This is a genomic window from Shewanella sp. c952 (assembly GCF_019654975.1).
Lineage (GTDB): Bacteria > Pseudomonadota > Gammaproteobacteria > Enterobacterales > Shewanellaceae > Shewanella.
The window spans coordinates 1-95,073 of the sequence record NZ_BPEW01000019.1 but is presented as its reverse complement, the minus strand read 5'-3'; the positions used below and the strand labels follow the sequence as shown (position 1 = coordinate 95,073).

Below are 95,073 nucleotides of genomic sequence, written 5' to 3'. Positions count from 1 at the left end.
TTGTCTGGAAACCATAGAGCTGTGGTCCCACCTGATCCCATTCCGAACTCAGAAGTGAAACACAGTATCGCCGATGGTAGTGTGGGGTTTCCCCATGTGAGAGTAGGTCATTTCCAGGCGCCTAATAACGATAAATCCCTAGTGCTCTGCACTAGGGATTTTTTCGTTTATCAGCTTTTGAATTACTGACTCGAACATGGGGAAATTGAAAGCGCATGCGAAGCATGCATCATTACATGTGATAGTAGATAGCGGTGTGGCCGATATGCCCATGTGTGACGGGGTCATTTCCAGGCGCTCAATTAAGTGAAGAAGCCATAAATGCCTACCTCGACGTCAACCCGCCGCTGAGCGGGGTTCCCAGCTTCGTAACAAGTTACTCGCGCTACTAAGTCCATGAATGCGCTGCATTCAAATCAGAGTTTCTTCGCCCCCATGTATCCCCTGCGAGGATAATAAAGAGTAGGTGATTTCCAGGCGCCTAATACGAGAAAGCCCGTTGTTAACGCAACGGGCTTTTTTACGACTGCGATTTGAGTCTGTTAATCATTTAACGATACTCCTTAGGGTGATACTTATAATGGGGTGGCCGATATGCTCCCTAATAATTAGGAGTTTATCGTTTATCAGTCACTATTCGAAATAGAAAAGATAAAAGCCCTTTGCCTACGCAACGAGTTTTTGCATTTAATGAGTTTTATTGAACAAGCTGCATGATAGTAGTGTGGTTTATATCTCTTCTCAAGTATCACTGTGATTTGTTGTTGATTAGCAGTGCTTAGCTTTTGGAGTGGTCATGCTGTGTTTGTCTATCTGCTGCTAGAGCGGCCCTTGTGTCGCTTTAGTCAGGTTACTTGTAACTATGCTTTGCCTGTTATCTATCTCGAGAGTTTAAGAGTTATGCCAATCCCATTAAGGATATACTCAGTTTAGAGCTTTCTCAGGGCTTTCAATTCAAAGCTCGTTGTGGAACAAGTGGTTATTCCCTTTTGAGACTATGGAACGTAGCAGTGAAAGTCCTGAGACGCTCACAACGTGCGGCTGATAGTTAAGGCGTGGGGAAATCACTTAATACAGCGCATGTGCCACTCGATATACGACTAAATGGTCTATTTTGTTCCATAAAAATAAGACATTCCGGCCCACCTTGGCAGTCAGATTTAGGAGTTACGAGACCAAGGATGGTCAAAGGTAGAATAATGCAGGAGCAATTATCGAGAGCGGAGCAGGATGCCAGAGCCGAGAATAACGATTAGCGATAAGCCAATGACTTGTCTAAAGTGATTTTAACTCCCGCTGAATGAGCAACTCTTTAGTGGAGTTGCTATTAACATTAGAGGGGGCGCTAGTTATATTTTATCGCGGCGCAAAGCAGTCCTGCAGTATGCATGGTTAATTGTATTGTGGAATTTGAGTGACTTGAGGGAAAGGTACTAAGAATGGGTTATTGTGTTTGCATAAGATAAAGCCGCCAAGAGACGGCCTTAATGTAGCGGTGATTATCTTAAGTAGCTCGCTTGAAGTATAACGAGCATCGAAAAGGCTTAAACTCCAGAGTAATCCAGTTGTCGCCAAGCTTCGTAGCTGATGATCGCTACGGCGTTAGAGAGATTTAGACTGCGGCTAGTAGACATCATTGGAATTCTAAGTCGTTGCTCTGTTGGGATCGAATCTATGATATCCGCAGGTAAACCACGACTTTCTGGGCCAAAAAGTAACACATCATCCTGTTGAAAGGTTAACTCTGAATGTGGGCGGCTACCTTTAGTGGTACAAGCCATAATTCGTTTGCCTTGCATTGCTTCGAGAAAAGATTCGAAATCTTTATGGTGAGTAACCTTTGCTAAGTCAGCGTAGTCTAAACCAGCACGACGTAACTTTTTATCTTCCAAGTCAAAACCTAAAGGCTCAATGAGGTGCAGCTGGCAGCCATTATTAGCGATGAGTCTTATTATGTTACCGGTATTTGGTGCAATTTCCGGTTCGTAAAGTGCGATATGAAACATGCGGGCCTGCCTAAAATGTAAGAGCTGAAATCTACTCCAATCGTAAGTGTTGGTTAGTAAATAGATTGAATATCTACTCACTTGATTGATACGAGAGATTAAGCGCTTTGATTTGATCATTATTCAAAGAGTAAAACATTATACGGCAAACAATGGGGTGCTGAAAATAGCGCCGTGACGTGAGTTTGCTCGTATATCCGAGTTAGCTTGATATGCACAAAACTCAATTAGGTCTATATTGCACTATATTAGAGCTCCCTCCACTAATAGGCACTATGATGGATATCGCTAAACTCTCACGGATCAGTATGAAGCATTTAATTACCTTACATGTGATGCTCGATACGCAAAGTGTAACAGCAAGTGCTAAGCGTTTATGTTTAAGCCCCTCTTCTGTAAGTAAGACGTTGAGCCAATTACGACAAAGCTTAGATGATGAACTTTTCTATCGTCACGGTAATAAGTTGGTGGCTACGCCTTTGGCGCGGCGTTTAGGGCCGAATGTACATCAAATCATTCATGATATGAATCTGCTAATAACTCAAGAGGAGTTTTCTGCAGCAGGCTATGAAGGGAGTTTTTCATTAGCCATGCGTGAAAGTACGTTTGAGTTAATTGCTGCCAAATTGGTGGCAGATGTACTGCAACAAGCACCGCATATTAAGCTCGATATTCATGCTAAAGACAGTATTGGCTTCGAGGGCGTCGTAAAAGGTAGTTTAGATTTTATCCTATTACCCCATGACCGAAGCCAACCGCCAATCGCTCAGCAGGATCTGGTTTGGGAGACGCTGATTAATGATGAAATGGTATGCTTGATGAACGCCGCTCATCCGCTAGCAGATAAAAGCACAATTTCCATAGATGATTACCTAGATTACAGCCATGTTGGGATCAGTGATGTTGATCTCAATCGGCCTTTTTTTGAGTTAAAACTTGAACAACTAGCTCTAAATCGGGCAACTCCATTATCTGTTGCGGATTTTGGTAGTGCCGCTTTGATGTGCCATAACAGTGAGCTGTTATTTACCTGTTCACGTCACTGGGCGGACAATGCTTTGCAAGCTAAGGGATTAATCACTAAAAGATTACCTTTCGATTATGGCGAAGTTGCCTATAGTCTGGTGTGGCACAAGCAAAGTATGAATGACCCTGCCCATCGTTGGTTCTACGAACAACTTAAAAAGGTTATTGCAGAGCTATTTAATGACAATGCACTTTAGTTTAAAACCTTAGCTAAAACTCTTAGATAAGTGCTACAGATAAGAGCTTGGTAGCACTATGTTAATCACACCGTGTTGCGTAAGCTCTGTTGCTAGTTGTTTAATATGTGTTTCGCTGCAAGTAGGCCAATTTAGGGCGGCTCCTGCCACGCCATGGTGCTGGAATGCATTGAGTTTGATTCGAACTTTTTTAGGTAAGGTTTTGAGGTGGTTTGCCACAGCAGTAATTTCAGTGTCGAAATCGCTAATCCCAGGAATATGAAGTAAGCGTACTTCATGCAATTTCCCCTTTGAGGCTAATAACTCTATCGCGCTAATAACTCGGTGGTTGCCTCTGCCGGTAATATAACGATGGGTATCTTGTTGCCAGGATTTTAAGTCAATCATTGCTCCATCTAAAACAGGCAGTAATTGTTGCCAACCGTTAATACTCAGGCTGCCATTGCTATCTAACATGCAGGTTAAATGTGCTAACTCATCATCCGCTTTTATAGCACTGAACAATTCGATGATAAAAGGCAATTGAAGGCTCGCTTCCCCCCCGCTTACAGTAATGCCATTAATAAAGTGTACCTGTTGACGAATCAACGCCAATAATTGCTCAACACTATATAATTGGGTTTTTGGGCTTGATTGCTTAGGGCATGCACTCAAGCATAGGTCACACTGAGTGCACAACGCTTCATTCCAGATAACCTGCGGTTTATCGTTGCTTGTTATCAAGCTTAGCGCTTGCGTTGGACAGCTTGGTAGGCAATCACCACAGCTATTACAAAAATCTATTGTGTGTGGATTGTGACAGCTCTTACAGCGATAGTTACAGCCTTGCAGAAAGACAGCGAGTCTGCTGCCAGGCCCATCAACGCAAGAAAAGGGTATTACTTGATTAATTATCGCTATATTGCCCAAGGGTTAATCCGTATAACTTGGATTAAATTCTTGCGCTATAACTCGCGGCTGACGTAGCAATATTTTGGTATTAGCCGCTGCTTCTGCACCTAAGCCTGTGGTGTTAGTTCTAGAGCCGCTCTCTTTAAATTTCTTAATATCAGATAACTTAATCATATAGCCAGTGACGCGAACTAAATCATTGGAGGCGACATTGACGGTAAACTCTCTAAAGCCATGTTGCAATGCACCTTTGCAAAGTTGAAACATTGCGAGCGGATTTGATTTAACCGTTTCATCTATGGTGAGAACATCGCTGATCCCTGAAGTGTAATATTGATGATGAACCGCTAAAGCTTTGATATGAGCGATAGGGTTTGGCTCTGTTCCGTAGGGAATTCGCACCCCTGGAGTCACATCCTTATCAAGACTAATTCCGCCTTGTGAATGCAGTAGTGCTCTATCGTTATAGCCGTAATCCACAACTGTCGTTTTCACAATGGCATCAAGTGCTTTGGATATTTGATGCCCCAGCTCATTGGCTGCACGGTCGTGACCATAATACGGGCTTGGCTTTTCGGAGTTTGATGCTGTTAACTCTGGGTGTCCGCGCAGAATATTAACGGCTTCTGCCATACCATAAATACCAAACATAGGTGCAAAGCGAGATTCTTCAATCAGTCCCTCTTTAACTAAAAAGCTACTGAAGAAGTTCGATTCTTGATGTAGAAACCTGCAGCGGGCATTTATCAGCTCATAGGTTAATTGGCAGTAGTGTGGCAGGGTACTTTCGAAGAAGTCAGTGATGTCAGTAGCTTTTAACGCAACCTCTTTTAAGTTAAGGCGTACCAAGGTGTTCGCTCCACCTGCCAGTGGCAGAGAGTTGTAGCAACTGACGATGCCAAAGCCTTTAACATCGTAGCTGTTAGCATGGATTGGATAGTTGGCAATATGGGGTTTACTGCATTCACAGATGTTGGCTGTGGCAACTTGCAGTAACTCATCAGGTGTAATGCTTGGGTCATACATAAAAGTTAGATTGGGCGCTATCTGTTTCAGCTCCGCATCTATCTTCAAAATTGTACGGCATACAACATTATCAGTCGGGCCAATATTAACGTGCATAAAGGCATCAGGTAGGGTTCTATCAAGCATTATCCAGAACAGCTTTAATTTCCGATAAATAGTATCGCTATCTAGGTCTTGGCAAAACGGCATGAGTACATCGTCTAGCTGACCTAAATATACCGGGATATTGGTCACTGAAGGGACATGGTGGTAAAGAATCGTTAATGCATTTAGCGCTTCATCTAAATCTTGCGCAGCATTGAGCTCCAAGTATTTAGAGCCTTGCTTTAAATACTTAGCATAATTTGGCAGAACATATCTTGGCTTAAAAGGCGCATTACCTTCAAACATATCGCAAATAACACCCGCTTGCATGGCATGCTCAACCGCTGGCGACACAGCAACATAGGGTAAACTTGCATCTGCTTCTAGCGCTAAAAGGTTGGACTTCTGCTTTGGGGAAAGTGTCGCGTTGCGAGTAATTTGAGTGAGACGAGTTTGTAAGGTCATGGCGTAATATCCACTAATATTCTATGGGTAATATTTTAAAGTAAACCTCCAAATTCCTATAGTGAAAAGCCAGCAAGGAGGTTTTTCTGAAATGGAAACTCGGTAGCGGAGATCGCAGGTTTTCAGAAAGTAAAAGCCAAATATAATGCAGTTAATAGCAACTATATTTGGCTTTGTGTCTGAGCAGACTATATTTTTATGACTGTTGGTCTTTTTTAAAAGAAACCAAGTGGATTTGCATCGTAGCTAATGAGTAAATTTTTAGTATTCTGGTAATGGTCGAGCATCATTTTGTGAGTCTCACGACCGATACCTGATTTTTTATAACCGCCAAATGCAGCATGGGCAGGGTAGGCATGGTAGCAGTTTATCCATACCCGGCCTGCTTGAATACCACGACCCATTCGTTGAGCAGTGTTCATGTCTCGAGTCCATACTCCAGCACCTAAGCCGTATTCGGTATCATTGGCAATAGCCAGTGCTTCGGCTTCATCTTTAAAGGTGGTTACAGATATGACTGGGCCAAATATCTCCTCTTGGAAGATCCGCATGTCATTAGTGCCTTTCAATATTGTAGGACGAATGTAGAAGCCTTCACTATGTTCACCTTCAAGTTGGCAAGAGTCACCGCCCACCAGAACCTCAGCTCCTTCATTTTTGCCTATTTGTAAGTAACTTAGAATTTTATCAAACTGTTCTTGAGAGGCTTGAGCACCCACCTGAGTTTCGGTATCGAGTGGGTTGCTCTGCTTTATGGTTTTACTACGTTCTATTACTTTGGCAATGAACTTGTCGTAGATCGATTCCTGGATTAATACTCGAGACGGGCAGGTACACACTTCACCTTGGTTAAAGAAGGCTAGCAACATACCTTCAATCGCTTTATCGAGATACTCATCTTCATGACTCATCACATCTGCAAAATAGACATTGGGAGATTTACCGCCTAACTCAACGGTAGAGGGGATTAAAGATTCTGCGGCACATTTTAGAATATGGTGACCTATTTCCGTGGATCCAGTAAATGCCAGTTTGGCGATTCGAGTGCTTGTAGCTAATGCTTGCCCAGCTTCATTACCAAAGCCGTTAACGACATTGAGAATGCCTTTAGGGAGCAGATCTTCAATGAGTTCAAGCATGACTAGAATCGAGGCTGGCGTTTGTTCTGCGGGTTTTAATACGACGCAATTGCCCGCAGCGAGTGCGGGAGCAACCTTCCATGCAGCCATTAAGATAGGGAAGTTCCATGGAATGATCTGTCCGACGACTCCTAGAGGCTCTGGGAAATGGTAGCTAACTGTATTGGCATCAATATCGGCAGCGCTACCCTCTTGAGCACGAATACAGCCTGCAAAGTAGCGAAAGTGATCGACAACCAACGGTAGATCAGCAGCTAATGTTTCTCGTACAGCTTTGCCGTTATCCCATGTTTCAGCGATTGCGAGTGCTTCAATATTCTGCTCAATACGATCTGCAATTCGAAGCAAAATATTAGAGCGTTCGGTGACTGAGGTTTTCCCCCAGCTATCTTTAGCTTGGTGGGCGGCATCAAGTGCAAGTTCAATATCACTGGCATCAGAGCGCGGGATCTGGCAAAAAACTTGGCCATCAACAGGAGAAGGGTTATCAAAGTAACGACCATTGACGGGCTTAACCCATTCACCACCAATAAAGTTTTGGTACTGTGGTTTGAAATTAATGACTGCATCGGCAGTTCCAGGTTTGCTATAAATCATACTTTTATTCCTTGTACGTTTTTTATGCGACAACTCAGTGTAGCCTCAAAGCAATCGTCAAGGTATAGGAATAAAGTCGGGTAGTTTGTTACGAGTGGAATTAGCTATATTAAGGCTCGGTAGACTAATTTATCGCAATTTATGCGTGTAGTGCATTGCTTCTATGCAAAATATGCACTTCAGTCATAATTGTTTATAGCCTATGCTCTCTCTATCAGTTTAAATAGGAACTCGTCATGTTTAACGCGCTTGTATTGACCCAAGAAGAAAAGCTTACTTATGCTAACGTTCGTCAAATGTCTGAGGCTGAACTGCCTGAAGGCGATGTATTAGTTGAAGTTGCATGTTCATCTTTGAATTACAAAGATGGCTTGGCCGTTACCGGGGTAGGACGGATTATCCGTAATTTTCCTATGGTGCCAGGTATCGATTTTGCTGGAACAGTACTCGAATCAAGCGATGAGCGTTATAAATCGGGTGACAAAGTTATTTTAACAGGCTGGGGTGTCGGTGAAAATCACTGGGGTGGCTTAGCTGAAAAAGCGCGAGTTAAAGCAGACTGGTTAGTACCAATGCCTGAAAATTGCGACGCAGCTAAAGCGATGCAAATTGGCACCGCAGGTTTGACTGCCATGTTATGTGTTCAGGCATTACAGCAAGCAGGGATTAAGCCTAGCGATGGCGATATCCTGGTGACGGGCGCCAGCGGTGGTGTTGGCAGTGTTGCGGTAACCTTGCTAGCGCAGTTAGGTTATCGCGTGGTGGCAAGCTCTGGTCGTGTTGAACAGAACGGACCGCTATTGACCAAGCTAGGTGCTAGTGAAGTTATAGAGCGTAGTGAGCTTGAAGTTGATGCTAGGCCATTGGAAAAGCAGCGTTGGGCTGGGGTAATCGATACCGTAGGTAATAAGGTATTAGCAACTGCATTGGCACAGATGCAGTACGGCGGCGCAGCAGCAATTTGTGGATTAGCGGGCGGCTTTGCTTTACCGACTACCGTAATGCCATTTATCTTACGTGGGGTCAGTCTATTGGGCGTTGACTCGGTATCATGCCCATTTGAAAAGCGTCAAACAGCGTGGCAAGATGTGCTTAGATTATTACCTGCAAGCTATTTTGAAACAGCTTGTGAGGCTATTGCACTTGAGCAAGTGCCTGAGTTTGCACAGCGTATTATTAAAGGCCAAGTTACAGGGCGCGTACTCGTTAAACTTTAAGTTAACGATATAAACAATAGCCCAGCTTATCGCTGGGCTTTTTTGTGGCTTCATTCCAGCGGATTTATCTTCACTATAAATTCTGTGGGCTTTGGGCTAACAATTTTTGTGTGGCTGCGCTTATCTCTTCACGTAACCACTTTTGTGCTTTGTCTTGCTCACAGCGAGAATGCCAAAAAAGATTGTAATCTAAGCTGGGTAATTTAAAGGGTAGCGGTTTGACTTTAAGCCTATGACGTTGAGCGACTATTTCCGCCATTCCCTCTGGCAGAGTAATGATAATAGGATGAATCGATTGCAGGGCGAGTGCGGTATCAATATGAGGCGTTCTAAGTAACTCCGTGCGCGCAGGGTAGTGGCTAATCGCATCATCGAGTAGCGCTTTTACTCCATCACTGATGGCTATCGTTGCATGAGGGTAGTTGAGGTAATCTTCTAAGCTTATATCACTACTTGCCAGTGGATGGTTAGGTGAAAGTAAGCAACTAACCCCCACTTTACCTAAAAATGTATGTTGTAAATTGCCGGTTTGCCCTATAGCACGGCATATCGCCATATCTGCACCTTTGACACTGAGTTGTGCCTGTAATTCAGTGTGTTGTACCGGTAATATCTCCAGTCTTATATTGGGAGCCTGCTGATAAATATTGGGTAGAATGAAGGGCACTAATGCCTGCATCGCATAATCGGTTACCGCGATAGAAAACTGCTGCTTACACTCATGTGGCACGAATGCTTTCGGCGTTAATAAATTAATGAGTTGCCCAGTTGGTTGCTGTAGCTGTTGGTAACAGTCGAGTGCAAACTGTGTTGGTACTAGCTGCTGTCCTACCCGAGAAAACAGTGGGTCGTTGAGCATCTCTCGCAGCCTAGCCAGAATGCGACTGGTGGCGGATTGACTAAGGTGCAATCTTTTAGCTGCTTGAGTGACGCTACGTTCCTCTACCAAAATTTGCAGCGCTATGAGTAGGCTCAGATCTTGGCGGTAGATCTCTTCTAATTCCATAATTCCTAGCGATTCCTTAGATTATTTTGTTTTCGAAGCAGCTGTTAGTTTGGCAAGCCTAATGATGGCATGAAAGTATATTTCTCGGAACTACTGCTTGCATACACAATTTTACCATCTCTATTTCTTTACGAACCATTAACTATTGGAACTCCATTAGCTTATTCCAATACTTTTGTTTGCTGTTAGTGTTTCTACCGAGAAACAAGAGGTGAGTATAATCACTAAATTAGCGTTGCAATGGTAGTTGCAGGCAATTTATTGCGATGGCGCATTGTTTGGAATAGATTCCAAAATACTCCTAAAGTAGTAAAAACCTTAAACATTAGACCTAGCTTTGAATTCTCAGATGTTATTTTATTGTTTTAAATGTTCCGCCGTTTTACTCCCGTTTTGGAACTGGTTCCAGTCCTATTATGTTCCTGTCGATTAAAACTAAAAGGTGATGACAGATGAGCAATAACAATCTGCTGGGACGCCGTAATTTCATTAAAGGAATGGGAGCTGCTGCGGGTGTCGCAATGGCTGCACCAGCAATGGCTATTTCTGAAAAAGCGGATGGCGTTAAGTGGGACAAAGAAGTTGAAGTCCTAATTATTGGTTCGGGTTTTGCGGGACTTGCGGCAGCTATTGAAGCTACACGTAAAGGCGCAAAAGACGTTCATATTTTCGAAAAGATGTCCTACTTCGGTGGTAACTCTGCGATTAACGGCGGTTTATTCGCTGCGCCAGGTACACCTATGCAGAAGCTGGAAGGTGTTAAAGATTCAGTTGATCGTATGGTTAATGATCAGCTTAAATCTGGCCGTGGTATCGCCGATGAAGCGCTACTACGTCACGTTGCAGAGCATGCCGTTGAAGCATTGCAAATGACATTAGATGCAGGTTCTGAATACCATCCGTACCTACAACAGCTTGGTGGTCACTCGGTCGCTCGTACTTATCAGACTACCGTTAGTTGTGGTGCTGGTATTACTCAACCATTGCTAAATGAATGTCGTAAACTAGGCGTTCATACTCATAACCGCGCTAAGTTTGAAGGTTTCTTAGTGGGTGAAAAGGGCGAAATAGTCGGCGTTAAAATGCGTGAGAATTATCACTTTGGTGAAGACCAACCGGGTAAAGTCAGTAATATTCGTGCAATACGTGGCGTGATTATGGCGACTGGTGGTTTTGCGCAAAACGTCGATCTACGTATGGCGCAAGATCCAACACTTACTTCAGAAGTGGGTTGTACCAATGCTCCAGGCGCTACCGGTGAAGGTATGTACGAGATGTTCCGTCTAGGTGCTATCCCAGTACATTTAGCTCATATCCAATCTGGCCCTTGGGCATCACCAGATGAAGGTGGCTTCGGCTACGTATCTAACTACTCAATCTACAATTTCCCTCATTCAATGGCTGTTAACCGTCTAACAGGTAAGCGTTTTATGAATGAAATTGCTGACCGTAAGACTCGTGCAGATGCAGAACTAGCATGTCGTGATGAGAAAGGTGAAGCACTGCCTCCGATTTTGATCACTAGCTACAAGGATTCTAAAAAGCATCCAAATACCAAGAAAGTGATCAAGTACAACGTAGGTTGGAAATTCGATACGGTTGAAGAGTTGGCTAAGCATTTTGATGTGCCACTTAAACCGCTTAAAACACAAATTGCTGAATACAATGAGTACGTTAAATCAGGTGAAGATAAGCAGTTTGGCAAGAATATGACAAAAGCCAAAGACAAGTATATTCAAGCTCCATTTACCGTGGTTCGTTTGTGGCCAAAAGTTCACTACTGCCAAGGTGGTGTACAGATCAATACAGACGCAGCAGTGAAAGATAGCTTTACTGGTCAGTCAATTCCAGGTTTGTATGCTGCTGGTGAAGTGTGTGGTGGTATTCACGGTGTGAGTCGCTTAGGTAGTTGCTCAATTCCTGAATGCATGGTGATGGGTATGACAGCTGCTCGCAGTGTCATGAAAGCCTAATTCTGCCAGATAATAAGAGGAATGAGTGATGATTAAATTAAAAGCGATGTTGGCACTAACCTTAGGTTGCCTATTAAGCTTATCGGTACAAGCTGTTGAAATACGTGACCACCATAAGGAAGTGATTGGTAAAGACTGTAAGACATGTCATGACAATGGCATCAAGCAGTTCCCATCAGACCAAGCCTGTTTGCAGTGTCATGATGTTGATGACTTAGCTGAGCAAACTGCACGTAGTGAAGAAGATAAGTGGCAAAATCCACATAATAATCTTCACTATGGCAAAGAGTTACCTTGTCAAGAATGTCATGGTGAGCATACTTCAAAGCAACCACTTTGTAGTAACTGTCATACATTCAAGTTTGATAAGTTTAAAGAGTAATAATTAGCTTTACTTTGAGTTAAGTTCCATCTCAATTGTCCTAAAAAATTAGGTAGTGGCTATAACCGTTATTAGTTATAGCCATTTTTATTTAAATTTAAAAATTCCCTGCAAAGAATTTTATTCGGCCTCTATTAGAGGTCTTTTTTGTTTTTATATTTTTCTTTTTCTTTTTCTTTTCTCTTTTTTAGTTGTAGCTTTATAATTCGTTATTAATATTGTTAACTCTTTTATATGGTTTTTTGTTTTTTTGTTTTTTATTTAAAGTTGGGTTGTTACCAATTTTTGGAATCAGTTCCACATGTATTATTCCTGATGTAAATAATTATAAATAAACAGGTGTGATGTATGAAGATTAAAGTATTATTAGGAGCTCTATTATTATCTAATGGCGCTATTGCTGCAGATATTCCTGACTTTCTAGATGCCAAAGAAATGAAGTCTGCTGAATTTGTTTGTTTGGGGGAACAAGCAAGTTATTCAGCTAAAGATCAAAAGTACATTGATACTTTATGGAATGAAACGCTAAGTTATTTAGAGGCCTACGCTGTCGCGTTGACTAATGACCAATCAAGCGGTTGTTTAAATTCAGACACTGCCTTGGTTGATTCAACTGAAGGTGGCCAGAGCATGTGCGTTATGGATAGACGTGATATGAAGCTCATGGTGAAGAATATCTATCAAGTATTGAATAATAAAGATGAAGCTAAAAAATGTTTTGGTGCCAGAGAAGACGTTAGTTGGATCTACAATCCAGGCGGAGAGTTAACTAAAAATTCACCGGTTGCGCAGCATTTTAAGCGTACGACATTTAAAGAGTTTTTTGATAAGAAAGTCACCGACAAAAACGTTAAAAAGTATGGTGAGCAATTCACCAAAAACTTCTACAAAATGGTGACAGGTGATGAAGTTAAAATGCCTGCCGTATTCCCTTATGACATTAGTGCTAAAGCATTGCCAAACCTATGGGCAGCAGCGGGTTGGTTCCCTATGTATGCTGAAGAAAGTAAGCGTAATGACAAGAACTTTAATAACATTCGTGGCGGTTACGCCTATGCGGAAATTTTTGGTCACTGGGGTTTATTACGTATTGACGAAATCAATGGTGAAAAGGTCGGTGCTGAAGTGGGTATGACAGTGCAGTCAGTTGATACTCTTTATCCGTTCCATAACCACGCTATCTCTGAAATGTACTACAACATGCGTGTTCCAGCATGTACTAATCAGTTTAAAACAATGGCTGTGCGCGAAGACTCACCATTAGTTAAGACGGTTAAAGAAGACGATAGTATGCGTCGCGTACAGTTCGATGAAGGTCAACATAATTCGCAAACGATGTGGTTATCAGCAAGTGCAGAGCAAGATCCACTCATGTACTTCCATCAAAATACTATTCACGCTTTTGACATCGACGGCAGCTGTGAAGCCAAGCCTGAAGAGCGCGCAATTGTGTCTGTATGGGCTCGAAGTAATGCTCATGACAAGCGTAATGACTATGGAACGACTCTACTTTGTGAATCCGCTGCAAATCCTGGTACTCCCGCTAAACGTGGTGAAGTCATTCAGTGCGATTTAACTAAGTTGAAGTGGTAAATATATTTTAGGTATTAGTGGCAAGAGCTCCCCTTGCCACTAACGCCAAGGAATATTGTTTTAATTAAATTATAAGAAATATCTACATATATCCTTCGCACAATTTTTTATGTTTTTACGAATATAAAAATAACATATTGCGATGGAAAGGATTCGATTAGAGGTAATGATGAAAAATAAAATTATAAGCTTAGCGGTTGCAAGTGTGTTATTTCCAATGCTTGTTGCTCCAGCAGTTGCAGATGATTTAAAAATTGGAGGTTCTGTTAGAGCTAACTACAGTTATAGCGATTATTCTGATTCTTCAAAAGATAAAGCAGGCGACTTCGATTTTAACTTGGTTTCAATCACTTTTGCCGATAAATGGAACGATATTGGTGTTGCTGCTGAATATCGTTTTTACCAAGGCTATGACTTTTTAAAATATGGTTATGCCTACTGGGATGTTAATGAAGATCTTACCGTTAGTGGTGGTGTTATCAATAAACCTTTTGGCAATAAAGGTTATGCATCTCATAACTGGTGGTATAGCTTAAACTACTACCTAGGCTTTGAAGATGACTACGGTGTTGGTGTTGCTGCTAAATATCAAAAAGGTAGTTCATTAACTGAACTCGCATTTATTAAAAATGCGGTATACGGTAGCAGTGATCACCGAGATTTTGCCGGTACGGTGGCTAAAGGCACCATCGGTGATATTGACTACAATAACGAAGAAACTAACACCATCGCAGGTCGTCAGAGTTTCACCTTAAACAGTGGAGATTTAACCACGGTTATTGGTGCATCGGTTGAGTATGGTCAGCTATACAATACCGAATTTGGCGAAAATGGTGACACACTCAATTACGCCGTGCATCTAGATATGAACTACGATGGTTGGGGCTTTCAGGCACAATACCTAGCTTATGACTATGACCAATATGATGATGGTCGTATTGATCCAAATAAGATTGGTATGGGTATGTTAGATAGTTTCTTTGAAGTAGCCAGTAAAGGTAATATCTACACGGCTAACCTATCAAAGAACATTGCGACTTCTTGGGGTAGTTATACTATCTACAATGATTTCAGCATGGTTCAGCCAGATTTTGATGAATATGATGACTCGATACTGAATACCACAGGTGTTTCACTAAGCTATGGACCAGTATTTGTTTACGTTGATTATTACGCAGCAAAAAATGTGCTTTGGCTTGGTGGCAACAGTCTTGGATTGACCCAAGCTAATGATGATTGGGATCATCGCTTCAACATTAACTTTGCTTACTACTTCTAGGTAAGCCTTTAATGCCTATTGGTATTAAACAAAAATGCCAACGTTATCGTTGGTATTTTTATGTTTAAAAAACTTTATTGGTAATCTGAATCAGCTTCTTTAGCAGGTGATGCTTCACCTAATTCAGTCACGTTGGCTTTAATGAGGTTAATCAGTTGATGAGTCGCATCTGTTTGAGTTTCTGGATTGAGGTACAGCGATTCATTGAATACTGGTAACGGTGGAATGTTATGCTCTACCGGATCGAGGATCTGCATCTTGTCGTTAATACGAAACTCTGCAATGGGTGAAATGACTATGTCATTTTCTACCGCTAAGCACATTGCCGCTGGTGAGGGTGTCGATAGCAGTACGCTCATTGGTCGCATCGATATTTGGTGGTTGGCAAATACTTGCGCTCGTATCGGACAGTTTTCAGGATATAGCGCTACAGGGACTGTCTCACGTTTATAGGCGCTGCCACCTTTAGCGGCTACCCAATGGAATCGGCGTTCAAACAGCAATTCGCCAAGACCTGCCGCAGGCGCTTGCCAATGAGTGGCCACAATGACATCGAATTCGCCGTTATGTAAGCGTTTATAAAGGTTGCCGCTTACATCGGTATCAATGACTAACTCAATACAGGTAAATTCGCGAATAAACTCAAGTAAGCAGCTACCTAGATATCGATTGATGTAATCTGTCGGTACTCCGAGTCGTATGACTTCACGGTTTTGACATTCTTTAAGCTCGTCAAGTGCTTGAGAACTAAGCTGCATCATCTTGTATGCATAGTTAAGCAGCGTCTTTCCTGACTCAGTTAAGCTGACTCCTTTATTGTCTCTTAACAATAAAGGTTGGCCGACACTCTCCTCTAGCTTTTTGATTTGTAAGCTAATAGTTGATTGTGTTCGGCATAGTTTATCCGCAGCTTTGGATAAGTTTCCACATTCAACTACCGCAATAAAGCTTTCTAATAGTTCAATTTTAAGCATGGGCTATTGAGTTTATTCATGATGCTATCAGTATTACTCAATAACCCTATAGCTCCTAGGCTGCTAATGTATGAATGTGAAGTTTATTTAAGTTTATTGTTAGAATTGTGAAGAGGTCGACATGAGTAATTGGCAGCAGCGAGAAAGCTATTTAGCTGAGGTGGCGGAGCGATGTTTACGCGGTCATAAAAGTTTTGATTTGCGCCGTTCTCATTTGGTTGAAGCTAGCCAGATCTCTAAGGGAACTATTTACAACCATTTCCCCAGCGAAGCGGATCTAGTGGTTGCTGTTGCAACTGCTCATTTCAAGCATCGCTTAGAAAGGGCGGTGATTGATAGCGAACTTTATCCTAATTATCTCAAATGCTTTCTAATGCATCACTGTTGGTCAATCCGTGACGATCTTTTGCATGATCGTTTTATCATTGCTCGAGTGATGCCTAACTCTGAATTACTCGCGCAAGCGACAGATGATAATCGTTATGCCTTCGAGCAGGTTTATGCTGAATACATTGAATGGAATCGTCATCTCGTTGAGTCTATGGGAGTCGTGGAAGGCTTTAACAGAGCTGAGTTGGTGGCTAATTACTTGCGCGGTGCCCAGATAAATTGTAATGACGCGGATAAGCAATACAACGATCACCACCTCTATTATCAATTTAGCTATGCGTTGGCGCAGCTACTTGGGCAGTCAAATCAGCGCCTACCGACGTTAAATTACTATATCGACTGGCTAGCAGAGCTTGAAGGTACTGCTAACGCTGCTTGATATTGCGGCATTTTCCTCTATATTGCTAAGTTAGCGCGGTAGGGTAATTGTGACTTTCAAACCATTGGGCTGACAATTTTCGGCCTTTATCTGGCCTTGATGAGCACTAATTGCCGCTTCTGCAATCGCTAAGCCTAATCCCCAACCGCCGGACTCTCTGTCACGGGCTGATTGTGGTCGATAAAATGGCTTGAAAATAGCTTCTAAATCGGCTGCATCCGGGATCCCAGGGCCATCATCAATAATTTCAAGTTTAAGCTGTTGAGCTGAAATTGAAGTTTGAATAGTAACTTGCGACGTTGCATAACGAATTGCATTGCGCAGTAAGTTCTCTACGGCTCGAGTGAGCGGCCTTGGGTAAATGGGCAGCTGTATCGATTCATCGATATCAATATGCAGTAGTTTGTTCTGTTGTTGGGCTTCAAAGTCAGCATCATCGAGCACCTGACTTAACGCTTCGGCAAGTTCTAGCTGATGTTTCGACTCATTGGCATTTAGCTTCACCCTTGAAAGCTCTAATAGTTCAGCAATCATCTTCTCTAATTGGTCGGCTTCATACTCTATTCGTTCAGTCTCCTGTGTGTCTTGCCCTTTTTTACGACTCAATGCCAAGGATAGTTTTAGTCGTGTCAAAGGAGTGCGCAGCTCATGAGAAATATCGCTGATGAGTCGCTGCTGACTGTTGACCATATCTTCAACGGAATCGGCCATGCCATTAAAAGCTTGCGCCAGTTGACCAATTTCATCATTACGCTTAGCGGTGGCCGTGTCGACACGGCTACTGAGATCGCCGTTAGCGAGTGCATCGGCACTGGTTTTGAGTGAGCGAAGTGGCTTACCAAGGTGCCAAGCAAATAAGCCACAGAGCAAACCAGACAATAAAATCGCAATACTTAATGTCAGTAATTTATTGTCAATAAAGAAGAAGAACCACGGACGGGGGTGGTGCTCTGGAAGTCGGCCGTATAGAGCATATTGCTTGCCCTCGACTTGAAATTCATAAGGACCAAATAATAACTCATCTCTAAACTGGTGCTTTATTGGCTTACCCGCTTCATCTGCCAATAACATAAATCGGCGCAGTGCTCGTGAAGGTTTATGGGTATTGAGCACATTGGCATTCTCATCGACAAGGTAGATCCTCAGCGGGCGGCCATTGCTTTCTTTAAAGCGACTAAAACGTTTGATCCGCTCAGGCTGTAGCACCTGTGGCGATTCCATTATCTTGTGGGCAAACTTTGATAGCAGTCTTTCAAGATGAGGTGGAAGTGCTGACTGGTCATGATTTTGTTGCAGCAGCGGTAGCAGGCCGATTAGCGCAATGATGAGTGAGCTGCAGAGCCAAAAGCCAAGCAGCAATTTTACAAAAATATTATTGGGGCTTTTTCGTATTGGCATCTAAGGTAACCAGATATAGCCTTTACCGCGGATGGTTTTTACCCTTGGGCGACCATCGATGCGTTCGGGCATTTTCTTTCGTAGGTTAGACAGGTGCATGTCTAAACTGCGATCAAATGGCATCAGTTTTTTACCTAACACCTTTTCGCTGAGTGTCTCTTTAGATGCAAGCTCTCCAGCATTTTGTACTAGCTCAAATAACAAACTAAATTCAGTACCCGTGAGTACAATAAGTTGTTCCTGGCAGTGCACTTCTTGGCGGGCTGGATCTAAGTTGAGATCGCCAAAAGTGTGTACTGCTTGAGTTTTATCATCAGGCTGCACATTGGTGCGGCGAATGATGGCGCGAATTCGAGCAACAAGTTCACGGTCATTAAAAGGTTTTGGCAGATAGTCATCAGCGCCAATTTCAAGGCCGACAACTCTGTCTATCTCATCACCACGTGCGGTTAACATCAGCACCGGGGTTTGCTTTTTAGTGCGTAGTGCACGTAATACTTCAAAGCCGTTGAGTTTTGGGAGCATGACATCTAGCAAGATAAGGTCAAAGGATTGCTCCACAGCGAGATCGAGTCCAGCCTGTCCGTCATGAGCTAACGTCAGTTCAAACCCTTCAAGTTCTAATAGCTGTGCCAGCAGTTCTGAAAGACCTAAGTCATCATCTATCAACAATATACGGCTCATGTTAACCCTTTTTAGCTTACTTAATATTTGGAGTATACCTTGTTTGGTGTCAATTGCAGTTTAGGAGTGTAATTGAACGTAAAGATGGTAGTTGACACGTTTAGTTGCAGGAGATTTACAGTGTTTTACGCAAGCTAAACCCTCACTTACATTGCAATCTCTATACTGGAAAGCGTCAATTACAGCTTAGCGATGCCAAGCTCAGTAAAACCTAAAGAGGCTACCATTATGAAAAACAATACATTGAAAGCAAGTTTGCTCGCCATAGTGGCTAGCACTACATTATTAACTGCGGGTGTTTATGCTGCTGATAATGCTAAAGACTCTAACGACGGTCATGGTAAACAAGGGTATCACCAAATGAAAGGTGATCGTGGCGGTCATAAAGACATGCGCAAAATGTTCCGCGGTTTAGATCTAACGGATGAACAAAAAACCGAATTAAAGGCATTGTTTACTTCGCATCGTGATGAGATGAAGCAAAGCCGTCCATCAAAAGAGGAAAGGGCTGCACAGAAAGAGCAGATGTTGAACTTTATTACAGCCACTAACTTTAGTGAAGATGAAGTTAGACAAGCATTAGCGGCTAAGCAAGAAGCACGTCAGCAAAAAGCCGTAGATATGTTGAAATTGCAAAACCAAGCCTATCAGTTGTTGACGCCTGAGCAGCAAGAGAAGTTTAAGCAACGTTTTGCTAAGCACGGTAAAAGATAACAAGTCGCTATTGTGGATTAAGTAATTGACTGACTCGTTGATTACTTTTATCTATTAAGCTGATTGTATTAACTTGGGAGGAGTCATCGGATTTTCTTCCAAGTTTGTTATAAACTTAAGCTCTGTGTTTCCCTTACTGTATTAGTAAACAGATCTTATGAATGACTCTTCCCAATATGACTTTTGGGTTAAACTGGCTAGCCGCGCTGCGGTTGCGACAGCATTAACCCTTATTGTTATTAAGCTTGCTGCATGGATGTACTCTGGCTCAGCCAGTATGCTGGCTTCTTTAACTGATTCCTTTGCTGATGCTTTGGCTTCTATCGTTAACTTTATTGCGATTCGTTATGCCATCGTGCCAGCAGATCAAGATCATCGTTATGGTCATGGTAAAGCAGAGCCATTAGCGGCTCTCGCACAATCTGCCTTTATTCTAGGCTCTGCCTTTCTGTTATTTTTCCACGGTGGAGAGCGTCTAATTAATCCTGTAGAAGTTAAGCATGCCACTTTAGGCGTGATTGTTTCTATTATTGCGATAATCATGACCTTTGCACTGGTAATGCTACAAAAAAGGGCACTTGCGGCAACCTCTAGCACTGTGGTTGAAGCCGATGCTTTGCACTATAAATCAGACCTATTTTTAAATGCTGCGGTTTTGCTTGCCTTAGTGCTGTCGCAATACGGCTGGTGGTGGGCTGATGGTTTATTTGCAGTCTTGATTGCGTTGTTTATAGGTCAGCAAGCAATAGGACTTGCCTATCGGTCGGTGCAATCACTGCTTGATCGTGAGCTAGACGATGAAACGCGAACTAAAATCACTGATATCGCTATTAACGATCCTCAAGTTAGAGGTATTCATGATCTTCGTACCCGTGAGTCAGGCAAAACCATGTTCATTCAATTCCATTTAGAGTTGGATGGTGCGCTGAGCCTTGAGCAGGCTCATAATATAGCGGTTGAAACCTCAAGCAGGATCCGCCAAGAGTTTACTGATGCAGAGGTCATTATCCATCAAGATCCAGTATGAAATCGGGCTAGTTTGATACAAGAATGAGGCTCTACCTCGTTGAATAAATGTTGTGCATATGGCTTCTATGGTTGCAAAAAGGTAATTAAAATAATTGTTTACATATGTATGTAGCAATTTGTATCATCGCTATGGTAAATTCCTTCGCATCAAAAACGATGTAGGGAATGAATCATGAAAAAATTATCAATTATAGCGCTAGCAGTATTAGGTTTAACCACTTCAACAGTTGCTTCTGCAGAGACAGATCGTGTTGGCGCATACGTTGGTGGTCAAATTGGTGCTTTTTCAGCAGATGTTGAAGGCGATTCTGAGTCTGGACAAAGCTATGGTGCTTACGGTGGATACAACTTTAACGAATGGTTTGGTTTAGAAGGTACTATCTACGTCACTAACGACTTTGTTGATAATGAATTCGGTAGCATACATGCTGCATCTTTTAGTGTTGCGCCAAAGTTTACGCTTGTGCTTAACGATACGTTTTCTTTGTACGGTAAAATCGGTGTGGCATCAGTAGCTGTTGTTGCAGATAGCTTCATTCGTGACGTTGATTACTCAGGTTTTGGGTTAACTGTTGGTGCGGGTGTTAATGCTGCAATCACAGATAGTCTAAATATCCGTTTGGGTTATGACTTTACCTCTGCAGACCTTGATTCAGATGATTTTGGTGCCCAAGATATTGATATGGATCTGTCGAACGTCACGCTAGGCATGCATTACCAGTTCTAAGCATAGTTGATGCTGTATCTTGCTAGTAATAAAAAAGGATATCGTTTGATATCCTTTTTTAGTTTTGAGCCTGGGGCTTCAGCTATTCCATTGCGAGCTCTTTAAGCTTGCGAGTTAAGGTGTTACGTCCCCAACCTAAGCGCTTGGCAGCTTCCTGCTTATGGCCATTGGTATGCTTTAGTGCTGTTTCCAACAAGATACGCTCAAAAGCTGGTTGAACTTCCGTAAGCAGATCGCTTTCACCATCTGCTAGGCGTTGATCAATCCACAGCTTAAGTGCCGTTTCCCAATCATTATCATGACTATTTATCTCGGTGGATACATTGGTATCTTGTAGTAATTCAGGCGGTAAGTCTTGCGGTAAAATCTCTTGCCCTGACGCCATTACCGTTAACCAGCGACAAGTATTCTCCAGTTGACGTACGTTACCCGGCCAAGGCAAAGTCGCTAGCTTATTGGCCGTTTCCTTGGTTAATGTTTTCGGTTCTACATCGATCTCTTTTGCGGCAATGGCTAGAAAGTGGCGAGCCAGTTGAGCAATATCTTCTCGTCGTTGCGATAAAGGTGGCAGATGCACTCGAATTACATTGAGTCGGTGGAACAGATCTTCTCGAAATTCACCTTGCTGCACTAGTAACTCTAGATTTTGGTGGGTTGCAGCAATAATTCGCACATCGACTTGCACTGGCGAGTGGCCACCCACTCGGTAAAACTGCCCATCTGCTAAGACCCTGAGTAAACGTGTTTGCACATCGAGTGGCATATCACCTATTTCATCGAGAAACAGCGTACCGCCATTAGCCTGTTCAAATCGCCCTTGGCGCACACTACCTGCGCCGGTAAAGGCACCTTTCTCATGTCCAAACAGCTCTGACTCAATGAGGTCTTTGGGAATAGCCGCCATGTTGATGGCAATAAAAGATTTATCTTTTCTCGGGCTGTGCTTGTGCAACGCGCTTGCTACCAGTTCTTTACCCGTTCCTGATTGGCCATTAATCAATACGCTAATTGATGATCGTGATAGTCGGCCAATAGCTCTAAAGACTTCTTGCATCGCCGGGGCTTCGCCAATGATTTCTGGTGTAGCAATAACGGGCTCTGCTGCAGTGTTGCAGCTATTTTGTTCGTTAGCATGTGTTATCGCTCGCTCAACCAAGGAAATGGCTTCATCGATATCAAATGGTTTTGGCAGGTATTCAAATGCGCCAGCTTGGTAGGCGCTAACAGCGCTATCAAGATCTGAGTGTGCCGTCATAATAATAACGGGAATATGCGGGTAGTGGCTTTGCAAGCGCTCCAGTAAAGTTAACCCGTCGGTGCCTGGCATACGAATATCAGACACGATGACTTTGGGCTCCGCCATTTCTAAAGCGTCCCATAGCGACTCTGCAGCAGCGAAGCTGGCGCTGCTTAAATTGGCACTTTTGAGCGATTTTTCAAGTACCCAGCGAATAGAGCTATCATCATCGAGGACCCACACTTGTTCTGTCATGTTTATATATTCCTCAATTAACTATTGATGGGTAAGGTGATGGTGAAAGCGGTACGACCGATAGATGAGTCACAATCAATGCGGCCGCCGTGGAGACGGGCAAAGTTATGGGCAATAGATAAGCCTAAGCCTGAGCCTTGTTCGCGGCCGGTTACCATTGGGTAAAATAACGTGTCCATCAGCTCGGGATTAATGCCTGGGCCGTTATCAATAACGGATAACATCAATACCAATTTATGCCGCTGGGTGCCAATAGTGACTTGATGCTGAGTACGGGTTTTTATACGGATATTCCCGCCTGCTTTGTCGAGTGCTTGTACCGCGTTTTGCACAATATTAAGCAGAGCTTGCTGTAGCTGATCGGGATCCATTTCGATATCAGGGATCGAGGGATCATAATCTTGGGTTAGGTCAATATTTTGCGGCAGAGTTAGATTGACCAACTGCAATACCTTATGTACCACTTCGTGGATGTTATAGAGGCTATGCTGGGTTGGTTTTTGTGGCCCTAATAACCGGTCAACCAAGCCTCGTAGCCGATCTGCTTGCTCAATAATAAGGTCGGTAAACTCATTGAGCTCAGGCTCCTTAAGCTCTCGCGATAAAAGCTGCGCCGCGCCGCGCAACCCTCCTAATGGATTTTTGATCTCATGAGCGAGATTTCTCACTAGAAATTGTGCCGCTTGTTGCTGGGCATCTTGAGTGAGTTGTTGGTGGATCCGTCGTTGCTGATCGACCTGTCTTAACTCAAGTAGCGCTTGGCTATTTTCTTGTTCAATTGGGGTTAAGGTGACATCAACAGTATGCTGCTGCCCATCAAGGGTGACGAGCGATACCGTGTTAACCGTAAGCCCCTGATTGTCTCTTATGGCGACTTGTAGCAGTGGCAAGTCGACTGCTAAGGTTTGATAGTGGTTAGGAAAGCTCAGTTCAAGCAGCTTATTGTTACTCACGCCTAAGAGTTGCTCTGTAGCGACATTAGTATAAAGCAGCTCGAGTTCATCATTTATGACCAGCACCGCAGTCACTAAGTGATTGAGCAATAAACCTGTATCCATCTACGACTCCGCCTTATTCAGTTGCACCATTTTGGGACTTTAATTTGGTTGCACCACTATGGTGCACCAAAGTGGTGCGCTCTGCAACTAGACTTCATCGAAGCAATAATGCTAATTATTAAAAAGTAATACTTTGTATTTAAAGGTTTTAATGTATTTTATCGCCTTTATTGTAAGCACTATCTAGCTCTATTTTGTATTGTTCGATGAAGAAATACTTTTCTTGGTGGGGTAGATGCAAGTAGTTTGCCGTCTTGTGTTAGTGCCTTGATAATAAAGCTATGCTCGCCACGATCTATATTGGTCACTCGGAACAAGCCTCTTTGTTGCGCATCTCCATACTGCTTGCCATCCATAAACAGAACAAGTAGGTGAGAGGAGGCGAGTTCTGGCTCAAGCTGCACCGCGATTGAGATCTCGCCTTCGTTACTTCTAATGGTTTCCTCTTCGCTTGGCGAAGTGATACGCATTTTATAATTGACGCGATCAGCCGTCAGTTGGGCGGACTCTGCCTTGATATAAGGCTGGGGAAGTTTTACTTGGTTTTCGGTATTTTTATTAAACTCTACCACTTCGGCATTTTTGACAGGCTCGTCAGAAAAATGAACTTTGCCATCTTCATCTACCCACTTGTATACCGTTGCATGGACCAGCGGGCTAATGAGTAGAGCTAAGATAAGTAAACTGAGGCGCATAGTGGTTTCCTTGATGAACATTGGCTTAGTCAGATTAACGCTTTTTTAACAATAAATCATGAACTTTGTTGCCGCTAACTTATACTGGCTCTTAAGATATTCATGTTAAATATTAGCCACGGCGACTTTTGTGCTACTGTTGAATAGAGAAGCGCACAGCGTACATGGATATAGTAGATATAGGGAATAGGGTGTGAAAAAATCCAATCTAGGCTTTACCTTAATTGAGCTGGTTGTAGTCATTATTGTACTGGGAATTTTGGCGGTGATTGCAGCGCCGAAATTCCTCGATTTAAGAACAGATGCAGAAACATCGGTATTAAAAGGCATGCAAGGTAGTCTAAAGTCAGCGCGAGATCTAGTGGCTGCCCAAATTGCGCTTAGGCCGGAAAATTTAAGTGCTGACAATCGAAGTTTCACGCTTGAAAATGGCCAAGTGATAGAGGTGCGTGGTCAATATCCTGATGGGCGCTGGGAAGATACCTTCGACCAGATTGTTGACTTTGATAGCGTGACATTTGTGACTAATAACCAGTGTACTGAAGATAACTCTGCTACTGCTTGGTGTGCGCGTGAGAGAAATCGTGCTTGGTTTGATAGTCGTGGTTATAGCGCAGAGCGTGGCCGGGGTTTTGTTATTTTTCCGCAGGGTAATAACGTTAATCAGGATGCTTGTTACCTGTATTATTTTACGCCTAATCGCGGCAATGTTGTTGGTTTAGGCAGCTTACCGATAGTTGAATTAGATCTAACCGATTGCAGTTAAGCTGAATAAATTTCGAAGAGGGGTTTATGACAATAAGATTATGGTTAATGTTGACTCTTTTTATCAGTTTCCCATCATTAGCGGCGTCGCCAAGTTTTGACTGTAACAAGGCAAATGGTGAAGTTGAAATACTGATCTGCAACGATGAAGGACTGGCTAAGTTAGATAGACGGCTGGCAAGCGTTTACCACCAAGCCTTGGCTAATATCCCAGCCGCAGAGCAACCTAAGGCGATGCAAAGAGGTTGGATAAAAGGGCGCAATGATTGCTGGAAGTCAGCAGATGTTCGTCAATGCACAGCGCAAAACTACCAAAGCCGCATCATTGAATTGCAGATTGAGGGAGGGTTATTGGAAGTCCCTGCCAGTGTGGTGTTTAATTGCGGTGAGTTCTCACAGATCACTGCCGTTTTTTATACTCAATTAGAACCCGTAACTGCAGTTTTTAGCTTTGATGATCATCAGTTGATTGCCAGCAATGTGATCAGTGCGAGTGGCGCCAAGTATCAGGGGCAAAACTTTGAGTTTTGGGAGCATCATGGCGAAGCTAGCGTTCGCTATTTTGACACTGCAGCGAAATGTAAAATCCGAAAATAATAAAGGCAGCTATAAGCTGCCTTTTTACTTCTTCAAGTAGAACGGGTATAGATTAGCTATTCTCGTACTTTAATTCTATTTCACCCGCCTTAATGCTGTTAGCGTGTTGAGCTAACTGTTTGGCATAGGTGGCGATATGAGGGTATTTCTCCGTTTCACCACTGGCAACTAACAGCTCTACGATGAACGACATCATGATGTCTGCCCCAGTGAGTTTATCTGCAACTAAGTAGCGTTTTCCAGCTAAAGCTTGGTTGACATAGCTGAGAATTTTTTCAGTTTCTACGGCCGCGTAACCTTCTAAGAAATTGGTTTGGCAGCCATCTTTAGCGACAAACATTCTCAGTAGTAAAGGTAATATGGCTGAGCTTTCAGCGAAGTGAAGCCACTGCAGATACTCGACATAATCACTACTGCCTTTTTCTGGAGCGAGCTTACCTGCTGCATGAGTATCAATAAGATACTCGGTGATCGCACCTGACTCGGCAATAACCTGTTGTTTATATTCAATTACCGGAGACTTACCCAATGGGTGGATCGCTTTAAGCTCTGGTGGCGCTAAGAAGGTTTGGCTATCTCGCTGATATGCTTTAACTTGATAGTCTAGTCCCAGCTCTTCAAGTAACCAGATAATCCGCTTTGAGCGTGATTTGTTGAGATGATGCAGAGTGATCATTGGCAGTCCTTTACAAAATATATTGAGCGGCGAACCCAAAAGTACGCCGCTTATAACTAGCGATGGCTATTACTTAAGCTGCTTGATGATCTCATCGGCCACAACTTCAGAAGATGCTGGGTTTTGACCAGTAATGAGGTTGCCATCAACGGCTAAATAGCTCGCCCAATCATCACTCTTACTGTAAAGCGCACCGTGAGCTAGCATCATATCTTCAACAAGGTAAGGTACGATGTCGGTCAGCTGCACAGCAGCCTCTTCAGTATTAGTAAAGCCCGTTACTTTTTTACCGGCAACTAATGGTGTGCCATCAGCAGCTTTGACATTTTTAAGCGCCCCAGGTGCATGACATACCAGGCCGACAGGTTTACTTGCTTGATAAAAGTTCTCTATCAGTGCAATCGAATTCGTATCATTGGTTAGATCCCAAAGTGGGCCGTGACCGCCTGGGTAAAAAACAGCGTCATAATCATCAGCGTTAACTTGTGCAAGCACTTGGGTGCTAGCAAGTTGTTGCTGCGCATCACTGTCCTTATTGAATCTATCTGTCGCCGCCGTTTGAAAGTCTGGTTGCTCACTGCTTGGATCGAGTGGTGGCTGGCCGCCAGCTGGTGACGCTAGGGTGACGTTAAACCCGCTGTCTTTAAAGCGATAGTATGGGCTGGCAAACTCTTCCAACCAAAAACCTGTTTTTAATCCGGTATCGCCTAGTTTGTCGTGTGAGGTTAGTACCATTAATACATTCATTTAATAATCCTTGTTGGTGCTTAATTGTTGTAGGCATAACCCGCTTTACCAGCGGGGTATGCGATAAGTTGATTGCAGTCGAGTTATTATGCTTACAGGTTGCGCTCTAAAATTTTGCGGCTCATGGCGAGATCAACATCTTGCTTTTCGCCTAAAGCTGTCATGCCGTGAGCTTCTAGTTGTTCGATCACTTTGTCGATGCTGCTGGCATCTAAACCATAGTCGGTCAGGCGAGTATTGATACCCATAGCTTCGAAAAATTCGCGTGTTTTAGCGATTGCTGCATCGATAATTTCGTCGTTAGTACCTTGAGTGAGTCCCCAGACACGATCGGCATACTGCAGTAGCTTCTCTGCCTTACCTTCGCGGCGACAATCAAGCATACCTGGCAATACGATAGCGATAGTGCGGGCGTGGTCGATGTCGTAAAGTGCTGTGAGTTCATGACCAATCATATGGGTTGCCCAGTCATGGGGAACACCACGGCCAATTACACCACTAAGTGCCATTGTGGCTACCCACATTAGGTTAGCTCTAACATCAAAATCTTTTGGTTCGCTCAAGGCTTTAGGGCCAAGCTCTATGAGTGTTTGTAGTAAACCTTCTGCAAAGCGGTCTTGCACGGCAGCATTTACAGGGTAGGTTAAGTACTGCTCAGTGATATGAATAAATGCATCTACCACACCGTTGGCGACTTGACGCTCTGGCAGGGTAAAGGTTTTACTCGGATCTAAAACGGAGAATTTTGGATAGACATGATCGCTCATGAATGACAGCTTAGCTTGATACTCTTTACGAGTTACAACGCTGGCGCTGTTCATCTCAGAACCTGTTGCTGGCAGTGTCAGTACTGTACCGAAAGGCATTGCTTGAGTGACTTTTGCGCCCCAGCTTAAAAGAATATCCCATGGCTCACCTTCAAAAAGTGCTGCAGCCGCAACAAACTTAGTACCATCGATAACTGAGCCACCACCCACTGCGAGTAGAAAGTCGATGTTCTGCTGTTTAACTATTTCAACAGCTTGCATTAATGTCTCGTAGGTCGGGTTCGCTTCGATACCGCCAAATTCAACGATTTCACGCTGGCCTAGTGCGGCTTTTACTTCGCCTAACGTGCCAGTTTTCTCTGCGCTGCTACCACCAAATAACACTAATACTTTTGCATCTTTTGCGACTAGGTTGTCCAGTTCCGCAATCTTTCCTTCACCAAAGCTAATGTGGGTTGGATTGTAATAATCAAAGCTGTTCATAATGGTTCCTATCTATCGATGCTTTGCACCGAATGAATATAATTTAGTAGACCAGTCGTCTAGTAAGTAGTTAAAAAATACCCGCCTTAAGCATAGGCGGGGGAGATAAAACTGTTGGCTATTTCAGCGGAGGGATAGGCTGTGCCAACAGGGCTTTGGTGAATTGCAATACGCGTTCGATTGCATTTGGATCACGGGATAACTTATTTTTTAAGCTAGCACCTAACCAAAGCTGATATAAGGTTTCTGCTGTTATGTCTGCTTGCATTGTTGGCAGTGAGCCATCTTCAATACCAGCTTGAATACATCCAGCAAGGCGAGCTATTACTGCCGATGAACCCTTATCAAGCGCAAGACGCATTGATTCAGATAGGTCGGCGACTTCAGCACTTAGCTTAACCACTAAGCACTTCTGGTCGATACTGCAATCGCTCTGTGTTGTTTGCCAGCGTAACCAATAGCTCATCAGTCGATCAAGACCCGACCCATGTCGAGGCTCAAACAATTCATCGATACTGCTAAGGTATCCTTTGAAGTAGCTATTGATTATCTCCTCGCCAAACTGCTCCTTAGATTTGAAGTAGTGGTAGAACGAGCCTTTTGGCACCTCGGCAAATTTTAAGATCTGCGATAAGCCGACATTCGAGAAGCCTTTACTCGAAATAAGGCTATAGCCAGAATCGATAATATGTTGACGTGTTTGCTGAGATTCAATTTTCATGCTTAGTATCTTACCGTGTATTAGACCGGTCGTCTAGTAAGTTTAGTGTTGTTGATTTATCTGTAATGTCTTTAACCTAAGTCTGAGATTGCACTTTAATTTAAACTGTTGATAGTAGAGGGGTTAGTCAACTTGCAACGGTAAGGTGCTACGAGAGAAATTTTGCTTTAGCACTACGGTAGACTCGATACCCGCAATACAATTAAGGCTACCAAGGGATTTTTTTACAAAACTTTCGTAGCTAAGTAGATCGCTCGCGACGATTTTTAAAACGTAGTCATGCCCGCCAGTTACCACTGAACACTCCATTACTTGCTCAAGGTTTTGCATGGCAGTTTCAAAGCGCTCAGCGTGATGGTCGGAATTCTCAGTGAGGCGAACAAATGCATATACCACTACGTTTAGGCCAACCTCTTTTGGCTCTATTTGGGCAGCGTAGCCGCTAATAACACCGCTGCTTTCGAGCTTTCTGACTCGGCGCAGGCAAGGTGTATCAGACATGTTGAGTCGTGAGGCGAGCTCGGAGATTGCAATGCGGCCATGCTTTTGCAAAATAGCGAGAATATTGCGATCTTTGCTATCCAATGAGTCATCCTTTTTATTTGTAGTCTATTTCAACACTATAGCGCTATTTAATGGTGGAATCCGATCTTAAGCTGAAGTTATTCAAAGAAAAATGATGATTTCAACCCAAGAGATGCTGATAGGCTAATTCAACAAAATAATAATAACAATAGGACTCATTAATGACGCTCAATACCCGTGCCTTTGATCACTGGATCCGCACTCGATTTGTCGAAATTAATACCGAATTAGAGCAACTTTATGCTGAGCAGGCAGACCGTGCCAATGTTGAAGGTGTTGGTGAACATCTGAAGCAAGCCTTGGAAGTCGAAGGGCGAGAGATGATTGCGACCCTGCTGGCAGAGGGAAACACCGATGAAGGCTTTGATCATGCCTTTGATCTATTGGGGAATGTAGGTTTGTATATGGCGGCTTGTCGCCGTCATGAGATCACCGAGCCGTCGCGAGAAAGAGTATCACCACTCACTGAAGCATCAGCGTTAGCAATGCACATTGGTGCCTCTATCGGTGTGACGCCAAGATTTGCCACAGCCCATTTAACCACCCATAACAGTGCGCAAAATGGTCTCTATAAACGCTTTACTAACCTGCCTGCGGAAAAGCTATTTGTTGATTACAACACTAAAGGTATTTTGGCGTATAAACGTGCTGCTGATGCGCTAATTAAAATTGAGCCTCTTGGGATTACTCACCCTATTGCTGCTGATTTACTCAAGGTTGCGAAGCAAGCGTTAGTTGATGTTAAAGAATCAAATCAACAGTTATTTAAAAAGCTCGATACTGATGACTTTTTCTATTGTGTAAGACCCTATTACAAGCCATATAGAGTGGGTAGTCAGGTGTATCGTGGTGCCAATGCGGGTGATTTTGCAGGCATTAACGTCATCGATATGTTGTTAGGACTGTGTGAGGCTAATGAACCTGCTTATTCGCAAATGCTGGTGGATAAGTTTTTGTATATGATGCCTGAAGATCAAAGCATTTTGCGTGATTGCATGCGTCGAACCAGCTTTATGGATGAGCTTCTAGCACTACAGCATCTCAATCAGCAACCGTGGTTTACAGAAAATGTAACACTGTTCTTAGAGGTTTGCGCTTTGCATGGTGATACTGCAATTCAACATCATAACGAGCTAGTGAACAAGTACATTGCTGTTCCTTCAAAGAAACTGCAGCAACAGCATATGGACAAGGTGACCGCCAGTGGTCCACCATTACCGGTACTTTTGAATGCATTAGAAAAACTACGCGATCGCAGAGCTGCCGCTGAGCGCAGTGATATCAACACGCGTTATGATGATATTAAGTCGCTCAAAGCCAGTTTAGAGGCGCTTTAATATGAAAGACTTTAAAAACGATTTTATGTTAGCTCCGGGCTGTTACTTATTGAACCACTCAGTGGGGCGGCCACTAAAAACAGCAGAGCAATCTTTTAAACAGCAGTTCTTTACCCCGTGGCAAGATTCAGGTGTAGAACCTTGGGGAGACTGGCTTGGTATTATTGAACGCTTCACTCAGGTGCTATCAACATTGTTTAACGCCCCTGCTAGCGAGTTTTGCCCGCAAGTTAACCTGTCGAGTGCGCTGACAAAGTTGGTGATGTCAGTAGAACGCTTGCAGCAAAATGACGCTGTAGTGTTAATGAGTGAGCTTGATTTTCCGAGTATGGGGTTTGTGCTGAAGAAGGCATTACCTAATGGTTGTGAGCTGCGGTTTATCCCCGCTGAAAGCGACATTACTGACGCTAATGTATGGGGTAGCTATATTACTTCAGATGTTGATATGGTGTTTGTTAGTCATGCTTACTCAAACACGGGGCAGCTATCGCCAATAGAGCAGATTGTCGAAACGGCTAAAGCAAAAGGGGCATTAAGCTTAATCGATATCGCACAGTCAGCAGGGGTTGTACCGCTAGATCTTAACGCGTTGCAGGCCGATTTCATGATAGGTTCTAGCGTTAAATGGTTATGTGGTGGACCTGGAGCGGCTTACCTCTGGGTCAATAATCAACATATCGCAGATTGCCAACCTAAAGATGTCGGCTGGTTTAGCCATGAGAATCCATTCGAGTTTGATATTCATGACTTTCGTTATCATCAAACTGCATTGAAATTTTGGGGCGGTACTCCCTCTATTGCCCCTTACGCCATAGCATCTCACAGCATTGAATATTTTAGTCGCGTGGGCTCGATTGCGCTACGACAACATAACCAACAGTTACTCGATGTTATTACAGAGGAATTAGAAGGCAAAGTGGTTTCTCCTCGCGAGAAAAGCCAGCGCAGCGGTACCATCATTTTAGATTTTGCAGATAAGCAGCAACAAGTCTTACAAACACTAAAAAGCGCTAATGTGAGTGTTGATGTACGGAGTTTGGGAATGCGAGTCTCACCGCATATTTATAATGATGAGGCCGATATCCAGGAGTTCTTGCAACTGGTTAAATCAACATAAAGCTAAGCGACGCTTTTGTTGCATCTATAGGCAGCGAAAGACATCGAGCTAAGTGAAAAGCGCGTAGCGCAGTGATAAAAGCATTGAAACAAATCCGAAGGTCCGCGCTTCTTGGCAATTTTTACTGCGCTATAGGCTACTTGTGGCGAATGACTAAACCCTATAGCCTCAGCTTTATCAAAAGAGCCATAAGCTGCGGCAACAGCAACCTTGAAAGATCATTAAAGTCTAGCGATTAAGTGCACGTAGGTGGGTTTTTCGATAGTCAAACTGTTGGTTTAATCTAGTGATATCACCCAGACTCATTTTCGCGACGACTGTATTGCCTTTATCATCTGATACAAATTTCTGGGCTGTTGCATTTACAAAGTCAACGACATAAACATTGTCTGCAGCTAATGCTTTGGCTGCATCAAGTGCGGCTGTTGCACTGCAATCGTTACACTTTGCCACAGGCGCCATTGCTGCCAAAGTTGATGTTGAGAATAGAAGTGTTGCTAGTATCAATGGAGTCGTAAGGGATGTTTTCATTATTAGTTCCTTCCATAAAACTGTGATTTAGATCACATCTTAGGCGTGCTGCATAATAATTGTCCACTATTTTTTGTGTTTATTTTAAGCTAAGTTGTTGCTTAATATCGGCTTAATTAACCGAGTGCTAATGTTCACTGGGGGAATTAGGATGATTGATATGTTTTTGTCTTTTAAGCGTTAGTTGCCTATTACCTAGTATTAGGTGATAGTTACAGTACTTCAGTATTACAAGGTGAGTTTAATGAAGTTAATCATGTTGTTACTTTGTCTATTCAGTTTTTCAGCGGTCTCCAGTGCGTGGAATACCCAGCAAATAGATGCCAATCTATCATTTCGTGGTAGCGCAGCTGCTGACGGTGTCTTCTGGGTTAGTGGGTCTAAAAATAGCGTATTCCTATCCAAGGATGCAGGGAAAACTTGGCTCGATGTTTCTGTTAAAAACCAACCATTAACTGATTTTCGTGATATTGAAGTGTTTGATGCCAATACGGCGATAGTCATGGGTGCTGGCGAAGGCGAGTTATCTAAACTCTACATTACCGAAGATCAGGGCGCTTCATGGCAGTTATTACTTGAAAACAAACATCAAGCAGGCTTTTTTGATTCGATTGCGTTTTGGGACCGAAATAATGGTCTGTTGTTAGGCGATCCCGTTGGCGGTAGCTTTGTTATTTTGCGTACCCGAGATGGTGGTAAAACTTGGCAACGAATTGCCGAGAAAAAACTCCCAAAAATGCTCGATAGAGAAGTGGCATTTGCGGCCAGCGGTAACACCTTAATGGTCGGTGAGTCTGGCCAAGCATGGTTTACTACTGGCGGTTACAGTAGCTCGATTTATACCTCGCAAGACTTTGGCGAGTATTGGCAACGAACGCATATCCCCTTGTTCGATGACACTCAAACTGCTGGTGGCTATGGGATTTCGATAAATAGTGTTGATGATATTTTTGTGGTTGGTGGCGACTACCAGCAACGGGATAAGCATGATGCCAATATGGTATATTTAAAGAATAAGGTGTGGCATAAAACCCGAAAATCGACACCGGGCCTGCGCACAGCAATGGTTTGTTATCAAGCCACTTGTATCGCGACTGGAAAGCTCGCTACAGATATTTCATTTGACCATGGTTACAGTTGGCAACCGTTGCAGATAGACGGATTAAAACAAGGTTACTATTCGCTGGCTATTGATAACGACACTGTGGTTGCTGCTGGGCATGACGGCAGAGTTGCAGTATTTACCATGCCCCAAAGGCAGTAATTGCCAGGGCAAATTTTTAGCAGCATGAAGATATCATACAAGCCCAAGTGTTTAACTTGGGCTTTGTGTTAGCTTATTGCTAGATAGGTGATAATGGCACCGATACAGGCACCACATACCACTGCAATAGCGAGTATTATTGATTGAGTTCGCAAAGAGACTTGTTGCATCTGTTGGCGGTCGGGAATTGGGATCTGTAACAAATTTTTTTGTTCAACCTCCAGCACTGCACACAAACCCAGTAATGTCTCGCTTGATGCGCTCCCCTCTTTTTCTACTCGCTGAACCGTGCGTAAGCTAATAGCACAAGCATCGGCCAAATGCTGTTGTGTCCAGCCTTTAGATTGGCGCAGTGCTTTTACGGTTATCGCATTAATCTCCATATTTTACTCCGCTAACTCCTTTAGTTTGTTCGATATATCTGGCTTTTAATCAAGCTATAAACTGATGGGCTAACCAGGCTGCTACCCCACCAAAAATGAGCCCAGCGACAAAAAATAGAGATATTAGCTTGAGGGCTGATTTGCCATCCATATTGCGATAGGCCTTGGTTTCTGTAGTGACATACTCGCCATTTTTATAAAGGGCGCAAGCTACAGTGGCAGTCAGAAGACTAGTTACTTGGAATCTCACCTCGTAATCATTACCCATATGGCAGAACTCGTGCGAGCTTTTCATTCCAAGATTACGCTTATCACTCACTACCTCGTCATTAACATAGACGGTTTCTTGGCCTGAATACCCTGAACCGTGAGCAGTAATTCGCACTCCGGCATCTTCAAAATAGTACCAATATCCATTGGTAATCGTGGGCATATCCATAATGCTATCCATTTTATGTCGAGTAATTGAGTTTTCCATAATGTGCTCCTTGCTGTGTTTGCATTTGAATTGCAGCAAGTTGAACACAAATGACTATTGTCTACGCCGTCATCGATATGACAGTCGCACTATAGGCATATGACACTTCGGATGTCATGTTTTTAAGTTGTTGATAATAGTCGCTAAGTTTGGCTTTTCTACTTGTTGTGTATTAGTGCTTATTCACTAATAGCTTCACTCTTATAGCGCTTACCATTTATCCGTTCGATGATCTGTGTAGCATTAAGGTCGTGAATGACATTAATCAATGTCGCTGGGGCGTCGGTAACCGCACCAATAATGACTAAAATTGGGATCACTTCGATAGGTAGCCCAAGGGTAGTGACAATAAAAATTTCACCTAAAAATGCACCGCCAGGTACGCCGCTTATAATAAAGGCGGATAGCACTGAGATAAGTACTGTCAGAGCAAAAACATCGGCGCTAAAATCTAAGCCTAAGATTGAATAGATAAAGACAATCTTCAATGCGGTGGTCATTGAAGCGCCGCCTTTATTGAGATTAACTAACAAAGGCAGGCAGATATCGGCGATCTCCTCTTTTATCCCCATCTTATTTGCTGCACGAATATTGACTGGCAATGTGGCTAACGAGGAGCTGGTACCTAATGCTGTGACCGATGGGTCAACCGCATTCCTCCAAAACTGAGTAACGCCTGTTACTCCACCACCAAGCCATGCGTAAATTGTTGAACCAACAATGAAATAGAAAAAGGCAGCGACAAAGAATAGGCCGATAGCGCGGGCAAAAGTGCTGAGCAGTTCGGTATCTTGGCTGGCCATGGTTGAGGCAAAGTAAGCGCCTAAACCTACAGGCGCGGCGACCATTAATATAGAAACTATTTTCATAATGACAGTATTGAGGCTGTCGAGCATGGCTGAGACTTTCTCACCATCTTTGCCTGATTGACCAATCGCAATACCGGCAATGACTGACATGATGATGAGCGCCAGAATATTAGATTTAGACAGTAAGCCGACAAAGTCATTGGTGGTCAGCAGCCCTACAAAATCCATGTTGCCAGATCCGGCTTCAACCTGTTGATGCAGATCGAGTACCACACCTTGTGCCGGGTCAAAAGCCAATGCTAAACCGACGATCGATACCGCAGGAATAATCGCCATGGCAATAGACACCATGAACAAGGTGATAAGAATGATGCCTAACTTTTTTAAGTCGGTCATGCGTGCAATAGAGGAGGTCACGCTAATGGCAACTAGCGGCACAATGATCATAAACAGTAAATTTAGAAACACTTGGCCTATGGGTTTTAGCGATAAAGCAAACTCTGGTAACACGATACCAATAGCGCCACCAATGAGTAGCGCCGACAAAAGAATCATCGATGAACGATAGGGTTGGAGTTTTTGCCACATAGATGTAAAGCCACTTATTGTTTGATGTCAGAGGACTGACTTATGTTGTGTTTTATCCGTTAAACTAACGAGCCATTAACAGAGTGTCAACCTAGTCAGGGCGAGATAGGCATGGAAATATAAATGTAAAAGGCCTGCGATGTGCAAGCCTTTTATTATGGGCAAAACGGGAATTAGCGTCCTCTACGGCCTTCTCGCGCCACGCCATGCTGGCGAGCGTTACGGGAACGGTTTAGGCTTTCACGGTCAAAATTACGGTTGTTCATCTGCCTATTCATATTATTAGGCCTGTTTAATTCTGTATTTGGTCTAGAAGGCAGCGTGACGGGCTGACTGATATCCCGATTACTAAGCCCTGTTTCAACTCTTTCTCTGGTTGCTGGCGCGGGAGTCCAATTGCCTTTGTCGCGGCTTTGCCACTCACCGTTTAAATCTCGCGCTACGTTGCCATTTTTATCAGCAAAAACATTGTTAGCACGATTCTTGTTATGAGTTGCCTGCTTGAAGTTGCTGTTTATCTTGCTGGCATCGGCATTACGCACACGATTCTCAGGGCGATTGTATAGATTGTTTTTACCGACACGATTACCGGAAATATTGTTATTACGGGCAACCTTATTAGAGATGTTAGTTCGATTGCCAATACTGACGCTATTGCCAATGTTGATGTCGCCAGTGTTTATCACCACTGGGCGTCGGTAACCTCCACCGTAGTATCCGCCACAGCAACGACCCGGGTAATAGTGGTTGCCCCAGCCAGCGCTCCAGCCTACACCGACGCTGAAGAAGCCGTTACTCCAACTTACGCCAACGTTCCAGCCTGTCCAGGGGTTATAGCCGACATGCAGCCCCCAGGTTGGTGGACGAGGGTAGTAGTAACGCCCCCAATAGGGTGGATAATACCAACCTGTGCCATATACCGGTACGCCGTAATAAGGATAAGACCACATATAACCTGGGGTATAACCGACATAGACAACCTCGGGTGTCGAGTCATAAATCTCGACATAAGTGGTGTTGTAAACTGGCGAGCTTGGAGGGATTTTTGCTATTTCATCCGTCGGTACATTATCGGCAACTTTCCATGGCCCTTTAGCAGCTGGTGCAACAAACCAAACAGCATTGTCGACGGCATAGAATTGGCCATTTATTTTCAGAACTTGAGTCGCGGTGTTGACCGCATAAGCGACTTTAGTGCCCGGAATAGCATCAAATTTGGGCTCACCATCATATTCGACGGTAAGCTTAGCTTCACTGCGTTTAATGGCGGCTGTTTGAGGGATTTGGGCGTCAAGCATCGCTTGATCTGCTTCGGTTGTGCCCGCGACGGATACTCTTAGTCCACCAATATCTGACTCGGGCGGAATATCATTAAAGCTTGCAGGAAGTTTGTCAGCACGGACAAAGGCCCAAGGCCCTGCTTCTTTTTTTGCTTGAAACCAGCGTCCTGAAAGTAACAGATACATGTCACCGGAAGAGACCTCTCTTATCCAGGCCGTTTCTGTGTTGCTCACATAAAGTAGCTTACCTTCGGTTAGACTTTTCCACTTAGGTTTGCCGTCGGTTGCTACCAGTTCTGTTGGGATTTTAACTGCTATTACAGCTGGCGCCGTCGCAGAACTTTTTGCTACTGCATCCTCGGGCTTTGGCAGCATCTTCACCAAATCTTCAGGTGGGTACTCAGTGACTTGCCAAGGACCCATAGGATTGTCGGCTGTGTACCAAAAAGTGCCACTGCTTAAGTACATCTTCTTGGTTTGTTTGTTGCGCGCTACGGCAAAGGGAGTGTTTAACGCTCGCTCATAAGGGCTATTTTCGATCTCTCTAAATTGCGGTGAACCATCATAGGAGAGGAGAACTGTAAGCTGCTGACGAAAAATAATGTTAGGCGCATCATTTTTAATATTCTCTAGGCTTTGCTTTTCCTGTTTAGCGTTGGCGAGACTGGCTGACAGGCGCTCCATCGAGATAGTAAAGCTACTAGTACCTATGGATTTTTCAACCACTTCGGTAAAGCGTTGTTCGTCGGCTTTGGTTGACTCTGGCCAGCGAACTTGAGTGACTTTAACATCTCTAACCGTTGCATTTTCTGCGCTCGTGTCAATGCGAGCACTGAACCAAAAAGCTCCAAAAATAGGCTCGTCTCTATCGATAAGTTCTAAAGACATCGCGGCGCGACCTTGCAGGATATTACCGTCTAGTGATTCTGGCTGCGGCTGATACACCACAATGTTGCCTTCTTTAGCGGTCACTTCCTGCGGCCACTCGATAGCGTTAGCATTAAATAGGCCTAGCAACATCAGTGTAAAAACGGCAACAATGAAGCGGCATTGAGCGTAGATCCCGGCAGGCATAGCAGTTCCTTCTTGTGTGACAAATACGGTAAACCTAGTTACTGTCATAACTATAGCTGCTGATCATTGTAGTCGCATTGTACAAAAAAGAAACGCTTGAATTGTAAGCACAAAAAAGCCCTAAGCATTTCTGCTTAGGGCTTATTATTTTGTTCCCGTTAAGCCACTACAGCGGCTTATAGATTACAAGCTGTAGTAAAGCTCGAACTCTACTGGGTGAGTTGTTTGGTTCACACGCTCAACGTCAACTGACTTAAGTTTGATGTAAGAATCAATGAAGTCGTTGCTGAATACGTCGCCACGAGTTAAGAACTCACGGTCAGCGTCTAGGCACTCAAGTGCATTTTCTAGTGAAGTCGCAACTGTTGGGATTTCAGCAGCTTCTTCAGCAGGAAGATCATAAAGATCTTTATCCATTGCTTCACCTGGGTGGATCTTGTTTTGAATACCGTCAAGGCCAGCCATCAACATTGCTGAGAATGCTAAGTATGGGTTTGCCATTGGGTCACCAAAACGTAGCTCAATACGACGTGCTTTTGCACTTGGTACCACTGGGATACGGATTGAAGCGCTACGGTTAGCTGCTGAGTAAGCTAGCATTACTGGCGCTTCAAAGTGCGGAATAAGACGCTTGTAAGAGTTAGTTGATGGGTTAGCAAATGCGTTAATTGCACGCGCATGCTTAATGATACCACCGATGTAAAATAGTGCTGTTTCGCTCAATCCACCGTACTTGTCACCAGCAAAGATGTTAACGCCATCTTTAGCTAGAGACTGGTGAACGTGCATACCGCTACCGTTGTCACCAACGATTGGCTTAGGCATAAACGTAGCAGTCTTGTTGTAAGCGTGAGCAACGTTATGAATAACGTACTTAAGTACCTGAACTTCATCAGCCTTAAGCGTAAGAGTATTAAAGCGAGTCGCAATTTCGTTTTGACCAGCAGTTGCTACTTCATGGTGATGCGCTTCAACAACTTGGCCCATCTCTTCAAGTACTAAACACATAGCACTACGGATATCTTGTGACGAATCAACAGGAGCGACTGGGAAGTAACCGCCTTTAACACCTGGACGATGACCTTTGTTGCCATCTTCGTAGCTTGTACCTGAGTTCCAAGCAGCTTCTTCTGCATCTACTTTGTAGAAACAGCCAGACATGTCAGCACCATATTTAACATCGTCAAATAGGAAAAACTCTGGCTCTGGACCAATCAATACAGTATCTGCGATACCTGTAGAGCGTAAGTAGTCTTCCGCTTTCTTAGCAATTGAACGAGGGTCACGGTTGTAACCTGTCATAGTGCCTGGGTTTAAGATGTCACAACGAATGTTAGCTGTTGTCTCTGCTGTGAAAGGGTCAAGTACGAAACTTGCAGCATCTGGCATTAATACCATGTCTGATTCGTTAATGCCTTTCCAGCCTGAGATTGAAGAACCATCGAACATCTTACCGTCTTCGAAAAAGTCTTCATCAACCTGATGGCTAGGAATTGAAACATGTTGCTCTTTACCTATGGTGTCGGTAAAACGCAAATCAACAAACTTAACTTCTAATTCTTTTAGTTGTTGTAAAACTGATTCAGCTGACATTCTAAAGTCTCCGAGTAGGGTAAAGGGTTATCCCTTGTTCTTATCTTAATGTTTAGCGCATAGTGCGATTCTGCTTTGTTTAAAGCGAGAGTCATGCCAAACATGTAACTAATTGATATTAATCAATTATGACTAAGTGGCAAAACTAACCTTGTCGTTTTTTGCACTTTAATGGTGCGCCCGACGGATCATTTTGGTGCATGCGACATAATTGTGCAATTTGATCTGTTACCTATATATAAATAACGGCTCAAATTGCAAAAGCTGACGCCAAGAATAACAAGCAGGAGGATTTTTTATAGGGGGTAAGTCAAAGAAAACTCGACCGAATATAGATAAGTGTTATTTAAATACAAGACAGTTTAGACCTTAGAAGAACATCGATACTGAAATGGTCGATTAACGGGCATGATGGTAAAAACACGGAAAAGGCCAATGAAACAGGATATTTGGTAGCAGAAAGACTAAAAATAACCCCAAACAACTGAAAATTGCAGAGTAATAGAGAGCGAGAATATAATTAATGTCAGTAAAGTGATTGATAAAAAGTGTATATAAAGCGGGCGTTATGGTGGAGAAAAGCAACGGGCAAGCGTTATTTTTAACGATTGGTTAAAAATAATCCTGTGAGATACTCGCTACCTAGAGTAGAATGTCACGCTTTTTATTGCAACTACTATACTAGTTTGGTTTAGCAGTTGTCAGTACCCCCCTATATTTTTATACCGATGGTAAGAGGTTTAGCCGTGTTAGAGAATTTACGTAACATCGCCATTATTGCACACGTTGACCATGGTAAGACTACCTTGGTTGATAAGATGCTGGCGCAGTCAGGAACCCTTGAGTCTCGAGGAGAAGCCACTGAGCGGGTGATGGATTCAAATGATCTTGAAAAAGAACGTGGTATCACGATTCTGGCCAAGAACACTGCCATCAAGTGGAACGATTACCGTATCAACATCGTTGATACCCCTGGTCACGCCGATTTCGGTGGTGAGGTAGAGCGTGTTTTATCTATGGTTGACTCAGTATTGCTACTAGTTGATGCAGTAGATGGTCCAATGCCACAAACTCGCTTCGTGACTAAGAAAGCATTTGCTCAAGGTCTTAAGCCAATCGTTGTTATTAACAAGATTGACCGTCCCGGCGCACGTCCTGATTGGGTTATCGACCAAGTATTCGACTTGTTTGACAACCTAGGCGCAACTGACGAGCAGTTAGACTTCCCAATCGTTTATGCTTCTGCACTAAACGGTTTTGCAACGTTAGATCCAGACGAAACTAGCGAAGATATGACTCCGTTATTCGAAACTATCGTTGAGAAAGTTTCATCTCCTGATGCTGATGCTGAAGGTGATTTCCAGATGCAAATCTCGCAAATCGATTACAACTCATACGTGGGTGTTATCGGTATTGGTCGCATCAAGCGTGGTAGCGTTAAAACTAACCAACAGGTCACTATTATTGGTGCTGATGGTAAGAAACGTAATGGTAAAATGGGCCAAGTATTAGGTTACATGGGTCTTGAACGTCACGAAGTTGCTGAAGCTAACGCGGGTGACATCGTTGCAATTACCGGTCTTGGTCAACTGCAAATTTCAGACACGATCTGTGCGCCTACTACAGTAGAAGCGTTACCAGCATTGTCTGTTGATGAACCAACACTAACAATGACTTTCCAAGTCAACACATCTCCATTCGCAGGTAAAGAAGGTAAGTACGTAACTTCACGTAACATCCTTGAGCGTTTGCAGCAGGAGCTTGTTCATAACGTAGCACTACGTGTTGAAGAAACCGAAAGCCCAGATCGTTTCCGCGTATCAGGCCGTGGTGAACTTCACCTTTCAATCTTGATTGAAAACATGCGTCGTGAAGGTTACGAGCTAGCAGTATCTCGTCCAGAAGTTATCGAAAAAGAGATCGATGGCGTCATGTCTGAGCCGTACGAAAACTTGACTGTTGATGTTGAAGAAGAGCATCAAGGTAGTGTTATCGAGAAGCTTGGCATCCGTAAGGGTGACATGAAAGACATGCAAATGGATGGTAAGGGTCGTGTGCGTATCGACTTCATTATCCCTAGCCGTGGTCTAATCGGTTTCCAAACTGACTTCATGACTGCCACTTCAGGTTCTGGTCTTATTTACCATTCATTCGACCATTACGGTCCAGTGAAAGGCGGCGATATTGGTCAACGTGCTCGTGGCGTATTGATCTCTAACGCAACAGGTAAAGCACTGACATTTGCATTGTTTAACCTTCAAGCACGTGGTCGTCTATTTATTACCCACGCTGCAGAAGTTTATGAAGGTCAAGTCGTTGGTCTACATGCCCGCGCTAACGATCTTACAGTTAACTGTTTGAAAGGTAAGCAGCTTACCAACATGCGCGCATCAGGTACTGATGAAGCACAAGTACTAACTCCACATATCGACATGACACTTGAGCAAGCGCTTGAGTTCATCGATGATGACGAGCTAGTAGAAGTAACACCGCTGAACATTCGTATTCGTAAGCGTTACTTGAGCGAAAACGATCGTAAGCGTCATAACCGTACTTCTAAAGACGCAAAATAATTTGCTGCAGCTTATGCTGCGCAGTTAGTTAGTTTGTTTGAAGCATAAAGTTATAAAAGCCCTGAGCATGAAAATGCTCGGGGCTTTTTTATACATGGATGTATTTATCCCCGAAGTACAGGATGTACTACAAGGGGGTTTATGTCTGGAACATTTATGCCAGTACCCATGGATGGGTAGTGCTGGTATTTATACATGGCCACAAATGTTCCATTCATTTATTGGCATTCCCTCCTTGACCCACAGGGATGTGGGGAATGCCTAAGTGATATAGGGAATATCATAGGCCTTTGGCGGTCAGATGTATTTATCCCCGAAGTACAGGATGTACTACAAGGGGGTTTATGTCTGGAACATTTATGCCAGCACCCATGGATGGGTAGTGCTGGTATTTATACATGGCCAACACTTTATGAGTAAGAGTGTTCCATTCATTTATTGGCATTCCCACCTTGACCCACAGGGATGCGGGGAATGCCTAAGTGATATAGGGAATGTCATAGGCCTTTGGCGGTCAGATGTATTTATCCCCGAAGTAGAGGATGTACTACAAGGGTTTGTATCTGGAACATTTATGCCTGCACCCATGGCACCTGAAATATTACCGATATTGCTTAGTATTTCTAAATCCATTTAGTCATGGGGAGTGTTGGTATTTATACAAGCCAAGAAGTGCGACCCTTCGAGTTCGAAAGATCAGCAGCTTCAAGGCGATTTGTTGATAATTGATGGCTACTCTTAAGATCAACGTGCTGTATAGAAGGAGGAATTCCCCCTATAAAGTACGTTCTCGTTAGTTGTTAGCTGTCAGTTGCAGCTATTGGCGTTGACTCTGGATTTATCGGTTTTTGGCTTGCAAGTCTGCGCCATAACCACTCCAGTGGTCCTTGATTGAAATACTTAAGGTAGATACTGGCTAGCATGACTTGGAAGATAGAAAAGCCAATGGCAATCAACATGTACTCTGGGCGGTCGAGAGTACTCGTTAATGTTGGTGCAAAATGGCGAAACAGCAGTACCCCGCAAACTGACTGTAGTATGTAGAGGCTAAATGCTAGGCGACCGACTTTCTGTAACGGAGCCAATACGTTTGCACGGTTTTGGCATAGTTTTACCGCCAGATGAAGATAAATGAGCGCCATCGGAATAGCACTGGCCATCACTATGGTTATAGACAATGAGACCAATTTAGGATCTGCGGCAAGTGAACATAAACTATCGACAGCAGAAAGTAGTAAGGTGCTTAGGGCAAACACCACTAGCTGTTTTTGACTAAAGCCTTTTTCAAATACACCTTTTCGATACAACATCACTCCTAATAGCATTAAACCTGCAGCCATCCACATAGTCGTGAACGGAGTGATAAATAGTAGTCCAACAAAGATGATAAATTGCATCATTAGTTGTTCACTGTAGGCTGCAGACCAAATCGATACGTCCTCTTCAAAAAGGGCTGTGCCACGGATAATAGGCTCTTCTGGTGCAAATAAACTGATTATGGTCATGAGAAATAGTGGGATAGTGATGAACATAACTGATTTCTTTATCAGTTTACGATTATCGAGCTTAAGGTAGCAAAGTGCCACAAACCCACCGAGGGCATAGGTAAACAGTATGTCACCGTACCAGATAAATACGGCATGGATCGCGCCAAATAGTAGCAGCCATTTTAATCTGGACTTCATGGCTTTGTATGCGTCTCCACCTTGAGTCGACAACTTATCGTATTGAATGGCTAGCCCGACACCAAACAGTATTGAAAAGAGGCTAATGAATCTACCTTCTAGAAAAAAGTTACTGAACAGCATTGTTAAGGTGTCATGCAGTGGGACACTTTCATGATCGGCATAGCCCAAATAGCCATTACCAAAGAAGTAGATGTTGATAAATAAAATGCCCAGCACTGCTAGGCCTCTAATCGAATCGATATTAGCGTTGCGGGCGGGCTCAAGCGACAGCTTATTGCCCTGTAGTGACTGTTGTTGTAATTCCATCTTTGATAAAGCTTCCATGTTTGTAAGAGCTGATTACATTATCAGCGCCAACTTAAAAAGGATATTATCAAACTGAATCAATTAGCCTTTTTCATGTAAATGTTTAAAACAAAAAAAAGGCAACCCATATGGATTGCCGTAAAAGGTGTTCAATTTGGAGTGCGCTAGCGTCGAAACTGAATCTGGTGCCAAACCTAACTAGGAATGTGCAGTTGGGATGATGAACAAAACAAGAAAACAAATATTTAGCAAAGCATTTTACAGTGGTTAGCTAATAAAATTGGCGCGTAAACATTGGCCTCATATAATCAGAGTGCGAAAGTTTTAGATGGTTCCAACTTTCTCCATTAACAAAAATTTAGATTTAAAAAAGGGCAACTCATAGCGATGAATTGCCCAATAATTTTTGCTTTAGCAAGTCGCTTGCTAATGACCTATCGAGTTTAAATGCTGGATCAAATACATCCTCGTTTCTGTTGGAGTCTGGCTAACCCAGAAACCACTTAGATAGGCGATAAGTGGGATTAAAAACAGTAGCACTATTAAGCCAATGGTAAGGCCTCGTGCTGACAACTTAATGCCATTGCGAGTGCTAAGGTGTAATGCCTCTGGTTTCGGGCAAGCAGACACGCACCTCATACAGGCTTGGCATTCGTCTGAGCGAACATTGAGCTGAGTATGCACGCTAATATTCGCCGGACAAGCACGAGTGCACTTATCACAGTTCATGCCTTTACTTTCAATCAAGCAATGCTGTGTGCTGCGGCGGATTTTAAAGGGGCTTAGAAAGCTAACTAGCCCCAGTAGTGCGCCATAAGGGCAGATGTAACGGCAAAACCCTTGTCGACGCCATGCCGACAGACTCAAGATAAAGCCGAAACACAGCAGCGTGACTAAGCCTGGAGTGATAAAAAACAGCGCCATTTTGAGATCAGCTATCTTGTGGTAATTACTATTTAAATAGCCTGGGATACCAGCAGCAGGCATTCCTATAATAATGTATAGCAAGCCAGCTAAGATTAGATACTTGAGCATTCTTAGCGGCCAATCCAACCATGCAGGTGGCAAGTATTCAGCTTTGATAAAGCGCTTTCTGAGTTTATACAGGTACTCTCCAGCGAGTCCAAGTGGGCAAGCCCAGCCGCAAAATGCACGTTTACAGAGCAAGCCAGTTAATAGCACGACGGTGAGCATGACTGCGGCAGCAGGGTGGGTTTGATCCCATATACCCAGTGTCACGATGGCTTTTAGTTCGATGCCGCCTGCAATGGGCAGGAAGGCGTCGCCCACATCTGGGCGCATTAGCCATGGGGTCACGCCAGCTTTGAGCAGTGCACTGTTCACGGCAAATTGCACCCCAACCAGCAGCATCGACAGTGCCAGCAGATGTTGGACTCCTTCACGAAGGTTATTGCTCCTCATATCGCCCTGAGCGACTTGAGGCTGGAACTTGTTAACTAAGCCTATGATGATGACTGCAATCGCGAGAGCAGCTATTAGGGGCCAATATAGACTCGATAAGATAGCGGCTGAAACGAGGACTCCGCTTGCTGCTGCTCCCCATTTTTTGCCACTCCAATAAAGCAGGCTAACACTGTAGGTGAGTGCTAATGTAAGCGTTAAGGATTCGATAAAGCTCATAACGGTGTCTGTTCAATAATGATTGATACTATTGTGAAACTTTTTAAATGGAGAAGTTCTAGCGGTGTGCGTATGTTGTGAGGGAGGTTGTAAACTGAAGTTTAAATTATGAAAAATACAGCGGTAAGTCACAAGTTTGGTGCCTAAGCCTGCAGGCTTAGGAACCTCACTTTAGACAGCGCTTATTTGCCTTCTAAGGTCGCAATAAACTTAGTAGACTCATCAATTGATTTATTCATCTCTTTGATAAGACCTGAGATGTCAGTTTGCAAACTCGTAAACTCACCCTTGATAGCACCAATTGCTTGGGCGTTAAGGTTATGCTTTAAGTACAGCATATTGTCTTTCATTGCTGTGAGTACTGGTGGCATTTTACTTTCAGCGCGACGCATACTTTTGACGAGCTGAGTATATGAGCGGCGAGTCTCTTTTAGCTTAGATTCGCTATTACGACGCAAGCTAGCTTTACTTATCTCACCTATTTCGGTCTGCCATTCATCGAAAAGGGCTTCGGCTACATCTTCAACTTTATCAATACGGTTAGTCACATCATCGGCGGCATCTTGGGCTGACTCATACTCATCCTTGGCTTTATTGTAAGCACTTTCTAAATCGCCACCGTCATGATTAAGCAGTGCCTGCATCTCTTCAAGTGCAGAGCTAAACTGCTCTTGTGCTTCCTCTTGAGACTCTTTAGCGTCTTCAACTCGATCGACCATGATATCGCGTTTATGGTAACCGACTTTTTCCATCGCACCATAGTAAGCGCTTTGGCAGCCAGTCAATAACAAGCTGGCGCTAACAATGGCAACCGATAATATTTTCTTCATCTTATTCAATCCTGAAAGTGATTCTAAAATTTAGGGGCTAGACTTAAATACACTAGTTGGCGCGAAATCTAGCCGCATCGATAATACTCCACAGATGAGCAATACCGCCGATAATCGCAGGGAAGATCAACCACCACATGGCATAACCGACTACCGCGACAATACAAAACACCAATGCCGCTAATATGCGACCTTGTACTAATTGCCCAAGACCGGGAAAGAAAAAGCTTGCGATAGCGGCGATAACATTGCCTGCGGAACCTTGTTGAGACATCAATTCAATCCTTATACTTGTAAAGAGAAGGTTATAAGCTTTATTGTACCAATATAGATCTAAATAAATCATTTATAGTCGTACATATTTGGTACAACTTTAACAGAATCAAGAGTAACAAGTGAAAAATAAGATAGCAGTAAATCAATTTCGGTCTTTTTTGTGGAGTATTTGGGCATTTTTTTTACATTTGCTGCGCCGCTTTAAAGAGGATCAAGTCAACATTAAGGCAGGACATCTTGCTTACGTCACTTTGTTGTCTTTAGTTCCAATCGTTGCGGTGATGTTTTCTATGTTGTCGGCATTTCCGGTTTTTGCCGGTATACGGGGTCAGTTAGAAGGATTTGTTTATGACAACTTCTTACCTGCTGCTGGGGATACGGTACAGATCTATATTAATGAGTTTGTTGATAACGCGTCTAAAGGGACGACCGTCGGTATTGCCGCTTTGGTTGTGGTGGCGCTAATGCTGATTTCTGCAATAGATAAGTCACTCAACAGTATTTGGCGTACTAAAGAGAAGCGTCAGGTAGCCGTGTCTTTTTCTATGTATTGGATGGTGCTGACACTTGGGCCTGTATTAGTCGGGGCGAGTCTGGTTGCGACTTCCTATTTAGTGTCGCTTAAGCTATTTAATGACTCAGAGCTGTCTGGTGTGGTGCCATTAATCATCGAGCGCTTGCCGATGATGTTCTCTGTCGCGGCATTTTTGCTGCTCTATATGGTCGTGCCAAATAAGAAGGTGAAGTTTTTCCATGCACTGTTGGGAGCGATTGTCGCAGCAATGTTGTTTGAGTTGGGTAAAAAAGGCTTTGCATTTTATGTGACTCAATTCCCTAGTTATGAAGCTATTTACGGTGCATTAGCGGTGATCCCGATTTTGTTTGTTTGGGTATATGTTTCCTGGATCATCGTGTTAGTCGGTGCCGAAATTACCGCTGCAATGCCTGAATATTTACGTGAGCGTCAGATCTCGAGAGCGGCTCGGTTAGCGGAAGCGGCTCAGTTAGAGGAATTGGATTTAGCGACAGAAAGAACAGAGCAAGCTGCAAAACAGACGAAACCGACTGCTGAAGACGGAGCTTAAAAAGGTGGAGTGTCAGTCAATATCACGGGACTGGCTGACTGTTGGTGATGGGCATGAACTCTACGTCGCTCAATATGGCAATGTAGATGGGATCCCGCTGTTATATCTGCATGGCGGTCCTGGAGCAGGCTGTTCAACCGAAGAGCTCGTTTTGTTTGATCTGTCGGTATACCGAGTCATTTTTATGGACCAAAGGGGGACTGGACTGTCGCGGCCTAGAGGTGAGCTTAGGCACAATAACGTGAGCAAGCTACTCACGGATATAGAACAGGTTCGACAATGGCTGGGCATATCAAAATGGACTCTAGCTGGAGGCTCTTTTGGTGCAACGCTAGGGTTGTTATACGCAGCGGCGTACCCTGCGAGGGTCATCGAACAGGTGTTGTGGGGCGCGTTCATTCCTAGCGAAGAGAGTATCCAATGGCTGTATGGCCAACAAGGGGCTGCGCGGTTATTTCCATCTGAGCAGCTTGATTTTAGTGTTGTTGCAAGCTCCGATAAGCAGCAGCTTTTTTCATGCTATAGAGATGGGCTAGAGCATCAATGTACTAGCGTTCGCAAGGATTTTACTCGTCGTTGGCTCCGTTGGGAAATGGCTTTGGCTTACCCAGGTTGTAAGCAATATAAGGAAAATACAAATCTCAGTCAGGTGTTAGCAAGCATCGAGCTTTATTATGTGGCTAATAATTATTTTGCTGCTTTTGAACAACTATGTGATTCATTGGTAAATATTCAGGCGCGAACCGTCATTATACAAGGAGAACTAGATTGGGTTTGCCCGATTGGAGTGCTATTAAGCTTTTTACAAAATCACAAAAACCAACACATTAACTTGGTGGAAATTAAAGGCGGTTACCATGCCTTGGCTGATATAAAAATGACTAGAGCCGTGGTAAGCGCGATTCGGGAAATGGCCCAAATAATAGAGAAAGGAAATAAGCATAAATGAGAAAACTAATAATCATAGCTTTAATGTTAGGGCTGACAGCATGTGCAGCAACAGAGAGTAATACAGACGTTGAAGTAACGACTAAAGCCCCTGATAGCGTGACTCTTGGTGATATGACGGATGCAGAGGCAACCGATAAACTTCTAGAAGCGCTATTGAGTAAAAGTTATTTAGCGAAGAAAGCGGGTCCTAATGGTGTAGCTGTGGAGTTTGATAATAGCCAGTTTATCTTACAACCGAGCATTAATCCTGAAGGGATTGACCGCATTTTAATGAACCGTTTCTATGCTATTCACCCTAAGTATGTCGGTAGTAAAGAGATATTAGTGATGATTGGTACCCTTAATCAGAAACTTAACTTTGCTAAATTTGTCGTAAGAGAGCGAGGGGCAGTGATCCAAGTGCAAGGTGCGGCAACCTTTGTTGATACCATTAGCATGGAAGAGATCCGTCGTTTTATATTGTGGACCGATGAAGGTTTACGTCAGGTTGGCAAGTCGCTACCTGAGGGCTCGGAAGATGTGATTAAACCTATCCCAGTAATGCAGAATATTCAGTCGATTTAAATAAGGCTCAAGGAAAATAAAGCCTAGGAGCAGAAAGCTCTAGGCTTTAGGCAAGGCTAAGAAAGGTCTTAGAGAACGCTAAGACAAATGACCTTACGGGTGTGACTTGGTTACATACGGAACTTTGCGCTTACGAAAAGTATGTCTCTTCTGTAGGTTGGGCTTTAGCCCATCAATTGTTTTTAGGATTTGTCGGCATAAATGCCAACCTACAGAATGCTGGAAAACTATTTTCCGTAAGTGAATTTGCGATCGTTCAGTTATCCGTAAGCGAAGCATTCGTCTTCGCTTTTTTATTTAAGTTATTAATTTTTAATGGAGAGAGTGTAAGTGATTGCCTTAATTCAACGTGTAAGTGAAGCTAACGTAGTCGTTGATGGTGAAACCATTGGAGAGATCGATAAAGGTCTGCTAGTGCTATTAGGTGTGGAGCGCGAAGATGATTTAGCAAAAATGGAAAAACTTGCGACTAAGGTGATGAGTTATCGAGTCTTCTCCGATGAAAACGGTAAAATGAATCTCAATTTAGCGCAAGCTGGCGGCAGTTTATTAGTGGTGTCGCAGTTTACCTTAGCGGCAGATACTGGTCGCGGTTTACGGCCTAGCTTTTCGGGGGCAGGAACACCAGATCAAGCGCGTGAGCTTTACCAAGCTTTTGTTGATTTTTGTCTATCGAAAGGCGTTAACACACAAACTGGTGAATTTGCCGCTGACATGAAAGTCTCTTTGGTCAATGACGGCCCGGTTACCTTTAATTTGCAGGTATAGTGATTATGCGAAACCTGGCTTTTGACGAAGATAGCTTACTAAAGCAACTGCAAAGCACTTGGTATCAGACGATCCCCGTTAGTCAGTTTATGCAGATCACTCCTCTCAGTTTTTCTGGCCATAGTTTTAATGTTACTGCACCATTAACCCCCAATGTTAATCTGCATCAAACTATGTTTGCCGGTAGTATTTATACGCTTATGACCCTGACGGGTTGGGGGATGGTTTGGCTGCAACAACAACTTGCTAAGGTTGAAGGTGATATCGTACTGGCGGATGCCAATGTTCGTTATATTGCCCCTATTACTGCAGATCCTGTTGCCAAAACAGAATGGATAGATACAGATCTATCAGCATTGCAACGTGGTAAACGAATTCGAGTCAATTTATCTATAGAGCTTTGGTGTGCTGATAAACTGTGTGCCGTATTTGATGGTCGTTTCGTCAGTCTACCGAAAAGCAGTGACTAAATTTTTCACACAAAAAAGCGGCACTAGAAGCATGCCGCTTTTAAAATCTTTAGTCTTTTACTTTGCTACAAAGTCATCCATTAAAATTACACCTAACGGCACTCCGCCACCCATGTTGTCAACGGCAGCTACACTGTAGATCCCGCCAGCCATTAAGCTTACTGGTAATGGCCCAATAGCAACGGTCTTGCTGTCGTGAGGAGTCACACTTACCACATAGTCACCCGCGGTGATTGATAGAGCTCCTGAAGTTGCCATAAAGGGTACATCACTCAAGGCCGGAGTCGCATCACTGATATCGTCAGTGGCTGTTAGATAGATATCTACATTACCCGCTGAGTACGAAGTATGGGCGACATTAAGCTTGGCTGCGGTTGCTATTCTACGTGGGCTTTCCATCACAATTAACGGTGAAATGTCCGAATCAGTTAGTGAACCGACTGCGTAAGCTGAGTAGCTCATGCCCTGTTCTAAGGTCACTTCCGCTGCATCGATAACAACCACTGAATTATCGGCATCAGCGGCAACCGTCACTGTGTGGTCGCCTTCTGGTACATTTAAAAAACCAGTAACTTGTTTAAATGCGAGCATATCAACAGCAGGTGTCATGCTGCCATCTAAGAACACATCAACAGCGGGAGCATCGGCGACAGCATGAACAACACGTAGGTCGGCCCCAGCATCTTTGTCTTGAATTAGTACCTGTCCCTCAGGCAATGCTGCAAGCAGCGCGACAGGTGATGAGCCGCTCCATACATTGGTGATCGCCGTGAGCAAATAATCAGTCTGAGACATTAGCGTTACGTTGCCTGAGTCATATACCACCGCTTTTTGATCCGCAGCGGTGATACGGATTTGATATTCACCCGCAGCAAGCTCAATTTGATCTGTATATGCCATGTAATCTAGTGAAAGAGTCGGGGACATCATGCTGATATCTGCATCGACGCCTGTAACGTACACATCGACTTCACCTACACCAACGGTGCCGTGCAGTACTTGAACTCTGGCGTAATCAGCAGCGATATCAGCTTTGGCATTTTCGATTAGGGCCAGATCTAATGTATTCCCCGCTACGCTGCCGACTGCAACCGCTGTGTATTCCATATCAGCTTCAGCATCGAGGAATGCAGTGAATACCTCTTGGGTTTCATCACCCGGTAATTGAGCATCGATTGCAATATTGTATTCTGCTGAAGTTACTTGCAATAAACCTGAAGACTGAGCGTAATCGACATCTTTGAGTAACTCGCCGCCATTGGCTAAAATGTTAACCACTGGTGCATCTGCACTGGCATGAATGATGCGAACCTGCGAGAAAGTGTCGGGTTCAGGTAAAACTACTGCTTTATTGTCATCGTCACTGCTACATGCAGTTAAGGCCAGAGCTGAAATTATTAAGGCGCTAGGATATAAGCGTTGCATAGCATTTCCCTTGTTGTGTTTGGTTTCTATTCGCTATACGGCCTTTAAAAAAATAACGATCACAATTTTGTTACATATTGCATATCTTTAGTTGTTCTTTTGGGGCTGATTTATTGAGTATGTTGATGTTTATGCAGATGAAAAAAATTATTATTTTTTTGAGGATTTTTTGTTGAGGAGAGAGTTTTCTAGGTGTGTGGAAGCTTACTTTGGCTTGATAGTGATAAAGCCGCAAAGATCACGGCATCTGATTTGGGCAACGGGTTAACGTTTTGGCTCACAGGCGAGTAGATCTTTAAGTGCACCTGCGTTGACTACGCTTGGAAGGCCACTTGCCGATAGAATATCGCAGCCCTTTTGTGCTCTGATCCCTGCGCCGCAATAGAGTAAAAATATCTGCTGAGGATTGCTAACGCGAGCAACCCAAGTAGCTAAAGTATCTAGCGGAACATTAACCGCTTGTGGTAGATGCCCGCCTGCAAACTCTTGTGGGCTGCGCACATCTATTACAGTAGCGCCTTGCTCAATCAGTTGCCAACATTTATCACCAGGCTCACAATGAGACAGTTTCGACAGTGTAACTTTAGACATAAATTTTTCTCTCGTTGTGACGTCAATAATAGTGAGTCTATTAAAACTTATTATTAGACTTACTTCAATAAGATTTTACTAATCAACGTTTTTGAGAAAAAGCCACCTAGAAGGAGGCATCGTCTTAGGATTAACTAGACCACTTTTTAAAGATGAGAGAGGTGTTGATGCCACCAAAGGCAAAGTTATTACTCATGACATAATCAGTTTCAATCTGTCTAACATCATCTTTGATATAGTCGAGTTGACCGCAATCGGGATCAATCTCTTTCAGGTTTAATGTCGGTGCAAACCAACCTTGATTCATCATCTCAACACTAGCCCAGGCTTCAAGCGCCCCGCAAGCACCTAAGGTGTGTCCGGTATAACTTTTTAACGATGATATCGGCTGTGAGGCGCCAAACACTGCATGAGTCGCCTGCGTTTCGGCAATGTCACCGCGATCTGTTGCTGTGCCGTGTGCGTTGACATAGCCAATCTTATTGGCTTCGATATCAGCATCTTTGAGTGCCAACCTAATGGCTTTCTCCATGGTATCAGCATTTGGCTGGGTGACATGTAAGCCATCAGAGTTGGTGCCAAAACCGACAATTTCTGCGTAGATTTTTGCGCCGCGAGCCTGTGCATGTTCAAGCTCTTCCAGCACTAAGGTACAAGCGCCTTCTCCAATCACTAATCCGTCACGCTGTTTATCAAAAGGTTTCGGTGTTGCTGCTGGGGTATCATTTAAGGTACTGGTGGCAAACAGGGTATCGAACACCACCGCTTCTGTTGGGCAAAGCTCTTCGCCGCCGCCCGCGAGCATCAGATCTTGCTGGCCATATTTTATCGCTTCATAGGAGTAACCTATGCCTTGACTGCCAGAGGTACAAGCGCTACTAGTGGTATGCACCCGACCTTTTAAACCAAAAAATACTCCGACATTCACTGCGGTAGTATGCGCCATCATTCGAATGTAGCTGGTGGCAGTGACGCCAGACATATCGCCAGTTTTCAACATATCACCAAAGGCGATAATAGGATCTGTACTGCCGGTAGATGAGCCGTAGGCTATTCCCATCGCGCCAGAAGTGACGACTGGATCGTCTAGTAGATTGGCATCAATCAGTGCGAGCTCACTGGCGCGAGTTGCCATGATGGATACTCGTCCCATGGAGCGAATTTTTTTACGTGAATAGTGCGCTGGCTGCTGGAAATCGGTAATTGGCGCTGCTAAACGGGTATTTAGGCCATCAAATTTATCCCACTCATCAAGCCTAACAACACAGTTTTTCTGTGCTTTTAGGTTCGTTGCAATGGTTTGCCAGTCGTGGCCTAGAGCGGTTATTCCACCTATACCTGTAATCACGACTCGACGTGGCAGGTGGCTCATATCATGCCTCCATTGACCGATATAACTTGGCGAGTGATATAGGCTGCGTCATCTGACATTAAGAAGTTAGCCAGTCCTGCTATTTCAGAGGCTTTACCCATACGTCGCATTGGTACAATAGAGTTGACCATATCCTTTGGAACGTCTGACACCATATTGGTCTCGATAAGTCCAGGCGCGATGCAGTTAACGGTAATTTTACGTTTAGCTAACTCAAGTGATAGCGCTTTAGTTGCACCGATAATGCCCGCTTTTGAAGCGCTATAGTTAACTTGGCCGCGGTTACCTGCAATACCGGATACTGAAGCCATGGTGATAATGCGTCCGCCTTGCCTTGCTTGTACCATCGGCATCACTGTTGGATGGATAACATTATAAAAACCATCAAGGTTGGTATGCACTACGCTGTCCCACTCTGACTCTGTCATGGCAGGGAAGGCGGTATCACAGTTTATGCCTGCATTTAAGACAACGCCGTAATAGGCGCCATGCTGTTCAATATCTTGCTCGATAGCTTGTTTGACTGCTGCGCGATCGGCAATATCAAATTTAAGGCAAGAGACATTTGCGCCATGTTGCTCTAGCGCTTGCTGGGTTTCTTTCGCAGCGCTGATGTTTTGATAGTAATGCATGGCGATATCAAACCCTGATTCTGCCAGCTTTAATGCGACTGCTTTGCCAATACCACGGCTAGAACCGGTAATTAATATTCTTTTAGTCATCTTTTCTCCCTAACAGCCCCTTAGCGTTGATTAACGGGATTATGCTGTTTTCTGTGATGTTATTTTTATTGTTAGTCAGTGGCTTCAGCTATATAGGCTTGGGTATCTTGCGGCTGAAATACATTAACATTAGCCTCTGCAACCAGTTGCTCATTGTGCATTATCTTACAATCAAACACCGCTAGACCAGAGTCTTCTTGATAGAGGCGAGTAACATGGGTTTGATAGGTTTCACCGTCTTTAAAGTGGGGAATATGCATCTTGAGCTTGCGGGTGCCAAGCAGGAAACCAACTCTAATGATGTCATCCCTAAGACGTGCTTCTACTCCAGCTAGGGCGGCAATACTTTGCGCCATATATTCAATGCCAACATAGTTTGGGACACCTTTTAACGTTGGGTCAAAATAGGCACTTGTGCTGCTGATGACGGTTTGAGTGAGTAAGCTGTCAGCTTCAAACTCAAGTAAGTTACTTATCAGCACCATAGGTTGTCTATGGGGAATAAACTGCTCAACGTCTTGGCTGGCAAGGGTGGTTAAATCAAACATCTGCATTTGCTCGGTTAGTTGCTGCTGTACTTCTGCTGAGGATTAAGCTGGCATTGCTGCCGCCAAAGGCAAAAGAGTTACTCATAATATGCTGTAGTGGAGCACAATCTCCCTGAGCGACTAAAGGTAATACTGGGTTATTGGGATCTTGCTCTGCGTCCCACACTTGTGGTGGTAACTGATTATCAGTATTTAACTCACTAAGTAGTAGATAACAAAAAGCCGCTTCAATCGCACCTGCCGCTCCCAAGGTGTGACCAACCAACGGTTTAGTTGAACTGCATGCTGGAGGGTGATGACTAAATACGGTGTTAACGGCGCGGCTTTCCATCGCATCGTTTTTAGGTGTCGCAGTGCCATGTAAATTTAAGTAGCTAATTTGCTCCGGCGCTAACTGGGCCATCTTTAGCGCTGATTGCATAGCGGCAATGGCGCCTATACCCTCAGGATGTGGCGCAGAGATATGGTAGGCATCGCTTGATTCACCGACACCAGCTAATAATATTTCATCTTGCTCAGTTGCGCGCGCTATCAGGAACAGCGCTGCCCCTTCACCAATATTGATACCGTCACGATTGACACTAAAAGGTTGGCAGTGTCCCTTAGATATAGACTCAAGCGAGTTAAAACCATTGAGGGTTAATTGGCACAGGGAATCCACACCGCCGACAATAGCGATATCACAAAGGTCGGCATTCAGCATTCTGCGAGCACTAGCAAAGGCTTTGGCACTTGAGGAACAGGCTGTAGAAACCGTCAAACAGGGGCCGCTGAGGCCAAAGTAATGCTGTAAAAATTGGCTCGTATCGCCTAGTTCTTGCTGGGCATAATCGTATCCTGTCGGGAACTCGCCATGCTCACTGTGTTGAGCTAAAGCTTGCTCGCCTGTGGCAATACCTGAGGTGCTGGTGCCGATGATTACCGCTACTCTATCTGCGCCATATTGCTCTTTAGCTGCTAAGACTTGCTGTTCAATCTGCTTAGCGGCGACTAATGCTATTTGATTATTGCGGGTATCAAAACGCTGCCATTTGATGGCTAATGGTTGCAATACGGTACGGACTTCACCCACAAGTGCAGCACGCTCAGGCATCAAGTCGTCGCGCCATTTCATACCGTCAGTATTGGCGTTAATCAAGTTATTGAGCACGGCAGTTGGACTGTCACCTAATGGCGTACATAAACCTATTTGAGTTATTGCTATTGCAGTCTTTGAGTTCACTTTAAATCACCATAACGGGTTTATAACGGGTTGATGATGAGCTCAAAGCTCGCTGCATCTATGTTGAGTTTGACGTTAGCTGACCATGGGTCTTGCTGACTATAACTAATCGTGACAATCGGCTCATCGTCAACAGTACTGTGTTGCTTATCGACATAAAGCCTTCGGCAATAGCCTGCATCGCAATTATAGCCTTGTATATAGCCATTTTGTAGATACTGATTAATGCTGCCTTCATCCCAATAGATAAGCTGCATAATGGCAAGCAGATACTCTGCTTTAAATTGCGACCCGAGCAGTGTACTTTGCTCGCTAATGAGTTGGTGGCCGTCATAAGTGAGCGTGAATAATGGCTGTCCTAGAGGGGCTAAACCTACTAAGGTCAACTGCTGCGCAGTAAGCTCAAGTTGGGTTAACAGTTCATGCTGGCTCGATTGAGTTTTTATGGTGGCTTTTTGCGTCAGACTGCGCTCAATAATAGGCGTCAGTTGACTCTGACTGCTACCCGCTATCGGCGCTAGGCAATAACTCACATCGCTTGGAAGTTCAACGCAGGTCTGTCTTTGCACAGTATGGCTACAACCCGTTAATAGCAGTAGCCCTACAATGGCGAATGTTGCTAAGCGATACCCTAGCTGCGGCATAGTTCTACAACCATATTGAGGCGTCTTTTAGACTCGCTAACAAAAGGATTTTTTTGATCCCATGCATAGCCAGCTAAGATTGAGCAGATCATCTGCTTAATAGTGCGATCAGGGTCTTGATAGAAGATAGCTTCTTGAAAGCGGCAGTCATACCAAGCTTCCACATAGGTTCTGAAGGTATCGACCCCCTTCATCAGCGGCTCAGCATACTCAGTTTGCCAATTAATACTTTCACCATCGAGTTGCTTAACCAGCGCTTTTGCCGCTAAAGACGCGGACTGCATCGCAATGGTGACACCCGATGAAAACACAGGGTCGAGGAACTCGCCAGCGTTACCAAGTAGTGCAAATTTGTCGCTAGCTAAGGTGGTCACGTTAGCTGAGTAACCTTTTAATATGCCGCTATCATTAATCAGTTCGGCATTGGCTAACAATCGTTTAAGCCCTGGTTCTTGGGAGATCATCTCTAGCAATACATCATCAAGATTAGCGCTTAGATCGCCAAGCTGATGGGGCTCTGCCACCACGCCAACTGAGCAACGGCCATCGCTAAACGGAATAAGCCAGTACCAAATATCTTGGTTCTGTGGGTGAACGCTAATAAGGATCTTATTACGGTCAAAATCGCTACAAGTAATATTGTCTTGAATATGATTAAACACCGCTGTGCGTGTTGGTAAGCTTGATGGCTTTTCTAGCTTAAGTAATCGCGGTAATACTCGACCAAAGCCACTGGCATCAAGAATAAACTTGGCATTAACACGGTAGCTTTCGCCTGTATCACTGCTAACGGTTAGCTGTGGCTCATTGGCTAAATCTACCGACTCTACCGATTGCCCGTAACGGATCTCAACGCCTTGCTTGGTAGCCTCGTCAGCCAATAGTTTATCGAACTTTGCCCGCTCAACCTGAAAGGTGGTACCTGGACCTTGGCTAAATTTGTCTTCGAAATTAAAAGTGGTGTATTGGTCACCACATCTAAATGCGGCGCCATCTTTATATTGAAAACCCGCTTGATTGACCGCATCGAGCATATTGGCTTCTGCTATTACCTGCATACAGCAAGGTAGCAAACTCTCCCCAATAGAAAAGCGTGGAAAATGTTGCTTTTCAAGCACTAGCACACGTTTTCCTTGGGCATGCAGCAAGCTTGCTGCAATGCTACCTGATGGACCTGCACCTATAATGGCGACATCGACTTCTTCAACACTTATGGTGTTTTGATGTGCGTGAGTGCTTAGCATTCGGCTGTTTTCCTTGTGAAAATCTGAATAAAGGGAGAGAGTAAAAAGGTAAAGCTAATACCGATTAGTAGTGTTAAACCAAACGCGCTAATTGCTGGGGTTTGGCTAAAGGCGAGTAAACCAAAGGCTAGCAAGGTTGAGGTTGCTGACATTAGTACCGCCATCATCACCCCGCGAGTCTGTTGCTTGGCTTCAGCAAAAAACAGGCTGTAGTCAATACCGATCCCAAACACTAAGATCAGCGCTAAGGCGTGAAACAGCGTCAGAGGTGCCTGCAGTAAACCTAAAGCGGATAGGGTTAATAAAGCTGACAAAGCAGGCACGCAAACCACGATAGTTGCCAATTTAATGCCAAATCTCAAACTGAAAATAGCCAGTGCTGCAACCAGCGCGATAACCAGTAATGCTAAGGTGAGTTGCCGGTAATGGCTCATCAACTTTGAGATCTCAGCGACTTTATCAATCAACTGCACGTTAGGTTTATTGCTAAATAGCGCTGAGAGTTTATCAAGTTGCTTAATGCCTCCAAGCATCACAATAGCGCCGTAGTCTGAGCCTTGCTCTGGCATAAGCCATAACGGAGCTAACTGCTGGCCTGCTGCTGAGTTTAAGAATGCATTTGCGTCGATATAACGGCCATTTGCGGCACGATACTCTTCCACAAGTGGTTGAGCTATGCTCTCTTCAATACCGAGTCTGGCTAAGATTTCAGTTAAATTATCTAGATAGATCTGTTGTTGCAGCTGATAATTACTCGCTTGGGTTTTCTCACTCGGAAGAAAGCGACTTAAACTGAAATGGTTTCCTATCAACTGTTGTTTAGTTGCCGACTCAAGCTGTGGCTCGAGTTGTTCAAGCTGCAACTTAAGTGCCTCTTCACTATTAGCGTGAACCAGCAAGAACTGATTGTCAGTGCCGCCACTTAGCACTGTGCGCAGGCTGTCTTCTTGTTGCTGAATCGCTGTGGGAGTGTGCTGCAACTGCCGAATATCATCGTCACTGCGAAGTTGGTTCAATCCAATCGCTGTAAAAGTCATGCCGGCTAGTAGCCATATGCAACTGGTTAATCGAGAGGATGGCATAACACGCTTAAGCATAAAGCCTTGGTAGCGGTCGGCTATATTGAGTAGATATTGGTTATCTTTTAGATTTGCGCTGGCCAGTTTGGGGTAAGCAAACACTAAAGTTAAGTAAGCACCAATGAGCCCTGCAGCGCAGAATATAGCGACTTGCTGCATACCAGGGAAGGGCGCTAACCCTAAAGAGCCATAGGCAACAATACTAGTGATTAACGCCAGTGATATAGCAGGTAAAATAGTTAATGAGGTTTGGTTAGCATCAAGGCTCGCATTATTGAGGCGCTCGCAGTAAAAGTGAAAACAGTAATCAATGGCAATACCTATCAAGCTCGTACCAAACACCAAGGTAAGTAGATGCAGTTCGCCAAACACCAATAGAGTCAGCACGATGGCAAACAGTAGGCTGCTACTCAAGGTAATGATAGCTATGGTCAATGGCATTACAGAGCGAAAAGCCAACCACACCAATGCGATTACACCGATAAGCGAGATAAGCCCAATACTTGAGACCTCTTGCTTGGCATTATCTGTAGCCGCAGCGGCATGAAACAGTGCTCCAGCCTTGATGAAACTTATCTCTGCATTATCATCAGTAACAGCGCTCATGGCTTGATTTAATGCGGCTAATTGCTGCTGTTGAGCAGTGGGACTAAAGGCGCTTTGTAGCCCTTTGGCCATTACAATTGCGATGTACTTGGAGGAAGTATCGCTGCGGTTTTGCGGATACGTGCTCAGCAATACGCCATTTTGTACCGACAGTGATTGCTTAGGAGCAAGTGCTAACAAGTTATCAGGGTAGAGCAGCAGCGGGTCTTGGCTAATGAGGCCGCTATTGGCATAGCCAAATGCACTATAGAGTTTATGTAGACTGGCTTGAGTGAGCTGCGGCCATTGTTGTTGACTGAGCTGTTGCTGCTGCCTATCGGTGAGCAGGTTAAAGCGATAGGGGAAATAAAAAGCATTTAAAGTCTGTGCTTGCGATATATCTGCGCTGATAACATCAGTAAATACCGCTGCACTGTGTGTTTTCAACTGCTGCATTAACAGGGAAGCGCCATTAATTACTTGATTTTTATCTGCTGCAATAACCCCGATATAAAGCCTGTTGGCGAGTTGTTGTTCAACGGATGCCATTGCTCGCTGTGTCAGTGGGCTTTCGCTCACTTTGGGCAACATAGCTAAAATGTCGGTTTGAATTTTTGCACCAGACTGCCATTGAACACAGCCAGCAATTAGCGTGCTAACGACTAACGCCAACCAGATAGCGAGCTTTTTATTTGGGCTTATTTGGGATAGAAAGCCAAGTGCCACAAGCTGCAGTTTGGCGCTCATTGGCTCTCTCTGAGGTTATCTGCCATAGCGGGCGAGAAGCGCGCTTTGTCTTGCTCAGTTAATGGTTGTTCAACAAGCTCGGAAAACTCAATACGGCTGCGGTCTTGATTGTCACTAAATAGGGTCAAGGTTTGAATTTTCTGTTCACCGGTCAATACGAGTCGAGGCATGGCCTTTTGCACCATAGGGTCAATAGGGATAAGCCCTAGCTGCCATTGTGGATTGCTGCTGGTGGCACTATGGATGCTGAGCTTGAAATGCTGTTGCAGCGTGTGCAGATCGCCGCTAAGCAGTGCATTGAGTAAGGTTGGCATAAGCTGTGATAACTGGCTTGCGCTAGCAGGTTGCTGGGCGGTTACCTGTATTTGTCCTTGGCTGTCGATTTGCGTTAGCCTGCCTGCTTGTAGAATCAAGGTGCTACTAAAAGGAGATTGCTGCTGCCAAACGATACCAAGCTGCTTAGAAAATACAAAATTACCGTGGCTCACCAATGGCTTTTTGAGTACTTTTAAGTAGCGATACTGAGTAAACCGTCCCTTTGCTTGTGGACTCGGTGATAGTTGCTGCGTCAGTTGCTCAAGCTCACTACTTGATGCCTGTTGGCTAAACAAAGCGGTAAAATCTATTTGGTTATCGGCGCTAAAGCTTGCGCTACTTGCCAGTAGTAAAGTGGTTAGCAAGGTAAGTTGCTGACACACTCTTTTCAGCGGCATCAAACTCATTGGCTTATGCCCTTAGCTGATCCTGTTGCTGGGCTTGATGGTTCGACATCGGCAATTAGCGCTGCGATTTTATGCTGAAATATATCAGGGGTCACAAAGCACAGCTCTTGAGTTTGCATATCTACTGCAGCTTGGATGGTATAGCCCTTGGTAATGCGTTTTCGTGTGGTTGCATCCAACACTTGGTAGTTAATTTTAAGGCGGTTCTCCCACTCAACAATGGCCGCTTTGATAATCACTTTTTGATCGAAAGTACTCGATTGAACATACTTTATCTGCAGATCGACAATGGGCCAGCTATAGCCTGAGTTCTGCATTGCGCGGTAGCCATAATCGATCTTATCGAGTAACTGGCAGCGAGCAACCTCAAAATAGCGTAAGTAGTTGCCATGCCAAGTGATACCCATTGAATCGACATCATGGAATGGAATAACAACTTCGATCTCGGTGCTTATTATGCCTTTCATCAGTTCACAGCTCTCCGCTTAATGCTGGTATGCATTAGCATACTTCCCAATAACCCGATTGGATTTTATCTACAGTTGAGCGAAGTGTTTGCTCAAGCGGTCGGTCTTCGGTAAGTAGTTCAAAATCTTCTTCAACCTGCGCTAGCGTCTTACCTAGTGAGGGGGTGAGAGTGCTTGGCACGAGTTCTTGCTGAGCGATCCGCAAACGAATGCCTTGTGACATGGCCAGCAGCGCGGCAGCTGCCACTTGTTCCGTCAGTTGTAAAACTCGGATGCAGTCACGAGCTGAAATGGTACCCATACTGACTTTGTCTTGGTTATGGCATTCAGTTGAACGTGAAAACACGCTAGCAGGCATAGTATTTTTTAACGCTTCAGCAGTCCAAGCGGATACGCCTATTTGCACAGCTTTAAAGCCGTGGTTAATCGCTTTACGTTTACCCATGGCACCGGACAAGTTAGCTGGTAGGCCATTATTAAACTTTTGATCCATCACTAAAGCCATCTGGCGATCGATAAGGTCTGCGATGTTTGCCACTGCGTTCTTCATTGAATCCATGGCAAAGGCGATATGGCCACCATAGAAATGTCCGCCGTGTAGAATATGCTCGCCTTCTGCATCAACAATGGGGTTATCGTTGGCGCTATTTAGCTCAGTTTCGATAAACTGACGCATAAACGGCAGTGCATCTTGCAGTACGCCAATGACGTGCGGTGCGCAGCGAATTGAATACCGGTCTTGCAACCTGTCGGAATTACGCGGATGAGTGTGATGATTGAGATCTTGACGGATCCAAGTCGCGATCTGGTTTTGCCCAGGGTGCGGTTTGGCGGCAAACAAGATGTCATCAAAGTGGTTTGAATTCCCTTTTAACACGAGTGATGCCATCGCAGTAATACGGCTTGAAAGACGCGTTATATATTGGGCTCTATCGTAAGCTAAGCAGGCTAATGCAGTCATTACCGCTGTGCCATTCATTAGTGCTAAGCCCTCTTTAGGGCGCAGTGTAAGCGGCACAATACCTAGCTGCTGATAGACTTCGCTGGTTGGGCGACGTTCACCCTGATACATCACATCACGCTCACCAACTAGCACTGCCGCGAGGTAAGACAGTGGGGTTAAGTCACCACTGGCGCCGACAGAGCCTTCCTCTGGGATGACTGGAGTAATGTTAAGGTTTAGCAGTGTTTCTATGCGCTCGAGTAGCTCGTAGCTGACGCCAGATTTACCGACAGCGAGCGAGCTTAAGCGACAGGCCATTACGGCTCTTGCTTGTGGGATAGAGAGAATGTCGCCCATGCCACAACCATGAAAGCGGGTTAAATGCAGTGGTAATTCATGCACCAGATCAAGTCCAACAGTGACAGTGCAAGAGTCGCCATAACCTGTGGTTACGCCGTAGACTACGCCTTCCTCTTTTAGCAAACTGTCGATAAACCAGGCGCCTTTTTGGATGTAGGCGCGATACTCATCAGTCTGGTTTAGCTTTGCAGTTGCGCCTTTAGCAATCGCTACAACGTCTTCTAGAGACAGGTTGCGGTAACCAAATTCTACCGATTGCTTATTGGTGTTCAGGGAGCTTGCCTGTGTCATTTTTGTTGTTGTCCTTTACTGCTTTTAATGTTGGCACGTTGGACATCTTCGTCCCTGTGCCAAAAATCATAAAAATTGAACCACTGTAGTGGCTGGCGCAGCGCAAAATATTCTAAGCGCTTGCTAAAATCGAGTACCGCATTTTCTAGCCGCTCGGCGCGGCCTGCACGCGGACCTTTTAGGGTATTTGCAAAGTGGCTTACATGTACGTGATAACGCCCCTGCTCACGTAAGCAAAATAGGGTAAATACTGGGCAATCTAATAATCCAGCAAGGATAAAAGGCCCTTGGGGAAATGGCGCTTCTTTACCTAGAAATGGTGCGTATATAACCCGTCCTGCAGTTTGTGATGAGGTTCTATCTCCTGCAATCACCACCAATTCGCCCTCGTCTATCTTTTGCTGCAATAAGATCGAGGTACTTGGGCCCAGTTCCGTGACTTGAATAAGGTTCAGTGCGCTGTCTGGATTGAGTTGTTTAAGTACGCGGTTAAAGTTTTCTGCGTTGTCAGTTAGCACCATGACGTTAACTTTTACTTTACGCTGGTGGATCGATATCGCACGGCAAAGCTCTAGATTTCCTAAGTGCGAGACCAGTAAAACCGCGCCCTTTCCCGTTTCAAGCTGGTCTGTCAGTAGCTGTCTATTTGGAAAATCGACTTCAGCAAGTTTGATGCGGTCGCACCAAGCATCAATCCGATCGAGAGCGGCATTACCAAAGGCAAAAAAGTGTTTCAAGCTATCGCGCCAGCTAAGTTTATCACTAAGCAGTGGGTGGTTAGGTTGAGTTGTTTTCACTTGAGCTAAGAACTGTTTTGATGCGGCTCGGGCGGTTGTACCTGTGGCAAAAAAGTAGCAAATAACAGGATACATAATAGCGCGACATAGCCAGTGGCCGCCGTAACGATAGCTATCGGCTATGAATTTTATGCCCCAATAGTTGCCGCGCTCTTGCATACTTGACCAGTGTTTATCTTGATTACGCAGGCTCAATTTTTGCCATAAGCGCTTAGGTTGGCGTAGTAACATGCCAAAAAATAATTGGCTGTGCATCGCTGATATGCGCACATTATCTTTAAAACCTTGAAAGTGACTAATACCATCTTCAGGATAGATCACGCGGGTTGGAATATGGATAACGGGTACGCCCTGCCAATATAGGCGCACTAATACTTCGATATCGAAATCCATTCGCTCGCCAAGGGCATGGCTTAAAAATAGCTTCTCTGTTTCTGCTAAGGGGTAAACTCTAAAACCACACATAGAGTCTTGAATATCAAAGCTCAGTGTTTCTATCCAAACCCAAAAGTGGGTGATATAGCGGCCGTACAAGCGTCCTTTAGGCACAGAGTCATCATATTGTGGCAAGCCTGAAATCAAAGCCTCTGGTTCTGACTCTGCCCGCGCGAGCATAGCTGGAATATCATCGAGGTTATGTTGGCCATCGGCATCAACTTGCAACGCATGGCTAAAACCATCTTGGTAGGCGGTGCGCAGTCCTGTCATTACCGCAGCGCCTTTGCCACGGTTAAAAGGGTGGTGCAGCAGCGTTACCCAAGGATACTTGTTTGCCAGTTCAATAAGCAAAAAGCGAGTTTCATCATCGCTGCCGTCATTCACTAAGTAACAGGGCAGAGCAAGCGCATCCAGTTTAGCAAGCGTTTCAGCAATAGCTGCTCGGTGATTGTAATTGGGAATGACCAAGGCAATACGCATTAACCATTTACCTCATCCGTGGTTTGGAGAGTAGTTTGCTCCGCTTTATTGAGTACTATTCGCCCCGATGCAAAGCGCTTTTCTCCATCACTATAAGCAAAAATAAGCTTGGCTTTAGCGGCGTTGTGGCTGATGGTTAAATCCACCTGAGTATCAGGTAGCATCAGCTGTTGGAATTTGAGGACTTCAAGCACTGCCACATTACAGTCGTAGCCAAAGTGTAGGCAACCGAGTTTGATGGCCCAATCAAGCTGAGTGACCCCTGGCAATACTGGTTGCTCGGGAAAGTGGCCGCTAAAGTACTCGAGATCGGCTGCGATATTGAGGCGCCAGCAAATAGAATCGATATCAGTCTGAGTGCTGATAATGGCTGGAAGTGCTGATTTAATCATTTGCTTTTAAACTTATCGATATCAAATAAAGCTAACATTGTGTGGTGCACGCGTTTACCTTGTGGATCCAGTGGTAGTTGCTCTGGATAGCGCCAGCGTCTTGGCAGTGTAACGCGTTCAAACTGAGATAATAGGTGCTGCTTAAACTGGTTGTTGAGCGCTAATTTCCCATCTGACTCTAGCAATTCTATACCTTGTGGAGAAAGCTCAATTGCCGCGCCCAATTGGGTTCTAGGTTGCTCTAACATCAGTAAAGCTGCTTTGCTAACGTAAGGGTGGCTCTCTAACAATGACTCCATTTGCACCAGCGATAAGCGTTTTTCTTCAACTTTGATGATGCGATCTAGGCGCCCTTCGAGCGTAAATTTATCATCGGCCACAATGCTAATTTTATCTTCACACCTCAGCCAATTATCATCCTCTAAATAAGGGGAGCGAAGCTGCAGTGCACCATCGGCGGCATCACGCTTAATCTCTATCTTGGCAAAAGTTTGCCAAGGTTCTAAAGGGGAGTGTTGTTGTCTATAACCAACTCCTCCGGTTTCAGTGCTACCAAACACCTCTGTGGGTAACTTACCGTAACAATGTTTAATCGCCATGGCAGCGTCAAAGTTTAACGGGCCGCCAGAGCTAAATACTAAGCTTGGCGCGCGAAGTTGCCGCTCGTTATCAAGTGCGTCGGGTAAACGAGACAGTTGTGCAGGGCTGCTGATTAAGCAGAGATTTGGAAATAGGTTTGCATAATAGCTCAGGGTTTCGGGGTATTCGACAAGGTCGCTCAGGAATGGGCGACTGGCAGCCAAAGGCCAAAGAATTTTAAATAACAGACCATAAATATGTTGGTGTGAAACGGTGGAGATCACACTACAGTGAGGCAAATGTTCGGCAAAGGTATGCTCTAGCACACTGACCTCAGCATCTAGCTGGCTAAGTGACTTGGCAATTTTCTTAGGTTTACCGCTGCTACCGGAGGTAAATAGAACCAGTTCGCCCCATTGCGCCAATTGAGGCCAGGCCGATGTTGGCAGGTTGAGCTCTTTATCTAGGCGCAGAAAAGCTTTGCCTTCACAGAGAGGTAGATCTGAAATCACCCCTTCAAACTCATGAGTCAATTCACTTAATGTTCCAGCTTGAGTATTGGCTGGTAAGATAATCTGTTTGCCAGCGAGTAAACCTGCACAGAGGCCGACGGCAAACATATCACTGCTGTCACAACTAAGTAGCCAGCGTTTCTCTATTGAGCTGACTAACTGCTGATGTAAGTGAGCCACTTGGCTGCTGAATACGGAACCAGTCACAATATTGTGATGGTTGAAGCTGATCAACTGCTGTGCGGATGGCCCTTGAGACAACCAAGATTTAAGTAATTGAGTCATGTCTTTTTTAACCACAATGTTCTGTATAACCACTCTAGTGCGAGCAGTAAACCGATAAGCAAATAGGCGATTAAACCGTTATAGAGTGTCCAAGTCGCTAAATCTGTATAGAGCGCGGTATAAAGTGCCACGCTTGCATTGAAAATAAACAGTCCACACCAAATCAGCGTTACTTTATTGAGATAGCCAACAGCTGTCTGTGGCAGATCGGGCTCTTTTAGTCTAGCTAACTGTTCGATCATGCTAGGACCGCGAAGCAGTGAGTAGCTAAATAGCCCTAACATGGTGAGGTTAATCACCACTGGATAGAACAATAGAAGATCATGCTCCCTGGCGAAAAAGCTACCTGCAGTAAGGCCAATACCAATAAATATCGGTAGGCGTAATGCTTTAAGTTTCTGCTTTTGCAGCATTAAGCGCAGTAGTAATACTGCACATAGCAGCAGTGCTATTGTACCGCCGGGCAAATAGTGCAAACCGAAGTAGACGGCTAGTGGGTAGCCAATAACCACCAAGCTGGTCACTACTTGCAAAAATAGCCGCATTAGCCTTTAACTAAACCTTCAATCGCAGTGACGACATCACCGACGCTACGGACTGCTTTGAACTCTTCAGGCTTAATTTTTTTACCTGTCATCTGTTGCAGTTTGATCACTAGATCGACTGCATCAATACTGTCTAGATCTAGTTCTTCATAGAGTGATGCCTCTAACGTTATATCGTCTGCTTCTACTTCAAATTCATCAACTAAGATGTGAGTCAGTGCTTCTAGGATCTGTTCACGAGTTTGCATAATATCTCCTACACTCGCTGTGACTTAACAAAGTTTGCTAAGCTAGCAACGCTGTAAAAATGCAATTTGGTTGCTTCAGAATTTGCTTCAATTTTTACATCGAACTGCTTCTTGATGGCTAAACCAAGTTCAAGGGCATCAATAGAGTCTAATCCCAATCCTTCGCCAAATAGCGCTGCATCGGCATCAATATCATCAATAGTGACATCTTCAAGATCAAGACTGTCGATGATCAATTGTTTAATTTCGTTTTCTAAGCTCATAAGTATTTATCTAATTGTTGTTTATAATATTCTTCAAGATCACGAGTCATTTGGCGAGCCATTTTAGCATCGCCACCCGCAGTAGCATCATAGCGTAGATAGGGCAGTTTTTCGCCTACTTCGATATGCATGCCGATTGTGCGTCTAGGTAGTTGATACCAAGACTCTTGTTTACTGAAACCTACACAGTTGGTTTTAAGTAATAGGGGTAAAAGATCACTTTGGGTACGGATGGTAATATTAGCCGCTCCGCGGGCGAAGTTATTGACTCGTTTTCCGATAACCGTGCGAGTACCCTCAGGGAAAATAATCAGGTTATTGCCTCGGTTTAACACCTCTTTACAGTCAGCTAATAACAACTCTGCACCTCGGTTAGGGATATAACCGGCACTCGATACGACGCCACGCATAAACGGATTACGCCATATGCCTTGTTTAACAATACAGCTGGTATTGGGCATTAAGCTAATCAGCACAACGACATCAACAAGCGTTGGATGATTAGAGGTGACAATTATACCTTTGGCATCTTGTAGCTGTTGTAGATCGCCATGGCTCACTTTGATCAAACCTGCCCAAGTTAGCATGTGAACAAAGCCCTTAAACATAATATGAACGGCATACTGCACTCGTTCTATACGTTGTGTGGTTGTGCCTGGCCAAAACCTGAGAATGGGCAAAATGGTTAATGAGCTGAGTAGGCCGCCAAGGCCAAAAACGATATAGCACAAAGTGCCACCTAACCAGCGTGGTAGGTAAGCGATGCCTGATAGCCGAGCAGGAGCAGGCTGTCTAGTCAAAACTTACGCTCCAGTGCGCGCCAGAGAAGTTACCAGAGATCGCCGTTTTATTGGCAATACTGGCGAGCAATTCTACGAGTGTTAGCGGGTTTACCTCTGCCTGTATTGGTTTCAAATCGATTTGGGCAAGCGCAACATGTTGAGTGTTACTCGGCGCAATCACAAAGGCTGCAGAAATTGGCCACTCAGGCTCGCTAGCAAACTGCTGGTAGATATCTGGGACAGTATCGTCGGCATAAGAAAGCAGTAGCGGCTCAGGATCATCAACTAACAATGCATATGCTTCGATAAATGCCTGATAAAGCGTTTCACTTCCTGCTGCAATGGAGGTTGATGCATTTTGGTTTTGATTCACAATGCTATAGATACCGCTGGCAGTATTATGTACTGATTGGCTAAATGCAGTTGGCGATAGAGGAGACTGTTCGACAATGTCGTTGAGCAAGTTTATGGTGCGGTTTATCTCTCCATGTTGTGAGGCAAAAATGCTGCGGCATTGCGCGGGTGGCTCACATTGAAAAATCGAATCCAGGACTATTTTTGTCAGCTTACTCAGGCGGCGGCGTTGCATTGCAGGAACTTGTGGCAATTTAGGCGCAGCCGTTGTTGTCGCTCCAATATCAGATATCGCAGCAGGCCAAGCTTGCCAGTCAGCTTTATGCTGATACTGCGGCGACCAAGCGCCCCATGAAAGAATGCTAAACTTCATTGCACTGCCTCACATACGAATATCCGTTCGTAGTGCCTAAAATAGAATGTGTAAGTGACTGATTTATTAAATTATAAACCAAATATGCTGAACGAGCGTCAAATAAGTACATAATCAGCGGAGATTACTTGTGATGGGGAGTAATCTCCTACCACCAAAAGTACGCTGTTGAGGCGTCATTCTACAACAGAATATGTTTGAACAAGAAGTGTTTTAAGATACGACTGTAACTTAATGCGACAGGTGGTTATCGATGTGTAGAGGTAAGGTAAGGGCTCTGTTGTTTAAGAGCCCTTAATAGAGTTTTAAATATTGTTAACAGATCAATTTAGGTGCTTTTGTAGTCGACGTAGTGCCGATTTCACTTTACGAGAATTCTCGGGTCCCATACGGATCATCAACTTTTGTGCATTCGGTAGCGCTTCTAAATTCGGATCAACAAACTGGTAGTTTACGCTGACGCCATCGAGCTCAATAGGCTGCTCAATAATAGGCGCATCCAGCATGATAGCGATAGCCTGCTGCATTCTTTCATCAAATGAGGTGTCGTTATAGCCGAGTTCACTAAATGCTTCACCTAATAGTGGAGTCATCTCTTTGTAACTTTTAGCTAATTCCTCTTCATTTAGGCTGGCAAGAAAGTCAGCGTACAGATCATAACGATGGTAGCTATCAGGATCGACATAGGTTTTGTTCGCTATTTCCGACACCGTGAAGCTGTTATTTGGTGCTTTCAATGGACTCACTTTACGAGCCAGTTCCCCTTGAGCCAAGTTATCTACAAACACCACAAACTGGCGTACAACATTATCTTCAATCATCAGTGGCTCAATGGCCATTCCGTCGGCGATGTCTATCGCCTTTTGATGAATATAAGCGTCACTGTCGGCAAGAGCGGGAAGGGGCTCCACTTCAGGAACGGGCTCCACTTCAGGTAGCTGCACAGGTTCAACGATTTCAGGCTCTGGTTCAGGCAAAATCGCTTCTGTTTCAAGCGGTTCTTCTGGGATTGGATCTGGCACGATTACTGGTGCAATAATCTGTGGCTCTTCACTCTTATCATCACCACTTAAATAGTAGTAACCTCCAACAGAGATCAACACAACTGCGGCAATGGCAATAATTGCTAGGCCATTTGTACCTGAGGATTTCTCCTGAGGTGTAATTCTATCTTCTTGACTGAGTTGCATTTAGTTTCCTCTGCTACCGCACGATGATCGTTATAGTGGTAATGCATTTGCTATTCACCCATTTTGCAAAATTAAACAGGCTTGTCTATAGGTTGAAGCTCTATTAAGGATATTTAATTTGTATCAATCTTTAAACATAGTTGAATTGCCATACAGAGTATGGCGCTATTGGCTGGTTGCAGTGATATATCCTTTAAGCTTGGACAAATTGCTCACGATCACCAAGCCAGCGTTGAATAATGGCATCGACACTGTCTGGAGCTTGCTGCATAACATGCGGCGCAAGCTTTTGCACATGAGGGATTAACGCTTGATCGCGCATTAAATCTGCGATTTTCATATCTGCAACCCCCGTTTGCTTTGTACCTAATACTTCCCCCGGGCCGCGGATCTCTAAATCTCGCTGTGCAATAACAAAACCGTCGTTACTTTGCCTTAATACACCTAAGCGCTTAGTTGCAGTGGCTGACAGCGGCGGCTTATACATCAATACGCAATGGCTGGCGATGGCACCACGGCCAACACGGCCTCTAAGCTGATGCAGTTGAGCTAGTCCTAGACGCTCAGGGTTTTCAATAATCATTAAACTGGCATTGGGCACATCAACACCGACTTCAATCACAGTTGTCGCAACGAGCAAGTGCACTTCGCCCGCTTTAAAGCTTGCCATGATCTGTTGTTTCTCTGCAGGTTTCATTCGGCCGTGCACTAAACCTACTTTTAACTCGGGCAGGGCAAGTTTGAGCTCCTCTGCGGTGTCTTCTGCAGCTTGGCATTCTAATGCCTCAGACTCCTCAATGAGGGTACATACCCAATAGGCTTGGCGATTATCGTTAACGGCTGCCTGGCGTACTCTGTCGATAACTTCTTCACGGCGCTGATCTGATACTGCGACGGTGGTTACAGGAGTTCGTCCTGGTGGCAGTTCATCAATGACTGAGGTGTCGAGATCGGCGTAAGCTGTCATCGCTAAAGTTCGCGGAATAGGCGTTGCGGTCATAATCAGCTGATGCGGATGAAAGCCTTGACTGACACCTTTCTCGCGCAAGCCTAAGCGCTGATGAACACCAAATCGATGTTGCTCATCGATGATGATTAACGCGAGCTTATTAAACACCACTTGCTCTTGAAATATAGCATGGGTGCCAATGACTATATTGGCGGCACCCGATTCAATATCGGCCAAAGATTGCGTTCTAGCTTTACCTTTTAACTTGCCTGCTAGCCAACCGACTTTAAGGCCTAGCGGTTCAAACCAGCTTCTAAAGTTGACGGCATGTTGTTCGGCAAGTAGCTCTGTTGGTGCCATCATCGCGACTTGGTAACCGCTCTCGATAGCTTGCAAAGCGGCTAGCGCTGCCACTAAGGTTTTACCTGAACCAACATCGCCCTGAACAAGGCGCATCATAGGTTCTGCCTTTTCGAGATCGCGAGTGATGTCGCTAACCACACGTTGCTGCGCCCCTGTTGGTTTAAAAGGCAGCGATGCTAAAAATGGGTTTAGCAGTTGACCTGTCGCCGACATACTAACGGCTTTATCGCGGCGGGTGCGCTGGCGAAGGCGCAACATACTTAAATTGTGCGCCAGCAACTCCTCTTGGATAAGGCGTTGCTGTGCGGGGTGAGTACCGTTTTCCAGATCAAACAGCGACACTTGATTATTTGGACGGTGCAATAGCTGCAGTGCCTGTTTCAGCTCCATCTGATTGGGCTGAAGATTACTTGGTAGTAACTCTGGTAATCCGCCGTTGGCTAACATCATTAGTGCTTGTTCCGTTAGCTTAATCCAACTGGCTTGTTTAAGACCTTCGGTTGTTGGATAGACAGGAGTAAGTGTGTCACTTAATGGTGTAGGGTCATCAATGGCAACTAATTTGTATTCCGGATGAATGATCTCATTGAAGTGTTTACCGCGGCGGATTTCACCATAGGCGCGGATAACACTACCCGTTTGTAGGCCATTTCTTTGTGCAACTGAGAAGTTGAAAAACCTCAGGGTTAAACTGCCAGTATCATCCCGCACAGTACAGGTAAGCATGCGCTTACGTCCCTGCAATACTTGGCTGGATTGGATCACTGCCTCTACTGTGCCGTAGCTGCCAGGGTAGAGTGAGGCAATCGGGTAAATTTGAGTACGATCTTCATAGCGCAGCGGCAGGTGAAACAACAGATCTTGCACTGTTGTGATCCCCAGCTTTGCTAATCTCTCGGCCATCTTTTTAGCGACGCCCTTGAGTTCTGTTATCGGAACAAGATCGAGTCTCTGCAAACGTTTAGCACTCAAACACTGTAAATTTATACATATATTATCAGAGATATGGTTTTACGCAAATCTGGGCTTTTTTATATTAAAGCCAACCTTTTTGTTGGGCGATTCTAGCGGCATCAATACGGTTTGTAGCGTGTAGTTTACTGATCGCTTCAGAGAGGTAATTTCGTACTGTTCCTTCAGCAATAAATAGTGTTGCGGCAATGTCTGAAGTGGATCTCCCTTCGCCTGCAAGCTTCAGTGCTTTACGCTCTTTGTCATTGAGTGGATCCGACTCTCCTACCGCCATGATGGCCAGCTCTGGATCGATAATGCGTTTCCCTGCCATCACTTGGTTTATCGCTTTGATTAAGGTGTCTGATGGCGCATCTTTTAGTAAAAAGCCGCCAACCCCAGATTCTATGGCGCGTTTTATATATCCGGCTCTGCCAAAAGTAGTGATGACCACAATCTTTAATTTTGGCTTATTTTGGTGGCACCAGTTTGCCAGATCTAAACCACTGAGACCTGGCATCTCAATATCGGTGAGTAACAGCTCAAATTCAGAAGTCTTTAATAGCGCTAGCGCTTCATCTCCATCTGCGGCTTGGGTAATGTCAAATTCGCCACTCAATGATAACAGTGCTGAAAGTGCGCCTCGCACCATGGCTTGGTCTTCTGCTAATAAAATTCTCACCTAAGAGTTATCCTTGTGTCGGCAGACTAATCGTAAATTGGCAATCAGGATCTAAACTCCAACTGAGTGCACCTTTAAATTTAGCGAGTCTTTCGTTGATCCCAGTCAGTCCATTACCCTGCTCAATTTGACTTGGACAGCCATCATCACTGATGACAATTCGGAGTTCTGTTGTGGTTTGCTCAAAGTGTAACTCGCAGCGAGTTCCTTTGCTATGACGGACAATATTGCTGCAAAGCTCGGTTAAACTTAAGATCAGTTGGGTTTCTAACTCGGGATCTAATTTAGGGATCTCGCCAAATAAGCTCACACTCAAGCCTTTGTCACGCAGAGTCTGGCAAAGCTGGGTAACGCTGGCGGCCAAGCCTTTGTGTTTGTAGCCTGATACTGTTTGGCGGATCTGACTTAAGCTGTCTCTAGCAATACAATTAAGCTCTGTTAATTGCTGCCTTGCTTGTTCAGTTTGATTATTGGCGATGAGCTTTTCAGCCAGCTCTGCTTTTAAAGAGATGGATGAAAGGCTGTGTCCCATGATGTCGTGCAGATCGCGAGCTATTCGTTCTCGTTCTAACATTGTTGCCAGCTGTTTGATCTCTGCTTGGCTCTTTTTTTCCTTACATTTATGCTCGACTCTTTTACGCTCCGCTACACCGAAAAGACCGATTCCGGCAATGAGTCCAGCGCCATAAATCACCCAATAGTAATGGTCAACGTTGAGCCCAGCGTTAAGTAGCGATAGTAGTGTTATGAGCCCAATTAAGCTGAAAATGGCGGTTCTTAGCGGGTAGAAAAACCCGATAAAGAAGCCAGCAAAGGTGAACAGTGATAGTGAACCAGTATTAATTGGTGTGACAAGTACGCCAATGGTTATCATCGCCAAAATCGGCCGGTAGGCATTAGCCGTGGTTGAACGGTAAGCCCAAAAATAGCAATAAACAAAAGGGATTAAAGCCGCTAAGCTTAAGGCTATCTCCCAAGGCAGCATGTTTGTAACGAAGATGGGGATAAGATAAAAAACCAGATTAACTAGGTAAACCCAGGCAAATTTATCCTCTTTTGATTGAGCTGACTCAGTCATGAAAAATTCCTTTTAGAAGCTGACCACTTAAATGAAAACCAGTACGAGTGTGGTTATTGGAGAGCGAAGCCTTACTTCGCTCTCCTGCTGTTGAGGCAGTGCTTATCGCTGTGCACTTTGGCTATTTTGCTGCAGTAAAAACTGTGCCCAACCATAATCTTCTTCAACAGCTAAGGCTTGTTGCCAGTCAGCTATTGCGCCTTCTGCATCGCCTAAACTCTGCTTGGCGAGCCCTCGCCATGTGTAGGCTTCTGCGTGTCCCCAGCAAATGTTATCACAGGGGATTGCGTAAAGCTCAATCGCTTGGGAACTCAAGTCTACAGCTCGCTGTTTGCTGCCACCGTAGGTTTCAGGGGTATTAAAAGCCGCAATCGCTTGCACTAATGGCACCCGAGGGTTAGTAGGATCTAACGCTTTAGCTTGTTCTATCGCACTGGCAGCTTTGGGTCCATAAAGTGCTCCCTTACTATAATCTAGGCCGATTAACATGCCGTAAACAGAAGAGAGCAGGGCTAGGTTGTCTGCGTTAGCATTCGATGTCGTTAGTGGCTCAAGGCTCTCTCTTGCTGACTCGAGAGCACTGATAGCAAGCTCGCGTTGACCTAAAATATTGGCGCTGATTGCGAGACGATAGCCTGCATAGGCTTGCTGGTAAGCATCACCTTGTTCGGTGAGTGATTGTAAGCTTTTAACGTCCATATGGTTTGCGGCGGCATCTATATTGCTAATAGTATCTGCTTGAGCAAATTGGCTGATAATAGCCATTGAAGTAACCAGTAATAGTGATTTCATATCAATCTCCTTTTGAGCCCTGTATTGGGTACAGGACTATTATTAAAGATTGTGGAATGACGCTGTAGGCACAAACGTCACCAGATCAGCATGACAAATGTCATTAGCTTATGCTTGAGTCACTAAATAGCTGATATAGGCCAAGTAGCCCAATATCAAGATCGCTCCTTCGCGGCGACCAATACGCAAACCTGTGTAGGCAAAGGGGAGTAGCATAACCGCGAGTCCTATCATCACTTGCCAATCAAGGGGGCTAATTTCGCTGCCAATAATAGGGTGAATAAGTGCGGTGACGCCTAAGATCCCCAAAATGTTGAATAGATTTGAGCCTACAACATTACCGATAGCAATATCACTTTGCCCTTTGAGTGCGGCAACGATAGAGGTCACCAGCTCTGGCATACTTGTCCCTATGGCGACAATTGTCAGTCCAATAATGATTTCGCTGATCCCGAAGGATTGCGCTAGTGCGACCGCGCCATCAACAAATAAGATCCCGCCACCAACCAACATACTAATACCGACAATGATAAAGATGATGGAAAGCCATTGGCGTTGTCCTACGTCTTCAGTTTCATCTGAGGCTTGTTTGTCAGCAGTGAAATAGGCGTAGCTTAAGTAGGTTACGAGCAGAGTGCTAAGAATTGCACCATCGATAAAGCTTAATCCATCATCAAGCAACAAACCCCAAAATAGCAGTGATGCTGCAATCATAATGGGGATATCACGTTTCACCATTTGCGACTCAATTTTTATCGGCCGGATAAGCGCGGTTATACCCAAGATCAAGCCTATATTTGCAATGTTGGAGCCAATCACATTTCCCAGTGCAATTCCGCTATTGCCAGCAACTGCCGACTTAATACTCACCGCAAGCTCTGGCGCACTGGTACCAAAAGCTACTATCGTTAAGCCGATAATTAACGGTGATAAGCCAAGTTTAAGCGCGATACTACTTGCGCCTCTCACTAGTGATTCAGCGCCTAGGGTTAGAATCACAAACCCGCCAATAATCGATAACCAAGTGATCATAGCACTACTTATTAGATGAAATTAAAAGGACGGCTAGCATAGTTATTTTTGCTAAGAGCGCAACAAATAATCAGCCAGTAAGCATTAAATATAGTTTACTCGTTCTGCCTGATGATACAGCTTAGGCTTTGAAGTGTAGCCATTACAAAACAGCACACCTCAAGGTGTGCTGTTAATTTTTAAAGCATCATCGGAAGATAGTTAAATTTCATCTTCCCAGCAGATTTTTCCACCGCGAATACCGTCGACTTTCTCACTGAAACTTTTCTCCAGTACGTGACGTTTGATCTTCAACGTTGGAGTTAATACATCATTGTCGACGTCCCAATTTTCCTTTACAACAATGATTGCATCGACTGTTTCATGGGATTCAAGATGAGGATTAACTGCATCTAGAGTATTCTTCAAAGAGGTTCTGATCTCTTCTCTAGGTTGTAACGAAGCGCCTTCTGACAGTTGCACTAGCGCAACTGGATGCGGCAAGCCTGAGCCAATAACGCAGATCATTTCAACATGAAGATCTTGTGCTAACTTACGCTCGATAGGAACAGGTGCAACATACTTACCTTTAGAGGTTTTGAAGTTATCTTTCACGCGGCCAGTAATGGTTACGCAGCCATCGTCATCGATACTGACTACATCACCAGTATAGAAGTAACCTTCTTCATCAAAGCAAGCAGCAGTCTCTTCTGGTTGCTTATAGTAACCCTGCATTAATCCTGGGCTCTTAACCATGAGTTCGCCGACATCAGATTGCTTGATGGAACATCCCTCAACCGCGTGTCCTACCGTACCAATTTTGCTGGCATCAAATGGATGGTTAATAATGGAGTAGGCGCAGTTTTCCGTCATGCCCCAAGCTTCACTAATATTAAGGCCGATTTTGTGGTACCAGCTGACCAGTGATGGTGGAATGGGGGCTGAACCGGAACCGAGAAGATGACAATGCTCAAGGCCAAGCCCGGCATGAATTTTACGTTTTACGATGCCGCTAACAATAGGGACCTTAAGTAAAAAATTAAGTTTACTGGCACCAATCTTATCGATAATATTTTTCTGGAACAGGCTCCAAAGGCGCGGTACCGAGAAGAACACTGTCGGTCTAGCTCGCTGCACATCGGCAACAAAGCTATCGAGATTCTCAACAAAAGCCACACTACTACCTGAATAGAATGAAGAGCCTTCCATCGCAACGCGCTCGGTGATGTGTGCGAGTGGCAGGTATGAGATTAATCTATCTTCAACATCAGTTTTTAAATCACGCACTACAGCGTTACAAGTCCAGCCATAACTGGCAAAAGTTTGGATTGCGCCTTTAGGTTTTCCTGTTGAGCCAGAGGTATAAACTAAGCTCATGATCTGTTCAAGAGTTGGCAATGGCGCATCGATTAACGGCTGGCCTAGAGTGAGTAGTTTATCCCAATGGTATTGTGCAGGCATGGTGTCGTAAGGCATTGCCATACGTAAAATTTCACCGCCAACGCCACTTTCTTGGTCTGCCCAGTAATCAAGTTTACCGATGAATATCGCTTTAGATTCACTGTGCTCTAGCGTGTAACGTATGGTGTCGGCATTGGCTGTAGGGTAAATCGGAACGCTAATATAGCCACCATGCATAAGGGCTAAATCGGTGATAAACCATTCGGCACAGTTTTTAGAAAGAATGGCAACTTTATCGCCAGGGTTTAGGCCTAGATGTCTAAGTGCACCAGCAATTTGCTGCATCTTAATTTGTACATCTCGCCAAGTAAAGGTCTTGTATTGACCGTCAATAGGCTGCTTTAAATATACTTGATCGCCTTGTTTTTCAACCCAATGTTCAAGCATTTCAATTGGGGTTTTCATAGAAGATTCCATCGCAATTCCATATTGATTATTGTTAATTCCAATTCAGACTGTTGCTGCTTTTTTGTTTTAATCGTTTGTTTAACAGTCTGATGTGACAATATTGAGTATGGCGAAAAATGTGATCTATGACAACTTTTTCAAACGCTCGTTACAATTTCTCGCAATGATGTCGTTAAAGCATGCCTTTTGGGCTAGAAGGAGTGGAGATGCAGTGGGGGATAAGGAAGTGCTAACTGATCGAGCTAGCACTGTATGACTAGAGGCTGTTGATCTTTTGAGCTTATTTTTGTTCGATTCTTTACCGTAAGGAATAATTATTTTAGTACCAGGCTTGAGCGATTCCAGGTTAGCTGGCTAAGCGAAAAGCTCGTAACGCATTCTAGTCATAAAAGAATAAAAGCATTGAAACGAGCCCGAAGGGCCGCGCTTCTTGGCTATTTTGACTGTGTTGTAGGTTATTATTCAGAAGGAGCACGCATTTTTTGCCACCATTGCTCATCAGCAACAATTTGGCCGGCGTCATCTATGGCTGGATAGACAAGCTTTTTGCGGCGACAGGCTTTGGCATATATAGGATGGCCTTGTTCAAACAGTTTTATCTGACAATACTGCTCATCAAGCTTTCGAGTACCATACATGCCAGCGGCTTCACGTTGGCGCTGAGCTTCATACATTATCAGTGCCCCAGCAACAGAAACATTGAGTGACTGCACCATGCCAATCATCGGGATGATCACATGTTGATCGGCACTGGCGATGCCTTCAGGGCTAACGCCATCACGTTCATTACCCAAAATGATAGCGGTTGGACGGGTGTAATCTATTTCACGAAAGTCGACCGCGGTTTCGGAGAAATTGGTCGCGAGGATCTGCATATCTTGGCGACGAAATTCTGCCACCGCATCGCTCATTTTATTGTGCGCTTTAGACTTCACCCATTGCTGACTACCAGAGGCGGTGTTACCGGAAACACGCATCTCAATCTCAGGCCATACGGCATGAATTTCGTGAATGCCAACCGCATCAGCAGTGCGAATAACCGCTGCAATATTATTGGTTTTATGCACCTTGTCTAAACACAGTGTTAGATCTGGCTGGCGGTTGTCTAGCATACTGTTAATGCGGGCGAAGCGTTCTGGACTCATGTTTTTTACCAAACTTTTTTATCAATAAAAAGGGCGCCGTAGCGCCCGATTCTTTAGTCAATGGAGTGGAATTACACTTCCATTACGCCGTCCATTTCAACCAATGAGCCTTTTGGAAGTTGGCTAACACCGATTGCTGCACGAGCTGGGTAAGGTTGCTCAAAGTAGCGATCCATAATTTCGTTCACGGTAGCAAAGTTACTTAGGTCTGTCATAAAGATATTAAGCTTAACAATATCGCTTAATGAACCACCGGCAGCTGCACAAACAGCAGTTAGGTTTTCAAAAACCTGTACTACTTGCGCATCAAACTCATCGCTTACCATTTCCATTGTCTCAGGATTCAGTGGGATCTGACCTGATAGATAAACCGTGCTGCCTACCTTAACTGCTTGAGAGTATGTACCGATAGCTTGCGGCGCTTTGTCGGTTGCAATGATAATCTTCTCTGCCATGATCTTCCCTTTATCTGTATTAAGTAAACTAATGTTTAGTTCAAATGAACTAGCGGTTACGTGACGTTCGCAGTACTTCAGGCAGAACCCTAATACGGCGCATCACGTTAGCTAAATGAATACGATCTCGCACAGAAATGCGTAAGTTGATGAGGAATACACGCCCATCGCGCTCTTCTGTGGTTAAGTTATGAATATTGGAGCCTTCAGCGGCAACAATTGAGGTGATCTTAGCTAACGCACCTTGGTGGTTAACAATCTCTACTCGTAAGTTAGCTTGGTACTCAACGCCTTCTGCGCTGTCCCACTGTACTGGGATGTACTTGTCGGGCTCACCTTGGTAACCGCGGATATTGGCGCAGCTTTCCATGTGTACCACTAAGCCTTTACCTGGACTAACATGAGCAATAACCGCATCACCAGGAATTGGGCGACAGCAGTTAGCAAACGTCACCAACATACCTTCAGCGCCGCGGATCGGCATGGTATGTGACTCTTTTGTCTCTTGGGCGTCAACTTGATCGCCACGTAAACGCTGGGCGATAACAATACTCATTGCATTACCCAAGCCGATATCGGCGAGTAACTCATCAAGCGTGTCGTGCTTAGTATCATTGACCACTTTTTCAACTTGCTCTTTTGGCAAGTCATCTAGCTTAGTGTCGCCTAACGCATGGTTCAATAGGCGTTTACCGAGCAGAACTGCATCATCCTCTTTTAGACTCTTGAGCAGCTGACGAATTTTAGCGCGCGCTTTACCTGTCACTACAAAGTTGAGCCATGCAGCATTAGGGCGTGCACCTTTCGCGGTGATGATCTCAACGGTTTGGCCTGAAATTAGCGGTTGGCTTAACGGATAGGCTTGGCGATTGACGCGAGCACCAACACAAGTGTTGCCAACATCTGTATGCACTTCATAAGCAAAGTCTACTGCGGTGGCACCATCGGGTAGTTCTAGAATACGCCCTTCAGGGGTAAACACGTAGATCTCTTCAGGAAATAGCTCAGTCTTAAAGTTTTCTACGAATTCAAAAGAGGTGCTGGCGCTTTGCTGCAGTTCAAGCAGGCTTTGCATCCACTTACGTGCACGAACTTGGGTGGTGGTGCCTTGCTCTTGTGAGCTGCCTTTCTTGTATAACCAATGTGCCGCGACCCCTTTATCTGCCATTTGGTCCATATCTTCAGTACGGATCTGGATCTCAACAGGCACGCCGTGAGGACCAAATAGTGAAGTATGTAATGACTGATAGCCGTTGGCTTTAGGGATAGCGATATAATCTTTGAATCGACCTGGACGGGGTTTGTAGAGGCCATGCATGGCACCCATAACGCGGTAACAGGTATCGATGGAGTCAACGATGACTCGGAAGGCATAGATATCCATGACTTCTTGAAACTGCAGTTCTTTGTTGCGCATCTTGTTATAGATGGAATAAAGATTCTTTTCACGACCTTTAACCGTGCCTTCAAGGCCGGTGTCTTCGAGTCGAGTGCCAACAGCAGCTTCAATACTTTGGATTAGCTCTTTACGATTACCACGTGCGGCTTTTACCACCTCTTTTAATACACGATAGCGCATTGGATAGTAGGCATGAAAACCTAAATCCTCTAACTCACTCTTAATATTATGAATACCAAGGCGGTTGGCGATTGGGGCGTAAATTTCGAGGGTTTCACGGGCAATGCGGCGACGTTTATCGGGGCGTAAAGCACCTAAGGTACGCATGTTGTGCGTTCTATCGGCAAGTTTGATTAAGATGACGCGAATATCTTGGGTCATCGCCATCATCATTTTGCGGAAGTTTTCAGCTTGTGCTTCTTTCTTATCGCGAAATTTTAGCTTGTCGAGCTTAGATACACCTTCCACCAATTCGGCAATAGACTCACTGAATATTTCAGCCAGCTCCTCTTTGGTAACAGGGGTGTCTTCGATGGTGTCGTGTAAGAGTGCGGCCATAAGCGTCTCATGATCGAGACGCATATCGGCCAGGATGCGGGCTACCGCAACCGGATGGGTAATATAAGGTTCGCCACTCGTGCGCATCTGACCTTCATGGGCATCGCGCGCCACCTGATAGGCCTGCTTGAGTAATTCTACCTGTTCAGGTTCTAAATAACCTGAAGCAGACTCCTTGAGACCTTCAAACAGATACAAGTGACTCTACTCCTTATATAGCGTTACGGCCTTCAGCGATGGCAGCAACGGCAGCAATTTCAGCCGCTTCACGTTCACGAACTGTTTGGCGCTCATCGGCGTCCAAAGTATCAGCTGTGACTAAACCTAGTTCGATTTCGCGTAAAGCGATAACCGTTGGCTTGTCGTTCTCTTCTTCAACCATAGGGTCTTTACCCTGCACGGCGATTTGGCGAGCACGACGCGCTGCAACCAGAATCATATCAAAACGGTTGCCGATTTTGTTTACGGCGTCTTCTACAGTTACGCGAGCCATGTTTGGAAACTCCAGTGTTTTATCGATTGAAAAAATGACGCAAAATTGTACATGAAGACAGTTAGTCTGCCAACAGATCTTTAATCATATCATTTTGCGTATGAATTTGGCTAGCAGTGGTTAATCTTTGGCTATGAATGATTGCTAAAAGATCGCGCTGCGCTTTGTCGAAATCATCGTTCACTAAAATAAAATCATACTCATTATAGTGCGACATCTCTGATACCGCTTGTGCCATGCGGCCTGCAATCACTTCTTGGCTATCTTGGCCACGCCCAGTAAGGCGGCGCTCTAACTCAGTACGTGAAGGAGGAAGAATAAAGATCCCAATGGATTCTGGCATCACTTTTTTCACTTGCTGGGCACCTTGCCAATCAATATCGAGAAATACGTCGATACCTTGTGCAAGTGTCTGTTCAATGGTGACTCGTGAAGTACCGTAGTAGTTACCAAATACCTCAGCCCACTCGAAAAACGCATTATCTGCAATGAGTGCTTTAAACTCATCTTGATTGACAAAGTGATAGTGCTGACCATTTGTTTCACCCGGACGAGGCTGACGTGTAGTGTGCGACACAGATACTTGCATATCAGCTGGTTGATCTTTTAATAAAGCTGATATCAGTGATGATTTACCTGCGCCACTTGGCGCTGAGACGATAAATAGATTCCCGCGTGCAGTCATGATTTGCCTATCCGGTGCTTTAGCCCTCTTTGGGGCCAGTGAAAAGATTTAGCCGCGCATTATACAGCCTAGGACGATATTTGCGCTAGTGATCACAGCGTGTAGAGGCATAATTTAGTGCTTCTCTCTATTTCTCAGACTAATTTCGCGGTATACAGCTAAAACACTGACATCCTCAAGCAAATTGGGTAGGCTATTTACTGAGTTTTATGCTTTCGCCTGAGCATTAATACAGTTAAGTGGAAAGTCATCCACTTTCATTTAGGTTTGATTGAGAAGGTAGGAATATCAGGGTATGCAGTTTTCAGCACTTTTTTGTTTGGTAGGTCGTGATAACGGCCAGCGATTTGCGGTCATCAGTGGACTGATTTTCTTTGTTTTATTATTGGCTGCAGTGCTACTAGGCTCTACAGCGACATTGTATGTCGTTGGTATGTTGTTGCTACCCATATTAGGTTTAACCAGTTATAGACGACTACGAGATAGTGGCAAAACGCCACGCTTGATAGCGTTAACGCTGGCTCCTTTCATCTTGGTATTGCTTACTCTAGTATATGTTGACAGTGTGATGCTGCTACTTACCTTTATGGTGTTTGCGGCGTTAGCCATAGGCTACATCGCCATTCTACCCTCGATTTCAAAGGCTAGTTACCGACAGGGATATTCTGGCCCTATCAAAATAGTCGACCGCGCAGTTACAAAAGGTTCAAGGGTACGTGTTGAGCCAACGTTAACTGCCAGCGAGAGTCATCAAGAAGCCGCAACGACTACTTTTTCGAACTCAGAAACTGATTTTGAAGCAGGGTTTGCTAATGACACTGCAACAGATTCACCTGTGCAGGGAGCAAACTCAAATAGCAGCGGCTTTATTAAAATACAGCGCTGGCTTATGGCCAATCAGAAAATAGCGTTCTCAGGAGTGGCAGCTTTATTGGTTTGCATGTTGTTATTGAGCATTTGGTCGCTAGTACCTAGCGATAATGCTACTGCGGCAGAACAAGACATAACTGCAGTCGAACAGATCGCTAAGGCGCCCACTGTTGAACGCAAAATGACAACATTGCCGGATGGCTTTAGTTTAGTGCTTGAAGATGATGTATTGATTGTAAGATGGTTAGGGGAGACCGGATCACCGACCACGTTATGGTCTCTTGCTACTGCAAAAGGTGATAGAACCTGTGCAGCGCTTAAGTTTAATAATGGCACTGAGTATCGCCCCGTTGAGGTCGACTTATTAGCCGATACTGGCACCGAAGCACGTTTTTCTCCGCTTGATACTAAGGCGATTATTGTTGATATGGCGCGCCGTGGAAACGTGAGTCTCTGTGGTTATAATTTCAGCCTTAAAGGCAGCCAAGCCGCCATCGGAAAAGTTGCAGCGTTCGCCACTTATTTATAACTTAGCGTATTGTTGATAGGTATGACTGGAAATCGCAAGGGAGAGTCATTAAACTGCTTCGCCTTAACTTTTGCATAATCGTTTGCGCTAAATGCATGTACCAGTGGGTTTGATGGGTGACAGAATGGTCGATTTAACCTTAGTGATTCTCGCGGCGGGCTTAGGCACACGCTTTGGTGGTGATAAGCAACTAGCAGGGCTTGGGCCAAATGGCGAAACCATGCTGCAACTGTCGCTACGCAGCGCGCATAAAGCTGGTTTTAATCGGGCTGTGTTGGTGATCCGTCCTGAGCTTGCAGCCAGCTTAGATCGACTCTTAGCTGACAAGTTGCCGCAGGATTTCCATTGTGATTACTGTATTCAGTCACTGGATGACTTGCCAGAGGATGTGACGGATTATGTTGATTTAGAAACACGTAAAAAACCATGGGGTACAGCCCATGCATTATGGAGTGCAAGAAAGCTGATAACAGGCCCAATGGCCGTTATTAATGCCGATGATTTTTATGGCGATAGTGCTTTTTCATTGTTAGCTCAAGGGCTGGTTAACAGCGTGGACGATTGGATGATGGTAGCCTACCCAATCCGTTTGACCTTATCTGATAACGGCGGTGTAAACCGTGGTTTGTGTGAAGTTAACAATGGCAAGCTTGTGGATGTTGCTGAGTGGTTAGATATCCAGTCCCATGCCAATGAGCTTGTCGGTACTTTTGCTGGTAAGCAGCAAGCGATTGCCAGTGATGCTTTAGTATCGATGACATGCTGGGGCTTTAACGCCGATATTTTTGCTGTGATCGAAGCGCAGCTAACAGACTTTATTATTAAGCACGGTAGCCAAGCTAAAAGTGAGTGCTACTTACCGAGTGTGGTGCAAGCGAAATTGCAGCAAAATCGAGTAAGCGAAGAGACACGTAATGTGAATGTCAGTGTGGCGCAGGAGTCTTGGTATGGCGTGACCTATCCTGAAGATGCCAACTGGGTTAAACAGAAATTATTTGAAAAATTAGCAACAAGTTAATCTTAGAAGCTAATACATAATGAGTTTGCATGGAAAACCTGAACGATAAACAGGTTGAAGCAACGATATTGACAGAATCTGGAGAGTTGGGTGATTGATTTTATAAGACAAAACGTTTTGTCGCACTTTGGTGTAGAGGTGGAAGATGCCAAAGTTTCGCCATTGGGTAATGGCCATATAAACCACACTTTTCTTGTTCGTGGTTGCAAGCGTGAATTTGTGTTGCAAAAAATCAATACTCAAGTTTTTACCACTCCTAATGCTTTAGTCAATAATGCTGACAAGATCAGTCGCCATTTAACACTTAAGAGCCAGCAACAGCAGTACCAGCTGCAAGTCGTTTCTCCTGAGCAGACTCAGGCGGGTAGGCTTTGTGTTGATCTCGGTGAAGATGGTTTCTGGCGAGCGATTAACTATCTGCCCCACAGCCACAGTGTTGATGTCGTTAGCAGCGAAGCACATGCTGAAATAGCGGCTAAAGCCTTTGGTCACTTCTCTTGTTCGCTAAGCGATCTTGATGCCGAGCTTATCGCAGATGTTATTCCAAACTTCCATCACCTTCCTGGCCGAATTGAACAGCTATCGCTCGCTGCAGCTAACGATAGCCAAGGGCGACTTGGTGGTTGTCAGCACTGGGTTGATATGGTGATGGCACAAACTGAGCTACTGCAAGAACTTGCTGAGGTTGAAGCAAAACTACCACGTCGAATTTGCCATAACGACACCAAGATCAACAACATGCTGTTTGATAAGCGCGATATGAGCAGTATGGCGATTATTGACCTTGATACCTGCATGAAAGGCTACTTGATGTATGACTTTGGTGACATGGTACGTACTTTTTGTAGCCCGGAAGAGGAAGACTCAACTGCATTAGATAAAGTCACTGTGCGCGAGTCTATTTTTGCCGCGATCTGTAAAGGTTATTTGGGCGAGTTAGCACCAGTGCTATCTGATCTAGAACGCCGCAGCTTATGGTTAGGTGCCAAAGTCATGTGCTTAATGATTGGCGTGAGGTTTTTAACCGATCACTTAAACGGCGACGTTTATTTCCATATCCATCATCAAGGTCATAACCTTGAACGTGCTGAAAATCAATTCACTCTGTATCAGAGTTTGTTGAGCCAACAAGACAGCCTTAGCGCCTACCTGAAATAAATTAGCTGCTTTCACTGTCTGAATAAGCGGGTTTAAGCTGAGTAAAGTCATTGGGATCTACCTCGATGACTTTTCCTTCATTGAGTTTTGCCGCCATTTACCGATTGGCGCTGCCATCGGTATCATACCAATTGCATTAAAAGTTTGACGATTCAGCGTTTTGAAACCCGCACTATGTGAGCCCCTCAGCCTTGCCACTTCTGCTTGCATTGTCTCAAAAGGCAATAACCATTTCTTCCACAATGCGCCTTGAATTGAAACCCTGAGAAAGCCCAGAACAGAGTATATCCTTAATGGAATTGGTATTAGCTGTTTGTAGCAAGCTGTTTTAGCCGCTATCGGTACAGGCGTGTCGTCATCGGAAGCATATTTAATCTAACAATCAATTGATCTAAAAAGGCCTGGGTTAGCAAAGCTATCGCGCGATAAAAATCGGTTTTTGCGTGTTCGTTGATAAGTGCTAAACAGCGACCAGACCAAGGAAGAAGATGTTGCTGAAGTAACACGATGCAGCTGCGCTCTATTGTTTCGCTATCTTCGGTTTGAGCCCATAGGCTAAACATCTGATCTAAGACGGCAAAGAAAAGACCGATATGATCGACAGGCTGATTCGTATCGAGCTCGAAGCTGATCCCTTGCTCCTGATAAAAGGCTTTTAGTGCCAGCGTTGTCTTATCGTTGAGAAGTTGTCTCTCGCTTAAGTAGACCGAGCCCCAAGGAACTGCGTTAGGTTCGCCAGGACCATAGAAGAGTTGGGCATAATCAAGTTTTAAGGCTTGTTGCTTATCAGCAGTCCATAGCTTGAGATAACTGGATAATAACTCACGGCCATTAGATTCTTGCGCAGAAGCGCTAAACTCAGGCCAGCTTTGAGCAACATCGTGTTCGATAAAACTCTGCAGCAACTCGGGTGTCGGGTCGTTAAAGAGTACATTATGAAGAATGCGTGCAATGCCCTGATATTCCAAGAGCTCATTTTCAGTAAGGAGTGACATATTAACCTCGTTTAGCGCACACAAGTGTCGCAATTGACAGCAAAAAAAGGTGCCATTCTAGAAGAATGACACCAAGCAGGGGTTAAACTTCTGAGAAGTTCAACACTTCACCATCGGTGGCACCACTCGGACGCGAATGACGGTTAGGAGTGATGAGTAAGTTTGGCGTTGTTACACTGCTCTCTGGCAACGGAGCAACATCGGGTAGAATGGCTGCTGGATACTTAGCCTTCAACTCGTCCATAGGTGCAAAGTCGATTGCACGCATCGGGCAAGACTCGACACATGAAGGTTGCTTACCTTCCGCTAGCCGCTCGAAACAGCCATCACATTTGGTCATCACCTTACGATCGTTATCAATCTGAGGTGCATCGTATGGGCAAGCTCTTGCGCAGCTTTCACAGCCAATACATAGATCGGTAGCGACATGCACTAATCCATCTTCGCGGCGTTTGTGCATTGCACCAGTAGGGCAAGCCTTAACACACACTGGCTCAGAACAGTGGTTACAACCGATAGACATGTAGTAGGCGAATACGTCTTGGCTGACGGTACCATCACCATTCTCTGTCCACTGTCCGCCACCATATTCATAGACCCTGCGCCAGTTGATGCCAACAGGAAGGTCTTTTCGATCTTTACACGATACCTGACAGGTTTTACAGCCAGTACATTTGCTTGCGTCGACATGAAAGCCGTATTGGATATTATTGTTCATTGCTAACTCCTATCAAACCTTACGGATTTCAACCAGGTTAGTGTGCTGAGGATTACCTTTAGTTACCGGTGTGGTGCGTTGTGTCGTGAGAACGTTTAAGCAACCGCCTTTATCCACATCACCGCCAGGTTGGAACCATGCACCTTGACCCAGTGCCGTTACGCCGACCATGATTCTAGGTGTCACCTTAACTTCAACTTCGATAGTGCCGCGGTCGTTAAAGATATGGACTTTATCGCCAGTTTTGAGTCCGCGTGTGTTGGCATCAAGTGGGTTCATCCATACCGCATCTTGCACTACTTCACGTAACCAAGGGACGTTGTGATAGCTTGAATGAGCACGACCTTTAGTATGATAACCAGTCAGTTGCAGTGGGTATTTCTTCTTGGTTTCAGTATCTTCGTAGCCTTCCCAAGTCGGCACATATTTTGGTAGTGCCGATATCACGTCACCCTCTTTGAGCTTCCAAGTGCGGGCTTTTTCTGCCAGACGCGAAGAGTAGATCTCAATCTTGCCTGATGGGGTTCCCAGCGGATTGGCTTGAGGATCATTACGGAAATCTTCTAATACAATGTAACCACCATTAGGCAGATACTTACGATAGATCCCTTGCTTCAGCATCACCTCTTTTTCTGGCAATTCTGGTGTTGCCGCTTTTGACTCTGCATAGAATTGATCAAGCCAATCTTTACGACTCTTACCTTCGGTAAATTCGGCTTCTACACCCATACGCTTAGCAAGTTCGACACAGACTTCATAGATAGGGCGGCTCTCGAACATAGGATCAACGCCTGAGCTCATCTGTACCAATGTTGCAGTATCGCCTGCGGCGTAGCTTTGGTAGATAAGATCTTCAGACTCCAACCAAGTTACGTCAGGCAGCAATATATCGGCAAACTTAGCACTTGGCGTCATCCAGTTATCAACCACCAGAATGAACTCACACTTAGATTCATCTTGCAGCAGTTTCTCTGTTTTACGTACATCTGAGTGTTGGTTAATCAGGGCATTACCACCGTAGTTGATGATAGCTTTGATATCGGTGTCTAGTTTGCCGTCGCCGTCGTCATCAAGCTCAACGCCCTGCACGCCATCAGACAGCACCGTCATGTTCTTACCGTCTTCAATTGCCTGAGTGAAGGTAAAGAATGAGATCGCTTTTTTGACCGGGTTTGCCCCTGTAGGCATAAACGGTGCGTGTAGCGATGAACCTTTACACAAGCCACCACAGTTAGTGCCAGGTAGACCTAGCTGACCTAATAAAATAGGCAACATGTAACCTGCGCGGGTATTGTTTTCACCTGCAGCCTGACGGTTTAACGAGGCGGCAATCTGGATGAACGGGGCACGAGCCGCTGCCAGTTCTCTGGCTAGCTCAACGATGATATGCGCTTCGATCCCTGTGATGCTCGCAGCCCACTCAGGTGTCTTAGCATTCGCACCTGATGTTGAGTCACCCACTGTAGTGTTGTCAAGAATGTAAGCCTTGTAGCTTGCTTCATATCCAACGCCAGCAGGCATGGTCTTTTCGTCATAGCCGACACAATATTTATCCAAAAAGGCCTGATCGACCGTGTTGGTGGTGATCCATTCATAGGCCAATGCTTCGAACAGCGCAGCGTCAGTACCTGGGCGAATTGCAATCCACTGATCTTCTTTACCTACCGCAGAATCGGTATAGCGAGGATCGATCAAGATAGTCTTAAACTTATTCTTCTGCTTTTGCATCAGGAAGTCATAGGCTTCACCTGAACCACTCATGCGGATCTCTGACGGGTTATAACCGACCATCAATACCAGGTCAGAATTTTGCATCTCAGAGACGCTGCTGCCTTGCCAGCCTGGGCCTGCTGAGCCGTATGTTTGTCCTGCAGCTTCGTAAATTTGCGACCAGCTATAGTCGCCATAAGCGTTGAGGTAACCGCCTTTAAGATTCATCAAACGGTAAAGACACTGCTTACCGGAAAAGTGATAACGGGCACCTGAGTTATAGGTGAAGTGAATCGATTCGTTACCATATTGGTCGATGGTGCCTTGCAGTTTTTCAGCGACAAGGTCGAGCGCTTCATCCCAAGTAATACGCTCAAATTGCCCACTGCCACGCGGGCCAACGCGTTTCATTGGGTATTTAAGGCGATCGGGAGCATAGACACGCTTTCTCAGAGAGCGGCCACGAAGGCAGGCGCGTACATCATGATCGCCATATTTATCTGTGGTGGTGAACTCTGACTCTACTCGGGTGATCACTCCATCAGTTGAATAAACCTGTACTGGGCAGTTTGAGCCGCAGTTAACCAGACAAGCCGACCAGTTTAGGTTTTCACCAGCCACGGGTGGCGTAGGCGGTACGACTTCAACATCATTCGATCCTGAGTTACAGCCAGACACTGTTGCTGCGCAACTTAGTGCAGCACTCATTTTTAAGAAACTTCTGCGTTCCATTATCATATCCTCATTGCAGTTATGGTTAGCACTGTTTGCATTAGCGCAGCTGGTAGCTAAACGACAACATCACTTGGTGCGCGTTATAGTTATGGTTCAGGTCGCCTAAAGTGGTGAGTCCCGGAACGGTATCGACATCAATTTGCGCGTAATCGGTGTCGTAGTAGCGCTCATACTGGTAAGCCAGTTTTAGCGCCATCTCTTCACTCAATGCGTAGTTCGCATGTAGTTGGAGACTATGATTGAAGGAGTAATAATCTCCGAGAGGCGCTGTGACGTTATAGGTGACTGACGTATCGCTACTTGAATTCGCGAACAGGTAGTCGCCGCCCAAGCTGAGCTTATTTTGCATCAGCCCGCTATAGTTGAAGCCTGCCCCTAGATTGATAAAGTCATCTTCGATATCGGCGTACCAATCGACTGTTGAAAAGCCCTGGCTACCTGCTTGATTAGATTTGATCCATTGCTGTCCGCCAAAGGCGTAAGCCGATAGGTGCTGGTTGAGTTGCAACCCAAGGTTGATGTCATAGCCGTAATCTTCAGATTCGGTTAGACCAATTTGGGTCTGGTTGTAATCGTCATTAGCGTAACGAGCGCTTAGATCTAGACTGAGCCATGAAGTTGGGGTGTGATTGAACTTAGCTTCGAAGGCGGTGCGCTCTCTATCTGCTAGATAATATTTTCTGAGCAATGGGTTGGTTTCTGATGACGTCAGTTCGTTAGTTTGATATTCACTGCCATCGCGGTTATCTAAGGTAGCCTTCAATTTAAGTTTGAGGTTATCAAGCGCTTGGATATTTAGCTTCGCCCAGAGTGCATTGTCATTGGTTTGTTCGCGGTCGCCATAACTACGCTCCATCTCTTTACGATCGTAGCCAGCTTGCAGGCGATAGTCGCTGCTTAAGCGGTAACTGGCATTAACCTTAAGCCCACGACGCTCAGTATCTAACGGTACATTTTGCTTAAATGCACCCGTGATGCCGTTAACTTCAAATTGCGCAAACTCCCATACCGAACCTTTGTTGTCACGTTCGCTGTAATCAACGCTGCCACCGAGTCTGAACTTGTTGCTCACAAGCGAGGTGACAGCGAACTTACCGTCTAAGGTTTTGACCTCACCATCCCAGTTTTGTAGCGGGTTGCCAGACATCTGAATGAGAGCATCATCTTGGATCATTTTTCCCGACGCTAGACGACCGCTTATGACGGTGCGGTCTAGTTGATATTGGCCAGAGAGGCTAAGTCGATGTGCCTGATTGTCTGGGGTCGCAGCAAAGACGTCATAAAGGTAGGGCAGACTTAAGGTGCCAATATCGTTTTGGTACTGGCTAACGAAGTAGTTGAGATCAGTCACCCAGTGCTCACCAGATAGTGACAACCCAGCGGTGAGGTTATCTGTATTGGCATCGACAGGCTGACCAAAATTAACCGGACGTGGCGTGACAATACTGCTGCTTATATTTCCAGTTTTTTGTTCATGGTCATAACGTACATAAGCCTTATAAAAATCTCGGCCATAACTCAGACCCAAGCCAGCTTGGTTTCTCTGCAGGGAGAGCTGTTGGGTCTGAGTGTGCACGCTCGGGGTCAACAGATTATCTTTGTACCAAAGCTGACTGAGTACATCGCCGGATTGATAACTGGTTAGGCGTTGATAATCTGCTGTTACTGTATACAGGCCAGACTTACCAGCAGTTAGATGAGCAAAGCTATTATCAAGGCCGAGTCGGTGAGCCTGAAACAGCGCCTTATAGCCAGCATCATTTTGATACTTAAGATCGGCATCGACACTGGCGTTAGCGCCATCTTTATCGGTACCGAATGCATTGCCAGAATGAATGTCATCGCTGTTGATATAAGCTGCATTGACACCTATTGTGCCGCTATAGCCATCCACTTTAGGGCAACGTTTACATTGGAATTTGTTCTGCTTAACAGTGCTAGTATTAGCCTTGTTAACGCCAAAGTCCGCTGCCATTGCCGAGGCTGTTACCACGCTCGATATTGCGAGAAATGATAATGTGATCAGGTTTAATTTGAATCTCATTTTAATGACTCCTGATTAGCGCTGCAGCTTACTGCCAGCTGGGTGGTTAGAACCATGGATCTGGCTATGGCAATTGAGACAGCTCTTACCGCCGCCAAAGGCATCTGTTCCGCCTTGTTGTATGACACGGCTAGCATGGCCGTTATCCATATGGCATTGTTGGCACAGCTGAGGTGCACGGTAAGTCAACATGGCTTCATTCACGCTGCCATGAGGGTTATGACAATTTGCACAGTTTTCAGTCACCGGTGCGTGTTCCCATAGAACTGGTCCGCGTTTTTCGCTGTGACAGCTGTAGCAGGTGTCATTGATTGTATTGTGGTTAAGTGCGCTTTCACTCAAAGACCCATGAGGGTTGTGGCAATCGACACAGGTCATTCGATCCCATTTCAACGGATGAGATGAACGCTTGTTCATGGCTGATTTTTGCTGGGAGTGGCAAGAGGTGCAGCTGTCATTGACCGTGAGCGGGTCCATTACCGGATCTTTATCAGTATGGATACTGTGACAATCGCTACAGGCGACTTGGTCTAGGTTGTGGCTGCTGCTATGCCATGCCATCTGCTCGGGGTTGTTATGACATCCAAGACAGACACTGTTTTGAGTTTGAGCGGGCAACTTACTTTCTTTGCCAAAGGCTATCATCGGCTCCTTGCCAGCCTTATTGTGTTTGCCTAGTGGACCATGGCAAGCTTCGCACTGAAGACCTGCCATTGGTGAATCTATTTGACTCGAATTACCGTGCACACCATCAAAAATAGCCATCACTGTGGGATTTTTTTTATGGCACATTAGGCAGGAGTCGGCGCCTTTTTTAGAGTAATTACCCTCAGCAAATTTCTCCGTCAGTTGCTGCTCCAATTGTTCACCAGTGAGTTGATTCCAGGCGGTCGCCTGAACTGGCAGGGATAAGCAAGCGAAAGTGAATATCACACAGAGTAACTTAGTGATAATACATTTGTTCATCATCTTAGCCTTACGGTTAATTATTTTACGGTTTAGTGTTTTTTGTTAATTATTTTGCAGGAAAATTGTAGTCCGAATGTTCAACTATTACTAAATAGGTATTTGTGAAGTTGATTTTAAATTCAAAAATAATTTATACGTGATCAAGATCTTTGTTTAGAGGTTGCGATTAAATATTTTAGAATTCAATTTCAACTCTTGTTTGGGTTTGGTTATATTATTGTTTTTGTTGGATTTAATTTGTTGCAGCTTATTTGATCTTTGCTGTTATTAAATTAACTTTATTACATTTAAAATATAATAATTAATAATTTAATATGTGAATGGATATT

Annotated in this window: 86 protein-coding genes, 1 rRNA gene and 1 pseudogene; 25 read left to right on the top strand and 63 right to left on the bottom strand. The window is 44.6% G+C overall.

Annotated elements, in window-relative coordinates:
- Positions 1 to 3 precede the first annotated feature (3 nt).
- Positions 4 to 119 (top strand): 5S ribosomal RNA (gene rrf, locus K5R16_RS13680).
- Positions 120 to 1,544: 1,425 nt separating this feature from the next.
- On the opposite strand, the gene trmL is transcribed toward rrf, so the two are convergent.
- Entirely contained in the window at positions 1,545 to 2,006 is a 462-nt protein-coding gene (gene trmL / locus K5R16_RS13675; RefSeq protein ID WP_220738117.1) for a tRNA (uridine(34)/cytosine(34)/5-carboxymethylaminomethyluridine(34)-2'-O)-methyltransferase TrmL, read from the bottom strand.
- A 278-nt stretch (positions 2,007 to 2,284) separates the two neighbouring features.
- Here trmL and K5R16_RS13670 point away from each other — a divergent pair, with 278 nt between their 5' ends.
- Positions 2,285 to 3,229, top strand: a complete 945-nt coding sequence (locus K5R16_RS13670) for a LysR family transcriptional regulator (RefSeq protein ID WP_220738116.1) — start codon at positions 2,285 to 2,287, stop codon at positions 3,227 to 3,229.
- A gap of 33 nt (positions 3,230 to 3,262) precedes the next feature.
- Here the strand turns inward: K5R16_RS13670 and K5R16_RS13665 are convergent, their stop codons facing one another.
- The 3 genes from K5R16_RS13665 to K5R16_RS13655 all read right to left on the bottom strand — a co-directional run bounded on the left by K5R16_RS13665 (position 3,263) and on the right by K5R16_RS13655 (position 7,431).
- Entirely contained in the window at positions 3,263 to 4,138 is an 876-nt protein-coding gene (locus K5R16_RS13665) for a YjjW family glycine radical enzyme activase (protein ID WP_220738115.1), read from the bottom strand.
- Positions 4,139 to 4,141: 3 nt separating this feature from the next.
- Positions 4,142 to 5,695 (bottom strand): YjjI family glycine radical enzyme, encoded by a 1,554-nt coding sequence (locus tag K5R16_RS13660; RefSeq protein ID WP_220738114.1) that lies wholly within the window; start codon positions 5,693 to 5,695, stop codon positions 4,142 to 4,144.
- A gap of 215 nt (positions 5,696 to 5,910) precedes the next feature.
- Positions 5,911 to 7,431, bottom strand: coding sequence for an aldehyde dehydrogenase family protein (locus K5R16_RS13655; RefSeq protein ID WP_220738113.1), 1,521 nt, complete (start codon positions 7,429 to 7,431; stop codon positions 5,911 to 5,913).
- A 236-nt stretch (positions 7,432 to 7,667) separates the two neighbouring features.
- Between K5R16_RS13655 and K5R16_RS13650 the strand changes: the two genes are divergently transcribed.
- Positions 7,668 to 8,648 carry an MDR family oxidoreductase gene (locus tag K5R16_RS13650; RefSeq protein WP_220738112.1) on the top strand — a complete coding sequence of 327 codons (981 nt, stop codon included), beginning with the start codon at positions 7,668 to 7,670 and terminating at the stop codon, positions 8,646 to 8,648.
- A 73-nt stretch (positions 8,649 to 8,721) separates the two neighbouring features.
- Here the strand turns inward: K5R16_RS13650 and K5R16_RS13645 are convergent, their stop codons facing one another.
- The gene (locus tag K5R16_RS13645) at positions 8,722 to 9,654 is read right to left on the bottom strand and encodes a LysR family transcriptional regulator (protein ID WP_220738111.1); all 933 of its coding nucleotides are present in this window, start codon (positions 9,652 to 9,654) and stop codon (positions 8,722 to 8,724) included.
- Positions 9,655 to 10,106: 452 nt separating this feature from the next.
- Between K5R16_RS13645 and K5R16_RS13640 the strand changes: the two genes are divergently transcribed.
- From K5R16_RS13640 to K5R16_RS13625, 4 genes are all read left to right on the top strand, one after another.
- On the top strand, positions 10,107 to 11,627 hold the full coding sequence (locus K5R16_RS13640; RefSeq protein ID WP_220738110.1) for a flavocytochrome c: 1,521 nt from the start codon (positions 10,107 to 10,109) through the stop codon (positions 11,625 to 11,627).
- A gap of 28 nt (positions 11,628 to 11,655) precedes the next feature.
- A complete protein-coding gene (locus tag K5R16_RS13635; RefSeq protein ID WP_220738109.1) occupies positions 11,656 to 12,009 on the top strand; it encodes a cytochrome c3 family protein in 354 nt (117 codons plus the stop codon).
- A gap of 348 nt (positions 12,010 to 12,357) precedes the next feature.
- The gene (locus tag K5R16_RS13630; RefSeq protein WP_220738108.1) at positions 12,358 to 13,602 is read left to right on the top strand and encodes a hypothetical protein; all 1,245 of its coding nucleotides are present in this window, start codon (positions 12,358 to 12,360) and stop codon (positions 13,600 to 13,602) included.
- 169 nt (positions 13,603 to 13,771) lie between these two features.
- A complete protein-coding gene (locus K5R16_RS13625) occupies positions 13,772 to 14,881 on the top strand; it encodes a hypothetical protein (RefSeq protein ID WP_220738107.1) in 1,110 nt (369 codons plus the stop codon).
- Between the two features lie 74 nt (positions 14,882 to 14,955).
- On the opposite strand, the gene K5R16_RS13620 is transcribed toward K5R16_RS13625, so the two are convergent.
- On the bottom strand, positions 14,956 to 15,855 hold the full coding sequence (locus tag K5R16_RS13620) for a LysR family transcriptional regulator (protein ID WP_220738106.1): 900 nt from the start codon (positions 15,853 to 15,855) through the stop codon (positions 14,956 to 14,958).
- 121 nt (positions 15,856 to 15,976) lie between these two features.
- Here K5R16_RS13620 and K5R16_RS13615 point away from each other — a divergent pair, with 121 nt between their 5' ends.
- On the top strand, positions 15,977 to 16,624 hold the full coding sequence (locus K5R16_RS13615) for a TetR/AcrR family transcriptional regulator (protein WP_220738105.1): 648 nt from the start codon (positions 15,977 to 15,979) through the stop codon (positions 16,622 to 16,624).
- A 30-nt stretch (positions 16,625 to 16,654) separates the two neighbouring features.
- Here the strand turns inward: K5R16_RS13615 and K5R16_RS13610 are convergent, their stop codons facing one another.
- Entirely contained in the window at positions 16,655 to 18,022 is a 1,368-nt protein-coding gene (locus tag K5R16_RS13610; protein ID WP_220738104.1) for an ATP-binding protein, read from the bottom strand.
- Positions 18,023 to 18,706, bottom strand: coding sequence for a response regulator (locus K5R16_RS13605; RefSeq protein ID WP_220738103.1), 684 nt, complete (start codon positions 18,704 to 18,706; stop codon positions 18,023 to 18,025).
- A 228-nt stretch (positions 18,707 to 18,934) separates the two neighbouring features.
- Between K5R16_RS13605 and K5R16_RS13600 the strand changes: the two genes are divergently transcribed.
- The 3 genes from K5R16_RS13600 to K5R16_RS13590 all read left to right on the top strand — a co-directional run bounded on the left by K5R16_RS13600 (position 18,935) and on the right by K5R16_RS13590 (position 21,176).
- Positions 18,935 to 19,420, top strand: coding sequence for a Spy/CpxP family protein refolding chaperone (locus tag K5R16_RS13600; RefSeq protein ID WP_259649878.1), 486 nt, complete (start codon positions 18,935 to 18,937; stop codon positions 19,418 to 19,420).
- Positions 19,421 to 19,577: 157 nt separating this feature from the next.
- Entirely contained in the window at positions 19,578 to 20,447 is an 870-nt protein-coding gene (locus tag K5R16_RS13595) for a cation diffusion facilitator family transporter (RefSeq protein WP_220738102.1), read from the top strand.
- A gap of 174 nt (positions 20,448 to 20,621) precedes the next feature.
- Positions 20,622 to 21,176: a porin family protein gene (locus K5R16_RS13590; protein ID WP_220738101.1), complete on the top strand. Its 555-nt coding sequence runs from the start codon at positions 20,622 to 20,624 to the stop codon at positions 21,174 to 21,176.
- Positions 21,177 to 21,258: 82 nt separating this feature from the next.
- Here K5R16_RS13590 and glnG read toward each other — a convergent pair whose 3' ends face one another.
- The 3 genes from glnG to K5R16_RS13575 all read right to left on the bottom strand — a co-directional run bounded on the left by glnG (position 21,259) and on the right by K5R16_RS13575 (position 24,421).
- Complete coding sequence (gene glnG, locus K5R16_RS13585; RefSeq protein WP_220738119.1) at positions 21,259 to 22,674, bottom strand: nitrogen regulation protein NR(I); 1,416 nt, start codon at positions 22,672 to 22,674, stop codon at positions 21,259 to 21,261.
- Between the two features lie 11 nt (positions 22,675 to 22,685).
- Positions 22,686 to 23,726, bottom strand: a complete 1,041-nt coding sequence (glnL, locus tag K5R16_RS13580) for a nitrogen regulation protein NR(II) (protein WP_220738100.1) — start codon at positions 23,724 to 23,726, stop codon at positions 22,686 to 22,688.
- Between the two features lie 179 nt (positions 23,727 to 23,905).
- Positions 23,906 to 24,421 carry a DUF4124 domain-containing protein gene (locus tag K5R16_RS13575; RefSeq protein WP_220738099.1) on the bottom strand — a complete coding sequence of 172 codons (516 nt, stop codon included), beginning with the start codon at positions 24,419 to 24,421 and terminating at the stop codon, positions 23,906 to 23,908.
- 193 nt (positions 24,422 to 24,614) lie between these two features.
- Between K5R16_RS13575 and K5R16_RS22620 the strand changes: the two genes are divergently transcribed.
- Positions 24,615 to 25,187: a type II secretion system protein gene (locus K5R16_RS22620; protein ID WP_220738098.1), complete on the top strand. Its 573-nt coding sequence runs from the start codon at positions 24,615 to 24,617 to the stop codon at positions 25,185 to 25,187.
- 26 nt (positions 25,188 to 25,213) lie between these two features.
- Positions 25,214 to 25,783 (top strand): MliC family protein, encoded by a 570-nt coding sequence (locus tag K5R16_RS13565; RefSeq protein WP_220738097.1) that lies wholly within the window; start codon positions 25,214 to 25,216, stop codon positions 25,781 to 25,783.
- A gap of 52 nt (positions 25,784 to 25,835) precedes the next feature.
- Here the strand turns inward: K5R16_RS13565 and K5R16_RS13560 are convergent, their stop codons facing one another.
- From K5R16_RS13560 to K5R16_RS13540, 5 genes are all read right to left on the bottom strand, one after another.
- Positions 25,836 to 26,459 carry a glutathione S-transferase family protein gene (locus K5R16_RS13560; protein ID WP_220738096.1) on the bottom strand — a complete coding sequence of 208 codons (624 nt, stop codon included), beginning with the start codon at positions 26,457 to 26,459 and terminating at the stop codon, positions 25,836 to 25,838.
- A 69-nt stretch (positions 26,460 to 26,528) separates the two neighbouring features.
- On the bottom strand, positions 26,529 to 27,206 hold the full coding sequence (locus tag K5R16_RS13555; protein WP_220738095.1) for a type 1 glutamine amidotransferase domain-containing protein: 678 nt from the start codon (positions 27,204 to 27,206) through the stop codon (positions 26,529 to 26,531).
- A gap of 92 nt (positions 27,207 to 27,298) precedes the next feature.
- On the bottom strand, positions 27,299 to 28,456 hold the full coding sequence (locus K5R16_RS13550; protein ID WP_220738094.1) for an iron-containing alcohol dehydrogenase: 1,158 nt from the start codon (positions 28,454 to 28,456) through the stop codon (positions 27,299 to 27,301).
- 118 nt (positions 28,457 to 28,574) lie between these two features.
- Positions 28,575 to 29,177: a TetR/AcrR family transcriptional regulator gene (locus K5R16_RS13545; protein ID WP_220738093.1), complete on the bottom strand. Its 603-nt coding sequence runs from the start codon at positions 29,175 to 29,177 to the stop codon at positions 28,575 to 28,577.
- A gap of 123 nt (positions 29,178 to 29,300) precedes the next feature.
- Positions 29,301 to 29,762 carry an Lrp/AsnC family transcriptional regulator gene (locus tag K5R16_RS13540; RefSeq protein ID WP_220738092.1) on the bottom strand — a complete coding sequence of 154 codons (462 nt, stop codon included), beginning with the start codon at positions 29,760 to 29,762 and terminating at the stop codon, positions 29,301 to 29,303.
- A gap of 161 nt (positions 29,763 to 29,923) precedes the next feature.
- Between K5R16_RS13540 and K5R16_RS13535 the strand changes: the two genes are divergently transcribed.
- Both K5R16_RS13535 and K5R16_RS13530 read left to right on the top strand, forming a co-directional pair.
- Positions 29,924 to 31,099, top strand: coding sequence for a monodechloroaminopyrrolnitrin synthase PrnB family protein (locus tag K5R16_RS13535; RefSeq protein WP_220738091.1), 1,176 nt, complete (start codon positions 29,924 to 29,926; stop codon positions 31,097 to 31,099).
- A gap of 1 nt (position 31,100) precedes the next feature.
- Positions 31,101 to 32,216 (top strand): aminotransferase class V-fold PLP-dependent enzyme, encoded by a 1,116-nt coding sequence (locus tag K5R16_RS13530; RefSeq protein ID WP_220738090.1) that lies wholly within the window; start codon positions 31,101 to 31,103, stop codon positions 32,214 to 32,216.
- Positions 32,217 to 32,444: 228 nt separating this feature from the next.
- On the opposite strand, the gene K5R16_RS13525 is transcribed toward K5R16_RS13530, so the two are convergent.
- Positions 32,445 to 32,747: a hypothetical protein gene (locus tag K5R16_RS13525; protein ID WP_220738089.1), complete on the bottom strand. Its 303-nt coding sequence runs from the start codon at positions 32,745 to 32,747 to the stop codon at positions 32,445 to 32,447.
- A 244-nt stretch (positions 32,748 to 32,991) separates the two neighbouring features.
- On the opposite strand from K5R16_RS13525, the gene K5R16_RS13520 reads away from it, so the two are divergent.
- The gene (locus K5R16_RS13520; RefSeq protein ID WP_220738088.1) at positions 32,992 to 34,011 is read left to right on the top strand and encodes an oxidoreductase; all 1,020 of its coding nucleotides are present in this window, start codon (positions 32,992 to 32,994) and stop codon (positions 34,009 to 34,011) included.
- A 68-nt stretch (positions 34,012 to 34,079) separates the two neighbouring features.
- Here K5R16_RS13520 and K5R16_RS13515 read toward each other — a convergent pair whose 3' ends face one another.
- The 5 genes from K5R16_RS13515 to glnA form a co-directional block, all read right to left on the bottom strand.
- On the bottom strand, positions 34,080 to 34,394 hold the full coding sequence (locus K5R16_RS13515) for a helix-turn-helix domain-containing protein (RefSeq protein WP_220738087.1): 315 nt from the start codon (positions 34,392 to 34,394) through the stop codon (positions 34,080 to 34,082).
- Between the two features lie 49 nt (positions 34,395 to 34,443).
- The gene (locus tag K5R16_RS13510; protein ID WP_220738086.1) at positions 34,444 to 34,872 is read right to left on the bottom strand and encodes a hypothetical protein; all 429 of its coding nucleotides are present in this window, start codon (positions 34,870 to 34,872) and stop codon (positions 34,444 to 34,446) included.
- Between the two features lie 179 nt (positions 34,873 to 35,051).
- A complete protein-coding gene (locus K5R16_RS13505; protein WP_220738085.1) occupies positions 35,052 to 36,269 on the bottom strand; it encodes a dicarboxylate/amino acid:cation symporter in 1,218 nt (405 codons plus the stop codon).
- 173 nt (positions 36,270 to 36,442) lie between these two features.
- Positions 36,443 to 38,671 (bottom strand): carbohydrate-binding family V/XII, encoded by a 2,229-nt coding sequence (locus K5R16_RS13500; RefSeq protein ID WP_220738084.1) that lies wholly within the window; start codon positions 38,669 to 38,671, stop codon positions 36,443 to 36,445.
- Positions 38,672 to 38,806: 135 nt separating this feature from the next.
- Entirely contained in the window at positions 38,807 to 40,216 is a 1,410-nt protein-coding gene (gene glnA / locus K5R16_RS13495) for a glutamate--ammonia ligase (protein ID WP_020910491.1), read from the bottom strand.
- Between the two features lie 728 nt (positions 40,217 to 40,944).
- Between glnA and typA the strand changes: the two genes are divergently transcribed.
- Entirely contained in the window at positions 40,945 to 42,789 is a 1,845-nt protein-coding gene (gene typA, locus K5R16_RS13490) for a translational GTPase TypA (protein ID WP_259649879.1), read from the top strand.
- 800 nt (positions 42,790 to 43,589) lie between these two features.
- Here the strand turns inward: typA and K5R16_RS13485 are convergent.
- From K5R16_RS13485 to K5R16_RS13470, 4 genes are all read right to left on the bottom strand, one after another.
- Positions 43,590 to 44,783, bottom strand: a complete 1,194-nt coding sequence (locus K5R16_RS13485) for a DUF418 domain-containing protein (protein ID WP_220738082.1) — start codon at positions 44,781 to 44,783, stop codon at positions 43,590 to 43,592.
- A gap of 426 nt (positions 44,784 to 45,209) precedes the next feature.
- A complete protein-coding gene (locus K5R16_RS13480; RefSeq protein WP_220738081.1) occupies positions 45,210 to 46,424 on the bottom strand; it encodes a 4Fe-4S binding protein in 1,215 nt (404 codons plus the stop codon).
- Between the two features lie 182 nt (positions 46,425 to 46,606).
- Positions 46,607 to 47,254 (bottom strand): DUF2959 domain-containing protein, encoded by a 648-nt coding sequence (locus tag K5R16_RS13475; protein WP_220738080.1) that lies wholly within the window; start codon positions 47,252 to 47,254, stop codon positions 46,607 to 46,609.
- A 52-nt stretch (positions 47,255 to 47,306) separates the two neighbouring features.
- A complete protein-coding gene (locus K5R16_RS13470) occupies positions 47,307 to 47,528 on the bottom strand; it encodes a hypothetical protein (protein WP_220738079.1) in 222 nt (73 codons plus the stop codon).
- Positions 47,529 to 47,649: 121 nt separating this feature from the next.
- Between K5R16_RS13470 and K5R16_RS13465 the strand changes: the two genes are divergently transcribed.
- From K5R16_RS13465 to K5R16_RS13445, 5 genes are all read left to right on the top strand, one after another.
- The gene (locus K5R16_RS13465; RefSeq protein WP_220738078.1) at positions 47,650 to 48,615 is read left to right on the top strand and encodes a virulence factor BrkB family protein; all 966 of its coding nucleotides are present in this window, start codon (positions 47,650 to 47,652) and stop codon (positions 48,613 to 48,615) included.
- A 4-nt stretch (positions 48,616 to 48,619) separates the two neighbouring features.
- A complete protein-coding gene (locus K5R16_RS13460) occupies positions 48,620 to 49,564 on the top strand; it encodes an alpha/beta fold hydrolase (RefSeq protein ID WP_220738077.1) in 945 nt (314 codons plus the stop codon).
- A complete protein-coding gene (locus tag K5R16_RS13455; protein WP_220738076.1) occupies positions 49,561 to 50,130 on the top strand; it encodes a hypothetical protein in 570 nt (189 codons plus the stop codon). Before K5R16_RS13460 ends, K5R16_RS13455 begins: the two co-directional genes overlap by 4 nt.
- 330 nt (positions 50,131 to 50,460) lie before the next feature.
- On the top strand, positions 50,461 to 50,898 hold the full coding sequence (gene dtd, locus K5R16_RS13450) for a D-aminoacyl-tRNA deacylase (protein WP_220738075.1): 438 nt from the start codon (positions 50,461 to 50,463) through the stop codon (positions 50,896 to 50,898).
- Positions 50,899 to 50,903: 5 nt separating this feature from the next.
- Positions 50,904 to 51,368, top strand: coding sequence for a thioesterase domain-containing protein (locus tag K5R16_RS13445; protein WP_220738074.1), 465 nt, complete (start codon positions 50,904 to 50,906; stop codon positions 51,366 to 51,368).
- A 57-nt stretch (positions 51,369 to 51,425) separates the two neighbouring features.
- Here the strand turns inward: K5R16_RS13445 and K5R16_RS13440 are convergent, their stop codons facing one another.
- The 32 genes and pseudogenes from K5R16_RS13440 to gmk all read right to left on the bottom strand — a co-directional run bounded on the left by K5R16_RS13440 (position 51,426) and on the right by gmk (position 83,998).
- Positions 51,426 to 52,793: a DUF4397 domain-containing protein gene (locus K5R16_RS13440; protein WP_220738073.1), complete on the bottom strand. Its 1,368-nt coding sequence runs from the start codon at positions 52,791 to 52,793 to the stop codon at positions 51,426 to 51,428.
- A gap of 264 nt (positions 52,794 to 53,057) precedes the next feature.
- Positions 53,058 to 53,384: a rhodanese-like domain-containing protein gene (locus K5R16_RS13435; protein WP_220738072.1), complete on the bottom strand. Its 327-nt coding sequence runs from the start codon at positions 53,382 to 53,384 to the stop codon at positions 53,058 to 53,060.
- Between the two features lie 130 nt (positions 53,385 to 53,514).
- Positions 53,515 to 54,756, bottom strand: coding sequence for a beta-ketoacyl-ACP synthase (locus K5R16_RS13430; RefSeq protein ID WP_220738071.1), 1,242 nt, complete (start codon positions 54,754 to 54,756; stop codon positions 53,515 to 53,517).
- A complete protein-coding gene (locus K5R16_RS13425) occupies positions 54,753 to 55,478 on the bottom strand; it encodes a 3-ketoacyl-ACP reductase FabG2 (protein ID WP_220738070.1) in 726 nt (241 codons plus the stop codon). Before K5R16_RS13425 ends, K5R16_RS13430 begins: the two co-directional genes overlap by 4 nt.
- A gap of 71 nt (positions 55,479 to 55,549) precedes the next feature.
- The gene (locus K5R16_RS13420) at positions 55,550 to 56,026 is read right to left on the bottom strand and encodes a hotdog family protein (RefSeq protein ID WP_220738069.1); all 477 of its coding nucleotides are present in this window, start codon (positions 56,024 to 56,026) and stop codon (positions 55,550 to 55,552) included.
- Positions 56,019 to 57,248 (bottom strand): beta-ketoacyl-[acyl-carrier-protein] synthase family protein, encoded by a 1,230-nt coding sequence (locus tag K5R16_RS13415; RefSeq protein WP_220738068.1) that lies wholly within the window; start codon positions 57,246 to 57,248, stop codon positions 56,019 to 56,021. Before K5R16_RS13415 ends, K5R16_RS13420 begins: the two co-directional genes overlap by 8 nt.
- Positions 57,249 to 57,268: 20 nt before the next feature.
- A complete protein-coding gene (locus K5R16_RS13410) occupies positions 57,269 to 57,892 on the bottom strand; it encodes a DUF3261 domain-containing protein (protein ID WP_220738067.1) in 624 nt (207 codons plus the stop codon).
- Complete coding sequence (locus K5R16_RS13405; RefSeq protein ID WP_220738066.1) at positions 57,880 to 59,136, bottom strand: NAD(P)/FAD-dependent oxidoreductase; 1,257 nt, start codon at positions 59,134 to 59,136, stop codon at positions 57,880 to 57,882. The genes K5R16_RS13410 and K5R16_RS13405 overlap by 13 nt, the downstream gene beginning before the upstream one ends.
- Complete coding sequence (locus tag K5R16_RS13400; RefSeq protein WP_220738065.1) at positions 59,130 to 61,547, bottom strand: MMPL family transporter; 2,418 nt, start codon at positions 61,545 to 61,547, stop codon at positions 59,130 to 59,132. Before K5R16_RS13400 ends, K5R16_RS13405 begins: the two co-directional genes overlap by 7 nt.
- Positions 61,544 to 62,269 carry an outer membrane lipoprotein carrier protein LolA gene (locus tag K5R16_RS13395; RefSeq protein ID WP_220738064.1) on the bottom strand — a complete coding sequence of 242 codons (726 nt, stop codon included), beginning with the start codon at positions 62,267 to 62,269 and terminating at the stop codon, positions 61,544 to 61,546. The genes K5R16_RS13400 and K5R16_RS13395 overlap by 4 nt, the downstream gene beginning before the upstream one ends.
- Complete coding sequence (locus tag K5R16_RS13390) at positions 62,266 to 62,736, bottom strand: thioesterase family protein (protein ID WP_220738063.1); 471 nt, start codon at positions 62,734 to 62,736, stop codon at positions 62,266 to 62,268. Before K5R16_RS13390 ends, K5R16_RS13395 begins: the two co-directional genes overlap by 4 nt.
- Positions 62,737 to 62,770: 34 nt before the next feature.
- Positions 62,771 to 64,330: a histidine ammonia-lyase gene (gene hutH / locus K5R16_RS13385; protein ID WP_220738062.1), complete on the bottom strand. Its 1,560-nt coding sequence runs from the start codon at positions 64,328 to 64,330 to the stop codon at positions 62,771 to 62,773.
- Entirely contained in the window at positions 64,327 to 66,045 is a 1,719-nt protein-coding gene (locus K5R16_RS13380; RefSeq protein WP_220738061.1) for a glycosyltransferase, read from the bottom strand. The genes hutH and K5R16_RS13380 overlap by 4 nt, the downstream gene beginning before the upstream one ends.
- Positions 66,045 to 66,437: a thioester dehydrase gene (locus tag K5R16_RS13375; protein ID WP_220738060.1), complete on the bottom strand. Its 393-nt coding sequence runs from the start codon at positions 66,435 to 66,437 to the stop codon at positions 66,045 to 66,047. Before K5R16_RS13375 ends, K5R16_RS13380 begins: the two co-directional genes overlap by 1 nt.
- Positions 66,434 to 67,813, bottom strand: coding sequence for an AMP-binding protein (locus K5R16_RS13370; RefSeq protein ID WP_220738059.1), 1,380 nt, complete (start codon positions 67,811 to 67,813; stop codon positions 66,434 to 66,436). The genes K5R16_RS13375 and K5R16_RS13370 overlap by 4 nt, the downstream gene beginning before the upstream one ends.
- Positions 67,810 to 68,358, bottom strand: a complete 549-nt coding sequence (locus K5R16_RS13365) for a hypothetical protein (RefSeq protein ID WP_220738058.1) — start codon at positions 68,356 to 68,358, stop codon at positions 67,810 to 67,812. Before K5R16_RS13365 ends, K5R16_RS13370 begins: the two co-directional genes overlap by 4 nt.
- Positions 68,358 to 68,606, bottom strand: coding sequence for an acyl carrier protein (locus K5R16_RS13360; RefSeq protein WP_020910524.1), 249 nt, complete (start codon positions 68,604 to 68,606; stop codon positions 68,358 to 68,360). Before K5R16_RS13360 ends, K5R16_RS13365 begins: the two co-directional genes overlap by 1 nt.
- Before the next feature lie 8 nt (positions 68,607 to 68,614).
- Positions 68,615 to 68,869: a phosphopantetheine-binding protein gene (locus tag K5R16_RS13355; RefSeq protein WP_220738057.1), complete on the bottom strand. Its 255-nt coding sequence runs from the start codon at positions 68,867 to 68,869 to the stop codon at positions 68,615 to 68,617.
- A pseudogene (locus K5R16_RS13350) lies at positions 68,847 to 69,669 on the bottom strand (lysophospholipid acyltransferase family protein). The gene K5R16_RS13355 and the pseudogene K5R16_RS13350 overlap by 23 nt, the downstream one beginning before the upstream one ends.
- Positions 69,662 to 70,378, bottom strand: coding sequence for a beta-ketoacyl synthase chain length factor (locus tag K5R16_RS13345; RefSeq protein WP_220738055.1), 717 nt, complete (start codon positions 70,376 to 70,378; stop codon positions 69,662 to 69,664). Before K5R16_RS13345 ends, K5R16_RS13350 begins: the two are co-directional and overlap by 8 nt.
- A 323-nt stretch (positions 70,379 to 70,701) precedes the next feature.
- A complete protein-coding gene (locus K5R16_RS13340) occupies positions 70,702 to 71,568 on the bottom strand; it encodes a DUF3014 domain-containing protein (protein WP_220738054.1) in 867 nt (288 codons plus the stop codon).
- A 193-nt stretch (positions 71,569 to 71,761) separates the two neighbouring features.
- Entirely contained in the window at positions 71,762 to 73,837 is a 2,076-nt protein-coding gene (recG, locus tag K5R16_RS13335) for an ATP-dependent DNA helicase RecG (RefSeq protein WP_220738053.1), read from the bottom strand.
- A gap of 79 nt (positions 73,838 to 73,916) precedes the next feature.
- The gene (locus K5R16_RS13330; RefSeq protein ID WP_220738052.1) at positions 73,917 to 74,513 is read right to left on the bottom strand and encodes a response regulator; all 597 of its coding nucleotides are present in this window, start codon (positions 74,511 to 74,513) and stop codon (positions 73,917 to 73,919) included.
- Between the two features lie 7 nt (positions 74,514 to 74,520).
- Complete coding sequence (locus tag K5R16_RS13325) at positions 74,521 to 75,591, bottom strand: sensor histidine kinase (RefSeq protein WP_220738051.1); 1,071 nt, start codon at positions 75,589 to 75,591, stop codon at positions 74,521 to 74,523.
- A gap of 102 nt (positions 75,592 to 75,693) precedes the next feature.
- Positions 75,694 to 76,383 carry a hypothetical protein gene (locus K5R16_RS13320; protein WP_220738050.1) on the bottom strand — a complete coding sequence of 230 codons (690 nt, stop codon included), beginning with the start codon at positions 76,381 to 76,383 and terminating at the stop codon, positions 75,694 to 75,696.
- Positions 76,384 to 76,491: 108 nt separating this feature from the next.
- A complete protein-coding gene (locus K5R16_RS13315; RefSeq protein WP_220738049.1) occupies positions 76,492 to 77,415 on the bottom strand; it encodes a calcium/sodium antiporter in 924 nt (307 codons plus the stop codon).
- Positions 77,416 to 77,616: 201 nt separating this feature from the next.
- A complete protein-coding gene (locus tag K5R16_RS13310; protein WP_220738048.1) occupies positions 77,617 to 79,272 on the bottom strand; it encodes an AMP-binding protein in 1,656 nt (551 codons plus the stop codon).
- Positions 79,273 to 79,721: 449 nt separating this feature from the next.
- Positions 79,722 to 80,408 carry a tRNA (guanosine(18)-2'-O)-methyltransferase TrmH gene (gene trmH / locus K5R16_RS13305; RefSeq protein ID WP_220738047.1) on the bottom strand — a complete coding sequence of 229 codons (687 nt, stop codon included), beginning with the start codon at positions 80,406 to 80,408 and terminating at the stop codon, positions 79,722 to 79,724.
- 71 nt (positions 80,409 to 80,479) lie between these two features.
- Positions 80,480 to 80,863: a RidA family protein gene (locus K5R16_RS13300; RefSeq protein ID WP_220738046.1), complete on the bottom strand. Its 384-nt coding sequence runs from the start codon at positions 80,861 to 80,863 to the stop codon at positions 80,480 to 80,482.
- Between the two features lie 49 nt (positions 80,864 to 80,912).
- Positions 80,913 to 83,018 (bottom strand): bifunctional GTP diphosphokinase/guanosine-3',5'-bis pyrophosphate 3'-pyrophosphohydrolase, encoded by a 2,106-nt coding sequence (gene spoT, locus K5R16_RS13295; protein WP_220738045.1) that lies wholly within the window; start codon positions 83,016 to 83,018, stop codon positions 80,913 to 80,915.
- A 13-nt stretch (positions 83,019 to 83,031) separates the two neighbouring features.
- Complete coding sequence (rpoZ, locus tag K5R16_RS13290; protein WP_020910538.1) at positions 83,032 to 83,313, bottom strand: DNA-directed RNA polymerase subunit omega; 282 nt, start codon at positions 83,311 to 83,313, stop codon at positions 83,032 to 83,034.
- A 61-nt stretch (positions 83,314 to 83,374) separates the two neighbouring features.
- Positions 83,375 to 83,998: a guanylate kinase gene (gene gmk, locus K5R16_RS13285; protein ID WP_220738044.1), complete on the bottom strand. Its 624-nt coding sequence runs from the start codon at positions 83,996 to 83,998 to the stop codon at positions 83,375 to 83,377.
- 295 nt (positions 83,999 to 84,293) lie between these two features.
- Here gmk and K5R16_RS13280 point away from each other — a divergent pair, with 295 nt between their 5' ends.
- From K5R16_RS13280 to K5R16_RS13270, 3 genes are all read left to right on the top strand, one after another.
- A complete protein-coding gene (locus K5R16_RS13280; RefSeq protein WP_220738043.1) occupies positions 84,294 to 85,397 on the top strand; it encodes a DUF805 domain-containing protein in 1,104 nt (367 codons plus the stop codon).
- Positions 85,398 to 85,521: 124 nt separating this feature from the next.
- Positions 85,522 to 86,415 carry an NTP transferase domain-containing protein gene (locus tag K5R16_RS13275; RefSeq protein WP_259649877.1) on the top strand — a complete coding sequence of 298 codons (894 nt, stop codon included), beginning with the start codon at positions 85,522 to 85,524 and terminating at the stop codon, positions 86,413 to 86,415.
- Between the two features lie 90 nt (positions 86,416 to 86,505).
- Positions 86,506 to 87,573 carry a phosphotransferase enzyme family protein gene (locus K5R16_RS13270; protein ID WP_220738042.1) on the top strand — a complete coding sequence of 356 codons (1,068 nt, stop codon included), beginning with the start codon at positions 86,506 to 86,508 and terminating at the stop codon, positions 87,571 to 87,573.
- A 335-nt stretch (positions 87,574 to 87,908) separates the two neighbouring features.
- Here K5R16_RS13270 and K5R16_RS13265 read toward each other — a convergent pair whose 3' ends face one another.
- The 5 genes from K5R16_RS13265 to K5R16_RS13245 form a co-directional block, all read right to left on the bottom strand.
- Positions 87,909 to 88,568 carry a molecular chaperone gene (locus K5R16_RS13265; RefSeq protein WP_220738041.1) on the bottom strand — a complete coding sequence of 220 codons (660 nt, stop codon included), beginning with the start codon at positions 88,566 to 88,568 and terminating at the stop codon, positions 87,909 to 87,911.
- An 82-nt stretch (positions 88,569 to 88,650) separates the two neighbouring features.
- Entirely contained in the window at positions 88,651 to 89,286 is a 636-nt protein-coding gene (locus K5R16_RS13260; RefSeq protein WP_220738040.1) for a DMSO/selenate family reductase complex B subunit, read from the bottom strand.
- A gap of 12 nt (positions 89,287 to 89,298) precedes the next feature.
- Entirely contained in the window at positions 89,299 to 91,728 is a 2,430-nt protein-coding gene (locus tag K5R16_RS13255) for a DMSO/selenate family reductase complex A subunit (protein ID WP_220738039.1), read from the bottom strand.
- A gap of 40 nt (positions 91,729 to 91,768) precedes the next feature.
- Positions 91,769 to 93,775 carry an MtrB/PioB family decaheme-associated outer membrane protein gene (locus K5R16_RS13250; protein WP_220738038.1) on the bottom strand — a complete coding sequence of 669 codons (2,007 nt, stop codon included), beginning with the start codon at positions 93,773 to 93,775 and terminating at the stop codon, positions 91,769 to 91,771.
- A gap of 15 nt (positions 93,776 to 93,790) precedes the next feature.
- On the bottom strand, positions 93,791 to 94,744 hold the full coding sequence (locus tag K5R16_RS13245; protein WP_220738037.1) for a DmsE family decaheme c-type cytochrome: 954 nt from the start codon (positions 94,742 to 94,744) through the stop codon (positions 93,791 to 93,793).
- Between the last annotated feature and the right edge of the window lie 329 nt (positions 94,745 to 95,073).

Excerpts from the sequence above, each read along its gene's own strand:
- trmL (WP_220738117.1), bottom strand. The coding sequence starts at position 2,006 with ATGTTTCATATCGCACTTTACGAACCGGAAATTGCACCAAATACCGGT.
- K5R16_RS13670 (WP_220738116.1), top strand. The coding sequence starts at position 2,285 with ATGGATATCGCTAAACTCTCACGGATCAGTATGAAGCATTTAATTACC.
- K5R16_RS13660 (WP_220738114.1), bottom strand. The coding sequence starts at position 5,695 with ATGACCTTACAAACTCGTCTCACTCAAATTACTCGCAACGCGACACTT.
- K5R16_RS13655 (WP_220738113.1), bottom strand. The coding sequence starts at position 7,431 with ATGATTTATAGCAAACCTGGAACTGCCGATGCAGTCATTAATTTCAAA.
- K5R16_RS13650 (WP_220738112.1), top strand. The coding sequence starts at position 7,668 with ATGTTTAACGCGCTTGTATTGACCCAAGAAGAAAAGCTTACTTATGCT.
- K5R16_RS13645 (WP_220738111.1), bottom strand. The coding sequence starts at position 9,654 with ATGGAATTAGAAGAGATCTACCGCCAAGATCTGAGCCTACTCATAGCG.
- K5R16_RS13640 (WP_220738110.1), top strand. The coding sequence starts at position 10,107 with ATGAGCAATAACAATCTGCTGGGACGCCGTAATTTCATTAAAGGAATG.
- K5R16_RS13635 (WP_220738109.1), top strand. The coding sequence starts at position 11,656 with ATGATTAAATTAAAAGCGATGTTGGCACTAACCTTAGGTTGCCTATTA.
- K5R16_RS13630 (WP_220738108.1), top strand. The coding sequence starts at position 12,358 with ATGAAGATTAAAGTATTATTAGGAGCTCTATTATTATCTAATGGCGCT.
- K5R16_RS13625 (WP_220738107.1), top strand. The coding sequence starts at position 13,772 with ATGAAAAATAAAATTATAAGCTTAGCGGTTGCAAGTGTGTTATTTCCA.
- K5R16_RS13620 (WP_220738106.1), bottom strand. The coding sequence starts at position 15,855 with ATGCTTAAAATTGAACTATTAGAAAGCTTTATTGCGGTAGTTGAATGT.
- K5R16_RS13615 (WP_220738105.1), top strand. The coding sequence starts at position 15,977 with ATGAGTAATTGGCAGCAGCGAGAAAGCTATTTAGCTGAGGTGGCGGAG.
- K5R16_RS13610 (WP_220738104.1), bottom strand. The coding sequence starts at position 18,022 with ATGCCAATACGAAAAAGCCCCAATAATATTTTTGTAAAATTGCTGCTT.
- K5R16_RS13605 (WP_220738103.1), bottom strand. The coding sequence starts at position 18,706 with ATGAGCCGTATATTGTTGATAGATGATGACTTAGGTCTTTCAGAACTG.
- K5R16_RS13600 (WP_259649878.1), top strand. The coding sequence starts at position 18,935 with ATGAAAAACAATACATTGAAAGCAAGTTTGCTCGCCATAGTGGCTAGC.
- K5R16_RS13595 (WP_220738102.1), top strand. The coding sequence starts at position 19,578 with ATGAATGACTCTTCCCAATATGACTTTTGGGTTAAACTGGCTAGCCGC.
- K5R16_RS13590 (WP_220738101.1), top strand. The coding sequence starts at position 20,622 with ATGAAAAAATTATCAATTATAGCGCTAGCAGTATTAGGTTTAACCACT.
- glnL (WP_220738100.1), bottom strand. The coding sequence starts at position 23,726 with ATGGATACAGGTTTATTGCTCAATCACTTAGTGACTGCGGTGCTGGTC.
- K5R16_RS13575 (WP_220738099.1), bottom strand. The coding sequence starts at position 24,421 with ATGCGCCTCAGTTTACTTATCTTAGCTCTACTCATTAGCCCGCTGGTC.
- K5R16_RS13565 (WP_220738097.1), top strand. The coding sequence starts at position 25,214 with ATGACAATAAGATTATGGTTAATGTTGACTCTTTTTATCAGTTTCCCA.
- K5R16_RS13560 (WP_220738096.1), bottom strand. The coding sequence starts at position 26,459 with ATGATCACTCTGCATCATCTCAACAAATCACGCTCAAAGCGGATTATC.
- K5R16_RS13555 (WP_220738095.1), bottom strand. The coding sequence starts at position 27,206 with ATGAATGTATTAATGGTACTAACCTCACACGACAAACTAGGCGATACC.
- K5R16_RS13550 (WP_220738094.1), bottom strand. The coding sequence starts at position 28,456 with ATGAACAGCTTTGATTATTACAATCCAACCCACATTAGCTTTGGTGAA.
- K5R16_RS13545 (WP_220738093.1), bottom strand. The coding sequence starts at position 29,177 with ATGAAAATTGAATCTCAGCAAACACGTCAACATATTATCGATTCTGGC.
- K5R16_RS13535 (WP_220738091.1), top strand. The coding sequence starts at position 29,924 with ATGACGCTCAATACCCGTGCCTTTGATCACTGGATCCGCACTCGATTT.
- K5R16_RS13530 (WP_220738090.1), top strand. The coding sequence starts at position 31,101 with ATGAAAGACTTTAAAAACGATTTTATGTTAGCTCCGGGCTGTTACTTA.
- K5R16_RS13525 (WP_220738089.1), bottom strand. The coding sequence starts at position 32,747 with ATGAAAACATCCCTTACGACTCCATTGATACTAGCAACACTTCTATTC.
- K5R16_RS13520 (WP_220738088.1), top strand. The coding sequence starts at position 32,992 with ATGAAGTTAATCATGTTGTTACTTTGTCTATTCAGTTTTTCAGCGGTC.
- K5R16_RS13515 (WP_220738087.1), bottom strand. The coding sequence starts at position 34,394 with ATGGAGATTAATGCGATAACCGTAAAAGCACTGCGCCAATCTAAAGGC.
- K5R16_RS13510 (WP_220738086.1), bottom strand. The coding sequence starts at position 34,872 with ATGGAAAACTCAATTACTCGACATAAAATGGATAGCATTATGGATATG.
- K5R16_RS13505 (WP_220738085.1), bottom strand. The coding sequence starts at position 36,269 with ATGTGGCAAAAACTCCAACCCTATCGTTCATCGATGATTCTTTTGTCG.
- K5R16_RS13500 (WP_220738084.1), bottom strand. The coding sequence starts at position 38,671 with ATGACAGTAACTAGGTTTACCGTATTTGTCACACAAGAAGGAACTGCT.
- glnA (WP_020910491.1), bottom strand. The coding sequence starts at position 40,216 with ATGTCAGCTGAATCAGTTTTACAACAACTAAAAGAATTAGAAGTTAAG.
- typA (WP_259649879.1), top strand. The coding sequence starts at position 40,945 with ATGGTAAGAGGTTTAGCCGTGTTAGAGAATTTACGTAACATCGCCATT.
- K5R16_RS13485 (WP_220738082.1), bottom strand. The coding sequence starts at position 44,783 with ATGGAATTACAACAACAGTCACTACAGGGCAATAAGCTGTCGCTTGAG.
- K5R16_RS13480 (WP_220738081.1), bottom strand. The coding sequence starts at position 46,424 with ATGAGCTTTATCGAATCCTTAACGCTTACATTAGCACTCACCTACAGT.
- K5R16_RS13475 (WP_220738080.1), bottom strand. The coding sequence starts at position 47,254 with ATGAAGAAAATATTATCGGTTGCCATTGTTAGCGCCAGCTTGTTATTG.
- K5R16_RS13470 (WP_220738079.1), bottom strand. The coding sequence starts at position 47,528 with ATGTCTCAACAAGGTTCCGCAGGCAATGTTATCGCCGCTATCGCAAGC.
- K5R16_RS13455 (WP_220738076.1), top strand. The coding sequence starts at position 49,561 with ATGAGAAAACTAATAATCATAGCTTTAATGTTAGGGCTGACAGCATGT.
- K5R16_RS13445 (WP_220738074.1), top strand. The coding sequence starts at position 50,904 with ATGCGAAACCTGGCTTTTGACGAAGATAGCTTACTAAAGCAACTGCAA.
- K5R16_RS13440 (WP_220738073.1), bottom strand. The coding sequence starts at position 52,793 with ATGCAACGCTTATATCCTAGCGCCTTAATAATTTCAGCTCTGGCCTTA.
- K5R16_RS13435 (WP_220738072.1), bottom strand. The coding sequence starts at position 53,384 with ATGTCTAAAGTTACACTGTCGAAACTGTCTCATTGTGAGCCTGGTGAT.
- K5R16_RS13430 (WP_220738071.1), bottom strand. The coding sequence starts at position 54,756 with ATGAGCCACCTGCCACGTCGAGTCGTGATTACAGGTATAGGTGGAATA.
- K5R16_RS13425 (WP_220738070.1), bottom strand. The coding sequence starts at position 55,478 with ATGACTAAAAGAATATTAATTACCGGTTCTAGCCGTGGTATTGGCAAA.
- K5R16_RS13420 (WP_220738069.1), bottom strand. The coding sequence starts at position 56,026 with ATGTTTGATTTAACCACCCTTGCCAGCCAAGACGTTGAGCAGTTTATT.
- K5R16_RS13410 (WP_220738067.1), bottom strand. The coding sequence starts at position 57,892 with ATGCCGCAGCTAGGGTATCGCTTAGCAACATTCGCCATTGTAGGGCTA.
- K5R16_RS13405 (WP_220738066.1), bottom strand. The coding sequence starts at position 59,136 with ATGCTAAGCACTCACGCACATCAAAACACCATAAGTGTTGAAGAAGTC.
- K5R16_RS13400 (WP_220738065.1), bottom strand. The coding sequence starts at position 61,547 with ATGAGCGCCAAACTGCAGCTTGTGGCACTTGGCTTTCTATCCCAAATA.
- K5R16_RS13395 (WP_220738064.1), bottom strand. The coding sequence starts at position 62,269 with ATGAGTTTGATGCCGCTGAAAAGAGTGTGTCAGCAACTTACCTTGCTA.
- K5R16_RS13390 (WP_220738063.1), bottom strand. The coding sequence starts at position 62,736 with ATGAAAGGCATAATAAGCACCGAGATCGAAGTTGTTATTCCATTCCAT.
- hutH (WP_220738062.1), bottom strand. The coding sequence starts at position 64,330 with ATGACACAGGCAAGCTCCCTGAACACCAATAAGCAATCGGTAGAATTT.
- K5R16_RS13380 (WP_220738061.1), bottom strand. The coding sequence starts at position 66,045 with ATGCGTATTGCCTTGGTCATTCCCAATTACAATCACCGAGCAGCTATT.
- K5R16_RS13375 (WP_220738060.1), bottom strand. The coding sequence starts at position 66,437 with ATGATTAAATCAGCACTTCCAGCCATTATCAGCACTCAGACTGATATC.
- K5R16_RS13370 (WP_220738059.1), bottom strand. The coding sequence starts at position 67,813 with ATGACTCAATTACTTAAATCTTGGTTGTCTCAAGGGCCATCCGCACAG.
- K5R16_RS13365 (WP_220738058.1), bottom strand. The coding sequence starts at position 68,358 with ATGCGGCTATTTTTGCAAGTAGTGACCAGCTTGGTGGTTATTGGCTAC.
- K5R16_RS13360 (WP_020910524.1), bottom strand. The coding sequence starts at position 68,606 with ATGCAAACTCGTGAACAGATCCTAGAAGCACTGACTCACATCTTAGTT.
- K5R16_RS13355 (WP_220738057.1), bottom strand. The coding sequence starts at position 68,869 with ATGAGCTTAGAAAACGAAATTAAACAATTGATCATCGACAGTCTTGAT.
- K5R16_RS13345 (WP_220738055.1), bottom strand. The coding sequence starts at position 70,378 with ATGAAGTTTAGCATTCTTTCATGGGGCGCTTGGTCGCCGCAGTATCAG.
- K5R16_RS13340 (WP_220738054.1), bottom strand. The coding sequence starts at position 71,568 with ATGCAACTCAGTCAAGAAGATAGAATTACACCTCAGGAGAAATCCTCA.
- K5R16_RS13325 (WP_220738051.1), bottom strand. The coding sequence starts at position 75,591 with ATGACTGAGTCAGCTCAATCAAAAGAGGATAAATTTGCCTGGGTTTAC.
- K5R16_RS13320 (WP_220738050.1), bottom strand. The coding sequence starts at position 76,383 with ATGAAATCACTATTACTGGTTACTTCAATGGCTATTATCAGCCAATTT.
- K5R16_RS13315 (WP_220738049.1), bottom strand. The coding sequence starts at position 77,415 with ATGATCACTTGGTTATCGATTATTGGCGGGTTTGTGATTCTAACCCTA.
- K5R16_RS13310 (WP_220738048.1), bottom strand. The coding sequence starts at position 79,272 with ATGGAATCTTCTATGAAAACCCCAATTGAAATGCTTGAACATTGGGTT.
- trmH (WP_220738047.1), bottom strand. The coding sequence starts at position 80,408 with ATGAGTCCAGAACGCTTCGCCCGCATTAACAGTATGCTAGACAACCGC.
- K5R16_RS13300 (WP_220738046.1), bottom strand. The coding sequence starts at position 80,863 with ATGGCAGAGAAGATTATCATTGCAACCGACAAAGCGCCGCAAGCTATC.
- rpoZ (WP_020910538.1), bottom strand. The coding sequence starts at position 83,313 with ATGGCTCGCGTAACTGTAGAAGACGCCGTAAACAAAATCGGCAACCGT.
- gmk (WP_220738044.1), bottom strand. The coding sequence starts at position 83,998 with ATGACTGCACGCGGGAATCTATTTATCGTCTCAGCGCCAAGTGGCGCA.
- K5R16_RS13280 (WP_220738043.1), top strand. The coding sequence starts at position 84,294 with ATGCAGTTTTCAGCACTTTTTTGTTTGGTAGGTCGTGATAACGGCCAG.
- K5R16_RS13275 (WP_259649877.1), top strand. The coding sequence starts at position 85,522 with ATGGTCGATTTAACCTTAGTGATTCTCGCGGCGGGCTTAGGCACACGC.
- K5R16_RS13265 (WP_220738041.1), bottom strand. The coding sequence starts at position 88,568 with ATGTCACTCCTTACTGAAAATGAGCTCTTGGAATATCAGGGCATTGCA.
- K5R16_RS13260 (WP_220738040.1), bottom strand. The coding sequence starts at position 89,286 with ATGAACAATAATATCCAATACGGCTTTCATGTCGACGCAAGCAAATGT.
- K5R16_RS13255 (WP_220738039.1), bottom strand. The coding sequence starts at position 91,728 with ATGGAACGCAGAAGTTTCTTAAAAATGAGTGCTGCACTAAGTTGCGCA.
- K5R16_RS13250 (WP_220738038.1), bottom strand. The coding sequence starts at position 93,775 with ATGAGATTCAAATTAAACCTGATCACATTATCATTTCTCGCAATATCG.
- K5R16_RS13245 (WP_220738037.1), bottom strand. The coding sequence starts at position 94,744 with ATGATGAACAAATGTATTATCACTAAGTTACTCTGTGTGATATTCACT.